This is a genomic window from Algoriphagus sp. PAP.12 (assembly GCF_026652115.1).
In the GTDB taxonomy this organism is placed as follows: Bacteria; Bacteroidota; Bacteroidia; order Cytophagales; family Cyclobacteriaceae; genus Algoriphagus.
Window position 1 is genome coordinate 1 of sequence record NZ_JAPPSQ010000013.1, and the last position, 115,343, is coordinate 115,343.

At 37.7% G+C, this 115,343-nt stretch carries 89 protein-coding genes and 1 pseudogene (1 of these 90 running past the window's edge); 19 read left to right on the forward strand and 71 right to left on the reverse strand.

The genetic code is table 11. From position 1 onward, the window contains the following. From O0V13_RS15075 to O0V13_RS15090, 4 genes are all read right to left on the reverse strand, one after another. A partial coding sequence (locus O0V13_RS15075; protein ID WP_268035798.1) for a SusC/RagA family TonB-linked outer membrane protein occupies positions 1–2,448 on the reverse strand: 2,448 nt, incomplete at its 3' end. Beyond that, positions 2,445–3,974, reverse strand: coding sequence for a TlpA family protein disulfide reductase (locus tag O0V13_RS15080; protein ID WP_268035799.1), 1,530 nt, complete (start codon positions 3,972–3,974; stop codon positions 2,445–2,447). The genes O0V13_RS15080 and O0V13_RS15075, both read right to left, overlap by 4 nt. Before the next feature lie 287 nt (positions 3,975–4,261). Then, on the reverse strand, positions 4,262–4,423 hold the full coding sequence (locus O0V13_RS15085) for a hypothetical protein (protein WP_268035800.1): 162 nt from the start codon (positions 4,421–4,423) through the stop codon (positions 4,262–4,264). Between the two features lie 3 nt (positions 4,424–4,426). After that, a complete protein-coding gene (locus O0V13_RS15090; RefSeq protein ID WP_268035801.1) occupies positions 4,427–4,636 on the reverse strand; it encodes a hypothetical protein in 210 nt (69 codons plus the stop codon). A 113-nt stretch (positions 4,637–4,749) separates the two neighbouring features. On the opposite strand from O0V13_RS15090, the gene O0V13_RS15095 reads away from it, so the two are divergent. After that, the gene (locus O0V13_RS15095) at positions 4,750–4,956 is read left to right on the forward strand and encodes a helix-turn-helix domain-containing protein (protein ID WP_268035802.1); all 207 of its coding nucleotides are present in this window, start codon (positions 4,750–4,752) and stop codon (positions 4,954–4,956) included. Positions 4,957–5,013: 57 nt separating this feature from the next. On the opposite strand, the gene O0V13_RS15100 is transcribed toward O0V13_RS15095, so the two are convergent. From O0V13_RS15100 to O0V13_RS15110, 3 genes are all read right to left on the reverse strand, one after another. Continuing rightward, entirely contained in the window at positions 5,014–5,997 is a 984-nt protein-coding gene (locus O0V13_RS15100; protein ID WP_268035803.1) for a polysaccharide deacetylase family protein, read from the reverse strand. A 177-nt stretch (positions 5,998–6,174) separates the two neighbouring features. After that, positions 6,175–6,555: a four helix bundle protein gene (locus tag O0V13_RS15105; RefSeq protein WP_268035804.1), complete on the reverse strand. Its 381-nt coding sequence runs from the start codon at positions 6,553–6,555 to the stop codon at positions 6,175–6,177. Between the two features lie 317 nt (positions 6,556–6,872). Further along, the gene (locus O0V13_RS15110) at positions 6,873–8,069 is read right to left on the reverse strand and encodes a hypothetical protein (protein WP_268035805.1); all 1,197 of its coding nucleotides are present in this window, start codon (positions 8,067–8,069) and stop codon (positions 6,873–6,875) included. A 425-nt stretch (positions 8,070–8,494) separates the two neighbouring features. Here O0V13_RS15110 and O0V13_RS15115 point away from each other — a divergent pair, with 425 nt between their 5' ends. Continuing rightward, positions 8,495–9,637, forward strand: coding sequence for a glycosyltransferase (locus O0V13_RS15115; RefSeq protein WP_268035806.1), 1,143 nt, complete (start codon positions 8,495–8,497; stop codon positions 9,635–9,637). Here the strand turns inward: O0V13_RS15115 and O0V13_RS15120 are convergent. From O0V13_RS15120 to O0V13_RS15230, 23 genes are all read right to left on the reverse strand, one after another. Next, on the reverse strand, positions 9,601–10,692 hold the full coding sequence (locus tag O0V13_RS15120) for a glycosyltransferase family 4 protein (RefSeq protein ID WP_268035807.1): 1,092 nt from the start codon (positions 10,690–10,692) through the stop codon (positions 9,601–9,603). The genes O0V13_RS15115 and O0V13_RS15120 overlap by 37 nt on opposite strands. Beyond that, a complete protein-coding gene (locus tag O0V13_RS15125) occupies positions 10,689–12,314 on the reverse strand; it encodes a glucosamine inositolphosphorylceramide transferase family protein (RefSeq protein ID WP_268035808.1) in 1,626 nt (541 codons plus the stop codon). Before O0V13_RS15125 ends, O0V13_RS15120 begins: the two co-directional genes overlap by 4 nt. A 1-nt stretch (position 12,315) precedes the next feature. After that, complete coding sequence (locus tag O0V13_RS15130; protein WP_268035809.1) at positions 12,316–13,590, reverse strand: glycosyltransferase family 4 protein; 1,275 nt, start codon at positions 13,588–13,590, stop codon at positions 12,316–12,318. Between the two features lie 3 nt (positions 13,591–13,593). Further along, on the reverse strand, positions 13,594–14,397 hold the full coding sequence (locus O0V13_RS15135; protein ID WP_268035810.1) for a hypothetical protein: 804 nt from the start codon (positions 14,395–14,397) through the stop codon (positions 13,594–13,596). A 57-nt stretch (positions 14,398–14,454) separates the two neighbouring features. Then, the gene (locus tag O0V13_RS15140) at positions 14,455–15,336 is read right to left on the reverse strand and encodes a glycosyltransferase (RefSeq protein WP_268035811.1); all 882 of its coding nucleotides are present in this window, start codon (positions 15,334–15,336) and stop codon (positions 14,455–14,457) included. After that, on the reverse strand, positions 15,333–16,211 hold the full coding sequence (locus O0V13_RS15145; RefSeq protein WP_268035812.1) for a glycosyltransferase family 2 protein: 879 nt from the start codon (positions 16,209–16,211) through the stop codon (positions 15,333–15,335). Before O0V13_RS15145 ends, O0V13_RS15140 begins: the two co-directional genes overlap by 4 nt. Further along, positions 16,174–17,133, reverse strand: coding sequence for a glycosyltransferase (locus O0V13_RS15150; RefSeq protein WP_268035813.1), 960 nt, complete (start codon positions 17,131–17,133; stop codon positions 16,174–16,176). The genes O0V13_RS15145 and O0V13_RS15150 overlap by 38 nt, the downstream gene beginning before the upstream one ends. Next, complete coding sequence (locus O0V13_RS15155) at positions 17,130–18,245, reverse strand: glycosyltransferase family 2 protein (protein WP_268035814.1); 1,116 nt, start codon at positions 18,243–18,245, stop codon at positions 17,130–17,132. Before O0V13_RS15155 ends, O0V13_RS15150 begins: the two co-directional genes overlap by 4 nt. Positions 18,246–18,269: 24 nt before the next feature. Then, positions 18,270–18,974 (reverse strand): class I SAM-dependent methyltransferase, encoded by a 705-nt coding sequence (locus O0V13_RS15160; RefSeq protein WP_268035815.1) that lies wholly within the window; start codon positions 18,972–18,974, stop codon positions 18,270–18,272. After that, entirely contained in the window at positions 18,975–19,907 is a 933-nt protein-coding gene (locus O0V13_RS15165) for a glycosyltransferase (RefSeq protein ID WP_268035816.1), read from the reverse strand. It abuts the gene before it with no gap. After that, entirely contained in the window at positions 19,864–21,255 is a 1,392-nt protein-coding gene (locus O0V13_RS15170) for a hypothetical protein (protein ID WP_268035817.1), read from the reverse strand. The genes O0V13_RS15165 and O0V13_RS15170 overlap by 44 nt, the downstream gene beginning before the upstream one ends. An 80-nt stretch (positions 21,256–21,335) precedes the next feature. Continuing rightward, the gene (locus tag O0V13_RS15175; RefSeq protein WP_268035818.1) at positions 21,336–22,178 is read right to left on the reverse strand and encodes a glycosyltransferase family 2 protein; all 843 of its coding nucleotides are present in this window, start codon (positions 22,176–22,178) and stop codon (positions 21,336–21,338) included. 41 nt (positions 22,179–22,219) lie between these two features. Next, on the reverse strand, positions 22,220–22,930 hold the full coding sequence (locus O0V13_RS15180; RefSeq protein WP_268035819.1) for a class I SAM-dependent methyltransferase: 711 nt from the start codon (positions 22,928–22,930) through the stop codon (positions 22,220–22,222). Between the two features lie 9 nt (positions 22,931–22,939). Further along, positions 22,940–23,809 carry a beta-1,6-N-acetylglucosaminyltransferase gene (locus O0V13_RS15185; RefSeq protein WP_268035820.1) on the reverse strand — a complete coding sequence of 290 codons (870 nt, stop codon included), beginning with the start codon at positions 23,807–23,809 and terminating at the stop codon, positions 22,940–22,942. 5 nt (positions 23,810–23,814) lie between these two features. Continuing rightward, positions 23,815–24,825 (reverse strand): glycosyltransferase family 2 protein, encoded by a 1,011-nt coding sequence (locus O0V13_RS15190; protein ID WP_268035821.1) that lies wholly within the window; start codon positions 24,823–24,825, stop codon positions 23,815–23,817. After that, entirely contained in the window at positions 24,818–25,930 is a 1,113-nt protein-coding gene (locus O0V13_RS15195; protein ID WP_268035822.1) for a glycosyltransferase, read from the reverse strand. The genes O0V13_RS15190 and O0V13_RS15195 overlap by 8 nt, the downstream gene beginning before the upstream one ends. Continuing rightward, positions 25,918–26,619: a class I SAM-dependent methyltransferase gene (locus O0V13_RS15200; RefSeq protein WP_442780932.1), complete on the reverse strand. Its 702-nt coding sequence runs from the start codon at positions 26,617–26,619 to the stop codon at positions 25,918–25,920. The genes O0V13_RS15195 and O0V13_RS15200 overlap by 13 nt, the downstream gene beginning before the upstream one ends. Next, positions 26,619–27,359, reverse strand: a complete 741-nt coding sequence (locus O0V13_RS15205) for a TylF/MycF/NovP-related O-methyltransferase (protein ID WP_268035824.1) — start codon at positions 27,357–27,359, stop codon at positions 26,619–26,621. Before O0V13_RS15205 ends, O0V13_RS15200 begins: the two co-directional genes overlap by 1 nt. Then, on the reverse strand, positions 27,340–28,599 hold the full coding sequence (locus tag O0V13_RS15210; RefSeq protein ID WP_268035825.1) for an ABC transporter ATP-binding protein: 1,260 nt from the start codon (positions 28,597–28,599) through the stop codon (positions 27,340–27,342). Before O0V13_RS15210 ends, O0V13_RS15205 begins: the two co-directional genes overlap by 20 nt. Continuing rightward, positions 28,596–29,621: an acyltransferase family protein gene (locus O0V13_RS15215; RefSeq protein WP_268035826.1), complete on the reverse strand. Its 1,026-nt coding sequence runs from the start codon at positions 29,619–29,621 to the stop codon at positions 28,596–28,598. Before O0V13_RS15215 ends, O0V13_RS15210 begins: the two co-directional genes overlap by 4 nt. Next, the gene (locus tag O0V13_RS15220; RefSeq protein ID WP_268035827.1) at positions 29,618–30,487 is read right to left on the reverse strand and encodes a polysaccharide pyruvyl transferase family protein; all 870 of its coding nucleotides are present in this window, start codon (positions 30,485–30,487) and stop codon (positions 29,618–29,620) included. Before O0V13_RS15220 ends, O0V13_RS15215 begins: the two co-directional genes overlap by 4 nt. After that, a complete protein-coding gene (locus O0V13_RS15225) occupies positions 30,488–31,282 on the reverse strand; it encodes a sulfotransferase family 2 domain-containing protein (RefSeq protein ID WP_268035828.1) in 795 nt (264 codons plus the stop codon). 374 nt (positions 31,283–31,656) lie between these two features. Then, positions 31,657–32,460 (reverse strand): glycerophosphodiester phosphodiesterase family protein, encoded by an 804-nt coding sequence (locus O0V13_RS15230; protein WP_268035829.1) that lies wholly within the window; start codon positions 32,458–32,460, stop codon positions 31,657–31,659. 1,402 nt (positions 32,461–33,862) lie between these two features. On the opposite strand from O0V13_RS15230, the gene O0V13_RS15235 reads away from it, so the two are divergent. From O0V13_RS15235 to O0V13_RS15245, 3 genes are all read left to right on the forward strand, one after another. After that, the gene (locus O0V13_RS15235; RefSeq protein ID WP_268035830.1) at positions 33,863–35,587 is read left to right on the forward strand and encodes a purple acid phosphatase family protein; all 1,725 of its coding nucleotides are present in this window, start codon (positions 33,863–33,865) and stop codon (positions 35,585–35,587) included. Positions 35,588–36,543: 956 nt separating this feature from the next. Further along, the gene (locus O0V13_RS15240; RefSeq protein ID WP_268035831.1) at positions 36,544–38,400 is read left to right on the forward strand and encodes a patatin-like phospholipase family protein; all 1,857 of its coding nucleotides are present in this window, start codon (positions 36,544–36,546) and stop codon (positions 38,398–38,400) included. Positions 38,401–39,126: 726 nt separating this feature from the next. Continuing rightward, on the forward strand, positions 39,127–43,392 hold the full coding sequence (locus O0V13_RS15245; RefSeq protein WP_268035832.1) for a DUF7507 domain-containing protein: 4,266 nt from the start codon (positions 39,127–39,129) through the stop codon (positions 43,390–43,392). Positions 43,393–43,621: 229 nt separating this feature from the next. Here the strand turns inward: O0V13_RS15245 and O0V13_RS15250 are convergent, their stop codons facing one another. The 4 genes from O0V13_RS15250 to O0V13_RS15265 all read right to left on the reverse strand — a co-directional run bounded on the left by O0V13_RS15250 (position 43,622) and on the right by O0V13_RS15265 (position 50,137). Beyond that, positions 43,622–45,064: a hypothetical protein gene (locus tag O0V13_RS15250; protein ID WP_268035833.1), complete on the reverse strand. Its 1,443-nt coding sequence runs from the start codon at positions 45,062–45,064 to the stop codon at positions 43,622–43,624. 471 nt (positions 45,065–45,535) lie between these two features. Beyond that, complete coding sequence (locus O0V13_RS15255) at positions 45,536–46,165, reverse strand: NAD(P)H-dependent oxidoreductase (RefSeq protein WP_268035834.1); 630 nt, start codon at positions 46,163–46,165, stop codon at positions 45,536–45,538. Positions 46,166–46,324: 159 nt separating this feature from the next. Continuing rightward, complete coding sequence (locus tag O0V13_RS15260) at positions 46,325–47,656, reverse strand: PepSY domain-containing protein (protein ID WP_268035835.1); 1,332 nt, start codon at positions 47,654–47,656, stop codon at positions 46,325–46,327. Positions 47,657–47,671: 15 nt separating this feature from the next. Continuing rightward, complete coding sequence (locus O0V13_RS15265) at positions 47,672–50,137, reverse strand: TonB-dependent receptor (protein ID WP_268035836.1); 2,466 nt, start codon at positions 50,135–50,137, stop codon at positions 47,672–47,674. Between the two features lie 309 nt (positions 50,138–50,446). Here O0V13_RS15265 and O0V13_RS15270 point away from each other — a divergent pair, with 309 nt between their 5' ends. Further along, on the forward strand, positions 50,447–52,108 hold the full coding sequence (locus O0V13_RS15270; RefSeq protein ID WP_268035837.1) for an FAD-dependent oxidoreductase: 1,662 nt from the start codon (positions 50,447–50,449) through the stop codon (positions 52,106–52,108). A gap of 225 nt (positions 52,109–52,333) precedes the next feature. Here O0V13_RS15270 and rffA read toward each other — a convergent pair whose 3' ends face one another. The 6 genes and pseudogenes from rffA to O0V13_RS21725 form a co-directional block, all read right to left on the reverse strand. After that, the gene (gene rffA, locus O0V13_RS15275; protein WP_326492736.1) at positions 52,334–53,479 is read right to left on the reverse strand and encodes a dTDP-4-amino-4,6-dideoxygalactose transaminase; all 1,146 of its coding nucleotides are present in this window, start codon (positions 53,477–53,479) and stop codon (positions 52,334–52,336) included. A 24-nt stretch (positions 53,480–53,503) separates the two neighbouring features. Then, positions 53,504–54,433, reverse strand: coding sequence for a glycosyltransferase family 2 protein (locus tag O0V13_RS15280; RefSeq protein WP_268035838.1), 930 nt, complete (start codon positions 54,431–54,433; stop codon positions 53,504–53,506). Further along, positions 54,430–55,095: a GNAT family N-acetyltransferase gene (locus O0V13_RS15285; protein WP_268035839.1), complete on the reverse strand. Its 666-nt coding sequence runs from the start codon at positions 55,093–55,095 to the stop codon at positions 54,430–54,432. Before O0V13_RS15285 ends, O0V13_RS15280 begins: the two co-directional genes overlap by 4 nt. 45 nt (positions 55,096–55,140) lie before the next feature. Continuing rightward, a complete protein-coding gene (locus tag O0V13_RS15290) occupies positions 55,141–55,917 on the reverse strand; it encodes an ABC transporter permease (RefSeq protein ID WP_268035906.1) in 777 nt (258 codons plus the stop codon). A 104-nt stretch (positions 55,918–56,021) separates the two neighbouring features. After that, positions 56,022–56,528 carry a winged helix-turn-helix domain-containing protein gene (locus tag O0V13_RS15295; RefSeq protein WP_268035840.1) on the reverse strand — a complete coding sequence of 169 codons (507 nt, stop codon included), beginning with the start codon at positions 56,526–56,528 and terminating at the stop codon, positions 56,022–56,024. 62 nt (positions 56,529–56,590) lie between these two features. Next, positions 56,591–56,800 (reverse strand): annotated as a pseudogene (locus O0V13_RS21725) (four helix bundle protein); the annotation flags it as partial. Positions 56,801–57,249: 449 nt separating this feature from the next. Here O0V13_RS21725 and O0V13_RS15300 point away from each other — a divergent pair. Next, positions 57,250–58,614, forward strand: coding sequence for a hypothetical protein (locus O0V13_RS15300; protein ID WP_268035841.1), 1,365 nt, complete (start codon positions 57,250–57,252; stop codon positions 58,612–58,614). On the opposite strand, the gene O0V13_RS15305 is transcribed toward O0V13_RS15300, so the two are convergent. The 9 genes from O0V13_RS15305 to O0V13_RS15345 form a co-directional block, all read right to left on the reverse strand. Next, the gene (locus O0V13_RS15305) at positions 58,575–59,738 is read right to left on the reverse strand and encodes a hypothetical protein (protein ID WP_268035842.1); all 1,164 of its coding nucleotides are present in this window, start codon (positions 59,736–59,738) and stop codon (positions 58,575–58,577) included. The two genes, O0V13_RS15300 and O0V13_RS15305, sit on opposite strands and share 40 nt — an antisense overlap. After that, the gene (locus O0V13_RS15310; protein ID WP_268035843.1) at positions 59,735–61,240 is read right to left on the reverse strand and encodes a hypothetical protein; all 1,506 of its coding nucleotides are present in this window, start codon (positions 61,238–61,240) and stop codon (positions 59,735–59,737) included. The genes O0V13_RS15305 and O0V13_RS15310 overlap by 4 nt, the downstream gene beginning before the upstream one ends. Further along, positions 61,231–62,739, reverse strand: a complete 1,509-nt coding sequence (locus O0V13_RS15315) for a hypothetical protein (RefSeq protein WP_268035845.1) — start codon at positions 62,737–62,739, stop codon at positions 61,231–61,233. Before O0V13_RS15315 ends, O0V13_RS15310 begins: the two co-directional genes overlap by 10 nt. Before the next feature lie 467 nt (positions 62,740–63,206). After that, positions 63,207–64,637: a TolC family protein gene (locus O0V13_RS15320; RefSeq protein ID WP_268035847.1), complete on the reverse strand. Its 1,431-nt coding sequence runs from the start codon at positions 64,635–64,637 to the stop codon at positions 63,207–63,209. Continuing rightward, complete coding sequence (locus O0V13_RS15325) at positions 64,630–67,785, reverse strand: efflux RND transporter permease subunit (protein ID WP_268035848.1); 3,156 nt, start codon at positions 67,783–67,785, stop codon at positions 64,630–64,632. The genes O0V13_RS15320 and O0V13_RS15325 overlap by 8 nt, the downstream gene beginning before the upstream one ends. A 24-nt stretch (positions 67,786–67,809) precedes the next feature. Next, positions 67,810–68,895, reverse strand: a complete 1,086-nt coding sequence (locus O0V13_RS15330) for an efflux RND transporter periplasmic adaptor subunit (protein WP_268035849.1) — start codon at positions 68,893–68,895, stop codon at positions 67,810–67,812. 146 nt (positions 68,896–69,041) lie between these two features. Next, positions 69,042–69,464 carry a hypothetical protein gene (locus O0V13_RS15335; RefSeq protein ID WP_268035850.1) on the reverse strand — a complete coding sequence of 141 codons (423 nt, stop codon included), beginning with the start codon at positions 69,462–69,464 and terminating at the stop codon, positions 69,042–69,044. A 379-nt stretch (positions 69,465–69,843) separates the two neighbouring features. After that, positions 69,844–70,419, reverse strand: coding sequence for a helix-turn-helix domain-containing protein (locus O0V13_RS15340; protein WP_268035851.1), 576 nt, complete (start codon positions 70,417–70,419; stop codon positions 69,844–69,846). A gap of 118 nt (positions 70,420–70,537) precedes the next feature. After that, on the reverse strand, positions 70,538–71,800 hold the full coding sequence (locus tag O0V13_RS15345) for a DUF5690 family protein (RefSeq protein ID WP_268035852.1): 1,263 nt from the start codon (positions 71,798–71,800) through the stop codon (positions 70,538–70,540). Between the two features lie 393 nt (positions 71,801–72,193). Here O0V13_RS15345 and O0V13_RS15350 point away from each other — a divergent pair, with 393 nt between their 5' ends. Further along, on the forward strand, positions 72,194–72,769 hold the full coding sequence (locus tag O0V13_RS15350) for a phosphonate degradation HD-domain oxygenase (protein WP_268035853.1): 576 nt from the start codon (positions 72,194–72,196) through the stop codon (positions 72,767–72,769). A 63-nt stretch (positions 72,770–72,832) separates the two neighbouring features. On the opposite strand, the gene O0V13_RS15355 is transcribed toward O0V13_RS15350, so the two are convergent. From O0V13_RS15355 to O0V13_RS15415, 13 genes are all read right to left on the reverse strand, one after another. Then, positions 72,833–73,894 (reverse strand): alpha/beta fold hydrolase, encoded by a 1,062-nt coding sequence (locus tag O0V13_RS15355; RefSeq protein WP_268035854.1) that lies wholly within the window; start codon positions 73,892–73,894, stop codon positions 72,833–72,835. After that, positions 73,891–74,496, reverse strand: a complete 606-nt coding sequence (locus O0V13_RS15360; RefSeq protein ID WP_268035855.1) for a hypothetical protein — start codon at positions 74,494–74,496, stop codon at positions 73,891–73,893. Before O0V13_RS15360 ends, O0V13_RS15355 begins: the two co-directional genes overlap by 4 nt. 99 nt (positions 74,497–74,595) lie before the next feature. Beyond that, entirely contained in the window at positions 74,596–76,941 is a 2,346-nt protein-coding gene (locus tag O0V13_RS15365) for a TonB-dependent receptor (RefSeq protein WP_268035856.1), read from the reverse strand. Positions 76,942–76,976: 35 nt separating this feature from the next. Continuing rightward, positions 76,977–78,158, reverse strand: a complete 1,182-nt coding sequence (locus O0V13_RS15370) for a hypothetical protein (protein ID WP_268035857.1) — start codon at positions 78,156–78,158, stop codon at positions 76,977–76,979. Positions 78,159–78,239: 81 nt separating this feature from the next. Beyond that, positions 78,240–78,791 carry a DUF4256 domain-containing protein gene (locus O0V13_RS15375; RefSeq protein ID WP_268035858.1) on the reverse strand — a complete coding sequence of 184 codons (552 nt, stop codon included), beginning with the start codon at positions 78,789–78,791 and terminating at the stop codon, positions 78,240–78,242. Between the two features lie 83 nt (positions 78,792–78,874). Then, positions 78,875–80,485, reverse strand: a complete 1,611-nt coding sequence (locus O0V13_RS15380; protein ID WP_268035859.1) for a cellulase family glycosylhydrolase — start codon at positions 80,483–80,485, stop codon at positions 78,875–78,877. Positions 80,486–80,669: 184 nt separating this feature from the next. Next, positions 80,670–82,340, reverse strand: a complete 1,671-nt coding sequence (locus O0V13_RS15385) for a carboxypeptidase-like regulatory domain-containing protein (protein WP_268035860.1) — start codon at positions 82,338–82,340, stop codon at positions 80,670–80,672. A 21-nt stretch (positions 82,341–82,361) separates the two neighbouring features. Next, a complete protein-coding gene (locus tag O0V13_RS15390) occupies positions 82,362–83,336 on the reverse strand; it encodes a FecR family protein (RefSeq protein WP_268035861.1) in 975 nt (324 codons plus the stop codon). Further along, positions 83,333–83,914, reverse strand: coding sequence for an RNA polymerase sigma-70 factor (locus O0V13_RS15395; protein WP_268035862.1), 582 nt, complete (start codon positions 83,912–83,914; stop codon positions 83,333–83,335). The genes O0V13_RS15390 and O0V13_RS15395 overlap by 4 nt, the downstream gene beginning before the upstream one ends. A 163-nt stretch (positions 83,915–84,077) precedes the next feature. Beyond that, positions 84,078–85,721, reverse strand: coding sequence for a metallophosphoesterase family protein (locus tag O0V13_RS15400; RefSeq protein WP_268035863.1), 1,644 nt, complete (start codon positions 85,719–85,721; stop codon positions 84,078–84,080). After that, the gene (locus O0V13_RS15405) at positions 85,718–86,803 is read right to left on the reverse strand and encodes an alkaline phosphatase family protein (RefSeq protein ID WP_268035864.1); all 1,086 of its coding nucleotides are present in this window, start codon (positions 86,801–86,803) and stop codon (positions 85,718–85,720) included. The genes O0V13_RS15400 and O0V13_RS15405 overlap by 4 nt, the downstream gene beginning before the upstream one ends. A 74-nt stretch (positions 86,804–86,877) precedes the next feature. Beyond that, positions 86,878–88,428: a SusD/RagB family nutrient-binding outer membrane lipoprotein gene (locus O0V13_RS15410; RefSeq protein ID WP_268035865.1), complete on the reverse strand. Its 1,551-nt coding sequence runs from the start codon at positions 88,426–88,428 to the stop codon at positions 86,878–86,880. A 27-nt stretch (positions 88,429–88,455) separates the two neighbouring features. Continuing rightward, positions 88,456–91,671 (reverse strand): SusC/RagA family TonB-linked outer membrane protein, encoded by a 3,216-nt coding sequence (locus O0V13_RS15415; RefSeq protein ID WP_268035866.1) that lies wholly within the window; start codon positions 91,669–91,671, stop codon positions 88,456–88,458. 507 nt (positions 91,672–92,178) lie between these two features. On the opposite strand from O0V13_RS15415, the gene O0V13_RS15420 reads away from it, so the two are divergent. Further along, positions 92,179–92,568, forward strand: coding sequence for a response regulator (locus O0V13_RS15420; protein WP_268035867.1), 390 nt, complete (start codon positions 92,179–92,181; stop codon positions 92,566–92,568). A gap of 31 nt (positions 92,569–92,599) precedes the next feature. On the opposite strand, the gene O0V13_RS15425 is transcribed toward O0V13_RS15420, so the two are convergent. The 5 genes from O0V13_RS15425 to O0V13_RS15445 form a co-directional block, all read right to left on the reverse strand. Continuing rightward, on the reverse strand, positions 92,600–94,570 hold the full coding sequence (locus tag O0V13_RS15425) for a M1 family metallopeptidase (protein ID WP_268035868.1): 1,971 nt from the start codon (positions 94,568–94,570) through the stop codon (positions 92,600–92,602). Between the two features lie 123 nt (positions 94,571–94,693). After that, positions 94,694–95,014 (reverse strand): ArsR/SmtB family transcription factor, encoded by a 321-nt coding sequence (locus O0V13_RS15430; RefSeq protein ID WP_268035869.1) that lies wholly within the window; start codon positions 95,012–95,014, stop codon positions 94,694–94,696. Beyond that, positions 95,007–95,447 carry an SRPBCC family protein gene (locus O0V13_RS15435; RefSeq protein ID WP_268035870.1) on the reverse strand — a complete coding sequence of 147 codons (441 nt, stop codon included), beginning with the start codon at positions 95,445–95,447 and terminating at the stop codon, positions 95,007–95,009. The genes O0V13_RS15430 and O0V13_RS15435 overlap by 8 nt, the downstream gene beginning before the upstream one ends. A 60-nt stretch (positions 95,448–95,507) precedes the next feature. After that, positions 95,508–96,233 (reverse strand): subclass B1 metallo-beta-lactamase, encoded by a 726-nt coding sequence (bla, locus tag O0V13_RS15440; RefSeq protein WP_268035871.1) that lies wholly within the window; start codon positions 96,231–96,233, stop codon positions 95,508–95,510. Positions 96,234–96,296: 63 nt separating this feature from the next. Beyond that, positions 96,297–98,102 carry an alkaline phosphatase gene (locus O0V13_RS15445; protein ID WP_268035872.1) on the reverse strand — a complete coding sequence of 602 codons (1,806 nt, stop codon included), beginning with the start codon at positions 98,100–98,102 and terminating at the stop codon, positions 96,297–96,299. A 173-nt stretch (positions 98,103–98,275) separates the two neighbouring features. On the opposite strand from O0V13_RS15445, the gene O0V13_RS15450 reads away from it, so the two are divergent. Next, on the forward strand, positions 98,276–100,066 hold the full coding sequence (locus tag O0V13_RS15450) for a metallophosphoesterase family protein (protein WP_268035873.1): 1,791 nt from the start codon (positions 98,276–98,278) through the stop codon (positions 100,064–100,066). Between the two features lie 101 nt (positions 100,067–100,167). Beyond that, on the forward strand, positions 100,168–101,904 hold the full coding sequence (locus tag O0V13_RS15455) for a purple acid phosphatase family protein (RefSeq protein ID WP_268035874.1): 1,737 nt from the start codon (positions 100,168–100,170) through the stop codon (positions 101,902–101,904). A gap of 385 nt (positions 101,905–102,289) precedes the next feature. Here O0V13_RS15455 and O0V13_RS15460 read toward each other — a convergent pair whose 3' ends face one another. Beyond that, positions 102,290–102,457, reverse strand: coding sequence for a hypothetical protein (locus O0V13_RS15460; RefSeq protein WP_268035875.1), 168 nt, complete (start codon positions 102,455–102,457; stop codon positions 102,290–102,292). 239 nt (positions 102,458–102,696) lie between these two features. Further along, entirely contained in the window at positions 102,697–103,140 is a 444-nt protein-coding gene (locus O0V13_RS15465) for a DinB family protein (protein WP_268035876.1), read from the reverse strand. Between the two features lie 249 nt (positions 103,141–103,389). Here O0V13_RS15465 and O0V13_RS15470 point away from each other — a divergent pair, with 249 nt between their 5' ends. The 8 genes from O0V13_RS15470 to O0V13_RS15505 all read left to right on the forward strand — a co-directional run bounded on the left by O0V13_RS15470 (position 103,390) and on the right by O0V13_RS15505 (position 114,077). Then, a complete protein-coding gene (locus O0V13_RS15470; protein WP_268035877.1) occupies positions 103,390–103,971 on the forward strand; it encodes an RNA polymerase sigma factor in 582 nt (193 codons plus the stop codon). A 109-nt stretch (positions 103,972–104,080) separates the two neighbouring features. Continuing rightward, on the forward strand, positions 104,081–105,022 hold the full coding sequence (locus O0V13_RS15475; RefSeq protein ID WP_268035878.1) for a FecR family protein: 942 nt from the start codon (positions 104,081–104,083) through the stop codon (positions 105,020–105,022). Positions 105,023–105,133: 111 nt separating this feature from the next. Next, positions 105,134–108,649 (forward strand): SusC/RagA family TonB-linked outer membrane protein, encoded by a 3,516-nt coding sequence (locus tag O0V13_RS15480; RefSeq protein WP_268035879.1) that lies wholly within the window; start codon positions 105,134–105,136, stop codon positions 108,647–108,649. A 12-nt stretch (positions 108,650–108,661) separates the two neighbouring features. Beyond that, a complete protein-coding gene (locus tag O0V13_RS15485) occupies positions 108,662–110,416 on the forward strand; it encodes a RagB/SusD family nutrient uptake outer membrane protein (RefSeq protein ID WP_268035880.1) in 1,755 nt (584 codons plus the stop codon). A 10-nt stretch (positions 110,417–110,426) separates the two neighbouring features. After that, on the forward strand, positions 110,427–111,593 hold the full coding sequence (locus O0V13_RS15490; RefSeq protein WP_268035881.1) for an Sb-PDE family phosphodiesterase: 1,167 nt from the start codon (positions 110,427–110,429) through the stop codon (positions 111,591–111,593). Positions 111,594–111,606: 13 nt separating this feature from the next. Next, complete coding sequence (locus tag O0V13_RS15495) at positions 111,607–112,365, forward strand: endonuclease/exonuclease/phosphatase family protein (protein ID WP_268035882.1); 759 nt, start codon at positions 111,607–111,609, stop codon at positions 112,363–112,365. A 22-nt stretch (positions 112,366–112,387) separates the two neighbouring features. Further along, positions 112,388–113,194 carry an endonuclease/exonuclease/phosphatase family protein gene (locus O0V13_RS15500; protein ID WP_268035883.1) on the forward strand — a complete coding sequence of 269 codons (807 nt, stop codon included), beginning with the start codon at positions 112,388–112,390 and terminating at the stop codon, positions 113,192–113,194. A gap of 10 nt (positions 113,195–113,204) precedes the next feature. Beyond that, positions 113,205–114,077 (forward strand): DUF6528 family protein, encoded by an 873-nt coding sequence (locus O0V13_RS15505; protein WP_268035884.1) that lies wholly within the window; start codon positions 113,205–113,207, stop codon positions 114,075–114,077. A 74-nt stretch (positions 114,078–114,151) separates the two neighbouring features. Here the strand turns inward: O0V13_RS15505 and O0V13_RS15510 are convergent, their stop codons facing one another. Both O0V13_RS15510 and O0V13_RS15515 read right to left on the reverse strand, forming a co-directional pair. Further along, positions 114,152–114,778, reverse strand: a complete 627-nt coding sequence (locus O0V13_RS15510) for a hypothetical protein (RefSeq protein WP_268035885.1) — start codon at positions 114,776–114,778, stop codon at positions 114,152–114,154. Positions 114,779–114,790: 12 nt separating this feature from the next. After that, on the reverse strand, positions 114,791–115,343 hold the 3' end of the coding sequence (locus O0V13_RS15515; protein ID WP_268035886.1) for a hypothetical protein. Its footprint extends 2,138 nt past the window's final position; only the last 553 of its 2,691 coding nucleotides appear in the window; its start codon lies beyond the right edge, outside the window; it ends in the stop codon at positions 114,791–114,793.

Sequence of the window (115,343 nt, forward strand, 5' to 3'; positions counted from 1 at the left end):
TAGATTCAAAGTAGAAATACTGATATCATATCCCTTGGTCTGAGTAGATGCTGTATTTCCGGAAAAAGTGGTAATCCCTGTTGACGGAGCATAAGGAGATCTCCCAATCAAGTCCAAACCCTGCTTATTATACACTTCCAAAGTCCCTGAAATCCTGCCTGATTTACTTTCAAAGTCCAATCCAAGATTGGTTATTTTAATACGCTCCCATCTTAGATTCTCATTGGGAGGATTAATAATCTGCCCATAATTGACATGAGTCAGATTGTTGAAAGTAATTACCTGAGCTGTAGTAAATGCGGTTAAACTGCGGTCAACATTTCCATTATACCCATAGGAAAACCTGAGCTTCATAAAAGGCACTTTCCCCCATTTATAAAACGCCTCCTCACTGAGGGTCCATCCCAAACCGGCTGACCATAAAGGCACGGCTCTCATATTGGAACTGACTCCGAATAAATTGGAAGCGTCTCTTCTTAGACTTGCTGTCAACAAATAGCGCTGTTTCCACTGCAAGGAGCTATTGGCAAATGCTGAAAGAAAACGATCGGTGTACCTACCCATTCCATTGACATCGGGAATATTCAAGGTAGACCGTGGATTGGAATAGCGGGCGAATTGGGTAAAGTAATCCACCGTCTGGGAACTTGCCAATTCCGGATTGTATCCATAATAACGATTTGAAAAACTTTGGGATCGGAGGGATTTCAACTCCCCTCCTGCCAAAATATCCCATCTCCATTCCTTGAACTCCCTGTTATAATCCAGTTGTAAGCGGGCAGAATGACTGGATCCCTGAAAACTGTTGGTATTCAATATTCCTGCCTTCGGCACAGGGTAGCTTAACTGACCTGTTGAATCAACCTGTGTGTATAGATTGATCATGTTTCGGGTCTCATAGCTTTCCAAAGTGCTGAGATTATTGGTAAAGCTGCTTTTTTCCCAATACTGATATCTGGCAGACAAATTCAGTCCATCCCACAATTTATAGGACGCTCCCAAATTCAATCTCCAGTCCGAATTCTTTAATTCGCTGACATTCCGACCAAACTCCTCCAATGGCTTATAAGCCCAATCCAACAATCCCATGGATTCAGCTTCTCTTTTGAAACTCTCCCTTAAATTGGTAGTCACTTCCAAAGGATTTCCAGAGTTATCGGCCAGCCTCGCATAGGGATAAAGAGGAGTTTGTGCGTTCATTCTCAAATCCTGAGGATTGAAATTCTGATCCGTTTTATCATTCTTGACTCCATAAAAGCTGAAAGAAAGCCTCAACTTATCTTTCATCATGCGGAAGTCCTCTTTCATGTTCAGGGTGATTCGATCTCCGGAATTACCAAAAGAACCTTTTTTCAGATGATCATAGCCCAAACTTATTCTGTAAGCATGAAAATCGTTTCCACCCGAAACCCCGACATTGTATTGCTGGTTGAGCTGGGATTGATAGATATAGCGATTCAGATCATTTCTCAGATCATAATTCCCCAAGGCAGCTATTCTGGAGTCTGCTTCCTGCTCGGTAATCACTCCATCTCTAGCCAAAATCAGATTTTCAACTACGGGAGTTAAGCCTGGGTTATTAGGTGAATTCTCAGTGGAATTGTAATACCCGGAGGCAAATAGCTCACGCTCTACACTAATAAAATCCGAAACTGCCATCTTTGGCTCCCAAAATGCATCCGATGATTCTATCCAGTTGACATTCGCAGTGAGATCCACCTGCAAAGGCTGATCTTTCTTCCCTGATTTGGTAGTAATGACAATCACTCCGTTTCCTGCCCTGGCTCCCCAAATGGAGGCTGCCGAAGCATCCCGAAGCACGGTGATACTTTCCACATCATTGGGATTGATATCTTCCAGACTTCCATCAAATGGAAAATTATCTATGACGATCAATGGTTGGTTGAATCTCCCAAGGGTACTTCTGCCCCGAATGGAAATAGGGTCTCTTCCCGCATCCCCAGTCTTATTGAAAATCAAGCCAGAGGTCACATCCTCCAATCTGTCCAGCAAATTGGTGCTGACCTTTCGTTCCAATAGCTCCTTATTTACCTGCACAAAAGAACCAGCGGCTCTGGACTCTGGAATATTCTGATACCCTGTAGCCAATACTTCTACTCCACCCAACTGGATATCCATTGCCAACAAATCAATCCTCAAATTTCCCGGATAAGGAAGCAGGAGTTCCAGCTCTTTACTTTTATACCCTAGGTAAGAAACTATCAATACCTGATTTCCATCCGGAATGGATAACTCAAAATCCCCATTTTCATCAGAAACAGTCCCTTTCACTGTCCCTTTCAGCAAGACGGATGCTCCCGGAATGGGCTCTTGACTTTGACTGTCCAAAACAGTACCAGATAGCACAGACTGCTGCGCAAACCCTTCTCTAATTCCGAGAAAAACAAGTCCCAGAACCAAAATGTATACTTTGATCAGATTTCTCATAGCTCACCATAAATTGTGTTGGACACTTTACTTAAAACCAGTACAGGAATTTCCTCCTCACTCAATTCCAGAATAAACCCTGCCTTTTCAAAAGCTGCCTTTAGCTGCTCTGGCTTGGAAAAATTCCCTTTGATATCCAAGTCAATGGGATAATCAATCCCAGTCAGATCCATCAGAGGATAGTCAGACCTTTGTAGGGAAACCTGATTGAGTTGATAGATCAATCCTATCAATGGGTAATTTTTGATGGATGCCTCAAAAGGGCTAAAGCTATAGGAGGCTTGATTAAAGGAAGAAGCTGGATACCTCTTTCCCTCCGGCAATCGAAGGGCCCAGACTTTTCTTTTTCTCAACTCCAGTTTGGCCTCAATCCCTGGAAAATAGCGATCCAGATCCTCCTGCATGATCTGGTACTGATTCACTCCTGGAGGAGCTATCAATTCATATCCAAAAACATGATCGCCTTCTTCTCTCCATGCGATGTAATCCAACCCGGTCTTGGGGCTATCCAGCTCCTCCTCTCCAAAGCCCTCCAAAATCACCCGGTTCATTCCGATGTAATTGGCAAAATCCCGAGCAGAATAGGCAAATCGGTACAAACTCAACAAAGTCCTGTTGACGGCCAGAATATGGGCTCCATTCTCCCGATCATCCATCAATGTCCCAGAAACCTCTGGGATATAGGAGGTCAGTGCCGATTGAAAGCGGATATTCTTGGAAGGAATCTGCTGGTTCCCACTGATGAGATTTTCATCTAAGGAAAATGGAATCCGCTTATCCTTCTTTAATCTAAAGGAAGCAGAACCAGTCCGAACCAGACGCTCCAGATTCTCCTCTGTCAAATCCTCCTTTCCCGTCACAGCGATAATCTTTCCCGCTCGGTCCAAAATCACCAGATGGGGTAAGGTGATATGGGGAAAGAGCTTAGCCAGTCTTCTTTCATCCACCACCAGAGGCAGTGAAAGAGCAGCCATACTTGGATAGGCATCCAACTTTGCGTGGACTTTCTGGCCAGACTCATAGGTCACTGGTATAAACTGGATATCTGATTTAAATTTCTCCTGCAATTCATCCACCTTATACAAAGAGCCAGAAGAAGCCGAGCACCAGGTAGCCCAGAACTCCAATACCACATATTTGCCCCGATAATCCTCCAATCTCAGCTGATCCGAATCAAATTGTAGCACCTTGTCAAATTCCCCAAAAGGCAAATAATCTCCGATCCCAAGGGTATCGGAAAAAATGGAAGTACTCTCCCACTTTTCCGAATTCCCAGCGGGTGAGGCAACTTTGCCAAACACATCATTTATACTCCCTAACAGAATTGAAAGGATAAAACAGATATACAAGACTTTGTATTGCGAGGTAGGAAAGACATAGTCTTGAGAAATAAATCGACTTCGTCGATGAATTATGTCAGCCAGAGGCTGACGAGAAAGGGAAACTAATCTCGATAAGGTCAAACTGCTTCTATTGAGAAAAGGACAGACCTTTCCCAGGAAGCATAGAAGTATTAATTTTTTCATGCTTTGAAATGATTTGAAGATTCCTTGATTTTGAATTGTCTTGTGGAGAAATATTTCCCTGCAGTCCTGAAATAGGCAGGCTCGAAATCTCTTGACAATATTCTCCCTTTGGCTACAATTCAGCGTTATAGCCAGACAATGTGGACAAGTAATCCATGATTAAGAAATAGATAAAATCGGCAATGGATTCAGGTCGACTCTAGACCAATATTGCCTCCCCCTGATTAGGTAGGATAGCCCCGAGATGCATGCAGATTCGGGGGCAATCAGGGTAAAAGTTTTAAGCCTTATTCAGGCTGCTTAGGTTTGACAGCATAGAGAAGATCCACAGCTATGATCTCCAATTCTTTTCCCTGTTTTTTAAAAGGGCACAAAATACATTCGCTATATCCATCCAGATCTTGAAGAGGAAGTCTTAAAAAAGAAGATGATAGAAAAGCTTGAATCATGGCCTATGTTGATTTTGAAAAGTACTCCAACAGCCTATAGATATGTTTGATATCCTCCCGCTGTACCTTCCGATGAATATCGGAACTGCATTCCTCCAATTTGACGAGGTCGAGAATCTTCAAAAGAGAATCCCTAAAAAGACCTGCCTCTGCCCCTGGAATCTGAATTATTCCATCCAATTCCTTTGTATGACCTTTGTTTCTATCGATCATATAATAAGTATTTCTGTAAATATGTAAAGATTTTCTTAATAATAAAAACTATTTATTAAGAATTTCTTCATCTTTTTAAAGATTGTATATATTAGAGCATAGAAAAACTTAAAATGACAAGATTAGGAGAGGTATTTCAAAAGAAATCAATAAATAAAGCAGAAGTAGCCAGGAAATCAGGTTTAAGTTCTCCAAGAATAAGCGAGCTAACTTTAAACCCTAAAACAAAACTCACAGCTGCAGAACTCTATTTAATTGCCAAAGCGATAGATGAGGATCCTTGCAAGTTGCTGGACTATGTCTGTCAGGATTTAAAATAAAAAACCTCAAAACGCATTGTTTTGAGGCTTCTTTAAAAACTGAAGATAAATCTAATTCTAAGCCATTTGAATTGATTGCTTAAAGACTTCTCCTATTCCCGCCATATTTAAAGATTGCATATCAAAATTATCCTGAAGCCTTTTAAAATGAGATAGCAATTCCCTCAACTCCTTCATAGACTCTTGGGGAGCATTGGCAAAATTATGAGGATGCCACCAGAGATGATAAACCTCTCCTTTTTTTGCAGCATTTTCCATTTCGGATTTTACTCGATTCAGTCTGACTTGGTTCATCATCAAATTCTCCTTTTTAAAAGGCCTTAGAATCCTAGAAGCAGGAATTACCAATGGCTCGTTTGGATAAGGCTTTATTTCGGAAATAGGATAAGATGATCTAGAACCCACTTCAAAAAAGCAATCTGCAGATCGGAATACTTTCTTCCCAATGCTTTCATGCTGTGTTTCCTGCCAAAACCAATTTTTAGGATTCCCTCTGACAAACTCATAGCCTTCCTCTAAGCAAATAGGTAGATACAGCTCATTGATATGGTTCCTAGGGAAAACCAGTGACTTTAAAGTAACGCCAAATTTATCTTGTGCAATTCTCTGAGTTGCCTTTAAGTCCATGCGGAACTGTTCAGGGCTTTGCCCCCGCATCAAGGTATAATAATGGGCATAGGTATGAGAGCCTAATTCCTGATCGGGGGTTTCAATAATTTGCTTAATCAATTCAGGAGCAAAATGAACTTCTGGTTTGATTCCATTGACTTTCACCCATTCGTAAGCCGACAGTTCTTTCACTCTATAGCTTGGAAGGTATTCCGGCGAGTATGCCTTCCACTCCTCTTCATTATCCGCGAATAACATTCCAACTGTTGCCCAGGTAACCTGAATGTTATTTTCTGCAAAAAGATCCAACATCCTAGGTACCAAATCTCTGGTATTTGCAAAATACTGAGGTTTATAAGTAGTCCCTACTTTATCAAAAATCCCCCAAAGGAGTTCGAAGTCTAGAGAAATGGAGAGGGTACTGGAATTCATTGAAACAAGTTAAAGGATTGGATGAATTTATTCAAAAAGGAGAAGGGTTGTAATTGTTGTTATGGTTAAAAGGGTTGTTATGGTTGTTATTGTTGGGAGAGTTAATAGAGGGATTTGGGATTAGGGAAATGGAATTAGAAGTCAAGAAAGATTTTTGTGATTTAGGTTAAATTGTTCTCAAATTTTTGATGAGGGTCTATTTTGTTCGGTGAGATACCTGATATAACCATTCAGGATTTTAAGTGAAATAATGCAATCATTTTGAATGGATGAATACAATTCATCTTCAATATAATGACAATCTTTTGCCTCAATTAAATGGTCAAGAATTTCTCCTAATGAGCCTCTTGAATTATAAAAAAACTTTCTGCTATCCAAAAAATGAAATCTTCCCCAACCTTCGGCAATATTTGCTGTTGCAGACCTAGCTGCCCTTAGTAATTGAGCCTTAAGGTCATACTTCTCGGAATCAGGGATTCTCGAAAGAATTTCAATTCGAATCCTATTTTTAAGAGAATACGCACTTTGCCAACATTTTAAATCTTCAAAAGTATCCATAAAAAGTATGCTTGATCTTCTTCAAAATAATTAAACTCAACCAAAACTAAAAAAACAATCAAACTTTTACTCCGATTCAATCCCCGAATCCCTTTTCCCAAATCCCTTTTTAACCATCACAACGCCGAAGGCATTACAACGCGAAGCGGAAAACGCCAAAATCTTACAACTATTACATAAATTCCTTCATCAAGAGGTCAATGAGAATATGCCCTCCTAATCCTTATTGTTTGCTATCTGACAAACCTAAGGTGACTATCGGGATCCCAATTCCCTTTTCCCTAAATGCAACAACAAAGTGAACAACCGCGTATCGCCTAGCCCCCAACCAACTCTGCCTCTTCCCTATTCCTTCTTTCTTCCTCTACTATTCTATTAAATATTTCTGCTCGTTTTTTGATTCGATTTCTCTTCTCCCAATCCATAAAGGCCACAATTACAAAGAGCATAAAATACATAATTTGGGACTTTTGACGGATAATGATACCCAAATTAGACATCACAAAAGTCATGGAAATGGAAATAGAAATAAATACCACGGCAGACATCTTCACCATGGCAGGAGCTAATCTAATATATTCCAAAAAACTCTTTTTAAAAATCTTGCTAAACATATAAATATAGAGCGCATTCTCCATAGAAACCACCAAACCCAAAGCATTTGGGGAATCCACAAATAAGGGTCTAAACCAAAATGTGAACAGTTTAAATGGCAATGGGTAAGAGGACATATCTACAGCTGAACCTGCTGATTGCAATCTTTGGGAATTTAAAGCTGATTCCTCTTCAAAACTTTGAAGCACATTATTAGGATCATATCCTAAAAAAGTCAATAGATCCTCATAAACAAAAATACTCATTGCAATACCTGCTAAAGCAGCTAAGTATTTCTGATATACTGGGACTTTTTCCCTACCTAGGATAAAGCCTACACCCATTCCTATCAATACCGCAAACAAAATATGAGGGCGTATCATATAGCAAATAAATCCTCCTAAAACCATATGGATGATCCTTTTACCTGGCCAAGACAATCCATAAGTCAAAAGGGCCAGTCCTGCAAAAATATAGGCTCCCTTCCCTAAGGAAGCTGTCCAAAAATGCATATTGGGCAAAAACATAAAAATGGTAATGGCGTCCCAACCTTCGAATTTGGGATTAAAGCGAAGGTTTTCCTTCATAAAACAATAAAAATAGACAAAGCCCCAAAACCCCACCCAAGTGGAGAAGAACATCATCATATCATAATTAAAACCCAACCATTTGGCAAATGGATAGTTGATCCATTCAATAAATAAGGTCCCCGGTTCAAAGGCTTCAAACCAGCTTTTATAGTGTAAATAGCTTCTATAATAAACTACTGAATCAGACCTATTAACCTGAGCATAAGCCCAATAGACCAAACCAAAAAACATATGGAACCAATACATCTGGTTCAATAATCCAGCTTTCAACCATTTATGTTCTTTTTGAAGGTTATTCAAAATAGGTTGAGAGAGAAAAAACAGAAACATTATGAGGAGTACGGCTCCTAGCAAGTCTTTAGAATTTTGGTTGATTTAAAGATAAAGGAAAATGGGGAAAAGGGAGTCAGGGGTTTGGGAAAAGAGAGAAGTGGTTGGAGGTTGGGAAGTTGGAGGTTGGAAGGGTTGTAAGCTGCGCGTTGTTATGGTTATGAGCCTTCGGCGTTGGAAATGTTATATACTTCGCGTTGTTATGGTTGTATGCTGCGCGTTGTGGTTGTTGAGTGCTAAGTGATTAGAGAGCTGGAAATGGGGATTAGGGAGCGATAATCCCGGCTCTCTAATTCCTATCCCCCAGTCCCACCTTTTAAATCCTCATTTCTCAAAAAGCTAAATCCAAATTTCTGCATACTCAATAGTTTCCTTCCTTAAAATTTCCCCATTTTTACATCAGAATTCTAAGAGTCAATTGAGGTTTGAAAAAAATCAAGGTATTACATCTTATAAAAAGCTTGGGAAGAGGGGGAGCTGAGAAATTAATTCCTGAAACGGCTTTGGTTCATGATAAAAGTAAATTCGAATTCCATTGCCTTTATTTTTTCCATCAAGAACAAAATATCGTAGATGAATTAGAAAAGGGTGGGATTACCGTTCACCTAATCCCTTCTGGTAATTTGGGTCTATTTTTTCAGGTTAAAAAGGTTCAAAAATTTATTGAACAAGAAGGGTTTGATATTATTCATGCTCATTTACCTTGGGCGGGGATTTTATCCAGATTTGTTGGAAAAAACCTGACTATCCCAATTGTCTATACTGAACATAATACCTGGGATAGGTACAATAAAGTTTCCTATTGGGGAAATCGATTAAGTTTTAAAAATCAGGATATTGCCATTGCCGTTTCCAATGAGGTAGTTCTATCTATGCAACTCAACTCCATTATTGACCCCTATAAAAGAGGGGGAAGGTTAAAGGTTAAAGTGATCCAAAATGGAGTGAATACAGATACTTTTCAAAGAATCGAGGATACTAGTGCTTTGAAATCAAATTTGGGAATTCCTATTGACTCGGCTGTGATTGGAAAAGTAGCTGTCTTTAGATCCCAAAAAAGACTTTGGCTTTGGGTGGATATAGCTTTAGAGATTTTAGAGCATTATCCGGAAACCCACTTTTTATTGGTTGGAGATGGAGAATGGAGAGAAAGGATTGAGGAACAGATTAAAAAATCTGGAAAAGAAAAGAATTTCCATTTGGTAGGAGTTCAGAAAAATGTCATCCCCTATTTAAGTTTGATGGATATCTACCTTAGCACTTCTGAATTTGAAGGTTTACCTATAGCAATGCTAGAGGCTATGTCTTGTCAGGTTCCAGTGATAGCCACCAGAGCTGGGGGTATTGGAGAAGTAATCCAAGAAGGAATTCAAGGACATCTAACTGGAATAGATGATTGGAAAGAATTAAAGGGATTTTGTCAAGAGCTTCTAAAAAACAGCAATCCGTTAAAACACATGGGCCAAGAAGCAAGAAAAAGGGTTGTTGAGGACTTTAGTATGAAAAACATGGTAAGTGAATTGGAGGAAGTTTACTTGTCTGTTTTACAGGATAAAATCATTTTATAAAACTTTTCAAAAGATTTTGAAACAGCCTCAATCTTAAAACTATTCCTATAAACTTCGAATGCTGAATTTAGCATAGGATTCAAATCCTCTATATCCTTTTGAAGGATTTGAATAATCTTATCCTTAAATGCCATTTGGTCAGATTTAGGAATTAAATAACCTGTTTTTTCATTGATTAGCACTTCTGGAATTCCTCCTACATTATATGCAATCACTGGGATTTTATAAGCAAAGGCTTCTAAAATTACGGCAGGCAATCCTTCTATTTTACTTGGTAAAACAAAAATTGCATTTCTTGGTATAATCTCAAAAGGATTTGGAATGGCCCCCTTAAAAATAACTGAATCCTTTAGGCTAAATTTTTTGACTTTCTCTTTTATCTCTTCTTTTAATGCCCCTTCTCCGATAAGCCAAAGTTTTAATTCCGGAATTTGTGAATGAATATTTGAAAAAATGTCAATTAAGTCTAGGTGATTCTTTTCATAAGAAAATCCTCCTATATGCACCAATAAAGGATAATCTACAGACTCTAAATGTGTTTGATTTGTTGGAATTCGAATACCAATTGGAATTACTTGGTGAGCCTTTGAAAAATTAAAAAGAGATTGAAAATCCTCCTTCGATTTATTACTTACCGAAATCACACCAGCTATATTTTTATAGAGGTAATTATTAAAAAATTTTACCCAGGGAGAATTTATATAGAAACTTATTTGGGAGGCATTTCTAAAAAGAATTGGAGTATTCCACCCAAAAATCTTTTTAGAAAAAACAGAAAACTTTAAAGTATCTGCAGCATTGGCCTGAATGATATCCGGACTTTCATTTTTTACAATTCTAGAAAATTCTTTCCAGGCTTTCATATCAAAAAATCTCTTTTTGATAAGCCTTTTTAAATGAATCTGCTTGCCTGAAAATGGGAGGCAATAATCTCCTTCAAAAATAGAAATTAGTATTACTACATGTCCAAGTCTCTGCAACTCTTCCGAAAGCATAGCGGTAAATAATTCTACTCCCCTAGCTTGAGGTCTTTGTATCAGCTGGATTATTTTCACTTTCTATAATAAGCGTCCGAAAAGACCCAATGATCAGTAAAGTTCAATGTATGAACTCCCATTTGGGATTTAGATATATTAGGCTCCATGGTTTGAACCGTTTTTTCTTGATATTCTTTTTCATTAAGGACCAATATCTCCTGAATTTTTATTCTATGCCCGTATCTTAAACCCGAATCTTGAGCTGGTCTAAATAGTTTGCCATTTTTTTGATAGATCCTTCCTGCCGGTCTTGAAGAACGAACATCTGAAACAATTGGATTTAGCGCATGGGCTTTCCAATTGTTTGCAAATAAATCAGTGGTATAATAGGCATACAATTCTATAAAAACTGAGGTACCCGAATGAGGTCTTTGATTGACAAAAAGCCAATAGACATTTTCTATTTTCAGGATAGTGGGATCATAGGCTTCTTTTTCAAAAAAGACTCCCATTTTTTTCCATTTAATTGGGAAATCAATTGCCTTATAATAGAATATTTTACCTACCTCCCCAGATTCCGGAATTAGATAATACTCATTGTTATCCTTCCAAATAAATGGATAGGATAAATGATAATCTTCTTCCAGAACAATCCTGTTTTCTTGTAATTCTCGACCATCCCATTGTGCGACTCCAATCCTTCCCTTTTTCTTATTTCCATTAAAATCCTCATAAAAAACCCAAGTCTTTCCATCCTTTTCGACAGGAAAAGGATCAGCCCAAAATGAGCCTTTTGAAAGCAATCCTGGTGGAGGGACAATTGAATGGAAATCTCTGGAGCTAAGTACATTAGTATTATTCTCTGCTACCAATATTTCCCAATAAGGTTTTTTAATTCCTTCAGCTATTTTTCTTCCAAAATTTCTTAATAACAAATTGCTTCCAAGTCCAAGCATTTGCCAAAAGCTTGGGGGTGTCAAAATTGGAGTTTTATCATTTTTTGGAGACTGAAGATTTTGAAGTCCCTTTTCCCAGTTTTCCTTGCCTTTAACTTCGATTTCTTTCAATACTCTAGGGATAATAAAACTAGAAAGCCAAAAAATCTTATTGGCATTCCTCTGAACGGAAAGCGGATCTGTTTGTGAAAAGGATTTATATAAAACTTGACCATCATCTAATTTTTCAGATAGCCTTTGGAGAGTCACTCCGGTAATTTCCTTTTTCAACATTACTTCCCAAAAGGCAGGAGGACCACCTTTGTAAAATTGATTGTCCCCATGATGAAAAGACCAGACTCCTAACTTGGACAGTTTTAATATGTCTCCTCTTAAAATTCGAAAACCTAATCGAAGAATAAGATCAGGATGGAAAGCCTTTAGTTCTTCGATTGTTCCTAGACTGAAGTAATCCGAATATTTCTTTTGAGTTGGATGAATGGAAATCTCAGGAACATTCCAATTAGGAATATCCCTAAGATCTTTTTGAGCGAATGCATCAGGATAATTTAAAAACAATTTCCTATCAAAAGCCCTATATGCCCTGTAAAGAAAAGGAGACTTTGTACCACTTGGGATTGGGTTTTGATTAATTCCCAGCAATACTATTTCCGTATTGGAAGACTGATGAATCTGTAAAACACTTTCCCAAACCCAAGCTGAAACCTTTAATGAGTCTAATAAAAGGACAATACGAAACTTCATTTTAATTTTTCAAAGACATTAAAAATCCCTTTAAAGTTTCTTCATATTGCTTGGCAATTTTTTCAATATCGAACCTTTCAATCCCCTCATTTCTGGCATTTGCTCCCAGTTTCTTCATTAAATCCGGATGCTCGATAGCAAAAATCATTTGTCTTGCCAATTGTTTCGAGTCCTGAACTTCAAAAATCAAGGCTGTTTCAGGGTTTACAGCTTCCAAATTCATGGGGATATTAGATGCAATAATGGGAATGCCTGCCATCATAGCTTCTACCAAAGCGCCCGAAAATCCTTCATACCAACTTGGGAAAAGAAAGCAATGAAATGTTGCAGGATGTCCGATGTCCGATGTCCGATGAAAATCTGAATAAAGTTGGCTGTTCGAAGTCAATATGGATGATGGGTCGGAGATTTTTCCTGGAAGGAATATATTATTTTCTAGGCCTAGATAATGGACTGACCTTTCCAATTCTCTCCGATAAGTTCCTTCTCCAAAAATGGTCAGTGTACAATTGGGATACTTTTGAATAACTTTTGAAAAGGCATTAATCGCATCCTGAAAGCCCTTTCTTTCCAACAGTCTACCATAAGAAATGAAATTCACTTGTTTTCCTTCTTGATTTCCATCCAACCCCTGGCGATTACTATCTTCCCATCTATTTCCTAATCCCTGCTCCCTCTCAGTGCCCACAAGGCTTACTTTCCCCTTCACTGAACCATATATACCTATTTTCCTCCAACTCGTTTCTGGAATACTTCTGCCTCGATACACTACCGATATTTTCTGTTTTTCCAACCCCAGCGTATTCACATGCGACTCCGCCAAAGCCTCTGCATTAGCAATCCAATGTTTAGGAATCCCTGCCGTCAACCTATCCAGCCAATAAACTATTTTGTATTTAAGTCCTTTCTTATCGGTCCAAGCAATGGGTGCATAGCCATCGTTTACCAGTGTACCCACTAATGTAACACCCGTAATCCAAGATGCAACTCGTGTTATAATATCTGCCCGCCAAAGGGAGGAAACCAATAAATCCGGTTTCTCTTTTTTGATCAATCGAATCAAGCGGTAAATGGCCAAATGAAAATCATAGGACTCCTGAATATCCAAAAAAAAGAGCCGAATACCGGCTTTTTGATATTGCTCCTTCAGCTCATGTCTCGGATAAAAGTACACCAAAGACACATCTATTTCTCTTGAAAACCTAGAAATCAATTCCAGATTACTGCGTTCTGTCCCGGCATTAATTAAAGCGTCTTGGGTAAAAAGGACTTTCAAAAGTTAAGGTTCTAATTTTTTGAAGAAATTCTTATTTCCTGTTCCAATTGGGGAAGAAATAGATTTAAATCTTTTTAACTTTTTAAGTATAAAAAGCCCTAATGGAATTATAAAACTAGGCAAAACTTGCTTCTTCTTCGTTCCAGAACCATTCTTCCAAACCATATGCTCGTAGTCAGATTGTTGAGGAGCCTTGGCCAATACATCCACGACCTTTGTTCTCCTTGCAATATAGAAAAGAAAAGTTTCTTCGCTATTAGCCAAACTTACTCTGCTTTTAACTTTGGCCGGATCTGACACTTCATATACAGGGCTATCTGCTCTTGGAAAAAAAAGCCACATTTTCTCTATTTCAAATCCATTCTCCAAAGAAAAAACTCTATAAAAAAGCTCTGGACTAAATTGGTAAAAGCCATGACCCAAAAAATTATTTGAAGGAGTAACACCTATCATATGACCACCTTCTACTATCATTTCCATACAATTTTTTATGGCTTGAGGAAAGTTGAAAATGTGCTCTAATGAGCCGGAATCAATTACTAAAGAATATTTTTCCTTCTGATCATTTGGAACCGGCAGATTCATATCCCAAATTTGAGAAGCTCCTTCATAATTCGAAGCATCGAAGGTCTCAATTGAATCTGCACCCAAACTCATCAAAAATTGTTCTGAATATCGATTTTCGCGAGAAATCAGATGGCCTATCTCCTCATTTGAATAACCATATCGCTTAAATATTTTCTCAAATTCAACATAAGAACCATTTAGAGTCTGACGCCCAATTGTCGCCACTATGGAAAAATTCACATCTAACTTTTTTGTTTGAAGTAGCAGCTCAGTTGTTTTTATGTTAAAACCCATTATTTAAAGTTCAATCGTTTTCCCTTTTATTCCTTTACTGAAATGAATAAATGCCAACATGATTAGTTTGAAATTTGTAAACCCATAACTTATACCATATCTGAAGCCATAGATGGATTTTAGCGACCATTTTTGAACAAGTTTATATTTCATCGATGGTAATGTTAAAGTATCCGCGATAAATAATAAGTTTCTCAGACTATAATATTCTCTATTTAGGTTTAATTTTTTCTGATAGTAGGGTCGATCAAAATTAGTTCGGTGATATATCTTTCTAGCCTCTAAAAAAAGTTTGCAATCAACAATGATCACATAACCTTTTCTACACACTTTCAGACAAAAATCCAATTCTTCAAAACCAAAAAATAAACCAGGATCAGGGCAAACTCCTTCTCGAGCTATTTGTCCACTTACAAGCATACACATTCCTCCACCAACATAATCAACTTCTAATGTTTCTTTCTTTTCCAAAAGCCTAGATTGAACCCTTTTTATAACACCATTTTTTCTGTCAAAAAATTGTCCAACAGAACCTAAAACTCCAGTAAAGGGATTTTGATCTCTTATAGCTAATAATCTTTCAAAACAATCATTCCGAAATGGAGGATCATTATCATCTCCCCAATAGATCCAATCAAATCCCTCATCAGCACAAAGTTGTAATCCTTTTGCTGCAGCACCAGCTGGTCCAGAATTATAACCCATTCTATAATAGTGAATTCGACTATCCAATAACCCAGCTAAAGCTTGATCTGTTTCTAGGTTATCCGAATTATCAATAATCCAAATTAATTCTGGAGGATGGGATTGAGTAAAAATAGCATCGATTGTTTTTAACAAGATTTTTGGACGATTATAGGTAATAATGAAGCCGCCGAATCTCATTTAACAGAATCTAAGTAAATCTTGGAAGATATTAAAGGAGAAAGAGAAATAAGTAGCCTAAGTAGTGTTGATAACTTATACGGTTTTAAGCGATAGGCTATCCAAAGGTGTTTTCTAGCTTGACTAAATTTTCTGAAACGAAGTTGATTTACTCCAATTATTTGATGATATAGATGCTTAGTATGATTTGGCAAAGTTTGTTTATGCTTGTTTAATATTAATAAATTCGAATCTATAACATTCTGTAAATTTTTACTTCCTCCATTAGTTGAATCATAATAAGTTAGACCAATTATTGGTATTTTTTTGAGAATCAAGGAAGCAAGATTTAAACGATGAAAAAGTTCCGTATTTTCACCAAACCTTAAATTCTCGTCATACCCATGGAGAGAATCAAACACCTCCCTTTTAATAGTGAAGGTTCCAGATAGAAATGGGATATATTTTTCATCATTTTGAACAAATGATTTTGATTCTCCATTAGGAAAAACCCAATCAAAACCCCATACCAAGACTTCCTGATCTTGAGAGTTTGAATTCATCAAGCTATCAAAAAGCGAATTTTCAAATTCATCATCAGAATCCAAAAAGATCAACCACTCTCCAATAGCATTAGAGGCACCCAAATTCCTAGCAGCACTAACCCCTATGTTTTCTTGGTAGAAGTAGGAAACTTTTGGGTTTGACATGTAGTACTGAGAAATTTGTTCTGACTGATCAGTACTCCCATCGTTTACTAAAATCAACTCCCAATCTGGGTATTTTTGGGATAGAACGGATTGAATTGCTCGATCTAGGGTATTAGCCCCATTGAAAAAAGGAATAATGACCGAAAACTTAATTCCCAAAGATTTTTTGATTTCTATTGTAACCATTCATGGCTTCTCGATAATTCCTTATAAAAGCCCAAAACTTAGTACGAACAACGACATAGTCGACTTCACTCTGAAAGGAATTCTTTGAAATAAGACTCGTTTTGATGATTCCTTTTAAAATGATAAAAAAACTATAAAACAAATGCTTCCTAAAATCACTTCTATTCTGGAACTCATCCAGCCTGTAGGCCGATAGTATAGGAAAACTATTGCTAATTCCTCTTTTTAGTCTAAGGTAATACTCAAAATCAATACGGTGTTTGTCAATATGATGGTAGAATTTTAAGGACTCAGAGTACATTAAATCAAATCCTTCTAATTGGATAGCATGGCAAAATTCAACATCACCTCCCGAAGAAAGTTCTTCCCCTTTTCTACAAGAAAGTAAGGATTCAAATCCTCTATTTTTTAAATTATTCAAAATCGGCCTTCTATAGAAGCAACCAGCACCATATAAATGAGCAAACTTGGGTAAAGGCTCTAAATTTATCCCCTGAGGGCCTAGTGCATAACTTTTGGCAAATTTAGGAAACCAAATAGGAAGGTTCTGCTCTGGCAAAATACCGCATCCACCAAGGGCTCCCAATTTAAGATTCGATTGAAGTATTGAAAGACCTATATCCAAGTAATCTTTAAAAAGTTCATTATCATCATCACAATCCAAAATGATATCATATTTAGCTAGACCAATGCCAAACCAAAATGCATACATTTTCCCAGGCTTTGAAAATTTCTCAATCCGAAAATCAATTCCTGAATCTTTTAATATAGCTTTTGCTTCAGCATAGGTATTGTCAGAGGAATTATTATCAATCACTATCAATTCCCAGGGATAGTTGGAATCTTGATGGATGATTGCATCTAATGTGGTATGGAGTTTTTTCGCTCCATTGTAGGTACAAAGTATAATACTGCAGCTCAAAATCTAGATAAACGATTGATAAGGGCTCCTCCAATCCTTCCGTAAAGAACATGATTGCGTTTCTTTATCTGAGGTAAAAAAACCATTCTAGAAAGTTTAACACTTTGATCCTTGCTGTACTGAAGCTTCTGAAAAAAATATTGAACCTTTGAGAGGCTTTCTCTTAAAAGCTTTTCAATTTGTTCCTTTTCAAAAAAGTAAGCCCAAGAAAGGTAGGAGCTTAGGCCTTTCCAGTCTTCCTTTTTTATTTTCCAACCCCATTTCTTCTCCTCTACTGCATACCATTCAACTGCTTCCTCCACCTTTCCTTGCTGAAGCAATACCCCAATCATACGAATCAAATGGTTTTTCTGTATTTCTGAGATATTAAGGTCATACTCCTGGTTATATGATGTACCTTTTGGAAGCCTAGTATCTATTCTTCCAGCCCTATCACTAACTTCTGACAAAGCCTCATACATCACACAGGGATTACGACTCATGCTTGTTAGGACGTACCGATAAGCCACCAAAACCTTCTGGATAGAAACTATTTTCACTCCCATTTTTCCAGCTCGAATCCAAAAATCCCAGTCCTCACAACTTTTTAATGCAGGATCAAATCCTCCCATAAGCTCCGCAAAGTTTCTTCGAATCAAGATGGAATGACAGGGCCCGATATTATGGGTAAGAACACTGGGATAGATATTGCCATTATAAGATGGCAGATGGCTATGAAATCTCCTTCCACCATGCTTATCCCAATAAGCATAGCCGCAACGAAAGAGTTTTATCTCGAGATTCGATTGAATGACATGGGCATAGCTTTTCAAGCAGTTAGGCTCCAACCAATCATCCGCATCTAAAAACAATAAAAATTCTCCTTTTGCTATTTTCATACCAGTATTCCGGGCAGCGGATAGGCCTTGATTTTTTTGCTCGATGTATTGGATGGGAATGTATTTTTTTACCAAATCTGCTCCGATAGCTTCCGTTTGATCGGTACTGCCATCATTTACCAAAATCGCTTCCCAATCTTCAAATTCCTGAGCAATAATCGAGTATACGCAATCCAAAAGGAAGTGCCCTTGATTGTAGCATGGAATTATGATCGAAATTAATGGAGTCTTCATTTCTTTTGATTCAAACTCAAATTTTCAATGTGATTTGGCAGATTTTTCACATATGAGAATCAACGTTTTCCCAAAACTATGAAATAGCACTTTATCAAAAACCTTTGAAATAGGGATCAAAGTAGAATCCCAAAATTGGATTTGACTTGGCCTGGGATAGGGCTGTCGCAAAACCTGTTTATTCGCAAAACTGGATAAAAAACCCATTGTATCTAGGTAGCGAAATCTAGTGATCTCGACATTTTGCGGAAGTATAGCTTTAAGCATTCCTTTGTTATATCTTCTGAAATGTCCTATACTTTGGTCAAATCGACTAAATAAAAAATTAAAGGCCGGTACTAAAATAATTAAATGGCCTTCTACATTCAAAGCCGATATAGCCTTTTCTAACTCATCTCTGTCTTGCTTAATGTGCTCTAAAACATCGATATATAAAATGGTATCATACCTTTCATAAACCGTAGGTAGTATTCTATTTTCAAGTTTTATTTGACTTCTAAACTCCCAAGATTGACTTGCGATGGAGAGTTTTTCAAACAATTCGGTATCTGGTTCAAAACAAGTCCATGATGAAACCTTCGAATTAAATAGAAAAGAAGTAGTTCCACCAAGACCGGCTCCTACTTCTGCAACTCTGCCACTAATTTCGGGGATCAATTGAGAAGAATAATACCGTTTCCAATTTTTTGCTTTCTCAAATAGGGCTAGTTCTTTTCCAGGATATTTCATTTAATCAATGTATTTACTGTACTCTTTTATCGGTTGAATGGCTTGAGTACTTCTATTGGAAAGAAAAATAAATAGTGTAAAAAATGATATAATCAAAGCTTGAAATAATAGTATTCCAAAAGCCAAAACTGAATAAGTAGCCCATCCTGGTATAGCCAAATCTGTCCCAAATCGAATTCCTACTACAACTCCAATTCCTGCCATTGCCAGAAGAATAATACTTAAAGAAAATAAAATAACCCTTGTTGTTACTACATCTACAAAAACAGCAATACCACTTAGCCCATGAATTATTAATCCTGTAATATTCATTCTTGATTTTCCATAATACCGTTTTCCGCGTTCTGTAGAAAGTTTATCAAAAGGGATTTTAGATTTAAGAAATGCTACCGCATAATTATTCCAAAGGTTTGCGTCGTGTACCAAGGCTTTTAACCGACTTCCCTCTATAACACTAAAATTCCCAAAATCAATTTTTCTTCCTGTAGAAAACCAAAATATAATTTTATATATCCAATAAAATAATTTAAATAAAAAACCTTCGCTTCTTTTAGTTCTCTTAGCAAATATACTTTGCGAGTGTTGCTTTGCAGCCTCTACCATTCTAAAAAAATCCACAGGTCGATCTTCCCCGTCTGCATCAAGCACTCCTACCCATTTGCTGGAAAAATGGTCAAAAACATAACAGAGACCAATTGCGATTGCACGCTGATGTCCAATATTCTGGACAATCCGAACTGTTTGCAATTCCAATCTATCATATATTCCAATGTCAAATGGACATAGGGATTCTGAAAAATCATCTACAATAACTACACTAACCTTTCCATTTACTTGGAGTTTGGCTAGTGAATTTATTTCAGATAGAAGGTCCGCAAGACTTTCCCAATCATTGTGCTGAGGAATGACTAGAGTTAGATAGCGCTTTTCCAAATTTTAATTTCTTTAATACAAAGGTGGAAGCCAAAATTATACTAAGACTGATAAAAGGATATGAAGGAAGCAAATATCGATTTTCTACAACGCGCAGAATAATTGGATGAATTAAAAAAATATACCAAACTATTCCTGAAATCAGGATAATGGATGCATTCTCTCTCAAAAAGAACAAAATAATCAAAGAACTCAGGTAACCCAAAATCAAAGTCCCTGCATAAGTAAAAGATTTGATCCTAATTAATCTATCTCGAAATGGAAAGCTCAGACCATAATATGGATTTCTCACTTTGGTTGTAAAAAAAAACTGGCGCATAAGTTTAATACGTGAATCAAACCAATATAAGGTCGGAGCTTCAGATTTAATGGATTGAGAATAACGGTCAAATCTAGCATAGATAGAATTTGCCCTCAGGTCAAATTCTAGATCGCTGAGATGAGCACTATCGAATTTCAGTGAAAGCAAATCCTGTTGAAGCTGCTGCAAAGAATCCTGATTAAAGGCTGATGTAAAAATCTCTGAAGGGAATTGAATATCCTTTTGATCAAAATATGCAAGACTATTATGTCCTAAACCAAAATAACTAATCTCCGCACCAGGATCCCACCAAAGGTAGTTTCCTCCCCAACTCTGCACAAACCTAAAGGCAGGCTCAAAAAAAACATTGCTTTGGGACCTACCTAAAAAAGACTCTTGCAATGGAATGAACTTTTTAAACCTTCGATAGCCAGAATAAACCCAAAGTGAATCCACAATCAAGAATGGAAGTAAGAATAAAAAAGCCAACTTAAAACCATTTTTCAATTCCTCTTTATGCTCCCAAATCATCAACAAAACGACTAGAATACCTAATGGAAGCATTACAGCACGGAGAAAAACTGCCCAAGCAAAAAATAGCCCAGCAATAATAATAAAAGAGGGATTCTTTATTTCCTGATACCTAAAATAAAAATACACCATCAAAACTAATGCAGAAACAGAAAAGCTCTCAGTCAATAAAAAGTGATCATACCAAGTTGTGTAGGTAGTAAATAAGGCAATATAAAAAGTAAGTATAAAGACTTTCTGGGATTTTGTAATAAACCCTGCAACCCTAGCTATCGCGTAAACAGCTATTCCACCAAGTATTGATTGTAGAATAATCAGCAAATTAAGCGCATGAGTTTTCGTTAGCACAGTTAGTAACAGCCCATAAATCAACCCATAGCCAGGCATTCGTTCATGAGGCAAATAATTCCCTTTTTCTAAATAATTATCTATGGGCTCAAGGTAACCAAAAGTGTCATGAGAATACTCTCCAAAAAACCCAGGAAAATATTCTGGCTCAGTATCAGCGGAAGCCATAATTAACATACCTGAAATTCGAAAGATTACTGCACATATCAGCCAATAAAAAGGTCGGATAGGAAGAAAATCTTTACCCCTCATATCCCAAACTTCCCTCCCAAAACCTCTCCATAGTTTTCAAGTTTACTTACACCAAACTCTTCCAAGGCGAGCATTTGATATTCGTTGCCTCTCTTCCTTAATGCCTGATATGCCTCCGAGTTGGGAGTCCATTGGTCGTGGATCACTCCACATTTTCGGGTAGTTCCTACATTTAAACCTGCTAACTTCGCACGGATAAAAAAATTCTGGTGCTCCCCTCCTTTCAAGATCGGATTCCATCCACCAAATGATTTTACTTTTTCAGTACGAGCTAAGAAGAAGTTATGCGTTAAATCGCATAAGGTTACAGGATCACGATATTCAATAGGCAAAAGAGAAATCTTATCTTTTTCAATGTAAAACCCCGCATGATATTCAAAACTTTGAAAGCTGGGTAATACCCAATTATAGAAGTTTAAATATTTATTTAAACGCAGTAGATATTGACCTATCCTAGTTTTTCGATTATGCTGCAAAAATACGCCTCCTAAAATATCCAATTCGTTTCCATTCAAAAGCTTTTTCATGAGGGGAATACGTGTACGCCGATCAATTACAAAATCATCATCACACAATAAAAAATAGGGAGTTTGAACCAGTTCCAACATTCGATTTCTCCCCTCAGCCGTTCCGGTATCATAGGGCAAATCCAAATAGGTGATATTTAAATTTGCGAATTTGGACAGGATCCTTTCTCCATAAGGAATAAGACTATCATCAGCGATAATTATCTGTCCTGAGAATTCATAATTTTTAATTGAATGAAGTAATTGGATCAAATGTGCTTCCCGCTCCAGCGTTTTGATCAGTATGGTCAAGTCCTTTTCTTGATCCATCATGTAATTTTTTTTTGGTTCAAAAGGAGCTAGATTTATAAAATTCATTTTTTTGAAATTAAATTTTTGATCCATCGTTTAAGGGGGTGAATATCAAGCTGATTTTTAAGCGAACGAATCTTCCTTTGGTAGTGGGCATTCTTCGCTAGGTACAATTCAGGGTGAATAAACGATAAATGAGAATTCGGGTATTTAGTAACCAATTCATGTGAATGTTTGACCACCAAAAAAATATTTTGTCTATACCAATAATCCACCTTTTGATTGTCCCAAATCAGAGGCCGGATAATATCTAAAAATACAAATTCATGAACAGAAAACTTTTTTGCCCAATAGTCAGGCCACTGTTCATTTAAATGATTTTGACCACCCTGACCTGGTATAGCTGCAGAAAAAAGAATAACATCAGAATGCCTAACTAATGAATCAATAAACATATCTGAAACAAATTCAGACAAATGTTCTGCAACTTCAAGACATAATAATAGATCAAAATTTCTTTTAAGATAAAATTTATGGTTTAAATCCTTACCTAAAAATTGACTTTCTTGAATCAATAATTGCTCTTTATTTACATATTCACCATCAATTCCAATAATATCTGAAATTCCCAAATCAGAACTAGATTTAAGCCAAGTTCCAATACCACATCCAACATCCAAAATGGAATTTGGCTGGATAAGTTCAAATAAAATTGGAAGAATAATATCAGAAGATCTAGTATTATGAATTTCGGAGGTATGAATATATCTCATTAACAATATTTACTTTACCAAATTACTTTCAAGATAATTTAAAGTTTCTAATTCATTAAATTTACGAGCAAAAAGTGACTCTGATTTTATAGCATCTTCAATATCATCAAGTTTTAAATATTCTGGATGAGATTTACCTTGAATCCATTTGGTATATCGTAGTGAATCATTAACCCACATTTTAGGATCATGAATAGACCAAAATATGCTATGAGGTAAAGATTCTTCCGCAAGCAATGATAAAGACAACCTACTTTTAAGAAGAAAATTACACTTAAAATCAACTAACATTTTCTCGACCGTATTTCGACATAAATTGAACCAATTGACACCAACATATATGTTATTGGGAACTGGAAATTTCAAAAAATCACAGTGCTGTTGAATAATTTTAAAACGGTATTTTATTGAAAAACTAACACTTTCAAAAGCATTATCAGGTTGACGATTTGGAACATGTACATAATTAAATCTTCGCTTGAAATTTCTTAATAAAGGATTACTAAGTGCCAAATTAATTGGAATTACATTAAAGAAATCTTTGTGAATATTTTTTAAAACAAAATCATTAAAATAATCTAACGTTTTTATCGGAAAATCTTCACCACTGATTAGAAAAAAATATTTTTTTCCATCTTTGAAAGCAAATTTAAGTAAGTCAAAAGTGGCTAAAGTAACATTAAAATCACCCCAGCTGCATGGAAGTTGTTTTTCTATTGAAATAAAATCGCCTTTTATATCCGAAATATTAAATTCAGCATTTTTGTCTAAATGTACATAAATTTGAAACTTTGAGAATTCAAAAAAAGAAATAATACGCTCAAGCTGAAACTTACTCTTATGACTTAAAACTAAAATTGCATATGGCTTATTTTCCATTCTAATTAGAAAAAATAATTATATTTTTTATTATGAAAACGTTTGGTAGTTCTATACATCAAACTTAAAGAAATACGAGAATTGAAAGGAATTAAACAAACTATACAAGCGAATAAAAACAAATTCATCAAACCATTAATAATATTAATTGATCTATATTTAATTGGTCCTAAAAAATATGGAATAAGAGGAAATATATTGGTTTCATTTAAAGAATTTATTTTAAAAATATCCCACACCCGTTTATAGCAATACCAATTAAAAAGATCATTCTTTTTAATTCCAAAATAATGAAGGCTTAATGAATCAAAATGAGTAGAAACCTGTAAGTTATTAACTTTATAACTATTAATTCTATCAGACAAATACCCTAAATGATAACTTGAATTTGATCTCCAACTCCAATCTACATTGAATAACTCTCCAATAGAAGCAAATTTAAGAACATCCAAGATGTAATAAACATCTTGATGATAAGTTAATTTAGGCTTCCATTTAATATTATTATTTACTAAATAGGATTTTTTAAGCATCATACTTTGTCCTAACCATGGAGATTTAAGAAAAAAGAAATCAATAATATATTTATGAGAAAGATCATTATTATCACTAAACGATTCAATAGAATTAGAAACATATCCAATTTTAGGATTGACAATAACATCAAATTTAGATTGTTTTAAAAGACTCACTCGATTAAATATACAATCTCTAAACATTAAATCATCACTATCAAACCAATTTACATATTCTCCCACTGATAATTCAAAAGCATAATTGCGACAAACATTCCCTCCTTTGGGTAGGTGGTAGGGCCTTTTAAAAACCTGAAAGCGGGAATCCTTTTTTGCATATTCTAGTAGTATTTCCCAAGATTCATCCGTACTATGATCATCTATAATAATGCATTCCCAATTCTTATAAGATTGGCCAAGAACAGAATCCAAGGTCTCCCGAAGGAAAGGAGCCTTGTTATAATTTGGAATCAAAATAGAAACAAGAGGCTGCCTATCCATTTTTCAACACCTCTCTAATCATCGAATTCACCTTTTTATAATATTCGCTTTGATCCAAATTTTGGGAAATAAAGGCCTTTCCATTTTCACCAAAATTCTGAGCTTTTTCTCTATTCAAATGAAGTTTCATTATTTTATCGGCCATTCCGTCCACATCACCTTCATCCACCAAAAAACCTGAACTCCCATCTTCCACTACTTCAGGAATTCCAGCATGTCTAGTACTTATGATTGGCAATCCAGCAGCCATTGCTTCCAAAATAGCAACCGGAGTCCCTTCCTTGTCTCCATTCGAAGCCTGTTTACTATGCTGAATAAAACAAAAGGATTGACTCATTTCAAATGCAATTTCTTCTGCAGATAAAACTCCGGAAAATTCCACACCCTTTATATTCAGAGATATACAAAGGTCTTGACAAATAGAAAGCAGGTCGCCTGTCCCAACAAATTTTATATGAAGATCAGGAAATGCTTTCTTCGCCTTTTTAAATGCCATCAAAGTCAAATAAGGGGCTTTCTTCTCAACAAATCTTCCGATTGCCAAGATTTGATTTCCTTTGTAACTAGGTTTAATTTCTAAAAATCTGGAATGAGGTGCATAAGTGATTTTAATTAACTTTTCTTCAGGAGCACCCAGTTGAAGAAGGTCGTTTTTCATTTCCTCTGAGACAACAATAAAACGATTTGCTGTTTCAAACATTATCTGATAAGCTGATCTATACTTATCTAGAACAGAATAAATAGAGGCGTCATAGCCATGAAAATGAACTATTAAGGGAATATTCAATTGTTGTGCAATTGGAGCAAGTAAAGCTCCTGAGGGCCCATAGTTCGCTAAAATTAAATTAATATTGTTTGCTTTTAAATATTTCAACAAATAATGTTCACGAAGGGGCCTTTTAATCAAGTCCAGTCTATGAAAGAAAATATCTTGAAAAGGAGGCGTTTTATAGTTTTGAATCACTCCCCTTAAGGAGAGAAATGGAAAAAGATCGCCATAACAATGAAAGATCACACCATCAATTCCATTTTTCAGATTCTGAATAAAAGTTTCAGAGTAAGCTTTAGTTGAAGGAGATGTAAAGCAGATTCTCAATTCCTCCATGCTATTGCTCCTAGGCTTGTAATGAGATGTTGATCACTATATTCATCTAAAACTCGATCTTTCTTTAATAGAAATTGAATTACAGGTTTTAAAATCCAAAATAGTCGTTTTTGATTTTTCTTACTCATTTTTCTACGCTTCAGCCAAAGCCCTAGGACTTGAGCTAAAGATGCGTCCCATCCTCCCATACACGTAATCTCAACATTCTTAAAACCAGCCCTTTCTAATTGATATTTTAAACCAAAAGGAGTGTAACGATAATAGTCACATGGAGACTCATGCGTTGGCCAAATAAAAGGCACTGTTAAGATCAGTGGTGAATCTGGTCTAAGGATTCTAAAAATTTCTGTCAATGTTATTTGAGGATCAGGACAATGTTCCAAGACTTCGGTTGCCATTGCTGAATCATATGTTGAATCATCAAATGGAAAAGTTATACCATCCCAATAAAAATCAGGTTTTACCCCAACCTTATACTCTTGTCCGCCAATCAAGTCCACACCAGAATAGGAAGTAATTTGTGGATTTGAAAGAATTAAGGTTTCATAAGGCTTTTCACCACAGCCAACATCCAACAAATCTCCATTCAAAACTTCCTTTTTAGAATCAAGAAATCTCAAAAGAGAACTTTTGATATAGAATCGGTCAATATTCTCAAAAGTTATTTCTTTAGGATTAAACTCGATCATCACCAATATTTCACAAAAGTTCTACCTGTATAATCTATTCTATTTAAAAAGATGGGATAATCCAGTTTTTGAAAATACTCATCAACTGCTTTCTTGCACCCTTTCCAGTGTCCGTAATCATCAATAATTAAAATCCCTCCTTTAACCAATTTAGGAAATAAAATTTCAAGCTCAATTTTCGTTGACTCATACCAGTCAGTATCCAATCGAAGAAGAGCAATTTCATCAATTTCGGTGGTCAATAATGTTTCTTCAACAGGCCCCTGAACGAACTTAAGGTTTTTTGAAGGATAATTTAATGAAGCGATATTAGAACTAACCTCATCCAAGCTACTAACTGCCCAAACATTAGATTTTTTTGAAGAATCATCAAGAAGAAGTTTTGCTGCTTTTGTGTCATCAAACTTCGAATCAAAATCAATAGGCTCTGTCATTCCCTGAAAAGTATCGAATAACCAAATTTCTCTATCCTTCACTTCTATAGATTGAAGAACTTTTATCATTGCCATTACGCTTCCTCCTTTCCAGACACCGCATTCTATAAAGTCTCCTTTTATTCCATTGTTTTCAAGATAAATTACGGATCGAATAAGAGTCACCAAACGTTCTGGAGAAGTCATAGTAAATTTTGAAACCGCCGAAATTATATCCAGTTCTTCTTTAGAAAAATCAGCATGTTCATTAGATGTAAAGTCTACTTTTTGAGACTTTTTTACTTTTCTAAATATTTTCTTCAACATTCCATTCAAATTTTTCCAAATATGTACATGAATAAGGTGACCAATCAAACTGCCTATATATACCATGCATATTTATTTCAAGCCAACAGGCATGCTCTATTGTCTGATATTTTCTTCCGCCTTTTCCTTCACCAAAATGCGCAGTTAAAGAATATCTACCCATATATAATAAAGGATTTTCTATATAACACGAAACTTTAAAAAGGCCTGGTTTATGACAAAACTTCAGGTCTGATTGAAAAATCCAACAATGAATAATTGCTCTATTTTTCTCATCAAATATCTGAAATGAAAGGGTGGCATTAGGAACGAATTCAGTTGTAAAAATTTCAAAATCAACTTTCAGTGGTTTTCCAAAATTATGGTGCCCCTCAGAGTCTGAACAAACTACCTCAATCCTTCTTACGTATGGCATTTCTTTTAATTCTGGATCAAGATATAAATTCCCTGAATTACTCTCCAACCCCAAATAAGAATGTAAAACGCTTTTTACGGCACCATAGTTAATGATTTCTCCACTACTTAGCAAAACTCCTTTTTTGCACAAATTAGAAACTGCTTCCATATTATGACTCACAAATAGCACAGTTCTACCCTGCCCTGCCACATTCTCCATTTTCCCTAAACACTTCTTCTGGAATTCATAATCTCCTACAGCCAATACTTCGTCAATAATCAAAATCTCAGGCTCGAGATGAGCAGCCACAGAAAAACCCAAACGAACCTTCATTCCAGAAGAATAGAATTTGACAGGTGTATCAATAAACTTTTCAACCCCTGAAAAATCTATAATTTCATCTAGTTTGGAATCTATCTCCCGGCGTGTCATACCAAGAATGGTTCCATTCATATAGATATTCTCACGCCCTGAAAGTTCGGGATGAAATCCAGTACCTACTTCCAAAAGCGAAGCAACTCGTCCACGGATTTCGATCTTGCCTTCAGTGGGGTCAGTGATTCCAGAAAGAATCTTCAGTAAGGTAGATTTCCCAGCCCCATTCTTCCCTATTATTCCTAAGACCTCTCCTTCTTTCACCTCAAAATTGATGTCTTTTAAAGCCCAGAAAACAGAATTGTCTTCGGCTCCAAAGCGACTTAATTCACGGAGTCTTTTCAAATTATCCCATGGTGAACGGATAGCTTGAGTAATTTGACCAATTAGCGTCTCAGATTGCTTTTCCTTTAGGCCTATCCGATATCTTTTAGAAAGGCCTTTTACTTTAATAACTGGATTACTCATCGTAAAACAGAAAAATATTTTTTACTAATTTTCAAGAAATATAGTTCAACCGTAAAATAAGAAATTACCGCCATTAAAATTGAAACAATAATTTTTAACAAATAATGTTGGTAATCCGCTAACAAAGTTATCTTTCTAAACAATACAAATATTACCAAATGCCATAAATATAAACTATACGATAATTTTCCAAAAAAAACAAATATTGAATATCGAAACAAATTTTTACGATTTGAAACTATATTAATAATAATTATACAACTTAAAATTCCAAAGACCCCCCTGTAACCTGATCTAAGTAGTAAATATCCAAAATCTAGATTAACAATAGAAAAAAACAAAATTAAAAATGTACTAAAAAACAACAAGTAATTATTTACTAAAAATTTTAACTGAAACTGCCTTCGGAGCAAAGCTAAAGAGCAACCAAAAAATATTGAATCCATAAAAATTGAGTTAAAAAATAAAAATTTTATAAAATAAAATCTAAAACAAAAAATTAAAATAGAAACAATTAACAAGAAAATTGAAAATTGTTTTTCATTTAGAAATCTATGAACAATTATTAATAAAAGTGGCCACCATATATAATATTGTTCTTCCACTGCCAAAGACCACATATGATACAGAATAAATGGCTCTTCCGCTAAACCCCAATACCATGAAATATTATAAATATAAAAAAAACTAGCTATAAACTCCTCAATATAAATTTTTGAATTTGATTTCCAAAAAATAAAAACTAAAAAAGAAGTAACTATCAATAAAAATGCTAGCGCAGGAAAAAGTCGTAGAAACCTTCTTGAATAAAAGTATTTTAAGTTTATTTCCCCATATTCGTCTTTTTCTTCTAAAAGAATTGTAGTAATCAGAAAACCAGAAAGAGCAAAAAACACATCCACTCCAATCCCTCCATTTTGTCCAATATAAATATTGGAATGTCCTAACATAACAAGGCCAACTGCAATCGCCCTTAAACCATCCAAACCAGGTATATATCCCAGTTTTTTATTAGGGCTCATCCAACATGATTTACCAAACAATTAATTAGAAAACCAGCATTATATTTCAAATCCTTTTGAGATGCTTTTTGAGCAACGGAGAAAATATTACCAGAATCTAGAATTATTTTACGAGAATCAAAACAGTCTTCCAATCCAACACCAGAATAATAATCCATAAATTTGAAATCACCTCCTATTAAACGATCTGATAGAATTATCCTCTCTGTTGGAATCCCATAAGATTCCGCTAATATTAACCCATGGAGAGAACTACTTAAAATTTTTTCACATTGCTTTACCATTTCAGCAAATTTGAATATATCTAAGGTCGGAGAGATTACTAGAACTTCATTCCCATATTTTCCCTCAATATTCTTCAAGATTGGCAAATCCAATTCTTTAAAATGTGGTATGATACCAACTGAATATTTTTTTGATAAATCAGGATTATAATACTCTTTGAATAACAATCCAGGATCACCTAAAATAGGGCAATCTATTTTGAATAAATCCTTAATTTTTTTTGCAGTTAATTTCCCTCTTACAGACAATACTTTATTTGGTCTATGAATTAACGAATGATTTTCAGACAGAAACCCTGAACCCCATATTGAGTAATGCTCTAAGCGACTGCTTAGTATACTCCCAACCCCTGTAATATTTTCTTGATTTTTTAAATTAAAAACCTGACTGGAAACAAAAACTTCTTTTTTAAGAACAGACTCAAACAAAAACTTATTAATAGAATCTCCCCAATTTTGTTTATAGTCCCAATAATATATCAAAGGAGAATAATTAGACATATTAAATTTAAAACTTTGAATAATATTAACGGGCAATGCTTTTTTTTTGATCTCGTAAATATTTTTTTTTAAATTCATCATCTAATTTGAAGAATTCTTAACATATTCATAAATTAAATAATCCAAAATATTATTTTTTTTGAATTTTATTATTTCATCTTCTGAAAGAGAATTAAACAGAGTTTTTGAGTTCGTTTGATTTTCAAATGGAATTGTTTCCAACTCCGTTTTACCTAATTTCCTTGCAAGTCTTTCCATCGAATATTGAAACTCTTCCAGAGTCCCAATAAAAAAATATTCATCAATTCTTGATTTATAATTCTCAAGATTACACTCAAGCGCTCCAGCTAAAAAATTACAATCATTTTCTAGATATTGGGAAAGACTTAGATTCTTTACAAAATCATGCCCTCTTTTCTTTCCATACTTATACATTGATAGGTGGTGTTCCAGTGGCTCTCTTATAAATGTGATCAACTTTAATCCTGGGTTTTCATAGATTTCTGGAAATCTTTTACTTAATCTGAGTTTGGAATTATGATAATGGCCCCCCAAGATTTCCCAAGGCTTAATTTCACTTAGCTTCGGAGGGGAGTTTTCAAATTTACTAAACTCAATTTCTAATTTTTCCGGATCTGGAAACTTTAATTCATGAGGAGAGTAGTCTTTTCTTAAGATAAACCACTTTCTTAATACAATATTCAAACTTGTGCCTCCACACTTGGGAATATGATTAAAAACAAAAATGGGATTATCTCCTATATCCTTTGGGTATGGATTTAATTTCCATCTTACATAAGCCCTAACATATAGAAATTTGTCTTTTAAATACTGATAAGGCTTACTTCTACGGATTTTCAGAAATCTTTTAGCCAAGGGCTATTATTTTAATGGAATTGAAAAGCAAGGTCTAATTTGAGATTTGAAATTGGAGTAGCAATAGACATCAGTAGCTGAAATCGAAACTCTAGTCATACCGGATTCTCAAAGGAGAATATTTTGTGAGCCTAGCTGGACCCAAACTAGAAAACTTTTATAAATCAATCTATTACACTGTTCAAATGAGCTCATTATTTTTACCAACCCAGGTCAGGAGTCGAACCGAGATATTACTTCTTGGAAATCCAATCTTCTTTTTACTGGCCCCAAACAGAAGTCGGGATTGTATCTCGTTTCTTGGCTCTTAGTTCTAGACTCTTAGTTCTAGACTCTTGGTTCTTGATTCTTTATTCTTGGTTCTTGGTTCTACCTTATCTCTTCTGTACCTTCACCATCCTTAAAGCCTCCGATACAGCTATTGGATAATCGGACTCCAAGACTTCTGCACCATCTGCAAATACCTGGATATAGTCCACTGCTCGTTGATCCATATTTGTTTCCTTATCATAGCTTGGGGCAGCAGAAACCATTGCTTTAGCACCCCTACCGTTTAAGGCTTGATACAATTCTTTGTTTTCCGGCTTTGAAAGTGGACCTACATATGCCATCAGCTGATTAAATGGAATTCTTGCTTTTTCATAAGACTCCAATTCTTCCATGTTTCGGATAAAGGCTGAAAACATAAATCTAGAATCTTGGCTGAGGTAATATAGCGCCTGTTCTGGTGAATGCACTGTCACCATCACATGCCCCAGAGCATTATGCTCAATAAGGAATTGAGCAGTCATTTGCATCGGCACATCCTTTTTATCCAGGTTCAATACGGTCTTCCCCTTTGCCCATTGGATTGCTTCTTCCAGAGTTGGTATGGTAAAACCCGTTATGTTCCCCTCTTTATCCTTGAGTCGGAGATTTTTTACCTCTTTCAAAGTCAAGTCTATCAGTTTCCCTTTTCCATTTGAAGTTCTCTCTAGCGTCTCATCATGAAAAAGGACTATTACTGAGTCTTTGGTTAGTCGAGGATCAATTTCGAAGAGTGTTCCAATTTCTTGAGGGATTTGATTGACTGTGTTTTCAAGAGCTTCAATGCTGTTTTCCGGAAAGCCATTTTCCATCCCTCCTCTATGTCCTGAGATTAGTATCAGGTTGTTCCCATGCCGGAAGTATTCCTTCATTTGTTCGGGACTTGTTGGAATGGTTGGTTTACTTTCTTGAGCTTTTAGTATAAAGCTAAAAAGTAGTAGAAGGAAAATGAAAAGGAGTTTGATGGATGTTATGGTTATTAGTGTACTAGTCAATAGTCCATGGTCCACAGTCCATAGTTGGAAGTTGGATGTAGGAGGTTCGAGCCTTAGTAACTAGGAGAATGAAGACTAAGGGACTTAGAGATTCTATTTTCTAAATTCCATTTCCCTGAACACATGTCTCTAGGATCTTGGCACAGCTCCGCCCTTTCAGTCCCATTTCTGGGAATTAACAGTCCTCCCTTCAGGAGGCAAGACTACCTTCAGTAGTTGAATTCGCTTTTTTCAGTCTCATTGAGGACCTAAAGCTGACTGAGTAATAAATTTACTCGGTTGGATTTGATTCGCAAATTTTGATGGATGAAATATTGGGAAGGGTTGGTAGTAGGAAGTTGGAAGTTGGAAGTCGGGAAGTTGGGATCCCGATTCCGATTTCACCGAGAATTTCGCAGTTGGATGGATTGTAATTGTTGTCATTGTTGTAATTGTTGTATGCCTTCGGCGTTGTGGTGGTTAGGGATTAGGTTATTAGAAAGCAGGGATTAGGGATTTGAAGATTCCGATTCCGATAGTTACCGAGAATCACCGGGAGGGATTGGAGAATAAGTCAGAAGGCTAAAATCAGAAAGCTAAAAGGTTGGAAGGGTTGTTATTGTTGTAATGGTTGTGTGCCTTCGGCGTTGGATGTTAAATGAGAGTTCTGATTTGTCCTTTGGGAAAAGAGCTTCCAACTCGAATAAAGCTTCTCTTAGAATTGTCCATTTTTGATAAGTGGGTTTATGTAAATTTATTTTAGGACGACATACAATTTTGAGTGCGGGAGGGCATGTCGCGCCAGCGGGCCCAGCGTGGGATTGTGGGCGGAAGTCCACGATAGAAACCGGGATGGCGGCGACGAAGACTTTTGCCAACTTTTGGCCTTCAAAAGTTGGGTGATAATTAAAATTACCTTTTCATTTTCATGAAAACCTTAAGGATTCCTGAAGTCCTATTCTTCGTCCGTGGGATGATTGAACATTTTGTTGTAATGGTTGTGTGCCTGCGGCGTTATGATTGTTATACTTTTAATTTACAAAACCTTGCAGTGATTGAGGTTCAAGAAAAAAATAAGAAGCCCACCTTATTACTTTAAAATTCATAAATCCGGAATTAACAATACCAAATCTGTAAAACAAATAGGACAGTGTGAATCATGACTATTATATTTGAAAACAGGAATTGAATCTTTCTACGAATTATTGAAGGTTCAGATCCCACAAATTTGTTTATGATCAGCTTCAGGAAAACAACACCTTATTTTAATTTATTTTTAGGGACTTCCCTCCTTTTTCTAATGGCTTGCCAGCCAGAAGAAACCAAACCTAGTCCTTCTCTTGAGGAAACAATGGACTGGGTAATCACCAAATTTTATGCTGAATTCAGCCCAGGAGAATTAAAAAGTGCTGACCAGAATTTCTTCCTTTCCAATCTTAGTTCGGAGGAGTTAAAGGTTCTATCCACTCAGTTCTGGAAATTTCAGGTCAATGAACCCGTGATCGTTTCCCTGATGATCGATGTGGATCAAGAAGTCATTCCTTTTTGGGTTGAGGAGTCCGGTTTTCAAAAAACGGATCTCCAAGTCACCAATGAAATGTATACTTATAATGTCTGGAGAAAGGAGTTTCCCGAAGGAATGGTAGAACTCGGAATACCAGGTATTGAGAATCATCGTACTCCTTATTTTGTTTCCGTTGGCAAAGCCGATAAGGAATCTGACAGACCTTTGGAGATTAGTAATGTCTTTCCAGCCTATCAGGAATTGCAATCTCTGGAAATAGGCAATCCGGTATATACCTGTTGGGATTTGAAATTGGAACAATATCCGAAAGAGCTGGAAGGAGATATTTTATTGGCAACCAACAGAGGAAGACCCAGAGAAGCCCATTTATTCCAAGCTATACGAGAAACCAATTTTCCTTCTAAAGGATCTCCGGATCAAATCGCTCTATCCTGGAACGGTGATCCAAAAACCAGCATGAATATTCAATGGAGAACTTCCTTGGCAATATCTGACAACAAGCTGACTTATTGGGAAAAGGGATCGGATAGCGTCCAGGTACAATCTTCAGTGAAGGAGCTCTATGACCGATTGGTATATGGAGACAGCAGAGTCAATCACCATACTGTTGAATTAAAAAACTTAAGCCCCGGAACCACCTATTTCTACCAAATAGAATCAGGAAATCACCTGTCCGAGGTTTATTCATTTAAAACCGAACCTGAGAAGGGAGAATTTTCATTTATCTGGTTTGGGGACACGCATAATCAAAAGGATTGGGGTGAATTGATTCAAGAGGCAGTAAGAAGAAATCCTGAAACGGCCTTTATCTCCTTCACTGGGGATATGGTCGACCATGGTCTTTATAGAAATGAATGGGATGATTTCTTTGGCTACTCTGGGAATGTTTTTTCTACTACTCCAGTCATGCCTATCCCAGGCAACCATGAGAACCAGGACGATCTGGGTAACCAGCTTTATTATGATTTATGGAGTTTGCCAAAAAATGCCCCAGCAGGAACTCCTGAGGAAAGCAGTTATTCTTTTAAATACCAGAATGCATTTTTTCTGATGATTGATGCTACTCAGGAGATAGATCAAATCACCCCCTGGATAGAGGAGCAAATGAAAAATTCAGATTCTGAATGGAAAATAGTGATGCTTCATTTTCCGCCTTATAATTGGGAGACATCTTACCCAGATATTATTTCTCAATGGGTTCCTTTATTTGATCAATACCATGTGGACTTGGCTCTAAGTGGACATAAGCATTATTACATGCGTTCCTTTCCTTTAAACAATGGTGAACAAGTAGATAATTTCTCCCAGGGGACTGTTTATGTCCTTTCAACTGGCACGGGCTATAATCCTACTCCTATTGATGCAGAAGAGCCCTATGCTTTTTACCGTGAAAACAAAAGTCACTATTATCAGAGGGTAGAGATTGATGAAAATCGCTTAGACTTCAAGACCTATAATGGAGATGGCAATGTGGTTGATGAGTTTGTGATTAGGAAATAGCGATTTGTAGAGAAAGTCAGAAGGTTGTAATTGTTGTTATAGTTGTGATTGTTGTGTGCCTGCGGTGTTGTGGTGGTTAGGGATTAGGGAATAGAGAATTGTAAGTGGACTGTGGTCAGTTAACATTAGGTTGTGGTTGTTGTGTGCCTGTGGCGTTGTGGTGGGTAGGGATTAGGAAATTAGAGTGCAGGGATTAGGGATTGGAGAATAAGTCAGAAGGCTGAAGTCAGAAAGCTAAAAGGAGAAAAAGGTTGGAAGGGTTGTGATTGTTGTAATGGTTGTGTGCCTTCGGCGTTGTTGTAATTGGAAAATTGAAAAATTGAAAAATTTGGAAATCCGATAAGCACTAGGAGAGAGCAGGGATTGGGGAGCAGAGATTGGCAGAGCACCAGAGGTGCGATATGATAGTAACCCTGGGTGAGCGAAGCGTAACCCAGGGCATGAAAGAACCAAATCCATTGCCTCCGGCCCTAAAACTGAAATTGGGCAAAATGAAATAATGCCGGAGGATGGAAACGAAAATATTTTGAAAAGAATTTACAAAAACACCATTAGGCTAAAGCCCTCTGCCCTTGAAACCTCATTTTGAAAATGGCCTAAAGCGCCATTCCAATTCAAGGAAGCCTTCTAAAAAAATGAATCAGAGCAATTCCACTACCCCTCCCGATCCCGATTTCATCAAGAATATCCTGGATTAAGCTGAATAGCTAGAATTCCTAAGTTGTAGTCCCTTCCATTTGGGAATTGAATGCAATTTTGACAAATCCCTAATGTCAAAAAATCAGTGAATTATTGCATTTATCCAATAATCTCAATCTAATTATAAGAAAAATCCAAAAAACAGGAGAAATTCTGTTTCTGTTTGTGTTTTAGCACTAAAGGTTTTCCGATATTATATCTAAATATTAAAGAATAATTGGAAGGAGTAGTTTTTAACAGGGTGATTTTTTTTAAACATGGAAGATATAACTAAGGAGTACCCTTTTGAGCCATTTAAAAATATTGGACTTGCATTTTCAGGAGGAGGGTTTAGAGCTGCGGCTTTTTCTCTAGGGACATTGAGTTATCTGGAGCATTTAAAAAATGCTGGAAAATCCCTCACTAAGAATGTTAGCTATATCAGTTCTACCTCTGGGGGTACAATAGCCAATTTATTATACAGCTCTGCCATACACCAAGGGATCGAGTTCAATGAATTTTTCAAAGATTCTATGGCAAAACTAAATGGAGAAGACCTGTTGGATTACATTCTCTCTATTTTAAATGATGATGAAGAATGGGAAGGTGAAGGAAAACATAGGAACAGGAATTTGATCAATGCATTGGCAAAAGCCTATAATTTCAAGTTATTCGGGGGCTTGACCATGGATGTTTTTTCAAATAAAACTCATGTTGAAAAATTTGAGGTTTGTTGTAATGCTTCTGAATTTTATAGAGGACTTACTTTTCGATTTAAAACAGATGGCACCAAGCGTCCCCATCAACAGACCGGTAACGCTTTCATTCAATTTGATGATGCTAAAATTGACACCTTAAGGAAAATTAAATTAGGAGATGTTCTCGCTGCATCCTCATGTTTTCCGATGGGACTGGAGCCGATTGTTTACCCTGAGGATTTTAGCTACGATAAACTAAATGTGGCAGAATTGAGAGAGGCTATAATCTATCGCGATTACAATCATAAGCAGTGGAGACTTTCTGACGAGCCTGAGCAAACTATAAATGAAAAAAAAGAGCCCAATCAAATCTCTTCATTCGGATTAATGGACGGGGGAATTACCGATAATCAGGGCTTAAAGAGTTTGATGCTGAAAGATAAGCGGACGAGGGAAAATAATAAAACAAGGCCCTTTGATCTTATTCTGGTTTCAGATGTGACTAGCTATTTTATGGAGTCTTATGTTCAGCCTAGAGTAAATACTGAATTATCTTGGACCAAAAGAAATATTAAATACTATTTAAAGGGGTTTTTATGGTTTTCGAGAAATTCCAAGCCAATCCAAAATGCTATATTTTGGATAGCCTTATTGGGAGTAATTGGAGTCTATTTGATTTCAGGTAAACTTTGGGCCATCATTTCAGCATTTATTCTGGGAATATTTTTCACCCTGTATTTGGGAATTAGATTTCTTAGCAATTGGAGAGAAACCAAAGGTTTACTAAAAATAAAAAGTAAAGGAGGAGTCATTGAAAGTCTGAGACGAATTCTTCCTTTTGTGACATTTTCCGATGGAATATTCAATAAGCTTTTTGATTTTTTAATTGACACGAAATTGGCTGTTTTAAAAGCTATGCTAAAATCCAGAGTATTGTCTGTAGTAAGCATGGTAATGGATGTGAATCTAAAGCAGGTCAGGAGACTGATTTACGAATCCTTTTATGAAGATTCTTGCTGGGACAATCGAAGGATCCCCAATTTCATTTATGAACTTAGTACCTACAATAAAATTAGTCGCTCTTTTAGATTCGGTAATACTGAATTTCTTCAATGGGTACCGACAAATGAGGATAAGGCCCTATTGATTGAAGGCTGTGAAAAATTGGAATTTGTAGCTGAGAAAGCCCGAGAAATGGGGACAACCCTCTGGTTTGACAAAGCTGATATGGAAGAAGGGCAATTGGAGAATATTATCATGACAGGCCAATTTACCACCTGTATGAATTTATTAGAATATGTCATTTCGCTCGAAAGAAAAGAAATCCTAAAATCAGAAGATGGACTAAATGATTTGAAAGGAATCAAAGCACAACTTGTTTCAGATATCATAAAATTTAAAGAAGATCCAGGCTTTTTGTTGAAATCAATTGTTTGAAAGTTGGAGGTTGGGGATTCCGATTCCGATAGAAATCGGAAGGGATTAGGGATTGGAGAATAAGTCAGAAGGCTAAAATCAGAAAGCTAAAAGAAGAAAAAGGTTGGAAGGGTTGTGATTGTTGTAATGGTTGTGTGCCTATGGCGTTGTTGTAATTGAAAAATTTGGAAATCCGATAAGCACTGGGAGAGAGCAGGGATTGGGGAGCAGAGATTGGCAGAGCACCAGAGGTGCGATATGATAGTAACCCTGGGTGAGCTAAGCGTAACCCAGGGCATGAAAGAACCAAATCCATTGCCTCCGCCCTAAAACTGAAATTGGGCAAAATGAAATAATGCCGGAGGATGGAAACGAGAATATTTTGAAAAGAATCGGCAAAATTACCATTGGGCTAAAGCCCTTAACCTTTGGAATCATCTTTTTTGAATGGCCTAAAGCGCCATTCCTATTCAAGGAAGTCTTCTAAAAAAAATAAATCAGAGCAATCCCCCTATCCCCTCTTGTCTGCAAGGGTGAAGGTGAGAGTCTAGGCTGGGATTTTGTCATGAATTTAGAGCCCTGAAGCAAACTTGATTTTTCTTTATTTTTCTTGAAAAATCATCACTATTTCTATTTTTATCTAAACTATTCATAATAAGAACGATGGAAATAGGAATAATACATATATTTTTCAGGGCCTAAAACCATTGGTTTTAGAAAAAGCTAAGCCCACTATTATACAATTACATGAATTTCAAGAAATTAAGTTTTCTTTTTATTTTTAGCTGTCTTACTTTTTTCTTTTTTAGTAAGGAATTATCAGCTCAAAACGATTACAGGGTTCCATTCAACCATAGAATCGGAAATTCAAATCTCTCCAATAATATATTTCAGATTCGAGGAGATTTCACCATTATAGGCAATACCAATCTGACCCTGAAAAATTACGATGAAGGTACTGCCAATTCAGGTCAGGAGATGGTCTTTATAGATATTGATGGAGATTCTTCAACATTCAACTCCTCCTCAGCCACTCTGTTGTTTTCGGAGGAAAATGGAGCCGATTCCAATTGTACAGATATTCTTTATGCAGGACTATACTGGTCTGGAAGAACACAAAGGGAGGGTTTGACTTTTGAATTGACCAAACAAGAAGGTTTTTTGGACCCTGTTACCCTAGTCGACCACAAAGATGAAATGAAAGGTGGGGAGGAGAAAGAGTACATTCATTATACTTTTTTTACCGGTATAATGACAGATGATACTTCCCAATTCTTACCTCAATTTGAAGTCTATACACAAGAAGGGGAATATGAATCCTATATTTTTCAATTCCGCAATGACAGCACTGTTTTATTTACCGATACAGGGAGTGATTTAAAACCGGTAGAAAACCTAAAAATCACCAAAAAAGACGGATATATTCAAGCCACTTTCACTCCAATAGAATTTAGCCGAAATGGAATCAATTATAGTATTTATGGCTTAAACAGGGTTTTTTCAGATGATTATACTGAGTTTGTACAGGGGAACAATGCTGTATTGATCAAATCCTCAGGTACCTATAGCCCTCTGGCTTATCAGACTCAGATGTTTGATAAGCGGGTTTTAAAAATAAAGGCTCCAGGCTCTTCGGAATATCAGGAGGTTTCTGTTTCCGGAAATGCCATTTTATTTCCCGATCAAGAACTTAGAGATATCTATGTAGGCTATGCGGATGTAACTGATTTGGTGAAGGAATATGGTGCCGGTGAATATACCGTTGCCGATATCGCGCTTTCTGAAGGTTTATCTGATGAAATTGGGATGTTTGGAAACTGGGGATTAATCGTAGTCTATCAGAACGCAAAAATGAATTTCAGAGATGTAACCATTTTTGATGGCTACACATTTATCGAGGCACTAAATGGGGTGGAAGAAAATGGTGAAATTGAAATCAATGGTTTTGGGGCAATAGAGGAAGGTCCCGTAAGTATGAAGTTGGGAGTCATGGCCAGTGAAGGTGATAATTTCATCGGTGGGGATTATTTGGAAATGTTGGATCAAAAAGGAAATTGGACGAGGCTGAGTCATCCAGGAAACAGCACTGACAATTTTTTCAATTCATCCATTTATACTCCTGTTTTCAAAGCTGATGGCAGCTTGCAGGAAAACTCCAGAACGCCTTTTTTGAAGAATAATACTGGGATTGACATCGTACAATGGGAAGTTCCCAATCCTGATAATTCTCTGATCACAAACAAGCAAACTTCTGCTAAGTTTCGCTATGGAACCAATCAGGATTTGTATGCACTATATGCTTTTGCCTTTTCGGTGGTCAGCTACACACCGAATATAGAGGCACACAATCAAATCGAATCTATCAATGGATTGCCTCCGGGGGATTCCCCGACCATCAAACCCGGGGAGGAAATCCGTCTTCAATTAGATATCAGGAATGTGGGTTCTGAGGCTACGGAGCAAAGCAAACTAATCATCCCTATCCCCTTCAATGCTATATATGTGGATGCGGAAGTCATTCCAGACACCTATGGTACTGTCACATTTGATCCCAATATGGGAGTCGCCGGGTCAATAATTTGGGATATAGGAAATATACCAATATCTGTAGACATCAATGAAATTATTGCCTCTTTGCAATACACCTTGAAGTTCACGGAGGATTGCTTTGTTTTGGCAAATGACAATTGCGATTCTAAACTTTCTGTAAATGGATATCTCTCTGGAATCGGAAGCCTTTCTAAACAACCATTTTCCAACCTTCCATTTATCAAAGAATACAAAGAGGGAGTCTGTGAGAATATTCCAACCTATGGACCAGTTGAAATTCCATTAATCGGTAAAGCTGAGTTCGCCGAAAATCACTGTTCAGGTTTTGCATTGTTTACCGATCTAGAAGTGGACAATATTCCAATATTTTGTCATAGGGATTCTCCCACGAATCTAGCGGATTTGATCAGTCCTTCCCAAGAGGGATTTCAAGTTTATTTTTTCAGTGAAGAATCTGGAGGGACTCCATTGATTAATTATTATGTGAATACTTCATTGGTAGGAACAGAGAAGATCTGGGTTTCTGAAGGTCCTCAAGGCAGCTGCACTGGTATGCGAATTCCGGTCGATTTGAAAGTAATTCCAACCAGTCCTCAGCCGATCACTGAGAATCTCAACTTTTGCATGGAGGAAAAGAAAATTCCTTTTGAGGTAAATCCAGATCCGGGCTATACCCTTTATTATTATGAGGACAATGATCCTTCAAGCTCAGCATTAACAGGTCCTCCCAATCTAGACCTATCCAAACCTTCCAGATATTCCCTTTGGGTGAGTCAATCCAAACCTGGTGAATGCGAAAGCCCCCGTCAAGAGGTGGAGATTTATATTGAGGACTGTAGCCTCAGGCCTGAAATCGAACTTACTATTAGTTCAGATGTGGAAAAATTTGAAAAGCAAGGCCAAGAAATAACCTTTACTATTACAGTGAAAAACCCCGGAAAAGTCCCTTTATTTAATGTCACTGTCAATGAGTATTTGAATTATGGGGGATGGCAAATTGCAGAGTTGGGTCCTCAGGAGGAGCAGTCGTTTGAGGTACTATACACCATTTCAGAGTGGGATATGATCTATCCTTATGTCCTTCAGATTTCTGCTCATGCAGAAGGGGCAGATTGGCAGGGAATCTTTGTCTCCGATGATGCATCCAAAGAAATTTCCGGTGTCAACTTTGTGCCTGGCTTTTTGGACTATACAATAGAAACACTGGATGTAGAATGCCAATTGGAAGAAGGAGGAAAAGGGCAGATTATCATTAATTGGCCTCAAGGACAAGAAGGAGATTATTTTCTGACTGATTTGGAATCGGGCGAAATCATCAAGTCCTTCACTTTTACACTCAATTCCCAAATAGTAATTGAAGTAGCTCCTGGAAGTTATGGTCTTGAAATTCTGGATTCCCAAAGGAATAGTCATCAGGTCAACCAGCCTATTATCATTTTAGAGAAAGATAAAGTTGAGTTTGAAGTTCCAGAATCAATCAATTCCTGTACGGAATTCATCTGGTTTCCTCTTAATGATCCAGAAATAAATATAACAGTAGAATCTCCGGAGGGAAAAGAGGTCACAGTAAATTCCGATGGAAGCTATACTTTAGTGCATTCGGGGATCTATCAAGTAACCGGAACTACTCAAAATCCAGATTTCTGTCCAAACATCAAGTCTTTTGAAGCTGAAATCACCCAGCCTTCTGAGCTTGAAATAGATTTGCGACCATTCTGCAAAGATGATAGTTCTACCAGCATTGATTTGATTACTTCCTCTGATGGATTAATTATTCAATGGTTTCTCTTGAGCTCAGGAAATAGGGAAGAATTGACAATGTTTGAAAACAGCTCACAGCTGATCGTTCAAGATGAAGGGACCTATGAGGTGACTCTAAAAGATCCGTCAGGTTGTTGGATCGGTAAAAAAGAGGTTAAGGTTAGACAATCTTTTACTGATGAGATAGTAATAGAGCAGTTCTATTCATTCTGTGCGGAGAAAAATGATTTTCCTGAAATCTCACCCGGAAATCGATTCAAGGAATTTATCTGGCTTCTCGATGGTCAGATAATTAGTGAGGAGGCTGTTTTTATTCCAAAAACCTCCGGAAAGTATTATCTGGAGGCTAAAGATGAGTTGGGATGTTCCTTTTTTGCTGAGTTTGAAGTGGAAGAAAAATGTCTGCCAGAGGTCAAATTCCCCAATGCCATTTGGATTGGGGATCCATCAAGACAATTCGAGATTTATCCAGATTATTTAACGGATGAAATTGAGGTGAGCATCTTTAACAGATGGGGGCAACTTATTTATCATTGTATAGACAAGGGACCTGAAGAAAATATTAAATCCACCTGTACTTGGGATGGAATATTTGAAGGAGCCGCAATTCCTAATGGAAGTTATGCTGTTAACATCAAAGTCTCCAATTTTAAATTGAATGTGACACAGAATATCCGGTCCTCCATTATGGTTTTCAATTGAAAGTAATTTTTGGCAAAAAAGATTGGGGATCCAGATTGCTAGCTTAGGTTGAAATTGTTGTAATGGTTGTACGCTTCGCGTTGTGATGGTTAGGGATTAGGTGATTCCGATTCCGATAGTTACCGTGAAGCACCGGGAGTGTTCGGTGGTCAGTTGGCAATAGGATTCCGATTCCATCGAGAACATGGTGGGTGGAGATTGAGTATAACAGGCTTGGGTACAGGAATTTTTATTCCAGCTTTTTGAACCTAAATGAATACCCTATCAATAGTCCAAAATTGGTGTAATTTGCCTGAGTAACAGTCAATGCCCCTTCTAGGGTTGGAGAAGGGTCTGTGGGGGAAATATTGGAGTCTTCTGCATATTGGGAGGTGCTTCCAAAACTTCCCGTAACTCCCAGAGTTATGCTACTCTGATTTTTGTGGATCACTCCACCAAATGAAAAATGAACAATATCCCACTGGGAAATTTCCGTAGTCAATTGATCTCCAGAAAGTGGTGATTCATCAAAATAACTAAAGTCTGTCCGGAAGCTTCCCATCAATTGAAGTTTCTCGCTTACCCGGTTTTCATAACCCAAGGCGATATTGGTGACAGGTTTCATTACAGTTTCGACATTTAAAAAGTCCGAACTGGTAATATCCAAGGAAAGATCCGGTCTAACCAGTACATTGGGTTCTGCACTGATAATACGGTAAGTTTTGATTCCGCCAAAGTGTGTCAAATTAATACTGATTACACTGCGATTGATCACTTGATGCCCACCAATTGCTATTTCCCATGGGGATTTGTAGGAGGCTTTCAGTTTTTCCTGACGGTCGGAAGCAAATGCAGAATACCTTGGACTATCAGAGTTAGGGCGGATATTGACAAGTGTCAGATCTCCGGCTACCGTACCTTTACCGGCAAAACTCAAGCCGGGTGAAGTTATAGCAATCCCAAAACCATGAGATAAACCCTGATAGGTCAGACCAGTCTTGATCGCAGTTCTTAAACTGGTATAGTGAACATATTCATTCTGTATTCTTGAAATCAAAATAGGCTCACTTTGATTTGTCAGGGTTTTGGCCGTAAAACGATAGGAATATTCGGTAGAACGGAGAGTATTGAGTAGTGAAATCCCAAATCCAAGACTGGGCTTAATCTTTTTGGAAACCCCCAGTGCTACCATTGTTTCTTGAACGGAACTATTGATCCCAGATTCCGCCACCAATTCCTCCATACCAGGGCTTTCAGATTCTGGAACCAAGTCAGAAAATTGAACTATCCTAGCAACCCCACCAAAATTGAAGTTGACAGGACTTAGGAGTCCATAATTGAATTTCCAAGAGCTTTTGATGGGCAACACTCCACTGATTGCGAGAGGAATTGCATTGAATTTCTTCCCTTTAAAATCCGCTTTTTGTCCTAGGGCATTCTGGATTCGGATGGTTTCAAGCCCATAAAAGTTGGAGTTGATCGAAAGGCCCAATGTATCACCAAAGGCCATGGTTCCTGGATTATAATATACACCTGAATTGTCCAAAGTATCTGACAAAACCGCCCCTCCTAGGAGAACCGAGCGTGTCCCGAATTGATTTCCCCAATGGTGGGTATCCTGAGCATTGATAGATAAAGTCCAAAGGAGCGAAAGCACTAAAAAGAGGAAGGACTTCTGGAAAACAGATTTCATACCTGAATGTCTTATGTGTAAAATGAAACTACTCCAAGTGAGAAAAAAACTCACCTTACTCAAAAAACTAAATTCTCACCTTTGCATTCAATCAATCCATTCTCGACTTTCGAGATTAGGATCCTTATTTTCAAAAAGCAAAAGTTAGAAAACTATTGATTTCAATCAGCCAATTTTTCAACCTTCCTTGAATATAATGAATTGAATTTTGACATTCCTGATTCATCTATTGTATAATTAACTTGTAGCCTTGGAAAGTGAAAGTTGAATTTCAAATACAGAAAACATTTTACCTAATCTGAGTCAAATTTGGTTATACAAGATTTTAAGGCCAGAAGTTTTGGTTTGAATCTCCCAATTAGGCTGAGAAATTGAACTACAAAGTCCTAAAATGCTTTTTTTCAAGAAAATAGGTAAAGAAAAAAAGCGGCCTAGAAAATCCAAGCCGCTTTCGGGTCAACACTCAATCTATTATATCTGGGTTATTAACTCTTCTTTAGGGGTTCTTACTTTTTTCATATTGACCAACCAGTCTTTGGTTGTGTCGCGATAGCCAAGAGGTAGGACCAAGACACTTTTCAATCCCTTTTCTTTCAGGTTCAAAATCTCGTCCAAAGCTTCATTATCAAAGCCCTCCATTGGTGTAGAATCCACTTCTTGTTCTGCAGCAGCTACTAAAGCACTTCCCAATGCGATATAAGCCTGCTTGGCTGCATGGTTGAAGTTTTGCTCCTGAGTCTGAGCATTAAACATTGTTAAAAGGCGAGTACGGTAGGCATCTGTGGCACTATCATCCAATCCTCTAATTTCATTGTTTCTCTTAAACACTGAATTAACTCTCTCTTCGGTGTATTGATCCCAAGCTGCAAATACCAAAACATGAGAAGCATCTGTGATTTGACTTTGATCATAGGCTGCTTTTCTTATTTGAGCCTTGAGCTCGGGATTGGTGATCAACAACACTTCGTATGGTTGTAATCCTGATGAGGAAGCCGTTAATTGGATAGCCTCTAGGATGTAATCGACTTTTTCTTGAGGAACTGCCTGACCATTCATTGCTTTGGTGGCATATCTCCATTTTAAATTTTGTAGGACGTTCATATAGTTGGTTCTTAAATATAGACATTAAATGTATATACATCAGAAAATCAAAAATGAACTGAAAAGGTTCCAGCAAAATTTATTTTTCATAAAAAAACCTTGTTCACCACAATTAGCGATAAGGTTTGTTTAATAGGACAATTGAAAAAAATGAATGTGTCAGGCGGATTGGAGTTTTTTAGACGACTTTTTTAAATCTTCATTTACAACCCTTCGAAGTTTAAAATCAAACACAAACCAGGTAACAAAAATCAAAAACCCAAGAGCCCCTGAAACAACCACTATCGATTCCCAAGACACTCCATAGCGCATAATTAAAAAGTAATACATATACCCTGCAATCAGCATTCCCAATCCCCAATTGACAAATCGCCAAGTTCCCATCACGGGTTTTATATTCACCATGGACTTTTGAATTGCTTGTCTTTTTAATGCAATCCAAATCCCTGTTAGTATCAGACCACAGATAGAGGCCCCTCCTAAAAACCAAAGGATTTTTGTTGCCAATCCTCCCCATTTCCCAAAATGGATTGGGTCAGCGATATCATTAAGGTACATGACCGTTGAAATTTCCTTAGCCTTTTGCACTCCAACAACTTTCTTTTCAAATGGGTCGACATACACTCTATTGGACCTCTTTCTTACCAAAGGAACATCGCTTTTACCTCGAATGTAAATTGGATCATTGGGAGTTTTGCCAGGAACAATCCCTCCTATTTTTAGGTTAGGAATTTCTTTTTGGGCCATTTGGGCAGCTAGTTCATAATCCAATTGAAACTGGAATTGATCATGATCTACCAATGAATCACCTGGACTTTCTATTTTGGGAGCTTTAGGATTAGAAATATCCGAAATACCACCCGTATTGGTTCGCTCTAAAAAATACCAAATACCTGTCACAGTGATCAAGAAGGCAAATGGCAAAGACCATAGGCCTACCACACGATGAAGGCTTCTGAAGAACACCAATATATTCTTCCCTCTCTTTAATTCTCTAAATTTTTGCCACCATTTTTTATAAAATACCAAAGCCGAAACCCATGCCAATAAAAGCAAAAAAGAGAAGGTCAAGACGATAAAATATCCAATCTGATAGAATGGCATAAAGAGGTAATAATGGAAATCTCTAAAAAACCGCTGAAAAGTCACAGGGGTGCTACCTGTAATTTTCCCGGTCATAGGATCCACAAAAACATATTTTCTAAAACCTCCCTCTTCTACATAGACGATGTCATTTAAATAAGGCTCTTCGGCGATGACCCAATAAGTCAATTTCCCAGATGGGTAAGTTTTTTCAATGGATTTGACTATGGTGTTGTAAGACACTCTCTCTCCCACCCCTGAAGCTCTCAAACCCGGAAAGAAAAGCCAATCCATCTCATTACTAAGGGTAGCCATTGTACCGGAGAAGCATACTATAAAAAATAGTATGTTCAGTTTCACTCCGATCCAAGAATGGATTTTAAAGAATAGTTTTTTGTTGACTTTCATTGATTTTCAATGAGTTTAGAAAGTGTAAGAAACCGTAGTCATAATGGATCTGGGACTTCCCGGAAATGCACGAAGTACATCATATCCTCCTACCCAATGGGTTTTGTTGAACAGGTTATTTGCGTTGACCTGAAACTGGACTTTCCCCATTTGGTAATAAACCGCAGCATCTACTATCCCATAAGATGGAAAAACATCAGGTTCATCCGATGAAACAATGGAGCCGAATCTATCAGACACATAATTGTACCCCAAACCAAATCCCAAACCGGTCAGAGAACCTTGTTCGAAGACATATTTTGACCAGAAATTGGCTGAATTCCGAGGTGCATTCGGCTTTTGTCTTCCGATAACACTTTCCTCATCGGCTTGTGTGATTTCAGAATCATTGAAAGCATATCCTGCCACTAAAGACCAATTAGGAAGGATATTTCCCGTCAAGTTCAACTCTGCACCTCTTGATTGTTCTTCTCCTAACTGCACCAATAATTCAGGATTGTTTGCATCATTGGCATTGTAAAGTCCACCTCGCTCGACGATTTGGTATAAGGAAATTGTCCCAGTGACCCTCTTATTGAACCATTCTGTTTTGGCCCCCACTTCTAGCATTTCACTAGTCAATGGATCAAATGGTCCACCTGCATCCGGATTGATAATTCCTGCTGCATCTTGAGGCTGATAGCCTTTCACCCAAGTTCCATAGAAGTTGATGTTTGGATTTAAGGTATAAACCAAACCAACTCTTGGAAGTAAGGCGCTTTGTTTAACTTCAACTTCTTCCGGACTATTATAATCCAGCAAGTCTTGGAAGTACTCTTGGCGAAGTCCCAATAAAATCTTTAAAGGACCGATTTCAGACTGGTTTTGAATATAAACACCATGCGTCTGTTGCAAGTATTGATTATAGGTTCTAGTGGTATAGAGATATTTGCTCATATCTCTTAAGCCATTGGCAACAGGAGAAGTCAAATCAAAATGGGAAACATTTGTAGCTGGATTTCCATCATCATCTAAGATATAATTGTCAATATTAGCCAGCTTGAAACTATTAGAGGTAGTGCCATTTTTCAACAGATAGGTTTGGGCTTCCAATTGTGAACCTCCAGGAAGTAATTCCTGTCTGAAATAATCATATCCAACCAAGGCAGTATTTTTCAATTTCCCCAATTGATAATTCGCATTGAAATAGTTGTTGAAAGCATTGTTGTTCCAGGTTCTTTTTCGGATAAATACCCGCATTGCTACTTTAGTATCATCAAAAGATCCATCTCCCAAAGCCGCAAATTGATTGGAGGTACGATGCTCTAGCAAATCCTCTGAATAACTCGACAACTGATAGGTACTGTTTAAACTGAGATTCTCTGAAAAATTATGGCGAAGAGAAACCGTAGAGTTCAACGTAACTTCATTGAGATAATCATTCATGGCACTCAAAGATTTGGTAATTGGAGTAGTCGTCAAATCTCTATTTCCAAAAGCTGCCTGACCTCTATCCAATCTTCCTTTGGAATCTTGGTATACCAAGTCAAAATTCAAACTGGTATTGGCTGTAGGAAGGAAGGCAAAAGAAGGAGCGATAACCAAGTTTTTCTTAAACTGAAGATCACGAAAGCCATCTGAATTTTCGAAACCAAGATTCAAGCGGTACAACAACTTTTTATCCTCAGTCATGGCGCCTGTAAAATCTGCCAAAGCTCTTAGGGTATTGAAGCTACCTACAGAAGTAGAAATGGATTTTCTATTTTCTGCCAAAGGCTTCTTAGTCACTCGATTGATAGATCCCCCTGGGGAGGCATTTCCAAACAATGCAGATGCTGGCCCTTTGATGACTTCTACTCTTTCGATATGAGGGATCAGCTGAGGCTTCCAGAAACTGGTGAACGTTCTCATGCCATTCAAAAGCGTACCGGAATTTCTTTGCCCCTGAATTCTGAATCCACGGATTGTAATATCATTGTAAAAAGTAAATTGATTTACTCCCGGAACATTTTTCACTACATCGTTGACTGTGAATGCCACTTGATCCAAAATCAATTCTTTGGTTACAAAGTTGATGGTAGAAGGCACGTCCTTTATAAGAGATGCGGTTTTTGTAGCCGAAAAGGTTGCTTTATTATCGTAACCTACTTCTCTTCTTCCTGTAATCTCTACAGTTTGGAGTCCCAATTGACTCTCTATCAATTGAAAATTTACCTCAGAGATTTTCCCGGATTGTACTTGAATTTCATGTGTAGAAGGCTCAAACCCGATCATGGAAGCTTTCAAAAACACTGTTCCATTTTCGATTTCCAGAATTGAGAATTTTCCATCTTTATCTGAAATAGCCCCTTTTGTACTATTCATGATGCTTATGTTGACAAATTCCAGGGGAACACCATTCATGTCTGTTACTTTTCCATCAATTCTACCTGATTGGGAGAAAGCTATATTGGTAATTAAGATAAATAGAAAGCTGAGTAAGAAAGGGTAAATTTTCTTCATCTTTATTTAGATTAGTTATAAACAGACGCAAAAGTATAGCCCAAAGTGAAAGCATCATAATTTTATTTAGATTATTTCTAATTAATATATTAACTAATTGTATTCCAGAAGATTACAGCTCGACTTAATTGCTGTTCTTTAAAAACATAGAGTTGATTGATTGAATAAAAACCAGCTATTTAACTGATAACCAAAGAGAAAAAAGGCAAATCTTTGAAATTGAGGTACCCATAATACGTATATTTTCTATATTCAATTTTTTAAATATCTCATTCAACCTTCTCATTGAGAGACAATAAACCCTTCCCTATGAATCCAAGAAAATGGTTTTTCAGTTTTCTATTTCTCATTCTTATTTCACCTCATCTCTCAGCTCAATCCTACGACATTGTGATTTATGGAGGAACCTCAGCAGGGATAGCTGCGGCAATCCAATCCTCTAGAATGAATAAATCAGTCCTTTTAATTGAACCCAGTCAACGATTAGGTGGCTTAACAACAGGTGGCTTAGGAGCCACAGATATTGGAAACAAACAAGCAATTGGAGGAATAGCTAGGGAGTTCTACCAATTGATCAAATCCTATTATTCAAAGGACGAAAACTGGAAATGGGAAAAAAGGGAGGAATACATGACAGGGAGGCAAGCGCGGAATAAAGAAGGGGAGGATGCCATGTGGACATTCGAGCCATCGGCTGCTCTTCAGGTTTATTTACAGATGTTGGCTAAGGAAAAAGTAGAAATTCTCTTTGGTGAAAGACTCCTCAGAACTAGCGTTGGGGTGAAAAAATCGGATGGCGTAATTCAAACCATCACGATGGAAAGTGGGAAAACATTTTCCGGAAGGATGTTTATGGACGCTACATACGAAGGTGATTTATTGGCGACTGCAGGGATAAGTTATACTGTTGGAAGAGAGGGAAATGACCAATACAAAGAGTCATTGAACGGGGTTCAGGCAAATTTTTACAGTCCCACTTTAGAGAATAAAGTATCTCACAATGCCATCAACCATAATTTCGTGGCGCGAGTAGATCCCTACATAGAAAAAGGAAAACCTGAAAGTGGTCTACTTCCAAATATTAGCCATCAAGGACCGGGAATAGATGGAGAAGGAGACAACAAAGTTCAGGCATATTGCTTTAGAATGTGTTTGACAGATCATCCTGACAATAGAATCCCTTTCCATAAACCAGAAGGGTATGATGAAAAAAATTATGAGCTACTGATAAGGAATTACGAGGCAGGTGAAAAGACTTTACCATGGATTAATTCAGCAATGCCCAATCGTAAAACAGATACAAATAACAGATTAGGTTTTTCCACTGATTTTATCGGGCAAAACTGGGACTATCCCGAGGCTAGTTATGAAGAGAGAGAGAAAATTGTAGAGGCTCACCGCAACTACCAACAAGGTTTGATGTGGACCCTGGCCTATCATCCAAGGATGCCCCAATGGGTGCGTGATGTTTATTCCAAATGGGGAATGACGAAGGATGAGTTTGAAAGAGGAGATGGTTGGCAAAACCAGTTATACATCCGAGAGGCCAGAAGGATGGTGAGCGATTTGGTGATGACACAATATCATTGTGAAGGTTTGGAAAAAGTGGATGATGGAATTGGGCTGGCAGCCTATGGAATGGATTCCCATCACATTCAGCGTTATGTGGATGCGAATGGCTTTGTTCAAAATGAAGGAAATGTAGAAGCGAGGGTTGAAGGCCCCTACCCGATCAGTTATAGAGCCATTATTCCCAAAAAATCAGAAGCTAAGAACCTATTGGTACCGGTTTGTGTCAGTGCAAGCCATATTGCTTTCGGTTCGATCCGGATGGAACCGGTCTTCATGGTTTTAGGTCAATCAGCGGCTATCGCAGCTTCACTTTCTATAGATGAAGAAATAGCTGTACAAGATTTGCCTTATGAAAAACTGAAGGAAGTATTATTAAAAAATAAGCAGAGGTTAGATTAATGGTAATTTCTTTCTAAGAAATATATGGAATTCTGCCAGTGAGTACATTTTCCAAGATTTTCTGGACTGAAGACCGAAGATTCCCCAATTATGGGATTTCCTAAATCCAATGTTGCTTTGATCAATTTCTGGCAAAAAAGCAGATTTACATATTCTATTTTCTCTCATTCCTATAAGCACAGGATGCCTGGGAAATTCTTCATTATGGCCACAGGGAGAAACCTATTAATTCTCTAATAATTCAGGTAATTCATAGAATAGGGGAAGACGAAGGAGGCTTTCTGAAAAGCGATCAGCGTGAGGTAATTCCCTTCTGTATTGGTCAGGGAAATATCGCTTTGAAAAATCAGATTTGTGAAGGCTTTGATAATGAAAAACTGCCATAATCTCCTTTTTTTCAAGTTTTTGAATGTAGAGTTTTCGCTGTTCTTCATTTTCAAATAAAAGATAAAAAAGATGAGAGTTTGCCTGATGTATCGATGACATAGCTTTGAATTCTTCACTCTTAAAATTCTCTAAATAAGAATAGGGCAAAATTGAATCCTCAAGTGAGCCGGAATGAAAATAATTAGAATAGGCAAGCCAAATAGCTCTTCTTCTTTCCTGAATCTTTCCCAGGCATTCAAGTTGCGCCCATAAATAAGCTGAATTGAGTTCGGAAGGCAAAAAAGAACTCCCTAGATCTACCCAAGTATATTTTGACACTTCTCCCTTGGAGAAAGAAGATCGATTAGTTCCTTTTTCCCAAATGACTTCAGCTCTTTTTGCAAATTCAGAATCATTTACCACTAACATGCCTCCCTCTCCGCATTGGATGTTCTTGGTTTCATGGAAGCTAAAACAGGCTAAATGTCCCCAAGAACCTATGGGCCTATTCTGATAAAAAATGTCAATTGCTTGGGCTGCATCCTCAATAACGATCAAATTATACTGATCAGCCAAGGCCAATATTTTCACCATATCACATGGAAATCCACCATAATGAACTGCGACAATGGCTTTGGTTCTTGAGGAAATTAGATCTTCCAATTTGTCTTCATCCATATTTGGATGATCTTTCCTACTGTCTACAAAAACGATTTTTGCTCCTCTCAGAGCGAATGCATTTGCAGTCGATACAAAAGTAAAACTGGGAACTATCACTTCGTCTCCCTGCTGAATATCCAAAAGAATAGCTGACATTTCAAGAGCATCAGTACAAGAGGAAGTCAAAAAACAAGTCCCAAACTGATACTTTCCCTGAAGGTATTGCTGACATTTTTGGGTATAATATCCATTACCCGAAAGATGTCCTCTTTGGATGGCATCTTCGATATAGGATAATTCCAGACCAGTTTGAAAGGGCTTATTAAAAGGGATTTTCAATTTCAAAATCTGATATTTTCAGGGATGAGATTAAAAGGTTTCAGTTTTCTTTTCAATGATATAAATGGGTCTTTCTTTTACTCCTTCAAAGGTTTTTCCAACATATAACCCAACCATTCCAAGTGTAATTAATATAATGCCCGTCAGTACCCAGATTGAAATAATTAGGGATGAATATCCAGCTACTATGATGGTACCTGTCAAGTATTTATAAAGTGTAAAGAGAGCAAAAAGAAATCCTGTGAAGGCGATAATCAAACCCAATTTGACAGTTAATCGGATTGGCTTATCACTATACGCCAGCATAATATCTAAACCCAAATCCAATAATTTACCAAAGTTATAACTACTCTTTCTTTCCCCATTCCCTTCATGCTCTACAGGAATAGTCGTTTGTCGAAAACCTACCCATTTGACCATAGAAGGAAAAAATCGAATGGATTCTCTCATGCCAATTATTTCATTGACTACTTTTCGATGATAGATTCCAAAATTTGCTATTCTTTCATCCTGTTTGGATCCTGTCAGCCAGCCAAGTGCTCCATAGAACACTTTAGAACTTAGCTTTTTGAAAAAACCATCCTTTCTATTTTCTCTCAAAGCCAAAACTACATCAAACCCTTCCTGAGCCTTATTATAGAGTTGTAGAATTTCTTCTGGCTTATCCTGCAAGTCACAATCCATCACTACAACCCAATCTCCTTTTGAATGATCTAATCCTGCAGTTATTGCATAATGTTGTCCAAAATTCCTTGAGAGCTTTATGCCTTTAATGAAGTTATATTTTTGAGAAAGTCTCTCAATTTCAATCCAAGAATCGTCAGGACTAGCATCTTCCACCAAAATCAATTCAAACGAATCTGAAAATCCCCGAGTAGTTTTATCTATTCTTTCAACCAATTCCTTAAGAATTTTTTCAGCCTGATAAACTGGGGAAACTATAGAAAGATGAATGTTCAAGAGAAATTCGGGTTCCAATAATGATAAACAAAGGATTTTTCAATTTCCTTAAAACCTACAGATGAGTATAATCTCATTGCTGGAAAATTGATTTCTTGGGTAGAAACTTTTAGATACCCTATTCCTTTTTCTTTTGCAAAATAGGCTGCAGCCTCCACTAATTTCCTCCCCCAGCCCATTCCTTTATGTTCTTTTGCAACTGCCAATAGACCGATTGTCGCTTCATTATTCCCAAATGACAATGTGATCATTCCTTCCAAATTTGGGGTAATGTATACTTCTTGATTATTTATAGCTTCAGAAATCCAGACTTTATAGAGTTTTTTAAACTCACCGGAATTCAACCTGGTATCAGTTTGAAAACGAGAATAGATTCCACTTTCATAGGCCAAAGTTTCCAATTTAGGATTCAACTTTTTAGGAAATTGGGATACTTCATCTGAATTTGATGTTACCCCTACCTCCTTTTGTAGAGTAATTTTGGTATCTACCAATTGAATAGATGAATCCTGAATTTGTAATTTTCCCTTTGAAAAAATATATATTAGTTGAAAGCGGGTTGAATTCTTTAGAAACTCCGATTCATCCCATTTTTGATTTATATCCCATTTGCCTACAGGATATCCAAATAACTCAGAATCAAAAGGTAAAGATTTAATCAATAAGAAAATAGTTCAGTAAAACCAAAAGATGTGATTGAAAGCCTTTTAGGCCACATCCGCGAAAATGCGTTCCATTCTTCTGAAATACATCATTCCAAATACGAAGAACACAACAGCTACAATACTGCCAGGCCAAATCCAATCCCAAGGCATGGGTCTATTTAAAAATGCAGCTCTGAATCCTTCAATTACCCCCACCATGGGGTTTAAAATATAAAAATTCAAATATTTTTCAGGAACAGCTTGAGTACTGTACACCACAGGAGCAGCATATAATAAAAGCTGAACCAAAAAAGTCAATGCATGTTTGACATCTCTGTATTTGACTGCCAATGCAGACAAAAACATCCCGATTCCCAAGCTGCACATCAATAATTGAATAATCAATAAAGGCAAAAACACAATCCCCCATCCAGGCATCTGCTTAAAGTAAATCAGTAGACCTATTACTACCACAAAAGCAATAATAAAATCCAAAAGCTTAGACAAAATAGCGGATAAGGGTAAAACCATTCTTGGGAAATACACCTTGGTAATCATGTTGGCATTTTGAATCAAGGAATTGGCCGATTCAGTCAAAGTACCTGAGAAATAATTCCAAGGCCACAAAGCCAAATAGGAAAACAACAAATAAGGCATCCCATCAGAATCAACCTTTGCAAGGCCTCCAAAAACCAAAGTAAAAACAAGAGTTGTAAAAAGAGGCTGAATAATTGCCCAGGAAACTCCCAAAATAGACTGGGCATAACGTGCTTTGATCCCTCGTAAAGTCAGAAAATAAAGAAGGTCTTTATACCTCCACAATTCCTGAAAATCCACCATTTTCCAACCGGAAGACGGTTCTATTACCTTGTAGTGTTTGGACTCTGATTGTAACACTAAATTTTAATTAATATTTCTCAAAGATATTTTTAAAGCCTTAAAACTCATGCTCCAAAAACCAAAATTCCAGATATGGTCCCGGGATCTTCTTCCAAAATGGATACCTGCACCATTCTATTGACCTTTTCAAAGGTTTTACTTTTAATAAATTCCAAATATTCTTGATCTAGATTTTTTCCAATTAATATCATTTCTACTGTTCCCGAGTCTATTCCTTGTGCATAATCACCAATAATATAGGCTTTTTCCACATCTCCCATCCTTTTGACAATTCGCTCCATCAAATCATCTAAGCCCAAAAACTTGGAAACCATATTTTTGATTTCTGTGAAAAATGGGTGCTTGTCATTTGCTTTGTAGACTTTGGTTTTCCCCTCTTCTTCTGAAACAAGAAGACCTGCTTCTGTCAAGCGGTTTAATTCTACTCTGACAGAATTAGTGGATTCATCAAATTCTTTGGCCAATGAACGTAAATAGCCCGAATTCTTATGAGAAAAGAATTTGAGAAGAAGCTTAACTCTGGTTTTAGATGTGACGAGAGATTCGAGCAAGGAATTTTAATTTAAAATGAGGAATTAAGAATTAGGAATCATTCAACTTTGGAATAACATCTTCATTTGAATTCACGACTGGATTTTACGATGGAGTTTAAAATTTTTAAAATTTCTTCTATTTCAGCTTTTTCAAATTTAAAATCAGGATTATCAAAGAGTAATTCTTTCCTGTCAAAAAGCCTTATCCAATACCTTGCTTCCCTAGCTTCCTTGGAAGCTATTACCATTTTTGAAATAAAATCAGCTTTGGAATGTGCCGCTTGAGCCTCCTCAACATTCGCCTAAATTGAAGTTGTTGCTCCCACAAACTGATCAGACAGTCTATAATGCCCATTCTTCCTAAGTTCAAAATAGAGGTTTAGCGAAATTTCAGAAAACCTATAAAGTCTTGTTTAAAATTAAGTTTCCTTCCCTCATAATAATTCCAAATTCATCATTCCCCATTCAAAATTTAAAAAGCTTCGCCCTTTCACTCCCATGGAAGCTAGCAAGTGATGAGTAAAAAAATTACTCAGTAGCAAATTAGATTTTGATGAGGAGATATGCAAACAAGGAAAGACTTGGTATTTCGATTAATTGAAGAATTCAAAATCTCAAAAATTGGATTTCAGATTACTTTTAAATCAAACTGACCTGAAACCACTCCTAAACCATATATTTAATTTTCAATTTCTAAATCCTTTTGGAAATTAAATCAAGAAAAGCCTTATTTCAGTCTGTGAGAATTTTCAAATTAAAAGTATTGGGGACCGTCTTGATATTGGGAATAATCCTTCTATACTTTTCCCTTGTTCCCAGGTTCCTAGAAAATATAGCTCCTTTTTATGGAGATGAATACTTTTATGTAAAAAATGCTGAAAGTTATGCACTGACTGGGGAATACAAAGCTGCTTTCACTTACTCTGGGTACGGCTCCAAAGTAGGAGGGTTTGATGCACATGGACCAGCTTACACTTTTTTATATGGTCTATTTCAAGCATTTGACCACTGGTCCCCAAATTTCATATTTTGGATCAATTTGGCTCTTCTCCTAATTGGATTGGGCCTTTTAGCAATTCTAAAGGAAGAAAAATCAATCAGGATTTTCCAATTTTGTCTTATTATGGGAAGTCCATATACTCTCTTCTATGGGATGAGTCTGATGCCAGAATTGATCCATATAGCAATTGCTGTAGGACTTTACTTTGCAATGAAAACCTGGGAAACCAAACAATCAAATATTTCATTGGGAGTCATCCTATTTCTGATTATTCTCGGTGGTTTGTTTAGGGTTACTTGGTTCTTTTTATTACTTCCATTTGGATTGAATATTCTAACGAAAAAAAAAGCAATTGGAATAATTTTACTAATAACAGGTTTGCTTTTACCTATCCTATATCAAAATCTCTTTTTGGAGACAGTTCCCAATGTATTCTCTATTGTTGGTTCAGAATTAAAAGATGGACAATTGCAGGATGGCATCTATAGGTTATACTACAACACAAAACGTAATATCTATTTTCTAATAACTTATTCAGAGGGTGGCTTTTATTGGACTTGGAAAATCTGGCTGATCTGTACTTTGATATTTTCATTGGTCTACCAAAAAACATCATCTGCATTTAGAATTTCGACTTATTTATTTCTTATACAATTTGCATTAACAATTATCCTCTATAAAACCTACAGATGGACAGAATTCCGAATGTTAAGTCCTGTGGCTCTAATTTTGAATCTCCAATTTCTTTCCTTCTCAGGTAAAAGACCGTATTTTCTTTGGGTTCCTATCTTAGGATTGATAAGCTTTTTATGGATTATCCCTTTTGAAATTGATACACTGGAAGAGAGAAAAGAGCATACTCTCCTACCCATTCCAAGTAATATTCAAAGTGAACTAAAGACTCTATCAAATTCTTTGGTAAGAGTTGACAGCACAGTTTTAAATCTGTACAGTCTAGATCAACTGCCGGTAGTAGATACCTTGGGAAAATCTATTAAGTATATTTTACCTTATTATGAACTGAAGGAAGAGACTGCATCGTATTATTTAGAAATGGATCAGGATCAACTGATAGTTCGATCAACAAAAATTCGAATCCAGTAAGCTAGCCCACTCAAAATTTGAAGGAAAAACACCAACATAAATAAACCTGTTTGAAGGTTTATCTTCTTTCTTGTTTTGACAAATTCTTTTCTAACAATCAAAACCATTAGTACTTGGTGTATAAATAAAGTGACAGGTATCTGCCAATAAAAGTTTGCATGCCACTCTCTATAACCAGTTTCAGCCAACATAAAATACAGAGTCAAGCCCATTAAAAGGAGCGCAAACGAAAAAGAAAAGGCTTGGTTTTTCAATGCCTCTTTTCCCCAAAAAGCCAGAAAAATAATAGTCAATAAGAAACTGGAAATAAAATCCCAAAAGGGTTCAAATGCATAATGTAACCAGATCCGAAATGGTTCGACCACAATTCTCGGCCTATCTTCCATGCGATAGTCTTCTTGGAGTATAGGGTCCCAAGAATAGATCAAATATTTTTCAAACCAAATTAAGGCAATCATAATGGTTGCAAATAATACCGCCTGCAAAAATTGAGGAGATTTCCAACCTTTCTTTCCTAATGTAAAAGCCGGAAATAAAGGGATAAAACAGAATAAAAAACTGGGTTTTATTAATAGAATAGCCAGTCCTAAAGCAATGATTTTAAGAAATCTAAAAAGGGAATTTTTATCCCACCAAAGGATAGTCTCTCTAAATAGTAATAAAGCAAATGGAAATGCTGCAATGGAGGTTGAATTATGCCATATAGTAGGTGTAAATTTCCCTAAATACCAAAAATCTTTGTCAATCATTGGAATAACAATCGGAAAGCTAAACATCCAAATGAAAGCAAGCCATTGAGGTTGTGAAAAGCTACTTTCCACCTTTATCCAATTCTTGAGGATCTGGTATTTCCACCAGATAAAAAAAGTCAATACCAAAATGGAACTTAAAACAAATGGGTACTTGTAATGAACTAAGAAGTCAACTAAATAAATTAAAAAATAATATCCCGGAGGAATCGGAAAGGCACCTTTCTGGAGGTATTCTACAAGAAACAAATTATGAATCTTGATATCGACTCCGTAAGGAATATTCTTTATAAGAAAATAGAGTGTAAAAGACACCAAAAAAACCCATAAAATCCCTGTCAGGATACCAGAATTAGATGCCAGTCTAATTTTCATGGAGATTGAATTAAAACAAAATCTTCAATACGATCAAATTTGAATTCAGATTTTTTAAAATATCCTGAATTTTCAAAATAGGTGTTTTCATCTAACAAAAATGCTTTCTTGAGCTTTCTTGTTTTTTTGGGCTGATAGACTTCCAAAAGTGTTCCCCAGCCCAGAAATTTAAAAGGGATTGGTTTGTCAAATACATGATTTAGATAATGTTTGTTTTCAGTGGCAAGAAAAAGATCCGTATTTCCCTCTTGTTCCAATAGGGTCTCTGTCATCATAATCAAATCGTTTTCAGGGATATTTTCTTTTGCCTTCATAAATGATCGAAAATGATATCCTAAACTAAAAATTAATGTAGCGACAATAAATCTGATCCCAAACAAAGGAAAATGACTCGAAGGTTTTTGGAAATTAAATTGACTTAAAAGGAGAAAATAAAAAGCAAGGCTGTAAATCTGGATCTTAAGAAGATAAAATGGAGCTAATATGGCAAAGCCTAATATTATTAATCCAAAAATGATAAGTGTATTCTTTGCCCGAGTCAGTATTGAAAAGCAAATCAGTAGTCCCCACAAGCCCAGAAAAAAATGCTCTTGGTAAATATATGTCCAGAAAGCACGAGCATAAAACCCATTAGATATCAATCCCCAGCGACTTTGATTTAAATCCTTTAACCAATTTTCAAGCTTAGACGCATTCAAATCCATTCCATTAAAATCCTGAAGTCCATTCGCGAAATAATAGAGTTCCGGGTCTTTCTCCTTCCAATAACTTTTATTCAGCTGAAGTACGGGATTGTCAAAAACCTTTGAACGGAGCTGATTAATAGTTTCAAACTCTTCCATTCCCAATTTTTTCACTAAAAAGACAGAAGAGCCGAATCCAATTGTAAGAATCAAAATGGGAATAGCCCAAACGGACTTTAAATTCTCCCTTGAATGGAAAACAATACTTGACAGAAAAACTGCAGCTATCATTAATAGAGCAACCTCTGCACGAATGAAGTAAGCAAATAGAATTAAGAAATCAGCCTTGTAAATCATCCACCATTTCTTGTCCAAATTGGTAGATTTCCAAAGCCTGTATGCCAAGCCCACGCAAATAGCTATAGTAGCAATTATTGAAAATTGAAGAAAGAAAGCAAAATGAATAATTGATACTAGAAATATCAAATTCCAAAAGTATAAAAGGGGTCCTTTCTTAAATTTCTCAAATACTAAATTGACCCAAAAAATATAGGAAATTGATAGAATCAAAAACCAAGAAAGTGGATACCAAGGCACTGCCGGAAAGAAACCATAAAGTTTCGAAAATGCTCCAGAAAGGAGGGGATGAATAAAAACAGCATACGTCTCTGGTTTACCAGTATAGGCTCCAGAAACTAACCACATCATCAATTCATCATCATTAACTTGAAACCTCCATGGCAAAAAAACTACCATGACAATTCCAATCACCCCAAACACTTGCCATATTTTTTTTTTGCTACCCTTTCCTATTTCCATAGAAATTCAGTTTCAACACCTTGATAAATACCTACTGATTTCCTTTGGTATCCTTGAGAAAAAGACGCTGGAAGGGAATCCAGGCTGTAAAAGATTATAGACTTTGGAAGACCTTTAGAGATTTCAAACTCCAACTCAGACCTTTCCCAAAACCCAATTTTGCCCCAATTTTTCTTATCAAGCAGATAGGCCATACCTGGATTTCTGTATGCACAAGCTATTTCATTAGAATTGGAAATATTCTCAATTCCCTTTAGTATTTCTAAAAATGAGATCTGTTCTTTATTCAATAGAATCGCATTATTTCCTCCATATTTCCATTCATACTTGGCTTCCCATAAAGGTTTTTGTTCAAATGGATTCACCCAAACCCCCAAAAAAACCAGAATAAATATTACCGGACCAATGGCATAAGCAATTAATTTTCTCCCATTATTCCAAGATAAGTATAGGAGCAGAATCCAGAAAATCCAAAAATGAATTCCCAACCTTAACCAATACACATTGCTACCAAAATGTAATACAAAAGGCAGAATCAATAAAACACAATTAATGGGCGAGTTGGAAATAGCATTTTTCTTAAAGTCAATTTCTGAATAAACCCAGCCGAGCACCCCTCCAAAGGCAATCAGTACTAAATGATTCCATTCGCTTGTAATATGAGTGACCCAACCTATAGCAGCTAAAATCGACAGATTAATTGCAATAACCAATGCTCTTTCAAGCTTTAGATTGGTGATTAATTTTCTGCACAAAAAGGAAACAATAAAAGATAAGAACATCCAGAAAACACCAACTAGCGTACTTTTTAGCAAATTCAAGAAATTGTAACTAGGTCTGGAAAATGGATTAGAAAGAAAGAATTCAATCCTACTAAAAAGCCCATCTTTAAAGCTCCAATAAAATATGATTTCAAGGATTAAAATTGATACCAATAAGCCTATCAATTTCCAGATTTGATTTGACTTCTGTGATCTCCAACTAACAGCAATAGTCATGATTAGTAATAGACCAGCCGCTGGCAATTTGACATAAAATAATAAAGCTAAAATTAGGCCTTCCAAAAAGCTTCCAAGCCTATTTTTCAAAGACAAAGTGTAAAGCCAGATACAAGTCCCTATTAGTAATAAGGTATTATAAGATAAATTGGGTGGCAAGAATGCGTAAGACCCCAGCAATCCTAAAATTACAATCCAATAAACCGGTGGATTGACTTTTTCACCAAAAGAACGCCTTAGGAAAAAATACAAAGCAATTGAAGCGAAAATAATACCTGATAATCTTATCCATCTGAGCTCTATGATATGGAATTGAATCCCAAAAACTTTGAATAAAATTTTAAAAAACAAATCATACAAAATAGGGCCATTGGAGTTTGACTGACCTGGATCAGCTAAGAGTACATAAAGACCCTCGTCAGAAAAATCGAACCCTCTAGGTATACCCCATATAATAGCCAGTAAAGTTGCGATTGAAAAAATCTGGAGTGTACGAAGCATGTCCACAAATTAGGGAGTGGGAAGGAAAAGGAAAAATAGTCACCTAAAATAGACCCAAAATTTAGTTTCCCTTAAAAATCTTCGTATTTAATAATTCTTATTATTTATTGGTTAATTCATATTATGTGGAAAACTTTTTGTGAATTACCCTAAAAAATACCCAGTACAGGGTATTTTTTTTTCAGTGAGAGGAAGTACCTTTGAAATAGGGTGATTAAGCAGCTTTTCTCATCAATTTTTTCTAGACCATCATTAAGGGATTTTTTTCAACACTTTTTGTTCCCTTAATACTTTATTACCAAAAGCAAAAACCTCCATTCAGATAATGAATGGAGGTTTTCTTTTTTTGAATTCAAAAAAAACCATCCCGCAACGCTGCAGAATGGTTTCCGAAAAAACGAGTCAATCATCACTCAATTAGGATGTAACAAACATCTAACCTTATTTTACTTTTCTATCAACTAAATTCAATTCCATCCTCCACCAAGCGCCTGATACATGTTAACCATAGCATTCATTTGCTGCATCTTGGTTTCGATCAACTCCATTCTTGACTCCAATGCTTCTCTTTGTGTTAGCAACACCTCCATGTAATCCGCACGCGCCGAGCTAAATAAATTATTGGAAATTGTAATGGACTCTGTCAAGGCTTGTACTTGTTGAGATTTCAATGCAAAGCTCTGCTGAAGATTCTCAATCTTTGCCATTTGATTTGCCACTTCTACATAGCCATTCAAGATGGTTTTTTCATATTCATAAACTGCGGCTACTTGCTTTGCATTTGCAGCTTGGTAATTTGCCTTGATTGCATTTCTATTGACTAAAGGAGCAACCATATCACCAGCCAAATTGAATATCAATGATTCTGGTGTAGTCAACAAATACTTGGCATTGAAGGCATTGTAACCAATACCACCAACTATTCTAAATGATGGGTAAAATTCAGCTTTAGCTACTTTAATATCTAATTTTGCTGCCTCCAATCCCATTTCAGCCTGACGTATATCTGGTCTGTTTGCCAAGAGCTGAGAAGGAATTCCTTCTTTCAACATTTGGGGCATCAAATCAGGAAAAGCTGCAGAACTTCTTTGGATATGCTGAGGATATCTACCCAATAAGAAATTAATTCCGTTCTCTGTTTCTGTGATCCGCTGACGCACTTCATAAATCCTACTTTGATTTTTTGCAACTTCAGCTTCAAATCGCTTCACCGCCAATTCGGTAACTTTCGCAGCTTGCTTTTGCATTTTAACCACCTTTAATGCATTCTTTTGGATCTCAATATTCTGATTTAGAATATCCAATTGATTATCCAAAGCAAGAAGTTCAAAGTAAGAATTGGCGATTTCAGCGACTAATTTGGTAGTCAGGAAGTTTTTACCCTCAACGGTTGACAGATAATTCATCACCGCCGCTTTCTTAGAATTTCTTAGTTTTTTCCAAACGTCAAGCTCCCAAGAAGCAACAGCTCCAAACATCAGATCACCAAGTGGCTCAGGGAACTCCTTGCCTTCAGCGATTTCGTGATTGTGCTCTACCACCCCATTGCGAGTGTATCTTCCAACTTTATCCATTCCGGCTCCAGCCTGAATATTCACAAAAGGTAGATACTCTCCCTTTCTGGCTTGGATTTCAGTAGAAGTAATGATTACTTCCTGCATTACTTGATTCAACTCCTGGTTTCTTACCAAGGCAGTATCAATTAAAGCTTTCAAATTCGGGTCACTGAAAAAATCAGACCAGACAATTTGGGCGGAATTTGTTGTATCCGTGGAGCCCTGAAAAGTATCAGGGACCTCACGGTTTTCTTTTTTTATTGCTTGGGTAGGTGCACAGGAATAAAGTGTGGCCGCAACCAACAGGGTCCCGACACCTTGAAATATATGTTTTTTAAGCATGGCGTTCTTCTGTTAGAGGTGCAAAATCTTCATCCTTGATCATCTTTCTTCCATCAGCAATGGTTGCGAATATGTAGTACAAACCAGGCACAATAATTACCCCGAAGACTGTACCGAACAACATTCCACCTAATGCAGAAGATCCGATGGTTCTGTTACCAATCGCTCCAGGTCCTGTGGCAATTACCAAAGGAATCAGACCAGCGATAAAGGCAAATGAAGTCATCAAAATTGGTCTGAAACGAACCTTTGCGCCCTCGATAGCTGATTCGAAAATGGTCAAACCTTCCTGATGCTTTTGCACTGCAAATTCCACAATCAAAACGGCGTTTTTACCTAATAGACCTACCAACATGATCAGACCAATCTGAGCATATATATCGTTGGCTAAGCCCATGACTTTCAGTAATAGGAAGGATCCAAATACCCCTGCTGGCAAGGAAGTAACCACAGCCAATGGAATAATAAAACTTTCATACTGAGCTGCCAATACTAGGTAAACGAAGATCAATACAACCACGAAGATGTAAATCGCCTCATTTCCTCTTCTTGCTTCATCATAAGAAAGACCTTCCCATGCGATATCATACCCATTCGGCAAAGTAGCCGCTGCAACTTCTTGAATAGCCTGGATCGCATCACCTGAAGTAAAACCAGGTGCCGGAACTCCTTTGATTGATGAAGATGTGTACAAGTTGAAACGAGTAATCTCATTAGGTCCTTGTGTTTTCTCCATTTTCATAAATGAAGAATAAGGAACCATCTCACCCTCTTCATTTTTGATGAACAGATTCAATACATCACTAGGAAGCTTTCGATATTCTGGAGCAGCCTGAGTATACACTTTGAAGAAGTTACCGAAACGGATGAAACCTTGCTCATAAGTGGAACCAATCAAAACGTCTAGGTTTTCCATGGCTTTCCCGATAGAAACACCCTTCTGCATTGCAAGCTCATTATCAATCTTCAACTCATATTGCGGGTAGTTCGCCGCAAAGAAGGTGAACAATCCAGCCAATTCAGGTCTTTTCTTCAAGGCTGTCATAAATTCAGCATTCACCTCATCAAATTCCTGATAATCAATGGTTGGGTTTTTATCAATCATTCTCAAAGAGAAACCATCGGAAGAACCGTAACCTGGTACAGCAGGTGGCTCGAAATATTCGATCACCGCACCCAGATTGTGGGTTTTCTCTTCCAATTCCTCAATGATTTCATGTACCGAATGCTCACGGTCTGACCAGTCTTTCAAGTTGATCAAACAAGTACCGGCATTGGATCCACGACCTTCAGTCAAGATCTCATAACCTGCCAAAGAGGAAACGGATTGAATACCATCTACTTCTTCAGCAATCGCCTGCAATTGTCTAGAAACTTCATTGGTTCTTTCCAAAGTAGATCCTGGAGGTGTTTGGATAATTGCATAGATCATACCTTGATCCTCATTCGGTATAAATCCAGTAGGAAGTGTTTCATTGACCGCAACGATACCGAAAGCAAATGCTCCCAAAATTGCCCAAGTCACTACTCTTCTGTTTACAATCAACTTCAACAGTCCTGTGTACTTTCCAGTAAGTCTTTCGAATTTATCATTGAACCAGTCGATGAATTTATCTACTGGAGATTTCTTTCTCTCTTTACCATGATTGTTTTTCAGAATCATAGCACAAAGCACTGGAGTCAAAGTCAAGGCTACCACACCGGATAGTACAATGGAACTAGCCATGGTAATAGAGAACTGACGATAAAATACCCCTACCGGTCCAGTCATAAAGGCTACCGGAACGAATACTGCGGTCATAATCAAGGTAATCGCGATGATCGCACCAGAGATTTCACCCAATACTTCTTTTACTGCTTTGTATGGAGATAAGTGCTTGTCATGCATTTTTGCGTGAACTGCTTCCACTACCACAATCGCATCATCGACTACGATACCAATCGCCAATACTAGAGCGAAGAGTGTGATCAAGTTGATCGTGAGTCCAAATATCTGCATGAAGACGAAGGCCCCAATCAAGGATACCGGAACCGCTATGGCCGGAATCAAAGTGGATCTCCAGTCTCCCAAGAATAGGAATACTACCAATGCCACCAAGACGAATGCTTCAAATAATGTATGAAGTACTTTATCAATAGAAGCATCCACAAACTTGGATACGTCATAGTTGATCTCATAACTCATACCCGGAGGGAAAGTAGGCTCCATTTCTTTAAGCTTAGCCTTAACATCCTCAATTACTTTACTCGCATTGGACCCAAAATTCTGCTTCAATACCATGGAAGCAGCAGGATAACCGTCTTTGTTGGAATAGATATCAAAGAACTCACTTCCCAATTCTACTTCAGCAATATCCTTGAGTTTTAGAATCTCACCTTCAGCATTTGCTTTGATAATGATATTCTCATATTCTTCCGGCTTGTTGAATCGACCTTGATACGTCAATACATACTCCAAAGATTGGGCAGTCTTACCAGAAGCTTGACCTAATCTACCAGGTCTACCGATCACACTTTGCTCATCGATAGCACCCAATACTTCCTCTGTGGAAACATTGTAGGCTCTCATTCTATCTGGCTTCAACCAGACACGCATTGCATATTGTCTACTACCCAGAATCTGAGCACGTCCCATCCCACTAATACGCTGAAGCTCAGGGAGGATATTCACCTTTGCATAGTTGTACAAGAACTTCTCATCGGCATTTTTATCCTTACTGAACAAGTTCACGTACATCAACATACTTGGCTGAATCGGTGTAATAATTACCCCTTCCCTTTGGACCAGAGGAGGCAGGTTATTCATGACCTGATCGACCCTAGTCTTTACGTTTACAACAGCTGCGTTAGGATCTGTTCCTGGTTCAAAGATGATCTGTATAGTAGCTTCACCGGCACTTGTTGCATCTGAAATAATATATTGCATCCCTTGAACACCGTTGATGGCTCGTTCCAAAGGAATCAATGTAGATTTCACCAAAACATCGGCACTGGACCCCGGAAATGCAATAAAGATATTAACACGGGGAGGTGCGATCTGCGGAAACTGAGAAACTGGACGTGTATTGATCGCCAGGAATCCCAAGAATACGATAGCTAATGAGATAGCTATGGCCAATACTGGCCGCTGTATGAATTTCTTAAACATCTTACTGTGATTTAAAGGTTGACCTTATTCAGCATGTAAGCCGTTTAATTCACTCATCACTTCATCGTGATCAACAACCTCGAATTCAATTTTCTGTCCATTGACAACTTTTCGAAGACCTTCAATCAAGATTTTATCATTTGTATCCAATCCAGAGCTAACTAGATATAGGTGAGGCAATTCAGCTACAATTGAAATTTCTCTGGATTCAAGTACCCCATCTTCATTCACTACAAATACAAATTTCTTATCCAAGACTTCGAAAGTAGCTTTTTGAGGGATTAACAACGCATCTGGGAAATGTACTGGCAATTGAATATTACCTGTCTCACCATGTCTTAGGATTCCTTTTTTATTAGGGAATGTAGCTCTGAATGCGATATTACCGGTTTCATTATTGAAATCAGATTCGATTGTAGTAATAATACCTGGGGTATCAAATGGTCTCTGATTAGCCATATGAAGGTAAACTTCAGGAAGACTATCTAAAGAGGTTGTAGATACGAAATCCAAATATTGGGCTTCAGGAACGTTGAAATAAACCCACATATCTGAATTATCAGATAGAGTAGCCAACAGTTCACCTTCATCCAACAAACTACCTAATCGTACATGGAATCTACCCATTATACCATCAAAAGGTGCTCTGATTTCGGTAAAGCCCAAATGTGCTTGAGCCAATGATAATTCTGCGTTTGCTTTATCTAGCTGTGCTTTTGCAAGAGCCAACTCATTGGAAGACACGATATTGCTATCAGCTAGACTTTTTGTGTTTAAATATTCAATTTCTGCAAAGCTTGCTTCAGCTTTTGCTTTTTGCATTTCTGCCTCATAGATCAAAGGCATAATTCTAAACATGAGCTGTCCCTTTTTGACATGTTGGCCTTCATCTACAAATACATTTTGAAGGTAACCTTTCTCCAAGGCTCTTAACTCGATGTGTTGAATTGAGTGAATTTGACTGACGTATTCTTCATATACGATCGTATCCTTTTGAACAGGATTTGTAACAAGGTAGGTTGATTCGTGTTCTACTTGTTCGTGTTTTGCTCCACAGCTAGCCAAGGCAAATACCACAGCATAGCCTGCGAGAATGATGATTTTCCTCATAATCGGATTTAAATTTTTCTAAACTCAGGGAATAGTAGTGACGAATACCAATCGATTCGCCAATAGGTTATTGGGCTGAAATTTTAATAATAATGGGTGACAAGAGGGCATACTCCTCCCCTTGCATTCGAGAATCAGCAAAAAGCCTAAATGATAAAAACTTGCTTCAGGATATAAAGCGGTACTGAGAAATTTAAGAATACCGGTAAGTCAAAATAGCTTTTTGACTTCGGCATCAAACCTCCCCATAGTTCGGAAATCCAATCAATAGTAATGGATCCAAAATCAACAGGAAGTCTTTTAATCGTAATAAAGTCTCGTTCCTTTTCTTCTTCTACTTCCCAAAAAGTGTCTTGCTGAGGAGTGTAGTAGGTTTTTACATAGGACTGGACTAAATCAGAGGAGTGATAATCCAACAGGGTATGTCCAAGAGGTAGAGGATGTAATAAATCTACATTTTGACCTGCTTCTTCAGAACTTGACATAGCCTGAGCAGTAGTGAACAGAGTCACTCCAACCGTAAGGCAAAGCCAAGAAGTAAAAATTCTGAGAAACAGATTTTTGAACATGGGGTCAAATGTAGAGTGATTTTTAATTCAAAAAAAAATTTTCAGGCAATTATTTTCATATACATAAGAAGATTTTAAAAAAATTAAGATTTATCTATAAAAGAACCATCTATTTGTAACAAAGATCACATAAAACATCCCCATTTCAAGCATTTGAAAAATATCATTTCAAATGACATAAATTTTAAATAATAGAAATATGATGTCTTTTTACAAGGGTGATTATTCTTTGAAATATTTAAAGAAAAAAATGAAAATTTTTAATCTTCTAATAATTTCGACCTGTTATTCTCCAAACTTCTCAATGAGATAAAGGTGTAAAAAGTCAAAAACCTAGTTAAAAAATAAACCTAGTCTTTGGAAATTAATCATGAAGAAATCATTTTTCTTCAAAAAAATAAACTACTAGCATTTTACAGGTTTCCTCTCCCAAATTTAATGGCTTATGTGGAATCCGTCCGTCAAAAAGCATTGAATCTCCTTCGTTAAGCAGGATAGATTCATCAGGAAAAACATAGGAGACATCTCCTTTAATAATATACTTATATTCAAACGCTTCTGTCTCTGCAAATTCTCTATCTGAACCTGGCTCTATATCCAATAAAACTATATCTACAGTACTTTCTTTTACCTTTTTTGTAAAGATTCTATGATATATATAGCCGCTCGCTGTTTCTTTTTCGAACCGCTCATAATTCTCCTTTCTCTGTATCAAAATAGGAGCTTGGTTGGTGTGTAAGCTCAATTCTCTGAAAAAATCATCCAAATCTTCTTCCAAAGCTTTAATTATTTGGATCAAGACTAGAAGTGAAGGTATAGTTCTGCCATTTTCTATTTGAGAAATCAAACCCTTGGTAACCCCAGCGCGATCAGCCACCTCTTGTAAAGTCAGGCTTTTTTCCTTCCTGATATGTTTCAGTTTATTACTAATCTGAACTATTACTTCCTGTTCCATTTAACTTATTTCGGGTTTAAGCAGGAAAACTACAAAAAGAAAACCTTTACCAGAGAATTTATTTGAGATATCCTGCAGCATCAATTTTTGAAGCATTTCTCCTGTCTATAAGGTCCATTTAATTTATTAATGAAAACTCTGTCAAAACAGAGCTCTCTTTTCTTTTCAATTTTCTTTGGAAATACATAAAAGAAGCTCCCATCAATAGCAAAGAAATTGTTAGAAAGACCAAAACTGATTCAGTGTAGAAATTCAACCAACTAACTTTTTCCATACCTCCCAGCTGCTTTGCAAATAATATCATTGAGGAACCGAGATAGCCGAAGCTATCAATCAAGTACATTAAAAATCCAACGTTTCCAATGGATTTGAATGTGGCAATCATCCGATCAAATAAGAGGCAATTGAAAGGTATATAAGCCATATACACCCCTGCTCCTACTAAAACCATCCATGCAAAAGGAGGAAGAATGCCTGATTGTAATGCCAAGGTAGCCAAGATTGAAATTGAAAATCCGACTATAATAATCCAATGGTTTAAGAAAAATGCCTTTTTGTTATTTCGGACCAAGACCAACAAAGACATCAGTCCAAGCATTAAAAGGGTAATAGGTATTTCGGTTTGAGATAAAAGTCCGGGATCTACGGTAATATTCAAACCCTGCCAAATCTCAACGACGAAATTATCCCGAAGATCTCTCAATCCTGTCAACATCATATAAACCAAAATCATCAGTATAATTCCAGGTTTAAATTCTTTCCAAAGACTAGTCCTATCTTTCCCTTGCATAGGAGGGCGAGAACTCCTCATTTGCCTATCTTCTTTTGAAGGAGGGGGAATCTGATTTAGCATCCAAACACTTAGTCCTAAAAGTGGCAAAAACACCATTCCAGTCAAAAAAGGCATCCAATATTCAGATACTCTCCAGTTTTGAAGGATGTAATGCCCAACAGACTTGACAAAACCAGAAGAGAAAACAAAACTTGCAGCCAAAACAGCTCCCATCATTTCAGTATACTTTCTCCCCTCCAGGTAATGAAACACAATACCCCAGATCAAGCCAAGAGGAAACCCATTCAAAACAAAAAAGAGAATACCAAAAGGACCTTTGACCAGTGCAAAACCCACTAATCCCAGAGCGGAAACACCTATCAAAGAAAGGATCAATCGAGCCCTTCCTTGTTCTTTGAGCTCTGAGATCTTTTTTATACCGTAAAATTTACTGGCCATATAACCCAAAGTCTGAGCAAAAATTAGCCATACCTTATAGTCTAAACTTAAAAATGATTCTCCTGAAAAAGTTGCTACCGCAAAGGGCTTTCTGAATGCATACATGCTTGAATAAACCAAAAATGCCATTATTGCGGCAAACAGGCTCATTTGAAAAGGTGAGGCTTTTTGCAGTTTATTCTTTAAAAAATCAGAATTCATTTGTTCAAGAAACATTCGAATTATCAGAAACGCTTTAAGCAATCAATCCTCGCCTGCTCGAAAAAGAGGGAATCATACAGGAGTAATCATCCCTCCCAATCGAGCAAAACCAACTCAATTACTGTTTAGCAAAATTAAACATATGTATAGCTGAGTATAAAATTTACGGATTATGATTCTATTAAACATGTGTTTTGAAAAAATTATATTGGGATATTTTTCTTAATTTTAAGTTCATATTAGCAACTTGTTTCGACTTAAATATCTTCAAGAAAGCTTAACCTAACAATTTTGAATATTTAAAACCAATCATAGAATTTAGTATTTGTAAACTTTACCCCTATGAAAGATTTAGAAAAGCTAAGTATTGACCAAAAGCTGGATTTGATTTTTGACTTATATGAAAAGCATGGCGAAGAAGATTATATAGGAGAACCTGTATCACAAATCGAACACATGTCGCAGTCAGCACAGCTGGCAGAGAAAGAAGGATTTGACGAGGAGGTGATCCTTGCCGCATTTTTTCATGATATAGGACATCTTTTTGCCCACTTGGGAGACAGTGAATCCATGGGAGGATATGGAGCAAAAAGGCATGAACAAATCGGAGCAGCTTACTTGAGAAAACTTGGCTTTTCTGAAAAAATAGCCAAACTAGTTGAGAATCATGTTCAGGCGAAAAGATACCTCACCTACAAGTACCCTGAATATTTTGAAAAACTCTCTGAAGCAAGCGTGAAAACCTTGGGCTATCAAGGAGGTCCTATGAATGAAGAAGAGGCCAAGGAATTTGAAAATGACCCGCTTTTTGAAGCTTCTTTAAAAATGAGAACCTGGGATGAGGAGGCTAAACTCGAATTCATTCCCCTTCCAGATTTGAATAAATATCGTGAAATGGCGAAAAAAATGCTTGTATAAAAAGCTCAAGATGCCTTTCTCGAATTTATCCACCTCAACCTGAAAATCCTTACAACATCTAGATCAATAGGCAGAAACAAAGTCTCTTATCTCAGAATAGAATCTATCTGGATCGCTGATGTAGGGTTCATGACTTGAATTTGGAAACAGGCTATAGGTCTTTTTACTTGCATCACTTCCGTAATTTAAAAAGACCTCTTCACCCTCTTCCGGTACAATCAAGTCATCATACCTCCCCCAAATAAATAGCGCGGGAATAGAGATGTTTTTCACCGAATTGATTAGATTTTCTCCTTCAGCATCTTTATTCAATCGATCATTGACAACTTTCAAATTTGATGATAAATAGGAAGGAAATGGATTATAGGTTGAAGCGAATCCAATTGAGAGATATTGCCTAATCGAAAGTGTTGCTATTTCTTCAGGGATGATAATCTCACCTGGCCACCCCAAAAAAGATCTCCATTCATTTTTTTGTTGCCTTGTCAAGATTTGAGGATTGTCTTCAACCCACCGCAAAGCTTCCTCCCAATGAGGAATCATGTTTCCTTTACCTATTTCCTCTTGAGCAATATTTTCCAGAAAAGTTCTCCTATAAAGCCAACTTAATTCATAATCGAAATTATAGGCCCCATCAATTGATATCCAAGCTTGAATCTTGTCTCCTAAGTTGGAATCCAACAAATAATTGGCTCCGATAAATGCCCCAAAACTATGCCCCATCAAATAAATTGAGGCATCTCCATACTTTGATTTCAACACCGTAATAATAGCATCTAAGTCCTTGACATATTGATCTATAGTAAGCGATTCCTCATCAATATTTCCCTGAGCGTTTCCACATCCTCTTTGATCATAATAGACCATTGCAAAATCCTTTTCCAGACTTTTTGACCAGCCAAACATATCCGCTCTAGCCATATCAATACTAGTCAATCCTGGACCACCATTGATATATACAATCAGCTTTTGAGAAGCCGTATTTCCTTTTACCCATACAGGTATGACAGCCTCGTCAATTTGAACCTGAAAGAAAGCATCACTGCTCTTTTCAGCTTCAAATTTCTCACAGGAAAACGAACAAATTATCCCAACTATCACTAAGATGTTTTTCAACTTTTTCATAACTCTGATTTTAATGGAAATAATAACCCCGCTTCCAAGAAAAAATACCCCGTCCCATTTGGGAATCCTGGAATAGAATATTGAAACTGAGGCTTAATAAAACCTGTAAATACCTTCTTTTGACTATGAAAAAAATCCTTTCCAAAAGCAGCAAATAAACTGGTTTTAAAATAGGAATACCCAACTTTACTTTTCTCCACCCTCCCCTCTTCGTTGATGGTATAAACTTCAGGAATAATTGTCCTCAAAACTCCTATTCCTATGCCTAAATCCAGATAAGTACCATTTTCCTTCTTCCTTCTATAGAATAGCTCTGGAACAAATTGAAGTCCATGATGATATCTCCTGTGATAATAATATGCCAATGAGGGACTCAATTGGATTGATTTAAAAATCTCTTGAGAAGCACCCTTCTTTTGAGTTTTAAATTGCCTCCATTGTTTGATCTGATAATTAGCAGATAGCTTGATTCCCGGATGGGTAATCATCTCACCAAAATAGGAGATCGAAACTTCTTGGGGTTTCCAAGATTGCCCTGAACAGAAAAAAGAGGTGTTGAACAGGAAAGAAAAGAGCAACAATTTGAATTTATTCTTCATCATCTTGATTGATTCTTGTTTCATTATTGGACAAATCACTAAACCCTCGATTGATGAGAGCATTTCTGGGAATCTTTACCTGAGTTTGTTTCATAAACTGACTCAAAACTCAATTCGATAATTCAAGACTGGAATCAGAGGTGTCAAATAAATCGTTTCGATCTCATTGGACATGGGCTCAAAATAAGTTCCATACACATTCTTCCGATTGGTTGCATTTTGAATATCCAAGGACCAGGTTCTCGTGGAATTAGCTTTGTTCTTTTTCAAACTAACACGAAGATCTGTTCTGAAATAAGCCGGGTTTTGCTCTTCAAAGGCATGGTTTTCTTGATAAACAGTCTCTCCTTTTTCAATGGAAGCAGATAAATCAATAGGAGTAATCCTCTGTCCACCACCATAGTTCATTCGGATATTCACTCCAAACACTCGGTTGTTTTTCCATTGAAACTCTTTACCTCCTGTAAAAGTGAAATTGTAATTCCCATTGTAGCGGGTATCCCGCCAAACATTTTCCTTAGTCTTGTAAAGCGAGTTGTAAACTGACCCGGTTAACAGAAAGTACATTCCTTTATTGGTAAACTGCTCCAAAGTCACTTCAAGCCCATAGTTTTTACCAAAACCTTTATTTACCAAAGGATCAGTCATCAAAGTCCATTGTTGATTCAAAATGGAGTAGGTTTCGTTTGCTCCTTCCTTGATTGGGATATTATAAAGATGCTGGTAATAGGTTTCTACTTTAAATCTCAAATAAGGATTGAGCGACCTATCATACCCCAAGACAAAATGTTGGGATTTGCTTAAGCCTAAGTCTTTGTTTGGCAGAGTGATATTTCCATCCTGCTCTTCTTCAGCAAAATATGTCCCCAAAGTTTGCACCTGACTATGTAAACCATATCCAAAGCTCAGCCTCTGCTTTTCATCCAACTGATAATTTGCACTGAATCTCGGCTCCAAGGAATTGGAATTATTCAGCATAAACTGCAGGTAATGCATGCCTAAATTAAAAGAGAGGCGCTCGGAGGCTTTGTAATTGAGTTGGGAAAAAGCCTGGACACTCTGAGAATTCCCTTTGGAGTCAACATGCTTGACAACCTGATTCAAATCCTGGTCATAAGCTCGATTGTATTGATTGTAGGAAAGTTGATTAAAGTAAAAACCACTCCTCAAACTAGCCCTAGAAGAAAGCTTGGAATTCAAAACCATATTCCAGGTGATTTTGGAATTGGACAGTCGTTGATAAAAGCGCTCTTCGGGAATATATTCATCATCAACAAAATCATAAGCATCACCCAATTCTGTACCTGAAGCCAAAACAGTTGTTTGCAGAAAATGCTTGGAATTCACACTCAAATTGTATTTGACTCCGACTGCACCTGTATTAGAAAAGAAATTGGTATTGTAGCGATCCTCTTCAAACTCCCATTCAGAAGCATCCAATTCAGCATCTTTATTTTGGTCACTTTTACCTCCAAATCCAAAAACTGAAACACTACTCTTCTTGCCTGTTGGCAGATAAAAATTAAATGATAAATCCTGAAAATTAGTCACATAGTCTCCCAAAGGAACACCGATTTTACCCAAAAGAGAAAGGGTAGAATACCTGTAATTCACCAAATAGGATCCTCTGTAGTTTTCTGAAAATGGTCCCTCTAAGGCCACATCCGTTCCCAAAAATCCAGCTTGGATCGTGTATTCCCGGTTCTGATTATTCCCTTTCCGAAGGTTTAAATCAAAGACACCTCCCAAAGCATTGCCATATTCTGCAGGAAAAGCCCCTGTTATAAAATCTGAATTATCCAGCAATTGGCTACTTAAAATGGAAACTCCTCCCCCAGCTGAGCCTGGAAAAGCAAAATGATTTGGATTGGGAATATCAATCCCTTCCATCCTCCATAATAAACCGTTCGGGCTATTTCCACGGATTGAAATATTATTGTTCCCATCATCGGTACTTACCACTCCAGAAAAAGAGCTCGCCATTCTTGCAGGATCATTGATTGCCGCAGCATACTTCCGGGTCTCCTCCACCGAGAATGTTCTCCCACTTACCCCGATCATCTCATTGATAGTTCTGTCCTTTTCACTTGCAGTCACTACAAACTCCTGAATTTCAGAAATGCTTTCTTCTAGAGAAATCTCCAAAACAGATTCTTTCCCAGAATTTACTTTGACTTCCTGAAGGATTCTATCCTCATACCCCATATAGTTAATTCTCAATGTGTAGGTACCTACAGGGACTTCTTGAATTATAAAATAGCCATCCAGATCAGTAACCGCTCCCTTAGATGGATCAAAACCCAAAATTGATATTGAAGCTCCAATCAAGGGGGATTTGGAAATTTGATCTACAACTTGACCACGAATGGTCTGATTGAGTTGCTGAGAGTCGACAGAAGGGATATGGACAAAATATAGCAATCCCAGGAGGCTTAGAAAAAGTCTCATAATAAGCTGATTTAGAAGTTAATGATTAGTTTTTTTTAAAAGAATCGGAATCCTGCTCGGAATCCCCACCACATCTGACTGGCTACATCTTCTGGATAATATCGCTGGTTGCGAATTTTGGTCTGGGTATACTGGAATAACTCAGGATGAAATTCATAGGAATCATCATAGACTCTAAAGTTGAGTGTAGGTCCTGCGAAAATTGCGAACTTTTTGGCCACCTGAAATTCAGCTCCCACATAGAGCTTATTGATCAGGTTCAGCGCCAAAACATTTCCCTGATTAAGCTGTTCGGAGCTAGCTTCAACATTCAGAAAAAAGCGGTCCGTAATTCGAGGAGAGGAACCTACCCCATACCCGAAGGCCCAAACGACATCCCTATTGATTTCTGGTCTCATTCCGGCGAAAAGCATGGTATAAAATTCCCTTTTCCCACTTCTGAAAGCCAAATTGAAAGGAAGCACTTCATTGGAACTCACTTCGAGAGTGTGATAGCCTGACTTCACAAAACTGATCAAACCAACGGGAACTCCGCTCATGCTATCTGCATAATTGAAAAGTCCCAATTGAAAGCCTTTCACCTTACCTGCGAAGTTAAAAAGCCCGACTTGTGATCCTTTTACCTCTTTGGCAGTAAAGTTTAAGCCGCCCGATATCTGTGACCCTTCCAAATCTTGGGCAGAGAAATTCAATAATCCAGCAAGCTGAACTCCTTTGACGGACTTCGGGGAGAAATTCGCCAATCCTGAGATTTGAACGCCATCGACTTTTCCAGTGGTAAAATTGGTCAACCCTGCCAGTTGAACGCCTTTTACTGAATCCAGATTTGAATTAAATAATCCTGCCATCTGAACGCCATCCACTCTACCTCTGACTTGGTTGAAAAGTCCGGCCAACTGGACTCCATTCATATCTCCACGATTGATATTGAATATGCCCGCCGCTTCAAAAGATTCTGTCCCTGCCGAATAACCTCCCAGTACATTGAATGAAACACCATTGACTACATTCCCTGAATTGATTCCATTTGTGCCCACGTAAGGAACAAATGAAATCTGAAATGGAGCAAAAGTGGTATCAGCACCAGGTTTGGTAAAAGGCTTGAATTCCACATGAAAATCCTTGGTTCCTTCTTGACTTTCCTCCTCCTGCTGTGCCCACGCAAATTGACAAGCAAACAGCAAGAGTAATGTGGTGATTTTGTGAATAGTCTTCATTGTATTGATTTCGTTTCATCTTAATGACAGATGAAAGAAGCAATACCCCTATCCGGCTTTGAAAAAAATTGAATTCATTCCCTACAAACTCAAAATTGCCCGGAATCCCCTTGCTGCATAATAGGAATCCGCGCCATTGTGGTAGGTAAAGACATGATTATACCTACGATCACAAAAAAGTGCTCCACCCAGCTTACGAATTGCTGAAGGAGTCAGGATCCAACTGGAGGTTTTCAAATCAAATTCCCCCAATTCCTGTAGTCTTTTGTATTGTTGCTCATTCAACAGCTCAACCCCCATCTCTTGTGCCAATGCCATTGCGGAATTTTCTGGCTTGAATTTCTTTCTGGCTTCCAATGCTTCATGATCATAGCAAAAGCTTCTTCGACCAGCAGGACTCTCTTTGGAACAATCCACAAAAAACCATTCACTAGGAATTGAATTGAAGATCACCACATCAGGTTCACCACCAGTTTCTTCCATTAAAAATAAAGAGTTAAGAACCGAAGTATTTGCTTCAACTTTCTCCAAAACCATTTCCCAAGTCAATCCAGAATGTCTTTGCGGATTTTTGTTGAATCTGATTTCAAGAGTCTCAAGCAATGCTATTTTTTGGTTTGGATCGAGTCCCATTTTCTAATCTTGAATAAGTTTTTGAAAAGTTTAAATCTAGCAAATCCCAATCAAATCTTCCGGACCTATTCTTTGATGATTGTTTAGGGATTCAAATGAATCATAATATTTACCTGAGTAAGACCTTTTTGAAAGGGAATAACCAAATAACCTGCCTGAGATCCTTCAAATTCCTTAAGCTCAACACCTGGAACCGACAACTTACGCAGGTTTACTTTACTCAAATCAGGAAAATAGATCAAAGACTCACCTGCTGAGTCAGTATTCTGGGACCATGTGATCTCAAATACCTGATTAGCTTCATCAAAGGAATAATTTTCAAGCTTACCTGAAACCGCTACCGGATAAGGTCTAATAATCGCTTTTCGGAAATAAGGAAGGTTTTCCATTTCCGGATCATAGGACCAGTAGGCATTTGAAAAATGATATTTCTCCAACAAAGAAACAGCCTCCAGAGCTACCGGAACAATTTGCTCGCCTGATTGATAATAAGCTCCCCACTCACCTAACCATACGGGCATTTGGAGTTCCTTTCCCTTTTCAGAAATCCTGTTGTAAATAAAATCCAATCTGGCGTTGGAAGATTCCTGGCTAAACTCTGTATCCACCACCAAATCATATGCATGAGGAGCATAAGCGACTTGAGGATCCGGTTTGCCATTTGGAAATGAAGTCCTTTCTATAGCTGATTTCACACCCATATTTGAAAAGTAGGTATGCTCCAAAAATATGATTTTATCATCCCCAGTTTCTCGGATAGCATTTGCCATTTTCTGATAAAAAGGCTGTAGTTTTTCTTGTTCAAAGCCTGAAACAATTGGGTATAAAGCATCAATCACCGGAGCAAAATCTTCTTCCGAGTCCAGGGAACGGAGCGCCTCAGACCTGGATGTTGGGTCCGACCAGATATGAAGTAATTGCTCCTCTGTCAGGACCTCCTTGGTATTTTCGTAATGCAATTCTGCATATTTCTGGAGCATTGCTGGCATAGCTTCCTGTGCCAAACTCCCTGGAAACGGTTCGTTGAATAAATCATAACCGATGACAAAGGGGTTATTTTGATACCTTTTTGCCAAAAGTTGCCAAATCTCTGCCACATGATCCTGTAACCCTTTGCCATCTGAGGCCTTCTCATTATTCCAAAAGCTATCAAAAGCCTGATGGACAGCTGGGCTGATGAGATACGAATCACTCCATACATCTCCGGTCAAATGAGGTAATCCTTTGTCCAATGTTGCCCAAGTAGGAGCTCCGTCTGAAAATTTAGAAGAAAACAGATCCTGATGAAGGTCCAAAACCACATAAAGTTCATTTTCTGTTGCCCATTGAATCTTTTGATCCAGTTCCTTTAGGTACTTTTCGTCAAAATGATCTGGTTGCGGCTCAATTCCATCCCAAATCACAATTAAACGGATGCTATTCATTCCCCACTTTTTTAAATTGGAGTAGAACTCTGGTCCTGATTGGAAAAGGTAATTATCATCCTTGGACTTGCTCACTACATTGATTCCATTGAGGATTACTTCCCGTCCCAAATCATCCACAAATCGCTCCCTCATTACGACCAGTTTACTTTTGGGATTGGATGAAGTCTGAGCCCAGGTGGATTGGGTCAGAATAGAATGGAAACCAATAATTAGGAATACATAGCTGAAGAAACAAGATTTGGTAAGGATTCTGGTAATCTGGAACATTTGAAGGGATTAAATTCTTTCAAACAAAATAAGTAGATACACCCTAGCCTACAAAGGAGATGACAATCATCACAACCTTTAACCCTCCAAAACATCTTTATTCAAACAATTAATTATCAATAACTTATAAAAATTTCCTGAAAAACAGAAATGCCATTTTTTTGACAATTATCATGTTAAGAAATCAAAAAAAGCGGATTCCTAGTCTCCCTCCAAACCAAAACTGATCCGCCCAATCATTCGCCGCAAACTCATGTTCGGAGAAAATCTTAGGGTCAGTATAAGTAAATAAATCTGGATGAAAGTCATAAGAATTATCATACAACCTCCAGTTCAAGGTTGGCCCGGCATAAACTCCAAAGTTTTTGCTAATTTGATAATCAAATCCTAGGTAAGCCCTACTCACCACGTTTAGGGCATTTACAAACCCTTTATTGATCTGCTGAGAGCTCAACTCTATGTTTAGGAAGGTCTTTTTACCCAACCTCGGAGAAGCACCTATTCCATATCCAAATGCCCAGGTGACAGAATCTGTCTCCTCCGGTCTGATTCCCACAGATAGAATATTATAAAATGCTCGAGTACCTGTCCGAAAAGAAAAATTAATCGGCAGCATTTCATCAGCCCCGAGTTCCACTTTATGATAGCCTTTTCTCACAAAGGAAATCAATCCTATAGAAGCACCTTGGACTGTATCAGCATAATTGAATAGGCCGATCTGAGTCCCTTTTACTTCTTTGGCACCATTAAAAATCACTGAGGCTTGAAGCCCCTCCATTTTTCTGTGAGTATAATTTGCAATGGGAGAAACCTGCAAGCCAGTCAAATTTCCACCAGCAGCATTAACCAGACCCGAGACTTGGGCACCTTTCACATCGCCCAAATTGAAGTTTACCAAGCCAGATCCCTGCACCGCATCAGCATTCCCCAGATTCATGTTTAGAATCCCTGACACCTGGAATCCTTTCAAATCTCCACCCGTGAAATTGAATATTCCAGCCCCCTGAAATTTCCCTACATCTCCCCGGTTCATATTAAACAGGCCTCCAATTTCAGCCTTTTCGGTTCCTGCAGAATAGCCTCCCAAAATATTCAATGAATAATCATTAATCACGTTTCCACTCAGTTTCCTATTGGTACCGACAAATGGGACAAAAGAAACCTGAAAGTCTCGATGAATAGTATCACTCAGATTAGAAATATTCTGAGCTGGTTCTTTGTCTTTATTCAGCTTCCAAAACTTCCATTTTTCTGGACTATCAACTGCGGTCAGAATTTTCTTGGGGTCCAGTTTCAAAAAGATATTCTGGAAAAACTGGTTCTTATTGGAAGAAACCAGCATAGTATCAGAATAGCTGGCTTTATTGACAATCAGCTTAAAATCTTCCTGATTGTGGTTTTTCACCTGAATTTCGAAAAAACCATATTCATCCGTAACAGAGGATTGCAAAGTGATCGGATCGTAAACCGTGGCATTTCGGATTCTTTCCCCTGTATTTTCGTCCACCACGTAGCCGCTGACAGTTACTTCCTTTTTCGAAACTGGAGCAGGTGTCAGGATAACATAAATCCCTTTTTCCTTGTACTGTACTGAGCCTAGAAAGACTTCCTCTAGGACTTCTCTTACACTTTGGTCTTTAATTGTCCCAGTGAAGGTTTGCTCCACATCAATCGCCGAACTGCTATAGGAAAACACCAATCCTGCTTCTTTGGAAAGGTCGTCCAGGAAATTTGCCACTCGCTGATTTGACACCTGCATGCTGACTCTTTTTTCCAAAAGAGGAATTTGCTGGGCAAAGACGTTTGTAAAGGCACACAAACAGATCAGGCAAAGAATAAAAAAGTATCCTTTCATAGAGATTTTGACTCCTTTAATTTAAAAACAACTTTCTCCAGAAAGAACTATTTCATCGTCAGACTCATCCAAATCCAAGCCCATAGTCTCTGTAATAATCGAAAGAACCGTTTCCAAACTTTCATTTTCAAAATTGACAGTGATTGGACAATTGCCAATTGGACCTTCTAATCGAATGTTTTGTTGATAAACTTGATTGAGTTGAGCTATTACTTCTTGAAGTGGCAGATCCACAAACTCGAATATTCTGGTTTTGTAAGCAATCACATTTGGACTGGCTTCTTCTTTAAAAAATTGCTGACTTGCCTTTTCAAAGCGACCTTTTTCACCAGATTCCAAGAGAATACCTTCCTGCTCATCGGTAAAAAACTGAACTGATCCCTCAAAAACTGAAACTTCAACATGATCCTCCCCAGGAATAGCTCTGACATGGAAAACAGTACCAATATCCCGGATTTTCAATTCACCGGCCTCAACTAACCAGGAGGCTTTTTTATCCTCAGAGATACTGATTGTCGCCTCTCCTTTCAAGTCAATTACTCCTGTTTTTTTTCTGGAGTTGAAAGCTACTTTCACCTCAGAATCTTTATTTAAAGTCACTTCAGCTTCCTCCTCAAAGATTTGGGTTACAACTTCATTTTGACTGATGAACACCTGCTCTTCTACAGAATTGAGCTGGGTATAAAAGAGATAGACCAATGAAGCTATCAATACCAATCCAGCAGCAACTCTCCAGAAAGGCAACATGAAAACATGTCTTTTCCCTGGAGTATCTAGCTGAGGATATACTTTTTCCCAAGCCGCATCAGCATTGAATTTTGGCGAATTCGGTATCTGGGATTTCTCGAAAATTACTTGAGCATCCTTCAGGTATTTCTCGTTTTCTGAATTGAGCTGGGCCCAAGCCTCCACCTCGGCCACCTCTTGCTGAGTAGCTTCATCCAGAATATATTTCCCGATCAGATCTTCTATATGTTCTTTTTCTTGTTCGCTCATAGCTCTAGAAATCCTTTCATCAGGACAATGATCATCGGTAAATAATCTTTCAATTGTTCTCTCAGCACTTTCAAGGCCTTACCTATTTGATTTTCCACAGTTTTGATAGATAGACCCAGTTGATCGGCTATTTCTTGGTATTTCAGTTCTTCAAATCGGCTCATCTTGAAAATCAATCTACACTGCTCTGGAAGTGTTTGGATAGCTTGATGAATCCGATCTTCCAGTTCCATTTTAAGTGCATCATGGTCCGAGGATTCAGCCACTTGAACTTCTTGCTGAAGAACAGCCTGAGCATGAACCTGCCGTACTTTTTGCCTTTTGATTTCATTGAGGCATGAATTTCTCACACTTCGATACAGGTAAGCCTTCAGAGAAGTTTCGATTTGAAGGTTTTCTCTTTTCTCCCAAAAACCAATAAAAGTCCCTTGAACCACCTCTTCAGCCTCATCCACATCCAACAAATAGGAATTTGCAAAACGGCATAATCCATCATAGTGCTCTTTGAACACTCGCTCAAATGCCTGCATATCTCCTTTTTGGATTTCTGAAAAATCGGCTGGTTCCTGGCCTTGCATGGAAAAACTGAATTCTTTCCCACAAGATAAGACTTTGCATGCTTTTTAGAATAAGACAACTGAATTGTCCTATCCCCCTATGGGAAATTGAAAAAAGTTTAAAAAAAATTGCCACTTAATCTGAATCAGGTGGCAATTCATTCACAATTGAATATAAATCAATTCATTGAGACTTTGACAAAGAATACGAATCTAGGATTTCTCCATTTTTACCCATTACAGAAAGCTTCAATTCAGTTGAATTTAGATTCAAAACCCCCACATGATGTTCTTTGATTAATTCATCCATTTTGGGTTCAGGAGAATCTTCTCCTTTGGGTTCCAACCCTCCACCTGCTCCGCCAAAAATGAAGAATTGAACTTTATTTCCAGAAAACTCTTGGCTCAGCCTTTCATAATCATGGGTATGGCCAGCCATCACCACATCAATCAATCCTTGATCGAAATAAGGCTCCAATAAATCACGAATACTTTGTTCTCCCTGATATCCAGGCCAGCCTTGAGAATAAGGAGGTTGATGCAAAGCAATGATTTTCCATGGTTTTTCCTTCCATTCTGCAGAATTGATGACTGATTGAAACCAATTGAACTGTTCTGAACCTTCAGGAAGGGAAACCGGGAAAAATGTATTGGGATCCACTCGCATCAAAGCCATTGGCCCCACATAATTCACCCCGTAAGTCAATTCATTCTCCCTGAAAATTTTACTTTTCAATGCTTTTGGAAACAAATCTTCGTAATAGCCATCGTAATCATGATTTCCAGGCACTGGAATCTGGATAGTATTCATATTCGAGGCTGTTTCTAAGAAGCGTTCATAAGCCCATTCTTCAGAACCATCATTGACCAAATCCCCCAAACCTATCGAATAATCTACTCCTTCATTGGCGATCGCTTGAGAAAAATTCAGAAAGGTATCCCAGCCACCTTGAGAATCTCCCCAAACGGCAAGTTTAAGACTCTCTTTTTCCTGAGGAATTTGGAAAATAAAATCACCGAAATTGGAATCTTCTTGTTTTAAAGTAAAGAAGATGCTTGGCTCTGTTAGTTCATAAGTAAATACTCCATCATTAGACTCTACCACCACTTCATTCCCTTTGCCAAAATCCAAAATAGCTACTCCTGGCTTTTCACAAATCCATCTTAAATAATAGCTTCCATCAGTTCCCAAAATCAAAACCGGGCTGGAAAATAGAATTGGATAAGAATCCAAACCCTCCTCTTTTTCGCCCAAAAACAATTCATTTTTTCTAAGAGAAAGCAAAGAGTCCTGAGCCTGAGCTACCCGGTCCTTCCAGTCCAAAAATTCGGTCTGCCCCATCCAATAAAGTCCTCGAAGACCGCCGGCCATAGCATTATTGACGACTCTCACTACCAATTCCAATTCTCCAGTTTGGGATATCTCGAAAAATTCTCCCAGCGGAGAGCGTCTGGCTCTTTTGCCATTTACCCACAATTGAGCGCCATCATCAGCATGGACATTTAAGAACCCAGGTTCCAACCTAACCTTTGTTTTGTACCAAAAAGAATGGTTGGCATTGCTCAATCTATGCGGCAATTCCACTGGCTCACCTTTTAGATTTTCAGGGAGCTTCCGATCAATTCCAGGAAAAGAGTCCATTCCCAAAAATTCCCATTTCAATTCCAAAGGGGATGCCGCCTCTGAGAATTTTGAAAGATTTGCCCATAATGCATTAAACTCGTTATTTGAAAAAAATACCTCCCCATAACTTGGAGAGGTAGATTTTTCTTCCTGATTGCATGCAAGAGCAACCAAAATCAGAAAGAATAAGAAATACTTTTTCATTTGATCATTTCTTGAATCACCTTTTCAGCTTTCGCATCGGGATATTCCATTCCTAAAAGTTGGAAAATAGTTCTTGCAATCATCGCAGAATGCCATTGCCCCTGAACTTTCATTTCTCCTTTTGCTGGAGTATCAGGCCCTATAGCTGCTATCCAAATTTCACCAGCTTCAGGCACTTCATCTCCATGACCTCTCCAAGTTCTTTTGGTAACTCCTCTACCATGGTCGGTAGTGATAATCATCGTTGTTTTATCCTTGTATTGAGGCATTGACTGAACGGTTTCCCAGATCTCCTTGATAAAAGCGTCTGTTTGCTTGGCTGACCAAATGTATTGGTCATACTTGTTGCCATGAGCCCAATCGTCTGTTTCACCATAAGAAATGTATAAGACTTTCGGCTGATACTTTTTAATCGCTTCCAATGCATAATGATGCGTAAATGGATCCAATCTCACTCCACCCCATGGTCCTCTGATCTCCTGCTGTAGACTGTTGATGGTTTTTTCCACCTCCGTTAAATCATCCCCTTCAGCCAAATCAAATCCGGCATTTACCGGAACCCCACTTCTTTCCTCATTGATAATGTAAGGAAACACATCCCAGGAACCGAAAGCCATCACTTTCCCCTTAAAACCATCTTTCTGATTCAGATATTCCAAGAGAGTTTTATTCGGGTTATTGATTTTATCATTGGAATCAATCCTTTCATCATCAGCAAATCCAGTAAGCACCTCATTGTATCCAGGATAGGAAAACCACATTTTGTTTGCATTGTCTACCTTATTGCCATAGGCACGATTTCCGTAAAGCTGTCCTTTTTTAGCAATGGTATTCCAAAAGAAAGGCATCAACATTTCCCTTCTTTTTATTGGATCTTCATTCCAAAAATCATTGAGCAGGGATCCTTGAGACTGAATCATTCCTGTATCATCTACCATCAAAGAATCGGCTCCTTTGAAAATCTCCTGCCATCTCATCCCATCTAAAGTGATAAGGATAACGTTTTCAGTTTTGTAATCATTTTGGGCCCAAGTCAATTGTCCCAACAAACAGAAAGTAAGTAATAAATAAATCTTTTTCATTTGAGTCATTAGAAAGAATCCTGCAAAACAGAGGTCATGCAGGATTCAATTGATTTAAGGTGGTGATATCAATATTAGTCTACATCCCACCAAACTTTGGTGGTAATAGCGTCTTCTCCTTGACGAGCAATCGCATCCAAGTAATTTTGCTTATTCAGTGCCTGCACACTGGTAGGATACATATATCTTACCGGAACGGAGCTGATATAGGCTGCCGGTCCAGGTAAAATTTCTGGATAATTTGTTCTCCTCCAGTCATACCAACCCTCCAAACCTGTAAAGAATAGAGCCAACCACTTTTGAGTTCCGATTTTTGAAAGCTTCTCATCCGTCGTTCCTGTATAAGCAACACCTGATTGTGTAAAGTAAGAATCTGAAACATCCAATTTTTCAGCAATTTGAGGAAGGTTGATCATTTCATATCTCTCTTTGTAGTATGCAAAAGAAGCCTTGATACCGTTCATGTAGTACTCTTCCGCAGTTCCAGTAGTGATGAAACCTCTTTCTCTAGCTTCAGCTAAGACGAATTGCAATTCTGCATAGCTCATCAACATGGCCTGAGCGCCGGTTGGGTTAGCCAATGAAGTACAAGCAGAACAAGACCACAACAAACCTACTCTTGAGACAAAGTTAGATCCACCTTTTGCAGGATCTCCAGATGGCGAATAAGCCAAAGCTTCCTCATCAGCAAGTCCGTTAGGAACACCTTGATAATCATCTACTTCACCAATAATACCTGCACCAGAATCATTTGTTGGTTGCGCATACGCATAAAGTCTTGGATCATCCAAATCTTTCAAAACACCTTCCATCTTTTCACTCAATCTGTACTCATCAAATGATCCAGAACGAGTGGTATATAGTGGGTGCTGATTTGGGACATCTTGCAAATATTGCAAAGCTGCCTGATCTTCGATACCAGTGAAAATTGGAGATTGAGAAGGATTATCCAAAATAGCCTGCATTGCTGCAGAAGGATCTTGTCTATCTGACAATCTCATCAAGATTCTTAGTCTCAAAGAGTTTGCAAACATTTTCCATCTTTCGATATCACCATTGAAAAGGATATCTCCACTTACTTGCTCAGAGGTGCTGCCCAAAAGGGTGTTTGCCTCTGCCAATTCACTCAAAATACTCGCGTAAATGGACTCCTGAGTATCGAATTTCGGATAATTCACTCCTTCTTTTGCCTGAATAGCCTCAGAGTAAGGAATATCTCCATATGCATCAGACATATAAGAGAACAAGTTTGCTCTGATAATTTTAGCTATCCCAACATAGTTTTGCTGATTAGCTTCTCCAGAGATCAAAATCACATTGTTCAGATCTCTCATGGAGTTATAGAAATTATTGTATGGGTCTCCGGAAGGTCCCCAGTTATAGCGGTCTTCACTGGTAAACTGGATTTTGGCAGTCATCTGCATGACAATGTTTCCAGTTCCCCAAGCACTACCAGCAATTTCATTGGTAGTGGATCTAATGATATTTGGCAATAAAAGATCAGAGGACACAGTTTCAGGACTGTTAGGGTTCATATTGATTTCCTCAAAATCTTTATCACAAGAGCTTAATCCCAATGCTAAGGCAAGAGAAAAAGCAGAAATATATTTTGTATTGAATTTCATGATTATTGTCTTTTTAGCTGATTCAGATTAGAATTTCACATTTAAGTTAAATCCTACACTTCGGGTAGATGGCAATGCCATATCTTCCACACCAGGAATCAAAGAACCACCACTCATTGCCATGGTTTCAGGATCGAAATGTGGGTTTTCAGTCCAAAGAGCCAAGTTTCTACCCACTAGGGAAAGCTTAACACTTTGGATAGGAAGATTTCCTAAAACTGATCTTGGAATAGTATACCCGATAGTTACTTCTCTCAACTTCAAGAAAGTTGCGTCGTATTTGGCTGCTTCTACGTTGTTTCTTTCGTAGTAGCGGTTATGCCAGTTTCTAGAAGAAACTTTGAAAGTATTAGGAGAATAAGTTCCGTCAGCATTCTCAACCACACCTGGGCTGATGATACCATTACCTTCCACCTCTAGATCATACCCGTTTTCACGACCATACAAAGTTTCTTCCAACTGACCAGATGTAGATCCGATAGTTTTGGTTCTGGATACCACGATTCCACCATATCTAAAATCAAACAAGAAACCTAAAGAAAGACCTTTGTAGCTAAAGTTGTTTTGCAATCCTAGCATCCAGTCTGGGTTATAGTTACCCTGAGGCTTCAATTCAGAATCACGGAGTGGAGTACCTGTGGTGTTGTGGATGATTTGACCATAATATTCAGAATTAGGGTCTTCCACTCTCGCGAAACCAACACCGTAGATATTCCCCATTCTTTCTCCGACTCTCGCTTGAATATTTGCACCATTTCTACCGATTAGAGTGTATGTATCTAGACCTTCAGTCAATTCCAATACATAACCTCTAGTTCTGGTGAAGTTAGCCATGAAGTTCCAGTTGAATCCATCAGCATTCACTACTGGAGCACCTCTAAACATCACTTCGATCCCTTTGTTTTGAACCTCACCTGCGTTGATGATTCTAGAAGAATAACCTGTCGCGATATCCAAAGTGATTGGGAGAATTTGGTTTCTGGTTCTGTTATCGAAATAAGTGAAGTCCAAACCATATCTGTCATCATGGAATCTCAAGTCAAAACCTGTTTCGAAAGAACCGGTTTTTTCAGGCTTCAAAGTCGCATTTGATAGCGTACTTGATTCAGATTTTGTCTGAACAGATCCCCAAGCAGTTCCTGAGTTGAACACGTTTGTCAAAGCATATGGATTGGTATCATTACCAACTTCAGCATAGGCCGCTCTCACTTTCAAGAATGAGATGAAATTTGGCATTTTCACCATGTCAGAGATTACTGCACTCATCGTAGCAGAAGGGTAGAAGTAGCTGTTGTTATCCACTGGCAAAGTTGAAGACCAGTCATTTCTACCGGTTACGTCCAAGAACAAGATGTTTTTGTAACCGATTTGACCAAATCCATATAGCGAGTTAATTCTCTTTTCAGTATTGTATTGGCTTACCTGAAGGTTAACTGCAGTATTGGTGAAGTTATAGATTCCAGGAATCAATAACTGAGGAGCAACAGTTTGAAGATATCTGTTCTCTTGTCTCATTTGGTTACCACCTAACGCAATACTATAGGTCCAAACCGGCTTAGTATGCTCTGAGTAAGTCAACAAGAAATCTGAGTTTTGCTCAGTGAAGAACACATTGTCCTCTCTGTAGTTACCTTTAGGGAATCTTTGAGTTGAGAATGCTCTTTTTCTATCCCTCAATTCATTGTAAGTATCCATTCCAGTTCTCAGCATCAAACTCAACTTGTCAGTGAACTTGTATGTCGCTGATACATTACCAAAAATTCTATCTTTCGCCTGTCCGTTGGTGTTTTCAAATACGTTGAAATACGGGTTGTCGTGATAGTTGTAGTTGTAGTTAAACTGCTGAACACCTTCTAGATCTTTCATCCAATAATTGCGAAGACTAGCTGTGTTTATTTGTCTACCATACCAAATCCACAAATACATCAAGTTTTCTGTACCATAGGAAATATTTGGTCTGTTTCCACTATTGGTTCTTTGATAGTTTACCGCAGAGTTGATTGACAACTTATCAGTAACATTGATACCTCCATTTAGAGCAATTGTATTTCTTTTCAAGTCAGTATTTGGAACAATACCTTTTTGATCCAAATTCGTCCAAGAAAGACGGATATTGGCATTTTCATTAGAACCAGCAATGGAAACGTTATTTGAAAGCGTCACACCTGTTTGGAAGAAGTCATTTATGTTATCTGGTTGCGGTACCCATGGAGTCGCTGTAATAGTACTACCAGCAGGCGCATTCAAATCCCCACCTCTATATCCATCCACATTTCTAGGAGAGTCAAATTGAGGGATCATCAATCCAGCATCTAAAGCAGGCCCCCAGCTTTCATCCACGCCATCCGCAATACCTGAACCAGCGCCATCCACAAACTCAAATTGCCCGTTATTACCTTGTCCGTATTTGTTTTGCCACTGTGGCAATCTTAAAGGATTATCAAAAGTAGTATTGGAGTTGATTGTCACTCCCAAACCTTTTTTACCTTTTCCAGATTTTGTAGTAATCAAGATCGCACCATTTGCTGCTCTTGATCCATAAAGTGCTGCAGCAGCTGGACCTTTCAATACAGTCATGGAAGCGATATCGTCTGGGTTAATTTCACCAGCAGCATTACCATAATCCACTTCTTGGTTACCAGAACCTGAAGAGCCGATAACATTATTTGAAATAGGCACACCATCCACAACAAAAAGCGGTTGGTTGGCATTGATATTCAAAGAGGATTCCCCACGAATGGTCACTCTACTAGAACCACCCAAACCTGAAGAACTATTGGTGATCTGAACACCTGCTACTCGTCCACTCAATGAATTGATCACGTTGGTTTCACGAGCTTCTGTGAATCGATCACCATCTACCTCCTGAACTGAGTATCCCAAGGCTTTGGTTTCTCTCTCTACACCCAAGGCAGTCACAACAACCTCATTTAGGGCAAGGCCTTCTGAAAGGCTTACATCGATTTTGGTTGCATTGCCCACAGTTCTTTCGGTTGTTTCGAAACCAACAAAAGAAAAAATCAATACATCTGAAGGAGAAGCTTCAATGGAATAGTCACCATCGATACCTGTTACAGTACCACGAGTTGTTCCTTTTACCATTACCGTAGCCCCTGGCATGGGCTCATTATTTGCATCTGTCACTATTCCTGTTACCCTGACCTGTTGGGCGTAGGAAAAATTGAGAATAAAGAGTAGGCAGGCTACCATCATTCCTTGCCAAATCCTTGTTTTAGCAGTCATTTGAAGTATAAGTTTTGAAATAGAATTGTTTTTTGTTAAAAATTTTTACCAAAGCTATACTTTCACTGTTCCTAAAGGGTTAAAAAGACTTTACGAAAAAGTGAATTAATTTATGGTTAAGAACCGAAAAATCGGCCTAAACAGGGTCTATTCAAATAAAAACTCAATTAACACCACTTAACATTCAGGATTGTGTTAACAAAAGTTGAAGTCTATTTTAAGAAAAGTTGTATATAAATCCTAAACTTTTTGAAAACAGAGAAAAAATATATTTCAAAACTTTTTGCTGAATATTCACTTTTTGAAAGAATTTTCACCTAAAAAATCAATAACATGTAAAATTGTGGAAACACCTGCTATGATCTAAACTCTTATTCCAAATAAATACAGGAAAAAGCATTTTAAAAATTCAAATTAGTCTTGTAAAATTTGTAATTTAAAAATCCTGATTGTTCTCTAATTTTGCCAATTGGAATTAAAACTCAACCCTATTATACAAACTTATCTATGTCTACCTCCGCTCAATACCATCGATTGATTTTGGTAGATGATGACCCTTTGGTCCATTTTTTAATTAAAAAATATTTATTAGTTGCGGGTATATCAATCGAGACTACATCCTTTCACGACGGAGAGGAAATCTTCAAACATATTTCTAAACCTAATGAAGGTAAATCTGTAATTCTTCTTGATTTATCCATGCCAGTATATAGTGGATGGCACTTTTTAAACAAATTCAAAGAGCTGGATTCTAAATATAAAAACAGCTTCAATATTTATATCATGAGTAGCTCTATTGATCCAACCGACCAAAAACGAGTTGAAGAATTTGAAGAGGTCATGGGCTTCTTGCCAAAGCCTATAACAGATGAGATTCTGAAAAAAATATTGTTATAAAAAAAGAGGAGCAAGCCCCCCTTTTATGTGATTATTTCGTCCAGGTATTATCCGTCACATCTTTATCTGGGAATCTATTATGGGGATCCAGTGTGATTTTTTTAATTGTTTTCAGCGTCGGGATTTCTACTTGATACTCTCTCTTCCCATCCAACCATACATCCACAGGATAGGAAAACTCTAAAGTATTAGGGCTAATCATTACTGCATTTGCCAATTCTGCAACCCCTCCGATTTCTCCTTCATATTCAACCTGAAGGACTATTGGTGAAGGCATTTCCCCATCTTGTCTTACAGTTACAATAGCCTTGTCAGAATTTACCTCGACTGATTTTATCGATCCATCTACAGATTCAGTAGTAAACAACCAATAGTACCAGAACCAACCTAGGTTTTCTCCCAAAGCATGATCCATGAAAAACATATAATCCCAAGGGGAAGGATGTTTGAATGCCCAAGTTGCAGCATATTTTTTCATGGCAGCAATGACAGCATCATCCCCCACAATCCCTCCTAGCATAGAAAGCATCAAAGGAGTTTTCAAATAGGTTTGATACCCATAGCCACTTCCCGCATTATTTGCAGACCACATCAAAGGAGCTTCATCTTCATTTCCACTCATTCTACCGTAGCTTTGTCCCCATCCATCCAAATCAAAAGGTACTCCTTTGCTATCCGCTCCGGAAAGCACATTCATATATTGATTAAATCCTTCATCCATCCAGCCATAGCGGGTCTCATTGGTACCCACCATCATAGGCCACCATTGGTGAGCTACTTCATGATCTGCAGCTCCTTGATTTGAATTGACTACCATTGGATATTCCATACCGGCACTAGGGCCATCTTGCATGGTCAGTTGAGGAAATGGATAAGGAACCCAAAGGGAAGAGTAAAACTCTAATGCATGTCTGGCTCTTTCACCTGCATGCTCAAAATATTGGGCACGCTCAGGAATAAACACCATATGGATCGGAATCGGACCTTTTTCGGGAATCATTGCACGAGTAGCTTTCCATATAAATCTATCTGAAGTTGCCCATGCAAAATCATTTACTTTATCTGCCAAAAATCTCCAGGTCAGAGTTTCTCCATTTTTGGTACTTTTTCCTGGACCATTTTCTTCCTGACCTACAATAGTCACCTCCTCATCAGTACCCAATACAGTGGACAATCTTTGAATAGCTGTTGGAGTCAAAACTTCCTCTGGATTTTGCAACACTCCGGTACCGCTCACGATCCAGCCAGCAGGCACCGTCAAAGACACATCAAATTTTCCGAAATTGTTGAAAAACTCAGCTGGACCTAAATATTCACTCGTTTCCCAACCCCTCAAGTCATCGTATTTTGCCAATCTTGGAAACCATTGAGTCGGCTGGAAAAGCGTACTATCAAATCTCTGGGTCATTCTATGACCTCTACCACCGGTACCTCCCGGCAATTTGGTATGCCAGCTAATTTCCAACTCCCCTGTGCTACCAGCTGGAATTGGTTTTTCCAAAGTGATATAAGCTACGGTTTTGGTCAAATTACTTGCTCTCAAAGCAGGAGGATCATTTCTTCTCGCTGGTGGCAAATCCAAATCAATGGAAACCCCGTTCACTTTGATGGAAGTCACTACCATTCCATCGGTTTGTTCTGCAGGCGTGGAAGAGCCTCTTGGTACATCTGCACGGAAAATATTATGATCCAACCGAAGGACTAAGTTGGGTAGATCTTCCTTGCTATTATTATGGATCGTAATGGTCTCCGTACCGGTAATGGTCTGAGTTGAAGGATCCAATTTCGCATCAATGACAAAATCAGTCTCCAATTGCCAATAGTTCGGACCAGGCTTCCCTGTGAAATCCCGAGTACCAGCTTCAAAGGCTTTTTTAATCGAATTGGTCATAGGCACATCAGTCCTGATGGCTCGACTGTCGGTTTCAATGCTTGTTCTAAACTTCTCTTGCCCAAAAGAATAAGAAGAGCAAAGGAATATGAGTAAAAGTAGTTTCTTCATGATTTTTCGTTTCTACCATTCAAGGTAAGAAAATTGAACATCTGGCAGAAAAGAATTTGAAAAGCGGTGCTATTAATAAGCTGTAAAGTGAAATCTAAATTCCGGTTATGAGCTAATTCTAATTTAATCAGAATTCTTACTTAAAAGTTGTTGCAATCTTGACAATCTATTTGCCCAAAAAACTTCATAATTGGAAAGCCATTCCTGAATTTGTAAAAAACCTTGGTGACGCAATGAACAGATCCTTTCTCTACCTTGATTCCGAATCGAAACAAACCCTCCCTCTTGAAGAATTTTAATATGCTTAGAAACAGCAGGTCGACTCATTTCAAAATTTTCAACCAGAGAATTAACCGTCATCTCCTCTTCACTTAGCAACTCCAATATTTTCCTCCTACTTGGGTCAGCAATAATCTGAAAAGGGTCAAATTGCGGATTATTCATAATTTCCAGTCTTCATTCCTGTTCCCAATCTCTTCCCTATTTTCATCCAACCTTTGTTCATGATCATGAATGGAATGAAATTTTTGAATCCTATAAAACCCTGATGCTCTAATTGCAGAACACACCCCTCATCCTTAGGAATAAGCGTCCAGGTGACAATTGAATCCAAAGAAGGACTGGATTTTGACATTCCCCCTTTCCAGGAATAGACCAACTTTTTCCTTTCCTTAATTTCCAAGACCTCACAATAAATTCTACCGTCAAAACCCAACTTATACTTGGGTTTGGTACCAAATTGGAATTTGTGTCCTACTTCCAATTTGAAATCGTTTGGCATCAGCCACAGAGCCAGTAAATCCGGATCGGTCAGGTATTTCCATACCATTTCGGGACCCTGTTCGAAGTAAAATTGATGAAAAATAGTCTTTTGCATAATGAGAAAGCTACCTACAAATATATGTTACTTATAAGTTACATATCCAGTTCTACTTTCTTATTTTTCAAATAGCTCAATGGTGTAATCCAATAATTCTACACCTCCTGCTTGCCCATGTCCAGGCACCACCAATTTCAAATCCGGGAATCGTTCTTTCACTTTCGCTACAGTTAAAGGCCAAGCTTTTACATTCGCATCTCCAACAAATCCTTTACTTGCTCCTTCAGCTTTGATCATGCATCCCCCAAAAAGAACCTGGTCTTTGGGAAAGTAAGCGACAACATTGTCGACCGTATGCCCTTCTCCTAAAAACTCAACTTTCAACTCCTCTTCTCCAAACTGGAAAGTTTTCGATTTATCAAATCGTTCCTGCGGAATAGGAAGTTGATGGGAAGCCGCCATATTTTGGGTCATGATATTCGCATATGAAGGAATCCATGAAGCCTGGAATTCCAAAAGTCCACCTGTACAGTCTTCATGAAAATGGGTTGGAATCACAGCTATAATTTTACTTTTCAATTCCTTTTCCACATACTCTATCAATTCTTTGGAGGAAGCATCATCGACAGGTGTATCGATTACAATTGCTTCTCCATTTGAGATGACCACCATCCCATTGCATTCTACTTTCCCAAAAGAATCGGTTTGCAGATAAGATATATGTCGATAGGTGTTGGGGGCTATTTTCTCAACCTTTAGGGTTTCACTTTGTCCAAATGAGGGGTTGGAAAACGTAAAAAACATGCCTGCTATAAGGCCCATAGGGAAAAAGAATCTAGACATAATCAGAGTTTTAAAATGAGATAAAACCTAATCAAAAATCAGTCTAGATTCTTCAATTGCGATTTATTTCCCTTGAATTAATTTCATGATAATCCGATGGACTTCAGAATTTTCAATGATACCTGAAAACTCTTCGCTTCCAGCTCCATAAGCAAATAATGGCACCATGATTCCAGTATGGTCATCGCTGTAAAATGAAAGTTCCACTTCCCCTTTTTTCACGTTCCCCTGCGGCAAAGCAACCCCTCCCGTTTCATGATCTGCAGTTATCAAAACCAAAGTTCCGGGATTTTCATCTGCAAACTTTAAAACATCTCCGATCACTTTATCAAAGTTGACCATTTCTCTGACGATCTTTTCGGAATCATTGGCATGCCCTCCAGAATCAATCATCCCAGACTCCACCATCAAAAAGAAAGGCTTATTCTTTTCTTTCAGAAATGTCAAGGCAGCCTCCACACTTTTATCAAATAGATCTCCTCTGCCATCTTGCATCGCAGGAACCCCTTCTTGACTTGCAAAAAAACCAACTTTTTCAGATTTAGAATTCTTGATTTCTTCCACGGATTGAGCAAGCTGAAAACCTGATTTTTTTAAGTTCTCCATTTCAGTTTGGAAAGCTTTCTTCCCACCTCCAATGAACAGATTCAATGGACTTTTAGAAAGCCAGGAGGCTAGAATTGCTGAATCGTCTCTTTCAGAATGATGCGCATAAAAAGAAGAAGGAGTAGCACCAGTCATTTGATCAGTGGTAACCACGCCAGAATTCCAGTCCAAAGGCCGAATTTTTTCCGGAAGATTTGCCAAAATCTGTCCGTTTGGATCCACTCCAATTGCACGATTGTTGGTCTTCTCACCCGTGGCATAGGCTGTAGCTCCAGCTGCAGAATCTGTCGTAAAATCATCCGCCGCATGGGTTTTCACCAAGGCCATTTGCTTTAGATTACCCAAATTTAATTGACCGCCGTTCCCGACCATTCCTGCTGAAATTTGCGCCAAACCCATTCCATCTCCAATCATCAAAATGATCTGCTTGGGAGTATCGGGCTGCGGATTAAATTTTGGTTGATACAAAGCATGTCTTTCCGCTTGGGTGAACGTATTCTTTTGATAAATCTGCAAGTAATCAAATGCGCCTTTCGGATCATCAGTATTGATATAATCCACTCCCAGTTGAGCAAATGCATTCCAGGAGGTTTTGCTATCTGGCGTAGCCCAAAACCGCACCGGCTTTCCAAAAGAATGGACTTTTGCAACAAATTCTTCAATAGGTTTCAACTCGGACTCTACGATTCGACCTTTTCCATTCCAAACAGAAAAAGACCTGAAGCTCAAGCTGACCATCCCAATTTTGTCCCAAGGAAGGGAAGCGTCTAACTCCCTGCTTTGATAATCGAATTCAATGTAAGCTGGGTATTTTCCATAGTCCTCCACTTTGGGCCGACTCCCAGAAATGATCAATTTCAGGCCTTTCGGATTGCTTTCGGAATAAAAAATAGACTCAAACTCTTTAGCTTCCTCCATCACCTTATCCAAAGTGGAATAAGCCTCCGTTTTTAAATCTACCAAAAGCGTAAAATCAATTTCTTCGATCAAACCCAATGCAAGGCCTTTTTGGATCGGTTCGAAATAAAGCGAACTCAAGGTCCTGTTGGGATCAATGCTTTCCCTCTCATGTGCTACAGTCAATTTGCCATTTTCTAAAATCACATCCGCCTCGATAGATTTGGCTCCACCTGAATAGGCATCCCAAAAAGGGACTTTCTGAAGGTAATCGTTATGGGAATGGACTTTAAATGAACTCTGGGCAAACAGTCCTACACTGAATAGGATGGAAAGTAAAAAACTAAGAAGTACTGATTTTTTCATGGCCAAAAGTATAATGATTTAAGAAAAGGACTCGATAATAGATTACACTCAAGGTTAAAATTAATAGTTTATTAATCCATCTTACTATTTGGCAACATTCCCATAAATCAATTTGATGATTATTTGATCCCAAAAAACAAGATTAGTCAATCCTTATTTTGTTTATTTCGGCCATGAATTCCCATTTTAAAAAATCTTTCTTTGCTGCCTGTTTCTTCATTTTCAGCTTGAGTAATATTTCAAGCCTTTGTGCACAGCAAAGTCTAAGACCTAAAGTCGCCTTCGTCTCAGATATCCATCTGCAAAACGTGTACGGTGATTTTGGAAAAGACTCTTTTGAGGGAATCCCCATGGAAAATGGCCAACCAAACGCCACTATCCGGAGCATGCGAGCTCAGATCAACTCGACAAGACTATTCAACGAGAATTACTTCGCGTTAATTCAGACATTGAAAAACTTGGCTGAGCAACAAATCAAATTGGTGGTCTTGCCAGGGGATTATACTGATGATGGGCAACCTATGAATGTTCGCAAATTGGCCGAAATTCTAAATTCCTACTCAAATAGATACGGCATGCGATTTTTCATCACCACAGGAAATCATGATCCTGTCTTACCATTTGGAGGGAAAGCGGGGAAAAGGGATTTCTTGGATGTAGATGGTTCGGAAGTTGGAATAACTGGAGACAGCCTTCAGTTGGGTAAAGGATATACTTTCTACTCTGATTCTTTGAATTATTGGGGGTATCCTAACATCATGGCTACCTTGAAATCTCATGGATTCTTCCCTCATCCTGAAGATATTTTTTGGACTCATCCTTTTGAAGAAATCGATTATGAGGCATATTCTTTCAAAAAGGCTGAAAGCAATTCAAAACTGGAATTCCGTCAATTTGTTGATGATAAAAGCGGCTTCAAACTTCCAGATGCGAGTTATGTTGTAGAGCCTGTGGAAGGACTTTGGCTTTTGGCAATCGATGGCAATGTATATCAACAAACCGGTTCTGAAAATCAATCTCCATCCGAAAATTGGAAAGGGTCAAGTGTTGGTTTTAATCAAGCCACTCAGCTCAAAAAGCATCAGTTGGATTGGATCAAAAAAGTTAGAACAGAAGCAGATAAAAGGGGCAAATTACTTATTTCATTCAGTCACTATCCCTTGGCGGACTTCAATAATGGAAGCACGCCAGAAATGAAGAAATTATTCGGTGAGAATAAAATGCAATTGGCGCGCGTACCCCTACCTCCAATTTCCCAAGCCTATGCTGATGCAGGTATCGAAATTCATTTTGCAGGACATATGCATCAGAATGATACAGAAATCTTCAAAGGAGAAAACGGAAAGAAGCTGGTGAATATTCAAGTTCCTTCCCTAGCAGCTTTTCCTCCTGCCTATAAAACCATGTCATGGAATAATCCAGACAGACTTTTGATTCAAACCCAGACTTTAAAACAAATTGAGGAATTCCATTCCTTTTTTGACTTGTACAAAAGAGAACATGAGTTTCTCGCAAAAAACGAGGCTTCAAAGCTTTGGGACAGTCAAATTTTATCTGTGAATGACTATTGGAGTTTCACTCATTCACATTTAGAAGAATTGACCAAAACCCGATTTCTGAAAGAGGATTTCCCAAAAGATCTGGCAGAATTGCTGCAAAATTCCAGTTTGATAGAATTAGCAGAACTACTGGAATTGGAAGGACTTCCTATTTCCAAATTAGAGGGAGCAGATCAACCCGGTTTGGTAATTCAGGATTTTTACCAAATCAAAAATGCAGGTGATTTTGGAAAGCAATTGGTTGGAAAAGACAGATTGGATTTTTATCAGAATTTGAATTTGCCTGAATCTGGCAAAAAAAAGGAACTGATTCAGTTTTTTAAAATCCTCAAACAACTAAGCAATGACTTGCCTTCTTCTGATTTCTGGATCAAAATCCCTGAATTAGAGGTCATTGAATTTTAAGCCTGAATTGAGGAAAAACCCGAGATTCCTATAAATTGACAAAAGATTCAATAGCTCTTAACATTGAATCAACATCCAAACTTTTAATTCGCGGTAAAAAAATGCGCAAACACCTTTTCCTTGTAGGGATATTTCTAATCCATTTTTCAAGTCTTGCTCAATCGGGACTTGACCTTTGGCTTTGGCCAAATCCGGGACTTCCCCGAAATGCAGGAAGTCCTTTGTTCCAAGATAGTTTGAGCTTAAGACCTTTTGAGGTGCATAATCCTATTTACCTACCCAATCGGATCAACGAACCCTTGAGCAAACAATATCAATTTGACTTGCCTGAAGGAAATTTCGAAATGGAATTTTGGTTTTTCGAACATGGAAATGAGCCCATCGGTCTGGAATTGTTTGTTGGTGACCAAGTTCTATTTGGTCTTTGGAATCATCTATGGCAACTAGGAAATACTGTTGCTTCCCAGCAAAAATGGAATAAGCGATTTACTCACCTAGTGATTCAGAGAGATCAAAACTCTTGGACATTTTGGGAGAATGGAAAACTAATCGGAAAGCGGGACTTAGCTTCTAGCAGCGATAAAATCCACATCCAATCTTACCTTCAGCAGGAACCGTATTTCAACTTGGATCATTGGATCAAGCATTTGGCGATCAAGTCAACCCTTTCAAAAGAATCTGAAATTCAAAAGAGCTTTTTGGCGCATCAGGAATGGACTCAGGAAGGAATCAGGATACCAGGAAAGCTACATTTTGTTGCTGAACCCTATCTCTACGCACCAGATGCAGAAAGCATGAACATCACTGTGGAGACGAATGAAAAAAGTAGTTTATTTATTCAGGTTGGTGAAAGCATTCCATTCATGAACAAACCCAGTCCTGCTCCAGGAACTGAGGGAGTCCAAACCTTTGAGATTAAAGGCCTCAAACCAGGAAGACAATACTTTTATCAGATCAAGGGAAAAAATCAGGCTGGAGAAGAAATTGATTCGGGAGTACTCACTTTTAAGACCCCAGAACCGAAAGAAAACCCGATTTTGTTTGGGGTTGTATCCGATACAGAAGCGCGGCCTTGGGTCAATGAGCAAATCGGACAAAAGCTTTGGGAAGAAAGAGTAGATTTTGTGATACACATGGGGGACATCACCGATGGCGGAAAAGAAAAAAATAAGTTTGAATGGACACAGGAATTTTTCCCGGGATCTTCTGCCCTTTTCTCACGAGTCACTCACGTTCCTGTGGCAGGAAATGGCGAAGGTGATATCTATTGGTACAAATACTACCATCCTCAAGCCAATGAATTGGGAGCCTACCGCTATAGCAATGGGCCTGGAGATTTCTATGTGCTTAACTCTAACGAGATGGATGAATTGCAGCCTGGTGGAGCACAATATGAATGGCTCAAAACTCAACTCAGGGAAAATAAGGCAGACTGGAAGTTTATTCAGATGCATCATGCCCCCTACTCTTCTGACGAAAATGATTATGGCAATACTTGGGAAGGTTCCAGCACTTGGGGAAATAGAAAGCTACAGCCCTTATTGAGATTATTGGAGCAAGAAGGTGTGGATGTGATGTTCTTTGGGCATTTGCATACCTATATGAGAACTTTCCCTCTTTTTGAAGATAAGGTGGATGAAGAAAAAGGAATCCACTACATCCAATTAGGTGGAATGGGCGGAAATTTGGAGGATTTTGCCCCTTCTAGACCTCATTTTACCACCAAAAATTTCCGAGGATTTCATTATGGAGTAGTAGCCTTGACTTCCCATAAGTTCGAATTGAAAGTCTATAACGCTGATGGGAGTTTGATAGATTTAATGGAAATCGAGAAGTAACTCAATCTTAACTTGTTAACAAAGTAAAATTGATCATTTAAAGAGGAGCTATGACTTATTGTAGTTCCTCTTTTTTTCAAAAATCCCTTTTCGACTTTCTTTTGGAGATCCAAACGATCAATTCTGAAAGAGCCAAAAAAGAGGAGGCGACGGCAAGGATTGAAATAAAACTCAAGAGATAAGATTTTTAATCGGGGCGCAATACTAAAACAATCCTCTCCCTATTCTAAAAAAACTGTGTTAAGTTTTAAAGGAACATGTAAAACTTAACACTAAGGGTTTAATTCAACCTTTTTTGACTTGAATGCCAAAAAGAAAAGCAAGCCCCATTAAAGCTTGCTTTTCAAAAACAATTCTATACTTAATCTACCTTATTTATTCTTTATCAATTGAACAGATCAAACTTCAACCCGAAGTTGAACTTTGCATTGTAGTGTTCTGCCTGCATGGTTCTGGCCTGAATCCCCTGGTAATATCTCAGAGGCTGATTTGTCAGATTATTCCCTTCTGCAAAGACTCTCCATTTAGGAGTTATCGCATAGGATGCATTCACATCTAGGAAAGTTTGTTGATCGTAATAGCGTTAGTGTAGCTTTTTGATAGGTGTTTAATGGATCCTGAAGTGTTTGACTCTCATATTTTGACCATTGAGAAGCCGATTCACCAAAATTCAGAATGCTTAGAAACAAGAGTAAAATTGCCATACCAAGCAAGTACAGCAATTCATGTAAATTGATTGTTAATGAAATTATGTGTTTTTATGGTTTTTGAAATTCTTTGTATTTAAAGTAACTACCTCTTGAACCAAATAAAGTCAGTTGAAATCGGAGTGACACCTGCTTGGCGGATCTGGAATGCAATCTGACCGCGGTGATAGGTGGAATGATTCATAATATGAAAAAGGATATCCTGAACTTTACTTTCATAAAAATCACCTTTCGAATTTTTGTAAGGAATTATTTCATCCAAAGAGTACGCTTCTAAAATTTCACTTGTCATGGAAGCATTTTCCAAATCGATCCTTTCAAAAGCTTCTAATGTATGAATGCTCCATACCTGAAAGGCTGATTGGACTTTCAGTATCCTGCAATTCCAAATATGATGTGCATTCAAAATATGGGAAAAAAGATTCAGGGTATTCTCGTCTAATTTTGACTTTTCTTTCAAAAACAGCTGGATCAATTGTTGATTACAACTGGTATTGTAACTCACCAATTCTTCTAAAAATCCTATCATATGAATTTAAGTAATAATTAACTTAATCTATTCTATTTATATGATTATCTATACTTTATAAGTAATTAATTCAGGGAATTCTTCAAATCCAAACTACTCCTTTTTCAAGGAATCAAAACGGAAATTACTGGGAAATAGATTTGAGAAAAGTAAAATTCTCCCGAAAAGAAAATCATAACTTAAGCTTAACCTGAAGTTTTTTATCTCCTTTAGTCCGCTCCATAACTTTACTATAAATACAGAGAAGTCATGAATGGTGGAGAATATACTTTATGGGAAAAAGTTCGAAAGGAAGATGATTCGAGAGCATTTCAACAAATTTTTGAAAAGTATTTTGACAATCTTTTTCAACTAGCATTTCATAAAACTAAATCTCAGGATTTGGCCCAGGATTTAGTACAAGAGACTTTTATCAATCTGTGGAAATACAGAAAAGGAATTAAGCGACTCGAAAACGTTGGAAATTACTTAGCCACCATGCTCAAGTATCAGTTTTTTAAGGAGATAAAAAACCAGCCCATCTGGTTGAATCAGCAAGACGTGGCAAATTTGGAATCCTTTCACAAAACCGAATCAAACGGGTTCTCATTGATGGAATTCGAAGAGCTCTATGAATTGATCAAAACCCATATTGCCATGCTTCCTCCCAAAACTAGACAGCTTTTTTTAATCAATCGATTTGAAAATAAATCAGTCAAAGAGTTAGCGCTCCAGTTTGGGATTTCAGAATCAACGGTCCGGACTCACCTCAACAATGCATCAAATCAGCTAAAACCTCAGATAGAAAACCATCTATTAATTATCGCAATGTTTTTAGCTACCATGACCTAATAATATTACCTCAATATTATCCTGATACAGATGTAATTCATTTTTTGATAATCGGATTCATCTAGACGCTTTTCTAAAAAAAGGACTCTTGACTTTGAGAAGCGACAATATGAACTCAAATAAAATAAAAGATAGGCTTGAGCGCCTATTCAGTAAAAAACAAACTGATGAAGATCTGAAGGAACTCAACAACTGGTATGATAATCTCCAATCAGACCAGTTGAAAAGAAGTGATTCTGAAAAGGCAAAAAAAGCGGTTTGGAAAATCTTAGAAGGTGAGATTTCTTTGAAAAAAGAAAAATCATTTTGGGGTTCTTCGTTAAAGTATGCTGCAGTTTTGCTTTTGATTGCAGCTAGTTCTTGGATGATCTGGAGTGCATTTCCTCAAAAAGCGGAACAGGAACCTCTCGCATCAGGCTCTTATAAAAATGACTTAGGAAAAGTCTCAAAATTCCTTCTTCCAGATAGCACGGTTGTCTGGTTGAGCAGTGGATCGAGTTTAGAATATGCTGAAAACTTCCCGGCCAATAGACAAGTAAATTTGCATGGGGAGGCATTTTTTCAAGTGAAAAGAAATACCCAATCTCCTTTCAAAATTCAAACAGGTGATGTAACAACCCATGTCTTGGGAACCTCTTTCAATTTGAAATCCTACAAGTCCAGTCAGGTCAATCTTCAAGTTTATTCAGGTCTGGTACAAATCAATCATCAAAATTCACAGAATTCATTTCGCCTTGAAAAAGACCAATGGATAGAATGGAATTCTGAAACAGGATTTTCACGCGTTTTAAGCTTTGACTCTTCTCTCCCTCCGGCTTGGAAATCAGGAATTTTCAGATTCAATAATTCTAGCATTCAAGAGATAATTGAAGAGCTAAAACTCTGGTATCCAATTGAATTCGAAATCAAAGGTAATATGAGAAAATGCCTTTATACCGGTGAATTTCAAACTAGCAGCTTAGAACAAGTCCTTGAAATCATGTCATATACACTCAACCTTCACTATCAAATCCATGAAAATAAAGTAACGATCAAAGTCAACCCCTGCTAAAAAAAAGCCGGATAAATCCGGCCTTTATCAATTGATGATTTTAAAGGCAACCTGTATACAATTTTGGCGAAGAGGATACGGATTGCCATCACCTTTCAATTCAACAAAAATATGAAAAAAAAACTACTGAAGCTCATGTGGAAGACTTCAAAACTCTTAATGGCCAGCTATTTAATGGCTTATTGCATGAGTGGCTTGGCTCTGGCTAATGAAAGTAAAGCCCAGCACATGAATAAGACACAAATAACGCTGAGCAAATCCAATGTAAAACTCATTGACTTTTTCAAACAAGTAGAATCACAATCGGAATTTAGATTCCATTTCCGACAGGGAATTTTACCTGACAAAATGGTACAGTTAGAGACTCAAACTGACCTAGAATCCCTTCTTTATCAAGTAGCTGAACAATCTCATTTATCATTCAAACAAGTGAATGAATCCATCGGTGTAAAAAATTCTGTCAAGAAAAATGAGCCTTTGGTGGAAGTGAAAATTAAAATTTCCGGAAAAGTAATTGACTCAGAATCCAAAGAACCGATTATCGGTGCCAATATCTACATTCCGGAAGCTGCACAGGGAACTGTGTCTGACCTGGATGGCAACTGGACATTGGAAATCGAGGAAAACCTCATGGGTAAAGAAGTAAAGATTTCCACTTTGGGTTACCAAGCTTTAACCCAGATCATCAAGTCAGGTTCAATGGTAATTGAATTGACCCCTATGGAACTTGCCGAAGTAGTGGTCGTAGGATATGGCACCCAAAAGAAAATCAACTTAACAGGAGCAGTTAACCAAGTTGGAAGTGAGGTAGTAGAAAACAGACCTTCTCCCAATCTAACAAGAATGCTTCAAGGAGCACTTCCAAACCTGAATATCAAAATGGTGGATGGTAGCCCGACAAGAACTGCAGCTTTTAATATTCGGGGAGCCACCTCCATTGGAGCAGGTGGAAATGCGTTGGTATTAATCGATGGAGTTGAAGGTGATCCTAATCTAGTGAACCCGAATGACGTTGAAAGTGTCACCATCCTCAAAGATGCATCCTCTGCCGCAGTTTATGGTTCCCGAGCAGCTTTCGGGGTAGTTTTGATCACTACCAAATCGGCAAAAGCAGGTAAAAGCAATCTTCATGTCAACATCAATCATTCGGTGAATAAAAGAACGGTTGTACCGGATCTGGTGACAGACGGATATGAATGGGCTAAAAATTTCGATGAAGCTTTTTTTGCCTGGTATGATTACAAAACCCATCCAATCTCTGTCAACAGTGTCTTCCCTTTTTCATTAGAATACCTAGATAGACTTAAGCAGCATAGTGAGGACCCTAGCCTTCCAGAAGTAGTTTTTAACCAAGACTTGGGACGCTATGAATACTTTGGAAGTACAGATTGGTTTAAATACCATCATAAGGACAATATCCCTTCCACTGAAGCTTCAATCAGTGCATCAGGTGGAAATGACAAGGCTAGATATTTTGTGTCTGGCTTGTATTATCACCAAGATGGTATTTTCAATTATTCTTCAGATAAATTTAATAAATACAACATCCGAGCAAAAGGTGAAATCGACCTAAATAACTGGCTTACAGTTGAAAACAATTTTGACTTGAGTACCTATACATATGGCTATCCTCTTTTAGCAAATGGTGATGCCAATATCTGGAGATACCTGGCCGTTCAAGGTTTCCCAATGGTTTCCATGTACAATCCAGATGGAAGTTATTCCCAAAACGGAGCCTATATCGGAGCTTCATTTTTGGATAATAGCAGTAGATCTGACCTGAGTAATTTCTTTGTCAGAAATACCCCAAGTTTTACAGCGAAACCATTCGGAGATCTTTTGACTCTAAAAGGAAATTTTACGATATCAAAAAAATGGATCAAAGATGAAAGAGTAAACAACTATGTTTACTATTCAAACACACCTGGGGAATCTCAGCGATTTGGAAACAGTTTGTTAAGAAACTACACCAATGAAAACACCTATTGGGCTTCCAACATCACCGCACAATTCGACAAGGATCTTGGATCTGATCACAACTTAAAATTCCTGTTGGGTTATAACATCGAAAGTTCTTTAACGGAGATTTTGAATACCAGCAGAGATGGTTTGTTGGTTCCAGGCAAACCAGACTACAACTTGTTGGATGGATTAAATTACGGGATTTCTGGAGGTGGAAATGAATGGAAATATCTGGGTGTTTTCTACCGTCTAAACTATGCTTTCAAAGACAAATATCTTTTGGAGTTAAACGGTCGGTATGACGGATCTTCCAAATTCCCTTCCAATGAAAGATTCGGATTCTTCCCTTCTGTCTCTGCTGGTTGGAATATTTCAGAAGAAGGATTCCTAAAAGAAAGTGATTGGTTGGATAATCTGAAGCTAAGAGCATCCTATGGTACATTAGGCAATGGAAATGTTGCTCCTTACAGATATTTGGAAACCATGTCTGTTGCAAAATCCAGTGTGATTCTTCAAGGCATTCAAAAAGGATACACCTACTTACCTGGAGTTATTCCTGATGGCCTAACCTGGGAAAGATCCACTACCCTGAACCTTGGATTTGACGCATCTTTCTATAGCGGCAGACTGACTACTAGCTTGGACTGGTACACAAGAAATACCACTGACATGTTTACCTATGGTCAGCCTCTTCCAAATGTTTTTGGTGCCACGGTACCTTATGGAAACTATGCTGACCTGTCTACTGTAGGTTGGGAATTTACTTTGGGATGGAAAGATGAGGTCTTGGTCGGTGGAAAACCATTCCAATATGGTTTTACCGGTTCTGTTTGGGATAGTAAGGCTGAAATCACCAAGTTTAACAATCCAACCAAATCTTTAGGGGCAACTTACTATGTAGGCCATCAAATCGGTGAAATCTGGGGATATGAAACTTTAGGGTTATTTACCTCTGAGGAAGAAATTTCAAATCATGCTGACCAAAGTTTCCTTAGGAATTCTAACGGAAACATCTGGCTTCCAGGTGACTTAAAGTTTGCTGATCGCAACAATGATGGAAAGGTCAACCAAGGAAGCAATACGGTAGATGATCCAGGAGACAGAATGATCATTGGCAACAATGCTCCCCGTTATCAATTTGGATTCACACTCAATGCCAACTGGAACAATTTCGGACTTTCAGCATTCTTCCAAGGAACTGCCAAAAGAGACTGGTATTTCGCACCAGAGGCTGATCTATTCTGGGGGCCATATAACAGACCTTATGGATTCCAACCAACCCAAATGATGGAAGATTTTTGGACTGAGGAAAATCCAGATGCTTATTTCCCTAGATTGAGAGGATATAATGCTTTGGGATCCACAAGATCTTTGGGAGCAGCTCAAACCAGATTCCTACAAGATGCCAGCTACATCCGCCTAAAAAACATCACCGTAGACTATTCATTACCAAAGAGAATGGCACAACACATTGGTATGGAAGGGACCAAAGTATTTTTTACTGGACAAAATATTTGGACCCGAACAGGCCTGAGCAAACACACCAACAATTTCGATCCTGAAATTATAGAAAACCCTCTGGGAGATATGACAAATGGGTATGGTCAAGGGGACGCTTATCCAATGTTGAAATCCTACACTTTCGGGGTAAACCTTACTTTCTAATCAAGCAAGAACATGAAAAAGATACTTTATACTTTTGCTGTTGCTTTATTGGCAGCAACCTTTCTGAGTTCCTGTGAGGACTTTTTGGAAACTGAACCAGTTGACAAACTCGTACCAAACAACTTTTTCCAATCTGAAAAGGACCTGGAACTTTATACGAATTCCTTTTATCAACGAATGCTTCCTGGAGGTTTGGAAGTGGTTCAAGGTGATGAATGGGGAGATTACACCTCCAAAAACCAAAGTCCAGCCTATATCGCCGGATATTACTCGTCTGTAGATGAAGGCGCCTGGAGTTGGTCGGACTTAAGAAATATTAATTATTTCTTGGAGAACTTTGATAACGAAACAATCCCTCAAGAGGGAAGAGATCATTATGAAGGAATTGCCCGCTTCTTCCGTGCGTATTTCTATTTTGAAAAAGTAAAGAGATATGGTGATGTTCCTATCTACGAAAAGCCATTGGCTACTGATGATGAAGAGCAGCTTTACAAAGGACGGGATTCAAGAGAAGATGTCATTGACTTTATTTTGGCAGATTTAGACTTTGCTGTTTCATCTATCAGAGATGGAAAAGACAACAGTTCTTCTATGATAACCAAGCAAGTTGCCCAGGCATTTCTATCCAGAGTAGCCTTATTCGAAGGGACATACAGAAAGTACCATCAAGAATTGGGATTGAGTTCCACAGCACCGGTTTTACTTCAAAAAGCCGCCTCAGCAGCTCAAGGAGTTATGAAGTCAGGTCAATATTCTCTTTATACAACAGGAACGCCAGAGAGCGATTATAGAACTCTATTCATCAGTGAAAACCCTGTTCAACAGGAAGTTCTTTTGGCTGTGGTGTATAACAATGCCCTCAAAAGATGGCATAACATCACATGGAAGTTCAATAGTGCTACGTATGGAAATCGTTGGGGATTGAATAAACAATTCGTCAATACTTATCTTCAATTGGACGGAAGCAGATTTACTGAAAGGTCTGGCTTTGACACCATTCAATTTGTGAGAGAAATGGACAACAGAGACCATCGATTAGCCCAAACAGTTCGCTCCTTGGGATATACCAGAAGTGACGGAAGTGCTGCACCTCCCAATTTTGGATATACTTATACTGGATATCACCTGTTAAAACACAGCTTGGATGACAAAAGATTAGATGGTATTTCAGAAGCTTATAATTCTATTCCTTTGATACGCTATGCAGAAGTCTTATTGAATTATGCTGAAGCTAAAGCAGAATTAGGTGAGTTTGACGAGTCAGTTTGGAATCAGACTATTGCTCCACTTCGTCAAAGAGCAGGTGTCAACACTAACATGCCCTTGGAAGCAGATTCCTATTTAACTGAAACCTATTTCCCTGGGATCACCGACACCTACTTATTGGAAGTTAGAAGAGAGCGAGGGATCGAACTCTGTTATGAAGGGTTTAGATACGATGACCTTTTAAGATGGAAAAAAGGAGAACTCGTAGAAATGCCATGGAAAGGAATTTATGTTCCCGGACTAAATGTGCCCATGGATCTGGACGGAAACGGAACTTTGGATGTGGCGTTTGTGGAAACTGTTCCCAATGAAAAAGTAAGTGGTGTCATCTATTTTGTGGTAGATGGGACCAACTCTATTCTTTCTGAAGGCACTTCAGGCCATATCATCTGGAGAGCTAACGAATCACGAGACTTTTCAGATAAAAAATACCTCCACCCGATTTCAAATACCGATTTGGTACTCAATCCAAATCTGGGTCAAAACCCAGGTTGGGAATAATAATCAATAAATGAAGCTTAAAAAAACAATGTTGGCTGTGGTGCTTTTTTGCACCACAGTCCAGCTTTCTTTTGCCCAAAAGAAAAAAATAGAAATACCTAATATCGAAGGATATTATACGCTAAAAGCTGATTTCCATATGCACACGGTTTTTTCCGATGGACATGTATGGCCCACCTTTCGGGTAAATGAAGCTATCCGTGACGGCTTGGATGCGATCGCAATCACCGAGCATATGGACTACGAAGGGTTCCCAGATGAAATTGCGCGAGATTATAACAAAAGTTATGAAATCGCCTCAAAAGCTGCTCAAATCAAAGGACTGATTGTCATTCGTGGGGTAGAAATCTCCCCTCGTGTCCCGCCCTATCATCATAATGCGATCTTTTTAAAAGATGCCAATAGTTTTCCATTTGATTATATGGAAAACACACATCAAAAATTCATCATGAAAAAAGATCTCACACACGAACAATTGATGGCGCCATTCCTAGAGGCTCTGAATCAAGATGCATTTGTTAGCTATAATCATCCGAGTTTCGGTTGGTGGGATAAAAAAGACACAGTCCTTTTTACCTCCTTTCATGAAGAATTATTAGAAAAAGGTATCCTTAAAGGAGTAGAAGTAGTAAATTCTGGCCGCTACAACATCATCGCCCATAGAATGGCTATGGAATACAATTTGACTATGCTTTGTAATACCGACGAGCATTATGATATGTACCCCAGATATGTAGAAAGCCACCGCCCTATGACTTTGGTATTTGCTAAAGAAAAGAGCCAGCAGGGTATAAAAGAGGGATTATTAGCCAGAAGAACTGCTCTATACTTTGATGACTTGATTGTAGCCAGGGAACCAGAAGCCAGAGGTCTTTTCAATGCTATTACAAAAATTACCGCTCAAAAAAAGAACTCCAAAGATGAGCAACAAATAGCTGTTTTGATAGAAAATAAAAGCGATATTCCATTACAATTGAAAATCAAAGGTCCATACGATTGGGAAAATTTACCTCTGGGAAATTTAGAATTGGGAGCTCAACAGCAACTAGAAATCTTTCTAAAGGCTGTTTGGAAATATCCTGAAACAATAAATTTAGAAATTGAGGTACAGAATTTCTTGGTGGATCCGGACCATGCTTTTCGAACCTCTGTCCCTGTTTTTATTGATGAACTTTAATAATGATTTTTTCATGCGAAAACTTCTATGGATTTTAGCCCTATTGGTCCCTGGAATTGGAGGAGCCCAAACCCTCAAGGTGATGAGTTACAACATCCATCATGGTGCTACCAAAGAGGAAAAGTTAACCATCCGGGAAATGGGTGATTTTATTTTGAAAAGCCAATCGGATCTTGTCGGGTTGCAGGAAGTTGATAGTGTTTGCAATCGTTCCGGGAGGCAAAATCAAATGAAAATTTTGGCTCAAATCACAAAAATGAATCCACAATTCGCTCGTCACTTTGCCTATGACGGAGGCGCTTATGGATTGGGTATTCTCTCGAAATATCCAATGGAGGAAGTCAAAAATGATAGAATTCTCAGTATTCGATCCAATGGTGATACGAGTACCTTGGCTTTCCTTTCAGCTAAAATCCAATTAGCAACGGGGAAAACCGTTCGATTCGCCACTGCCCATCTGGCTTTGGATCATGCCACAAGGATGACCCAGATTTCCCAGATTTTGGAATATCTTGAAGGAGATTACCCAGTCATTTTAACAGGAGATTTCAACACATTACCAGATAGTCCTGAAATTGAATTACTCAACAAACGCTTCCAACTTACCCAAGAAGAAGATGATCTTACATTCCCAGAAAAAAACCCAACCAAAAAAATCGATTACATTCTGGTGGACAGGGAACTTTCTCAAAAAACTTTCAAGAAACAGGTTTTTATAGGCAATCATTTGTCCGATCACCTTCCTATCCAATCAGAAATTATCATTCATTAAAACCCAATTAGTATTCCAATCAATGAATCTTTTCTCCTCATTTTATTTGCCACTTTTAATCAGTGTCGGGCTTTCTTTTTGCCAAAAAGTTCCAATCCCAGAAAAAGTCTATCAGTTAACCGTCCTATCTTACAATATTCATCATTCAAATCCACCGAGCCTTCCTGATTCTATTGATTTGAAAGCAATTGCAAAAGTGATCATCGAAAGTGAAGCTGAGATCGTGGGATTGCAAGAAGTGGATGTTTTTACCAAGCGATCTGGATCTTCCATTCATATGGCCAAAGAACTAGCGGAGTTGGCAGGATTTGACTATTACTATTTTTCTAAAGGAATTGATTTTCAAGGTGGAGAATATGGAACTGCCATCATTTCAAAATACCCTATGAGCCATACAGAGACCATTCCGCTTCCAGGCAAAGAAGGAACCGAGCCAAGAACCCTTTCTTTGGCCACCATCAAAATTGGAAAAGGAAAATCCCTCCTATTTGCCAACACCCACATGGATTTCAGCTCTGATTCTCTTGCATTGGCCCAGGCAAAAGCCATCACTGAAACTTTACAAAGCAGTGAACTCCCCCTCATTTTGATGGGAGATATGAATTCGACCCCTGAGAGTCCGGCAATTCAGCTTTTTGAAACATTTCTAGAGCAAAGCTGCCCTGACTTCTGCCCACCAACAATCCCAGTTATCAATCCCAAAAAAACGATTGATTTTATCCTTTATAAAAAAGGAATGGGTATGAATGTGGTTTCCCATGAAGTAATTCCTGAAACCTATGCTTCAGACCATCTTCCTGTGAAGGCCGTTTTTGAAATCCAATATTGATCCACTCACTATGATCCGTTTTGCATCGCTCTTTTTTGTTTGGGTCCTGTTGAGCTTTGGAAGTTTAAAAGCTCAAAAATCCCAATTTCTCGTATGTGGAGATACCAAGCTTTTGTTGGTGGATTATCAAAAATCCACTGAGGAAAAAGCCGCAATAATTTGGGAATGGGATTCGAGAAATGCATCTGAATTATCGGATGAACAAAAGAATCGATTTCGATCATTGGATGATTGCAAAGCAGTCAATAAAGGAAAACAGATCCTAGTTTCATCCTCTTCCAATGCGATAGCACTTTTGGAAAGTAAAACTCAAAAGGTCCAATTTGTGGCTTCAGTGCCCAATGCTCATTCCATTGAACTCCTTCCCCACAATCGTATAGTAGCTGCAGCATCAACTAACGATAAGGGAAATAAAATCATGCTTTTTGATTTGGACAATCCAGACCAAGTATTGTTCGAAGACAGTCTCTATTCCGCCCACGGAGTGGTTTGGGTAAAAGAACAAAAGCTTTTGTATGCCTTGGGGTATGATGTTTTGAGAGCTTATTCTTTTCCCAATCCAAATGAATTGAAACTTGAGAAATCTTGGGAGATCCCTGGAGAAGGAGGACATGATCTGTTCCTTTCAAATGACAGAAAGAAGCTTTTTATGACTGAACATCATGAAGCTTGGGTTTTTGACCTAGAAACGAATGAGTTTCAAAAGATTCCGGGCTTTCCTCAAGCTGAAAATATTAAATCTGTCAGTGAAAATAGTGCTGGGCAAATCATTTACACCGTTCCTGAGGAAAGCTGGTGGACTTTTCATGTGAGCTTTCACAATCCCGAGAAAAAAATCCCCTTTCCTGACATGAAGGTCTACAAAGCCAGGTGGTATTACTAAAAAGAAACAGCCTTTGATCAAAAATCAAAGGCTGTTTAATTATGATAGACCTTAATTAATTCACTACTATAACCTTAAGTAAGACTAATTATTTGGTTGTCTCCTGAAGTTGGTTCTGGATTACTATTGATATCCTCAATGGCTATTTCAATAATTTGAGAGGATAACTGTGTGATCTTTCCTCCAACCCGAATTAAAACTACAATGGGATAAAAAGGAAGAGTTCTCAAAGGAGGTAAGGCAAAAATCCCTGGGGCCAAATAAATTGCCCTCCCAATATTGGTCATATTCAAAAAATACTTTGGTGCACAAATCATAGCTGTAATTACTGCGGCACCACCTAACAAATAACCAATAGGCTTCCCAAAACTGATCACCTTATTAATAAGTGAAGGAGCGCCCTTATTTACAGTACTATAAATAAAAAACAATTCACCTGCTAGGACCACAGTTAATAATGGATAGATGATCCACTTAAATTTCAAGTCCAATTTCACATCTCTTGCATAAACCACCCCAAAAGAGGTGATCATAGATAATATCCCTAATACAAATAGGCCATTGCTGACTTTTTGTACTAAGCTACCCTCATCTCCAGCAGCCTCCAAAATTTGTTCAGCTGGAAAAATCAAAACTTCTAATCCAGCCAATGCAGCGTCAAAATATTGCAAAGCTTTTTCTATTGTTTTATCGACAGACATTTTAATTATTATTTAGGTTAACTGAAAAATATTTTTCCCTCTTTCAACGAAAGCTACTTTTACTTCTTCTGATTCAAATGGCGCATAATTCTCCCCAATTTTAAAAAGGATCGTACTTGGAATGGCCAAGAACAAACACATCACATCCAAAAAAGTCAAATCGTCTCCACCAGAAATTTCACGATATAAAGCTGAAATAATAGGCACATTCCAAACTTGATTCAATGCGATATTTGCCACATCCATCAAGGCTTCCAAAGAGCGCAAGATCACATCCATCAATTGTTTTAGGATAAAGAGTCCTGTGCCTGCCAATTTTTGTAGAGCGAACTTCAAAAACTCCCCAAAGGAAAGTTGTCCACGAATGACCTGATTAAATTTTTCTGCAACGATTTTGAATTCTGAAAGGAACCCCTCCCCTGTTTCTTTAAAAATCGGAACCAAGTCAGCCATTAGACTATTGAATACATCAGATAGTTCTGTAGGCATTTTTTTGACAGGCTCATCTCCTTTCCCGCTATTCAAATATTGTTTCTTGGAATTTAGCCAATTGGACCTTGGATCT

Bases quoted from the DNA above. Each gene is read 5' to 3' on its own strand.
- O0V13_RS15080 (WP_268035799.1), bottom strand. From the start codon at position 3,974: ATGAAAAAATTAATACTTCTATGCTTCCTGGGAAAGGTCTGTCCTTTT.
- O0V13_RS15085 (WP_268035800.1), bottom strand. From the start codon at position 4,423: ATGATTCAAGCTTTTCTATCATCTTCTTTTTTAAGACTTCCTCTTCAA.
- O0V13_RS15090 (WP_268035801.1), bottom strand. From the start codon at position 4,636: ATGATCGATAGAAACAAAGGTCATACAAAGGAATTGGATGGAATAATT.
- O0V13_RS15095 (WP_268035802.1), top strand. From the start codon at position 4,750: ATGACAAGATTAGGAGAGGTATTTCAAAAGAAATCAATAAATAAAGCA.
- O0V13_RS15100 (WP_268035803.1), bottom strand. From the start codon at position 5,997: ATGAATTCCAGTACCCTCTCCATTTCTCTAGACTTCGAACTCCTTTGG.
- O0V13_RS15105 (WP_268035804.1), bottom strand. From the start codon at position 6,555: ATGGATACTTTTGAAGATTTAAAATGTTGGCAAAGTGCGTATTCTCTT.
- O0V13_RS15110 (WP_268035805.1), bottom strand. From the start codon at position 8,069: ATGTTTCTGTTTTTTCTCTCTCAACCTATTTTGAATAACCTTCAAAAA.
- O0V13_RS15125 (WP_268035808.1), bottom strand. From the start codon at position 12,314: ATGAAGTTTCGTATTGTCCTTTTATTAGACTCATTAAAGGTTTCAGCT.
- O0V13_RS15140 (WP_268035811.1), bottom strand. From the start codon at position 15,336: ATGAGATTCGGCGGCTTCATTATTACCTATAATCGTCCAAAAATCTTG.
- O0V13_RS15145 (WP_268035812.1), bottom strand. From the start codon at position 16,211: ATGGTTACAATAGAAATCAAAAAATCTTTGGGAATTAAGTTTTCGGTC.
- O0V13_RS15155 (WP_268035814.1), bottom strand. From the start codon at position 18,245: ATGAAGACTCCATTAATTTCGATCATAATTCCATGCTACAATCAAGGG.
- O0V13_RS15160 (WP_268035815.1), bottom strand. From the start codon at position 18,974: ATGAAATATCCTGGAAAAGAACTAGCCCTATTTGAGAAAGCAAAAAAT.
- O0V13_RS15170 (WP_268035817.1), bottom strand. From the start codon at position 21,255: ATGGCTTCCGCTGATACTGAGCCAGAATATTTTCCTGGGTTTTTTGGA.
- O0V13_RS15175 (WP_268035818.1), bottom strand. From the start codon at position 22,178: ATGATGGATCAAGAAAAGGACTTGACCATACTGATCAAAACGCTGGAG.
- O0V13_RS15180 (WP_268035819.1), bottom strand. From the start codon at position 22,930: ATGAGATATATTCATACCTCCGAAATTCATAATACTAGATCTTCTGAT.
- O0V13_RS15185 (WP_268035820.1), bottom strand. From the start codon at position 23,809: ATGGAAAATAAGCCATATGCAATTTTAGTTTTAAGTCATAAGAGTAAG.
- O0V13_RS15190 (WP_268035821.1), bottom strand. From the start codon at position 24,825: ATGGATAGGCAGCCTCTTGTTTCTATTTTGATTCCAAATTATAACAAG.
- O0V13_RS15195 (WP_268035822.1), bottom strand. From the start codon at position 25,930: ATGGAGGAATTGAGAATCTGCTTTACATCTCCTTCAACTAAAGCTTAC.
- O0V13_RS15200 (WP_442780932.1), bottom strand. From the start codon at position 26,619: ATGATCGAGTTTAATCCTAAAGAAATAACTTTTGAGAATATTGACCGA.
- O0V13_RS15205 (WP_268035824.1), bottom strand. From the start codon at position 27,359: ATGTTGAAGAAAATATTTAGAAAAGTAAAAAAGTCTCAAAAAGTAGAC.
- O0V13_RS15210 (WP_268035825.1), bottom strand. From the start codon at position 28,599: ATGAGTAATCCAGTTATTAAAGTAAAAGGCCTTTCTAAAAGATATCGG.
- O0V13_RS15215 (WP_268035826.1), bottom strand. From the start codon at position 29,621: ATGAGCCCTAATAAAAAACTGGGATATATACCTGGTTTGGATGGTTTA.
- O0V13_RS15220 (WP_268035827.1), bottom strand. From the start codon at position 30,487: ATGATGAATTTAAAAAAAAATATTTACGAGATCAAAAAAAAAGCATTG.
- O0V13_RS15230 (WP_268035829.1), bottom strand. From the start codon at position 32,460: ATGAAGGAATACTTCCGGCATGGGAACAACCTGATACTAATCTCAGGA.
- O0V13_RS15235 (WP_268035830.1), top strand. From the start codon at position 33,863: ATGGCTTGCCAGCCAGAAGAAACCAAACCTAGTCCTTCTCTTGAGGAA.
- O0V13_RS15240 (WP_268035831.1), top strand. From the start codon at position 36,544: ATGGAAGATATAACTAAGGAGTACCCTTTTGAGCCATTTAAAAATATT.
- O0V13_RS15245 (WP_268035832.1), top strand. From the start codon at position 39,127: ATGAATTTCAAGAAATTAAGTTTTCTTTTTATTTTTAGCTGTCTTACT.
- O0V13_RS15250 (WP_268035833.1), bottom strand. From the start codon at position 45,064: ATGAAATCTGTTTTCCAGAAGTCCTTCCTCTTTTTAGTGCTTTCGCTC.
- O0V13_RS15255 (WP_268035834.1), bottom strand. From the start codon at position 46,165: ATGAACGTCCTACAAAATTTAAAATGGAGATATGCCACCAAAGCAATG.
- O0V13_RS15260 (WP_268035835.1), bottom strand. From the start codon at position 47,656: ATGAAAGTCAACAAAAAACTATTCTTTAAAATCCATTCTTGGATCGGA.
- O0V13_RS15265 (WP_268035836.1), bottom strand. From the start codon at position 50,137: ATGAAGAAAATTTACCCTTTCTTACTCAGCTTTCTATTTATCTTAATT.
- O0V13_RS15270 (WP_268035837.1), top strand. From the start codon at position 50,447: ATGAATCCAAGAAAATGGTTTTTCAGTTTTCTATTTCTCATTCTTATT.
- O0V13_RS15290 (WP_268035906.1), bottom strand. From the start codon at position 55,917: ATGGTGGATTTTCAGGAATTGTGGAGGTATAAAGACCTTCTTTATTTT.
- O0V13_RS15305 (WP_268035842.1), bottom strand. From the start codon at position 59,738: ATGAAAATTAGACTGGCATCTAATTCTGGTATCCTGACAGGGATTTTA.
- O0V13_RS15310 (WP_268035843.1), bottom strand. From the start codon at position 61,240: ATGGAAATAGGAAAGGGTAGCAAAAAAAAAATATGGCAAGTGTTTGGG.
- O0V13_RS15315 (WP_268035845.1), bottom strand. From the start codon at position 62,739: ATGCTTCGTACACTCCAGATTTTTTCAATCGCAACTTTACTGGCTATT.
- O0V13_RS15320 (WP_268035847.1), bottom strand. From the start codon at position 64,637: ATGCTTAAAAAACATATATTTCAAGGTGTCGGGACCCTGTTGGTTGCG.
- O0V13_RS15325 (WP_268035848.1), bottom strand. From the start codon at position 67,785: ATGTTTAAGAAATTCATACAGCGGCCAGTATTGGCCATAGCTATCTCA.
- O0V13_RS15330 (WP_268035849.1), bottom strand. From the start codon at position 68,895: ATGAGGAAAATCATCATTCTCGCAGGCTATGCTGTGGTATTTGCCTTG.
- O0V13_RS15335 (WP_268035850.1), bottom strand. From the start codon at position 69,464: ATGTTCAAAAATCTGTTTCTCAGAATTTTTACTTCTTGGCTTTGCCTT.
- O0V13_RS15340 (WP_268035851.1), bottom strand. From the start codon at position 70,419: ATGGAACAGGAAGTAATAGTTCAGATTAGTAATAAACTGAAACATATC.
- O0V13_RS15345 (WP_268035852.1), bottom strand. From the start codon at position 71,800: ATGAGCCTGTTTGCCGCAATAATGGCATTTTTGGTTTATTCAAGCATG.
- O0V13_RS15350 (WP_268035853.1), top strand. From the start codon at position 72,194: ATGAAAGATTTAGAAAAGCTAAGTATTGACCAAAAGCTGGATTTGATT.
- O0V13_RS15355 (WP_268035854.1), bottom strand. From the start codon at position 73,894: ATGAAAAAGTTGAAAAACATCTTAGTGATAGTTGGGATAATTTGTTCG.
- O0V13_RS15360 (WP_268035855.1), bottom strand. From the start codon at position 74,496: ATGATGAAGAATAAATTCAAATTGTTGCTCTTTTCTTTCCTGTTCAAC.
- O0V13_RS15365 (WP_268035856.1), bottom strand. From the start codon at position 76,941: ATGAGACTTTTTCTAAGCCTCCTGGGATTGCTATATTTTGTCCATATC.
- O0V13_RS15370 (WP_268035857.1), bottom strand. From the start codon at position 78,158: ATGAAGACTATTCACAAAATCACCACATTACTCTTGCTGTTTGCTTGT.
- O0V13_RS15375 (WP_268035858.1), bottom strand. From the start codon at position 78,791: ATGGGACTCGATCCAAACCAAAAAATAGCATTGCTTGAGACTCTTGAA.
- O0V13_RS15380 (WP_268035859.1), bottom strand. From the start codon at position 80,485: ATGTTCCAGATTACCAGAATCCTTACCAAATCTTGTTTCTTCAGCTAT.
- O0V13_RS15385 (WP_268035860.1), bottom strand. From the start codon at position 82,340: ATGAAAGGATACTTTTTTATTCTTTGCCTGATCTGTTTGTGTGCCTTT.
- O0V13_RS15390 (WP_268035861.1), bottom strand. From the start codon at position 83,336: ATGAGCGAACAAGAAAAAGAACATATAGAAGATCTGATCGGGAAATAT.
- O0V13_RS15395 (WP_268035862.1), bottom strand. From the start codon at position 83,914: ATGCAAGGCCAGGAACCAGCCGATTTTTCAGAAATCCAAAAAGGAGAT.
- O0V13_RS15400 (WP_268035863.1), bottom strand. From the start codon at position 85,721: ATGAAAAAGTATTTCTTATTCTTTCTGATTTTGGTTGCTCTTGCATGC.
- O0V13_RS15405 (WP_268035864.1), bottom strand. From the start codon at position 86,803: ATGAAAAAGATTTATTTATTACTTACTTTCTGTTTGTTGGGACAATTG.
- O0V13_RS15410 (WP_268035865.1), bottom strand. From the start codon at position 88,428: ATGAAATTCAATACAAAATATATTTCTGCTTTTTCTCTTGCCTTAGCA.
- O0V13_RS15415 (WP_268035866.1), bottom strand. From the start codon at position 91,671: ATGACTGCTAAAACAAGGATTTGGCAAGGAATGATGGTAGCCTGCCTA.
- O0V13_RS15420 (WP_268035867.1), top strand. From the start codon at position 92,179: ATGTCTACCTCCGCTCAATACCATCGATTGATTTTGGTAGATGATGAC.
- O0V13_RS15425 (WP_268035868.1), bottom strand. From the start codon at position 94,570: ATGAAGAAACTACTTTTACTCATATTCCTTTGCTCTTCTTATTCTTTT.
- O0V13_RS15430 (WP_268035869.1), bottom strand. From the start codon at position 95,014: ATGAATAATCCGCAATTTGACCCTTTTCAGATTATTGCTGACCCAAGT.
- O0V13_RS15435 (WP_268035870.1), bottom strand. From the start codon at position 95,447: ATGCAAAAGACTATTTTTCATCAATTTTACTTCGAACAGGGTCCCGAA.
- bla (WP_268035871.1), bottom strand. From the start codon at position 96,233: ATGTCTAGATTCTTTTTCCCTATGGGCCTTATAGCAGGCATGTTTTTT.
- O0V13_RS15445 (WP_268035872.1), bottom strand. From the start codon at position 98,102: ATGAAAAAATCAGTACTTCTTAGTTTTTTACTTTCCATCCTATTCAGT.
- O0V13_RS15450 (WP_268035873.1), top strand. From the start codon at position 98,276: ATGAATTCCCATTTTAAAAAATCTTTCTTTGCTGCCTGTTTCTTCATT.
- O0V13_RS15455 (WP_268035874.1), top strand. From the start codon at position 100,168: ATGCGCAAACACCTTTTCCTTGTAGGGATATTTCTAATCCATTTTTCA.
- O0V13_RS15465 (WP_268035876.1), bottom strand. From the start codon at position 103,140: ATGATAGGATTTTTAGAAGAATTGGTGAGTTACAATACCAGTTGTAAT.
- O0V13_RS15470 (WP_268035877.1), top strand. From the start codon at position 103,390: ATGAATGGTGGAGAATATACTTTATGGGAAAAAGTTCGAAAGGAAGAT.
- O0V13_RS15475 (WP_268035878.1), top strand. From the start codon at position 104,081: ATGAACTCAAATAAAATAAAAGATAGGCTTGAGCGCCTATTCAGTAAA.
- O0V13_RS15480 (WP_268035879.1), top strand. From the start codon at position 105,134: ATGAAAAAAAAACTACTGAAGCTCATGTGGAAGACTTCAAAACTCTTA.
- O0V13_RS15485 (WP_268035880.1), top strand. From the start codon at position 108,662: ATGAAAAAGATACTTTATACTTTTGCTGTTGCTTTATTGGCAGCAACC.
- O0V13_RS15490 (WP_268035881.1), top strand. From the start codon at position 110,427: ATGAAGCTTAAAAAAACAATGTTGGCTGTGGTGCTTTTTTGCACCACA.
- O0V13_RS15495 (WP_268035882.1), top strand. From the start codon at position 111,607: ATGCGAAAACTTCTATGGATTTTAGCCCTATTGGTCCCTGGAATTGGA.
- O0V13_RS15500 (WP_268035883.1), top strand. From the start codon at position 112,388: ATGAATCTTTTCTCCTCATTTTATTTGCCACTTTTAATCAGTGTCGGG.
- O0V13_RS15505 (WP_268035884.1), top strand. From the start codon at position 113,205: ATGATCCGTTTTGCATCGCTCTTTTTTGTTTGGGTCCTGTTGAGCTTT.
- O0V13_RS15510 (WP_268035885.1), bottom strand. From the start codon at position 114,778: ATGTCTGTCGATAAAACAATAGAAAAAGCTTTGCAATATTTTGACGCT.